The sequence below is a fragment of the Kitasatospora sp. NPDC097605 genome (assembly GCF_040302725.1).
GTDB lineage: Bacteria > Actinomycetota > Actinomycetes > Streptomycetales > Streptomycetaceae > Kitasatospora.
In genome coordinates, this window is the sequence record NZ_JBEOSF010000002.1 from 288,971 (window position 1) to 388,847 (window position 99,877).

The window sequence follows — 99,877 nt, forward strand, 5'->3', positions numbered from 1 at the left end:
GCGAAGATCGAGCAGGCCGCGGGTCGGCCGCAGCCATCAAGGCCTACTAAACACCCGCCCTGTGAACGGAGTGGGAAGTCGGCGGGCCCGACTTCCCACTCCCATCACCCCTTTGCACGCTTGCCGGCCAGTGACCGGGTTACCTCGGGACACCACCCGGCGGACCCATCGTGGCGGTGGCGTCGAAGCCACTGATCGGCTGGCTCTCCTCGTACGACACACTGATGCCGCCGGCCAGCTTGGCGATGGCGTCCTTCAGGTCCTTCGACGTCGTACCCGCCTTCGTGGTGCCGACCTTGATGCCCGATCCGTCCGGAAGCATGGCGGCGGAGTGGACGGGAGCCGGGAGCCGGTTCGACTCAGCGGCCTCTCCGATCAGCTCGATCACAGGGTCGACCGTCCCTCGTGAATACTGACACTTCCGGATGACCGTGTAGGACGTCTGGAGGCCCGGGTGCGCATTGGCAGCCGACTCGACCAGGGTCCGCGCCCGCCCCTCGTCGGTCGCGAACAGGATGACATGCCGCCCGCTCGGGTCCAACTGGAGTGCGCCAAAGGTGTCCTTGAAGTCCGCACGCCCTTGCTCCCCAAGGGCCGACTCCAGGTTCTGCAAGGCGGAGTATGTGAGCGCATCGACCGCCGACGGATGAGACTTGGGCTCTCCGCCGTCTCCTCCTGCCACTGACCCACTGGCGCACGCACTGAGCAAAAGGCTCGCGAGAAGCCCAGCCGACCAAGCGGCGGCCGGACGGTATAATTTCATAAAAACCGGTCCATCCCTACTAGCTGACTCGTTCCGCTCATGCATGATACGGGGAAATACTCAATCCGACTTCCCTGAAGTAGTCCTTGATTTCAGTCCAGCAGACGTTACTGGTATCCGAACCGCCTGACAGGCTTCCCCGAGCCTGGCGATTTCCAGCACTGAAGGCAAAAACCAGGGCACCACTGTCGCCGTGATCGGCGGCCCAGCCATCGGAGTGCCCGCAGACGCCACGAGAGGAATGCTTCAACCCGTCCCACCAATATGGGACACTTAACTGCCATGTAGTGTCATCATTGGTGACCTTTATGCTGCAAGGAACCCCGTGCCCGGTATAGTAGGACTTCATTCCGTCCTGGCACACCCAGTCACCGTTGTAACTGTAGGCGACACCATCCACTCGATACCACTGGTTCTCAATGTTGTCCGCCTCGTCGGACGTCGCCCCAACCCCTCCACTGGCCCCAGTGTAAATCGCCTCCATATCCCACTTGGTAGACACGTTGGTGACAACTCCGATACGATTCCCCGTCCATTGATGACCCAGATCGTGGTACGGATAGGCATTCCCGTAGACTTCCCAGTTGTCAGGAAAGCAGTGGGCGGCAGTTAGGATGAAGTCTCCGGTTCCCATTGCTGCAACGGCGCCCGTGGTGCACGCGTGCCCATTGACCCCCACATAGTCTCCAGCAATGAACGGCCGGACATCGTTCCAACGCCATTCAAAGCTCTCCAGCGCTTTACCCTCCTCCAGTGAGACCGGAATATCCACGCCCGAAATTCCCCGATGCCGGGAAACCCCGGTTTTCGCGGAAGACAGAGCAGCATTTGCCCCGTCCGTGACGACCCGGAGACCACTTGCGTCGGGATTCAGCGAGACAGAAAAGACGGGATACGGAAGCTTCTGCGACTCAGAATCAGCCACAATCTGATCTCGCGCCGAGACGAGGTCCCTGCGCGAGTAGCCGGCCCTCTCCAGCCTGATCAGCGAAGTATCAATGGCGGGAGCTGCCTTCTTGGCGTCCGCAACAAGGTTGCGAGCCTTTGCAGTATCTGTCACATACAGCACGACATGCCCCTTGGGCGCGTCGATCGAGAGCGACCCGTAGATTTCCGAGTGATTGGTTCGCCCTTGATCCCCCAGCGCATTCGCCACATCCCGAAGCGGGTCGAGAATCTCCATCTGCCGAGCAAGATCCATCTTCGCAAATTGTTGATCAGTCAGCTCGATGCCGACAGCCGGAGAAATTCCGGTAGCACTGCCGCAGTAAGCGTCATGGCCAGAAAGGCCACCGTGGCGCTTCGAATCATCAAGGCCCCCCTTGATTCAATTCCCACCCGTACACACCAGGGCGGAGCCGAGCCGCGACCCTTCGCGCAGCGGCTCCAATCAGCATTGTGACAGGCCATCAGGCCAGCGGCGACACCGATCAGATTGCGACCGCAAAATCCCCTTTTATTACCGCAGGTCGGGACCGTCACAGGCCTCATCCAGAGCGCGGGCCTCGAAGCACGCCCTCCGGTCGAGGTGATCTGCGACAGCATCGACCACAGGGCCGTCCCACTGCGCACCGCGCAGCACCACCCCGACGGCCCGCCGCTCCCCTGCGGCGGGCCATCTGCATCCCCGACACTCAAACGCCACCCCGGCCGACAAGAGACAACTGGACGGGTCCGGCGACGGATTGAGACGGGCTGAACAGTTGCTGATCCCGAACCGCAGGGAGTACTCCTAGCAGCGATCCGACTACAGGCGGCGACAGCTGGTGACTGGCCCACGTCCCGTAGCGAGATCGAGCCCGTCCACCCACGCCATCGCCCTTGCCCTCGCCGACCAGCTACAGAAAGGCCGTGACGCATGAGCACACCGGCTGAACTCCGCGCCGCTCTGGCCGACAGGCTCACCGAGAGCGGCGTGCTGACCGCACGCGAGTGGGAGAGCGCCGCGAGGAGCGTTCCGCGAGAGCTCTTCGTCGGAAGCTACTTCGCCCCGATCGTCGGCAGCGTCCCGACCGGCTACCGGCCCGTCCGCGAGGGCGAGCCCGGCTGGCTGGAGGGGATCTACGACGACCGGACGCTGGTCACCCAACTCGACGGCCGCATCAGCCCCGCGGACACGGCCGGGGAGACCGTGACAGGTGTCCCGTCCTCGTCGTCCACCCTCCCTTCCCTGGTGCTGCGCATGTGGCACCAACTCGATGTCGGGGCCGGGCACCGCGTCCTGGAAGTCGGCACCGGCACCGGGTACTCGACCGCCCTCGGTGCACACCGTCTCGGGGACGCCAACCTCACCAGCGTCGAGTACGACCCGGTCGTGGGTGGGAACGCCGCCCGCGCGCTCAAGGCCGCCGGCTTCGCGCCCCGGCTGGTCATCGGTGACGGGCTGCGCGGCGACCCGGGACAGGGTCAGTACGACCGGCTCATCGCCACGTGCTCGGTGCGGTACATCCCTCTGTCGTGGCTCCACCAGGTGAAACCGGGCGGTCGTATCCTGGTCACGTTCTCCGGCTGGAGCTACGCGAACGCCCTCGCGCTGCTCGACGTGACCGGCCCCGGCGAGGCGACCGGCCGATTCCTCGCCGACCTGACCAGCTTCATGATCGCCCGCCCGCACGACCGGCCGCCCCGTCCGACGCTGGACCTGCTGCCCGGAGAGCAGCGCGCAACCCTTGTCGACCCGGCGGTGCTCGACAGGTGGACGGGCGGCTGGGTGGCCCAGCTCGCGGCGCCGGAGGCCCTTCGCATGGGTGTGGGTGCGCAACAGATCCTCTGGGACCTGGCGACCGGATCACAGGCCCGGACGGCACCCGACCCCGATGGCGGTTGGACCGTGACACAGCGCGGACCCGCCGCCCTCTGGGACCGGGTCGAGCGTGCGGTTCAGTCCTGGCAAGCGGCCGGTGAGCCTCATCAGGACAGCTTCGGGATCACCGTGTCAGCCACCGGACAACGGGTCTGGCTCGGCACCGAGGACGGGCCGGGCTGGGACCTGCCCATCTGACGCGATCACGGCCCGCCGGCCCGCCGCTCCCCCGCGGCGGGCCGGCGGCGTTGGCGGCCCGTCACCCTTCCAGCCACGCCCCGTCGCGCATGACGACCCTTCCGCGCAGCTCCGGCTCGCCGCGCCAGGCCCGCACCGTCTGCGGGACCACGCGGATGTACAGGAAGTCCCCCTCCTCCGCACGCGGGTCCCATCCGAACTTGCCGATGAGCGCCTCCGCCCCGGCCGCGGGAACCTCCTGGTCGGGGAAGTACTCCGCGTCGCCCTGGAGGAGCACCACGTCGGAGGTGTCCGGCAGCGCCAGCCGCACGCGCGGCTCCTTGCGGATGTTCCGCGCGGTCACCGACGCGGCACCGGTGCACATCCACACCGCCTGCCCGTCCCACACGAACCACAGCGGCACCTGGTGCGGCCCGTGGTCGGGGTGGGCCGTCGACACCCAGACATCCCGCTCGGCGACGAGTCGCTCCAGTGTGTCGCGCTGACGCTCCGCCGTCCCGCGGCGAACGATTCCCGTGCTTCCCATGTGAACCGACCCTAGCCACCGGTCCCGCAGCGCACATGCGGCGCGGGACCTACGTCCAGCGACCGATGAACCCCGCGCCCGACCCGGCGGGCCGTCGACGTGCCCCGAGGCGGACCACGGGCGGCGCCGGTGCGATCTCGCCATCGAAGGTCAGTTTCCGGCCCGATACATCCCAACCATTCCCATGACCCCACCTGACATTCGAAACTGAGGCAAGAACTTCCTATTGCACATGTGAAATTTCACATGTGCAACGGCATCCCTCTGCCCGGCAACGTGCCGGGCATTGCCAAGTCAAGGAGCACTCCCGATGAACCGTTCCCTGAAGGGCCTGACCGTGCTCGCGGCCGGCATGGCCACCGCCGCGCTGATGGCCGCCCCGGCCCAGGCCACTACCACCACCACGACCGCGACCTTCGAGACCTGTAGCCCGTGGTCGCTGCAGAGCGGGCTGTCGACCCAGGTCTGCGCCTCCGTCAACGGCACCAACGTCCAGTTCCTCGGCCGCATCGCCCTGGCCGGCCCGCCGTCCCCCGGCTACCCGCCGCAGCCCCAGGACCTCATCACCACGATCTCCGGCCAGGTCGTCGGCGGCGCCTCGCTCGGCTCGGTCAACCAGGGCGTGAACTTCCTCGCCAGCACGGTCACCGTCAACGGCCCGAGCGCCACCGTGCCGTGCAACAACGTCGTCAGCGGCACCTTCAGCGTGGCCAAGTTCGGCTGGAACCCGGCGCCGGTCTCCGTCAGCACCCCGATCCCCTGCTGACCTGAGCACCGACCGGTGATCGCCGGGCTCCGCGGAACCCGTCCGCCGAGCCCGGCGATCACCTCACAGCGCGTGGAGTGGGAAGTCGCGCCGGCCGACTTCCCACTCCACGCGCGTCCCGCGTGATCAGCCGCTGCCGCCCGGGCGGTGGACGGCGAGGTCTCCGCACGCGGACAGCTCGCCCGCCAGGTCACCCGGCTTCGGCCGCAGGGTGGCGTCCAGGAAGGCGAGCGTGGACGCCGCCACGACGCGGGGAAGCGAAGGTGAGGTGGGCGGCGCCGGGACGGCGAGGCGGTCGCGGTGCTGAGCTTGAGGACCTCGGTGAGGCGGGGCAGGTAGCGCTCGTCGGTCTGCGGGCCGATGGCCTGGGTGAGCGCGAGCGCCGGCTGGCAGAAGGGGAGCCGTTCGGGGTCGCGGGGGTAGCCGTCCAGGTCGATGACGGCGGTGAAGCGGCGGTCCTGGCGGGCCGCCTGCAGCGCGGCGGCGCCGCCCAGCGAGTGGCCGGTGGCAGCCGCCCGGGCGGTGTCCAGGCGTCCGGTGAGCGCGGCGGCGCCCCCGCCCCGGTCCAGGCGTTCCAGCCGGGTGAGGACGAAGCTCAGGTCCGCGGCCCCGATCCGGGTGGTCTCGGCGGCCCGCCGGTCGTCCTCGGCGTCGTCGCCGGTGGAGGCGTTCTCGGTGCCGATCGTCCGGCGACCGGGCCCGTCACGGTGGACGTCACCGACACCGGCCCGTACGCGCCACCGTCCGGCGCCACGCCGTCCGGCCACGGCATCCCCGGCATGCGCGAGCGCGCGGCCACCTACGGGGGGACGCTGCGCACCGGACCGCTCCCGGACGGCGGCTGGGGCGTCCACACCCGCCTGAACCTCGGCGGCAGCGGAGTGGTGTCCGCATGACGATCCGCGTCCCGACCGCCGACGACGAGGCCTGCTCCGGATGGCCTTCTCCACCGTCCTCGACGCCCAGCCCGACATCACCGCGGTCGGCGAGGCCGCGGACGGCGCCGAGGCCGGCGCCTCGCCCGCGAACTGCGGCCCGACGTCGTCCTGATGGACGTCCGGATGCCCGGGACCGACGGGATCGAGGCGACCCGGCGGATCGTCAGGGCCTCCCCGAGCAGCCGGGTGCTGATCCTCACCACCTTCGACCTCGACGAGTACGCCTTCGCCGGACTCACCGCCGGCGCCTCCGGCTTCCTGCTGAAGAACACCAGGCCCGAGGAACTCCTCACCACGATCCGCAGCGTCGCCGCGGGCGACGCGGTGGTCTCCCCGCGGATCACCCGCCTGCTGCTGGAAAGCGTCCGCCCGCACCTCCCCACCGGCACCGACGCCCCCCGTGACAGCCGCCTCATCCGCCCGTCCTGCTACCACGCCGGAATCAGACCAACCGCCCGGTTTATCTTGATTGCGAAAGTCCGGAAACCATCATGGTGGCTCATTCGACTCCCACCGACGGTTAGCTCCGGGATCAGTGGGGCGCGTGACCGTTTTGCCGCGCCCGATAAGTTCGGTATCGCGACACTTAATCGCTACAGTTCCGAAATCTCCTGAAAAATCTGATCGTGATCGAAATATCAGATTTGATAATTTCTTTACTTTCCCCGACATCGATCGTTAACGTTCCAGCCGTCGCAATCGCGATGCGAGCTCCAACTCAATTCGAGGGGAAACTATGCGAATGAAGCTCAAGGCCTCGGGCGTGCTCCTGGCGGTCGGCATGGCGGCCGGCGGCGTGCTGATCGCAGCTCCCGGCGCGTCGGCGAGCACCGCCTGCAACGCGACCACCATCACGATCAACAAGGGCTCTGGGGCCGAGGACCCGAGCCAGGCCCAGGGCCACAGCCACAGCACTGGCAGGCACTACGTCGGCGCCATCGACTCCAACAAGATCTGGTACTGGTACGCCGACAACGACGGCGGCAGCGACGGCGACACCTGGGACACCTTCTACGGCATCAAGCAGTGCTAGTCGCGCCCGCTGCGGCGTGAGCGATTTCGGGATATGACGGCGAACCGCCTACCGTCATGCTCCGAATCGCCTAAGGTGTGAAAGGTTCGGGGCGCGGGGGCGAAACGACCACCCCTGCGTCCCGGACCTTCTTTTCATGCGGCCCGGTCGTCAAGTGGGGTGAGTTGTGAATCTTTTGAAAAAGAGCCACCATCGAGGCCTTCTGTGTGCAACGGGGTTACTCGTCGCGGCGGCGGTGAGCGGCTGCTCGGGCGGGGAGGGAAAGCAGGCTCAGGCGCCGGTGGACGACACGATGCCCTATGCGACGTCCACCGTCACCGCGGAGCCGCAGTTGGTGGCCTGGTACGACCTCACGCCCGGGCAGTGCTTCTCGGGCGAGGAGTTCAAGGACGGCAAGAACGTCGCCACCGTGCCGTGCGACAGCCCCCACATGTACGAGGTCGTCTCGCCCGCCCTCGCGTACCTCCCGCCCGGCGGGACCTACCCGGGCAAGCAGGACACCATGGTCAAGACGCTGGTGCCCTTCTGCGCCGACAAGCTCGCCAACGCCGTATTCAAGGACAAGCGCCCCGCCGGACGCCTGAGCCTGTTCCCGGTCACGCCCGTGGGAGAGGAGGCCTGGGCCTCCGGCGAGCGGCGGGTGGTGTGCGCGGTGTTCAGCGGTGACCGCCGGCTCCTCGGCGCTCCGATGATCGACGCCCAGGCGCAGAGCGCAGGCGCCGGAGCGGCTGGATGACGGTCGAACTCCACGGGCTCACCAAGTTCTACGGCCGCGGCAAGCGGCACCGGGCGGCGCTCGACGGACTCAGCCTGACGGCGCGGGCGGGTGAGGTCCTCGGACTGCTCGGGCCGAACGGCAGCGGCAAGACCACCGCCCTGCGCTGCCTGCTCGGGATGACCCGCGCCGACGGCGGCACGATCACCGTGCTCGGCCGGAAGGTGCCGGACCAGCTGCCGGAGATATCCTGCTCGGTCGGCGCGCTGATCGAATCCTCGCCGGTTCCGCGTGGTCTGACGGCCCGCCACTTCCTGCAACAGGTCACCGCCCTGGCCGGCCTCCCCCGGCAGCGCGTGGCCGAGACCCTCCGACTCGTCGGCCTGGCCGACCGCGCGGACGAGGCCGTCACCGGCTACTCCCTGGGCATGCGCCAGCGGCTGGGCATCGCACTCGCCCTCGTGCACGACCCGGCTCTGGTGGTGCTCGACGAACCCGCCAACGGCCTCGACCCCCAGGGCATCCGCTGGCTCCGCTCCCTGCTCGGGCAGCTCAGGAACGAGGGCCGCACCGTGATCCTCTCCTCCCACCTGCTCTCCGAAGCGCAGCTCGTCTGCGACAGCGTCGTCGTCGTGGAGGCCGGCCGGACCCTCCTGGCGGGGCGGGTCGACGAACTCATCACCCCCCAGGCCGACCGGGCCCTGATCACCTGCCCCGACCGGGACGCCGGCGCGCGCGTCCTGCGCGACGCCGGCGCCGATGCGACCGGCGACCTGGATGTCCTGGACGTCCGGGGCATTCCCGTGGACAAGGCCGTCGAGGCCCTCGTCCACGCCGGGCAGACGCCACTGGAAGTCCGGCGTCACCGCCCGAGCCTTGAAGAACTGTTCCTCGCCAGCGTTTCCGGCGACGAGACGAAGCCGGAAAGCGGAACATGACGATGACCCGACCGAGCCCCCCCGCGACCACCGCCGTCCGCGGCGCACCGCCGGTGGGCCGGCTGCTCGCCGTTTCCGGCCAATGGCTGCGCAGCGCCAGGGTATTCCGGATCACGGCCGTGATCGCCCCCGTACTCGCGGTCTGCTACGGCGTCCGCCTGTGGCTCACCCACAACACGGACCTGGCCGCCGCACACGCGGACGCCGAGGGCCGGCGCGCCGAGTTCATCGCCCGCATGGGCGTGAGCCCGTCCATGGTCGATGCGGACCAGTTCTACACGGACCCCCGGTACCTCCTGGCCGACGCGCTGCCCGACGACCTGACGGTCGCCACCTCGGTGACCGCCTGCATCCTGTTCATCCTGGGCGCGTCGCTCGGCGGCGCGGACTGGCAGAGCCGCTCGGCGAACGTCTGGATCCTGGCCGAGCCGCGCCGGCACCGCCTCCTGCTCGCCCGGGTGTCCGTCGTCGCGCTGGCCGGCGCCGCCCTCGCCGCGGTGGTTCTGGCGATCGTGGGGGCCGCCGCGGCGGTGACCGCCGCGACCCGCGGTACGACCGGCGGTGTCGACGGCGCGTGGATCGCGGACGTCCTCCAGGCGGCACTGCGCGGAACGCTGGTCGTGGCCGCCCTCGGCGCGCTCGGCGTCGCGTTCGGCTGGGCGGCGCGCAGCGCGGTCGTCCCGTTCGCCACGGTGTTCGTCTACGTGCTCTTCGCGGAGGCCCTGGTCCGCAACATCCTGACCGGGCTGCGGCCCTGGATGCTGACCGTGCTGATCCCCTCCGCGACCGAGTTGGAGCCGCCCCCGCCGGCGAAGTGCACCGCCGACGGCCTCTGCGAGGATGTCACGGCGATCCTCGCCCCCTGGCCGGCCGCGCTCGCCGTCACGGGGCTCACGGTCGCGTTCCTGGCCGTGGCCTGGCTGCTGGTCCGCAGGCGGGAGGTCCGCTAAACGGAACCGGCGGCATATTCTGACGGCTCGTCATATCCCCTTCCCGTAACCGGCCGACGCACTACCGCCGCCCCGGTCGGGGAAGACTCCTCCGCATGAGGATCTTCGGGCGCAAACGCCGGGACCGGTCACCGCAGGACGCGCCACCGCGCGGCACCATGCGGCCGGTGGGCCCGCAGGACCCGCCGCTGCCGCCGGGGCGGGAGGGCGGCACCTGGATCTACGAGGTGGCCGGGGAGTACTCCGCCGAGACCTGGGCGCCGCCCGAGGCGATCCGGCGCTGGTGGCAGCTGGACCGGGACGGCAACGTCATCGGCGAGGCCGTCGAGAACGAGCACTTCGGCCCGCCGCAGGACGACCTCGCCCGCGCGACCGACTTGGACGGTCCCCTGGGCTGGCTGACCGACCCGGAGGAAGCGGTGCGCGGCTGGCTGGCCGTCGCGCTCGACCGGATCGCCGACGGCCTGGAGGTCCACTGGCTGAAGGTCATCGAGACCCCCGTCGTCCTGGCCGGCGAGGACGCCTCGGACTTCGCCGCACCCGACTTCGACCGGCCCCCGCCCTCCCGGATCGGCGTCGCGGTGCCGATCGGCTTCGGCGGCCGACTCGCGGGCTACGCACCCACGGTGATCTGGGGCCTGCTGCTCTGGGTGATGGTCTCCACCGGCCCGGAGGAGGACACCGTGCAGAACGTCTGGCTCCGCCCGGAAGTCGAGGCGGACCGCGCCGAGGAGAACCTGCGCATCGTCCTCCAGGCCCCCGACATCCGCTTCTGACCGGAGTGGGACGTCGGCCCGGCCGACGTTCCACTCCCCCGGTCGCGCATCGGCGACAGACACAACGGACGAGGAGTGACCCGAGGATGCTGCTTCGCGATGTCGGGTACGGCGATGTCGACGCCTACGTCCGGATGCGCTGCGACCCGTTCATGATGGCCGAGTTGGGCGGGCCGTTGCCTCGGGAGGGGATGGCGGCGAAGGTCGGACGCGACGTCCGGCGGGCGGCGGCGGACACGGACTGGATCAAGATGATCGTGCCCGACGGGGTGGAGCCCGGGGTGGTCGCGGGAACCGTGACCCTGTGGGCGCACGAGGACGGCGGCGAGCGGATCTCCGAGATCGGGTGGATGGTGCTGCCGGAGTTCCAGGGCCGGGGGCTCGGGAAGCAGGGCGTTCGCGCGCTGCTGGAGCTGGCCCGCGAGGACGGCCGCTGGGGGCCGGTGCACGCCTGCCCGGCGACGACGAACGGCCCGTCCAACGGCATCTGCCGCGGCCTCGGCTTCCGGCTCCTGGGCGAGCGGGACGTGACCTTCGCCGGCCGGCTCCTGCGCACCAACCACTGGGTGCTGGAGACCTGACGCCGGCGGTTCACCGGGCGGTGGGCTCGGGGGGCAGGTACCGCCCGTGAAGCAGGGGTGAGAGCCGGTGGCTGCGGGCGATCAGGGCGTGGGCGCGACGGGGGCGTCGGGGGAATCCCGGGTCGAGCGGATCATGAGGGAACCCCTTGGCTGGTGACGGAATGGGCTGTCCTGAGCCGGTCTCGCGTCCCGCGGTCGACGCTTGGTCCGGCTGCCGTTCCGGGGCGTTCCCCGGCGGCGATCACCAGCTTGGTCGACCCGCTGACCTGCCGGAAGGCGCTCCGGATGTCCTCCACCCGCCTGCCTGGGGCGATAACGTCATGTCCATGACATAACTGACGAATGCGGCTACCCGGCGAGTGGGGGGCGACACGCTCCTTCGCCCGCCCGCTGTCGTCGTCCAGCGACAGCAGCATGACCTCCTCGCCCAGCGTGACGGTCATCGGCTCCACCCCTCGTGATCGGACGGCACAGGTACCCGGAGCCGACGGTCCCACACCCGGACCGTTTGCGGGGGCGGGGGTGGTGTGGTGCATTAGGAGGGACACCACGAGGAGGTGGTGACCGGTGGCCGAGTTCGACCGGGGGCCGACGGACGCGTTCGCGGAGCTGTTCGCGCGGGTGCCCGATCCGCCCGACACGCAGGCCTTCTGGTTCGACTGGGGGCCGATCTTCTACCGGGGGCGGCTGGACGGCTCGGCGCGGGTGCTGATCGTGGCCTCGGACCCGGGGCCGACCGAGCGGATCGCCGCCCGCACCCTGGTCGGTGACGCCGGGCAGCGGGTGCAGGGGTTCCTCGGCAAGCTGGGGCTGACCCGGTCCTACGTCTGCCTCAACGCGTGGGCCTACGCGGTACATCCGTCGGACGCCGAGGAGATGAAGGACCGGCTCGCCGACTCCGCCCAACTCCACTGGCGCAACCAGGTGTTCAGCAGCGCGGTCGGCCTCCAGCTGCAGGCCGTGGTGGCGATGGGGTTCATGGCGCAGGAGGCGGTGCGGCTCTGGGACGGCCGGCCGCAGCAGGCGGTGCTGTCGAAGGTGCCGCACCCGTCGAGCCACGACCCGGTGGCGCTGCTGAACGGCTGGCGCGCGGCCGTCACGACGCTGCGCGCCATCGTCACGCCGGACGACGACGGCGACAACACCGGGCCCAACTACGGCGACACCTTCGAGGAGAGCGACTACCGCCCGGTTCCCCGGCGCGACCTGCCGTTCGGTGTGCCGGCCTTCCTGGGGGACGACGCCTGGGTGCGCGCCAAGGGCACCGGCCAGCCGACCTCCGTGAGCCGCCCGTCGCCCGACGACGGGCACACCCTGATCTGGAAGGCGCGGGACTGATGGCGCTCGTGCTGCGCGGCACCGTCGTCACCTTCGACGAGGGGCACCGCGTCCTCGACCCCGGCGCGGTGTACGTCGGCGACGACGGCCGGCTGGACGCGGTGCAGCCGGCCGGGCAGCCGGCGCCCGCCGGGTTCGCCGCCGCCCCGGTCGTCGACCTCACCGCCACGGGCGCGCTGGTGCTGCCCGGCCTGGTCGACCTGCACGGCCACCTCCAGTACCACACCCTGCCGCTCTGGGAGGCGGTCGGCGTCCCGTACCCGCACCACGACCGCTGGGTGGACGAACGGCACGCGCCCGACTACGCGACCACCGTCACCTGGCCCGCCAAGGTGCTCGGCCACGCCGCGCCCGAGGCGCTGCTCGCCTACATCGAGGTGAAGGCGCTGGTCGGCGGCACCACCTCGGTCCAGGGCGCACCGCGCTCGACCCGCCCGCTGGACGGCGGGCTGCTGCGGATCGTCGACACCGAGAAGCTGCCGGCGGGCCGCGACATGGTGCTGACCGCGGCGCTCCAGCAGGACGCCGAGGTGCTGCGCACCGAGACGGCGGAGAAGCTCAACGGCACCCGGGTGCTGATCTACCACGTCGCGGAGGGGCGGCGCGTGGCGGAGCCGGACCCGGCGCAGCCGGCGTCGCACGTGCACCGGGAGTTCGCGGACCTCGCGCCCTGTCTGAAGCCGGGGCTGGTCTGCGTGCACGGCACCGCGCTCACGGCCGCCGAGTTCGCGGCCTGGCAGGGCGCCGTGACGGCGATCGACCCGGCCGAGCGCGGCACCGTGGTCTGGTCGCCGTTCTCCAACCTCTGGCTCTACCACGAGACGACGGACGTGGCCGCGGCCACCGCGCAGGGCCTGCGGATCGCGCTCGGCTCGGACTGGTCGCCGTCGGGGACCAAGCACGTGCTGGGCGAGCTCAAGGTGGCCGACGACCTCAACAGCCACGAGCTGGGCGGCCACTTCGACGACCGGGCGCTGTGCGACCTGGTCACCGCCGGCCCCGGCGACGCGCTGGCGACCGCCTGGGGCCCGCAGGTCGGACGGCTGGCGGCGGGCAGCGCCGCCGATCTGCTGGTGCTGGACCGCCAACAGCCCGGCAAGGACGTGTACCGCGCCGTCATCGACGCCACCGAGCGCCACGTCCTGCTGGTGGTCAGCCGCGGCCGGCCGCGCTACGGGACGGCGGAGCTGATGACCGCCGCCGGGGCACCCGGTACCGGCGCGATCGAGCCCGCGCCCGGGCTGCGCCGCCGGGTCGCCCTCGACGGCACGGACTGGCCCACCGTCAAACGGGCGCTGGCGAAGGTCCGCAAGGACCCGAGGGCCGCCTGGCGCGACGCCCAGGACGCGCTGGCGGCCTGGGGCGGACCGCTCGACGACCCGGACGCGCCGCTCGCCCTCTTCGGCGACATGCCCGAGGGCGAGGCGGCGGCGCTGGCCGGCACCGACGAGGTCCCGGCCGGGCTGGTCGTCCCGGAGCCGGACACGCTGACCCACGACGCCGCCTTCTTCGCCGCCGTGGACCGCGCCGGGATCCCGCAGCTCCAGCGGCTGAAGGCCCGCTACCCGTGAGCCCCCGGTACACCGCACCGGCCCGGGCCCTGCCGGACTCCACCGGGCTCGACGAGTTCCTGACCGGGGCGGCCGCCGACCCCTTGCCGCTCGCCGACCGCTACCGGCTGGTGGCCGCCGCCCGGGTCCTCGTCGAGGAGCTGTACGTCCACCTGCCGCTCAAACGGGCGCGCTACGCCACCGACCCGGTGCAGCGCCTGCGCCTGCTGGAGCGGCGGGTGCCCGCGCTCAGCGAGCTGCAGTTCCACGCCGAACTCGCCGCCGTCTTCCGGGACCTGCGCGATCTGCACACCGGCTACCAGCTCCCCTCGCCCTACCGGGGGCAGGTCGCGGTGCTCGGCTTCCTGGTCGAGGGCTACCACGACGCCGATGGCGCGCCGCACTACCTGGTCTCCCGGATCGACGACTCGCTGCGGCACGCGGACTTCGACGCCGGCGTCGAGCTGGAGCTGTGGAACGGCGTCCCGGTGGAGCGGGCCATCGAGCGTAGCACGGCCGCGCAGGCGGGCTGCAGCCCCGACGCGCGGCTGGCCCGCGGGCTGGAGTCGCTGACGCTGCGCCCGCTGCGGACCGCTCCCCCGCCGGACGAGCGCTGGGTGCTGCTCAGCTACCGCACCCCCGACGGGCGGCTGCGCGAGACCCGGGTGCCGTGGCGGGTGCGCGCCGCCGACCGGCACCGGGGGCGGGACCAGGACCCGGTGCCCACGCTCGGCACCCACCTCGGCATCGACGCCGGCAACGAGGCCGCCCGGCAGGCCAAGCGCGCGCTGTTCGCCCCGGCCCCGGCCCGCCGTTCGGCGGCGCGGGCGCCCCGGGACGTCCTCGCCTACCGCACGGCGCGCGGCCGCCGCCCGTACGGGTACCTGCGGGTGTTCTCGTTCAACGTCCCGAGCGCGCGGCGGTTCGCCGAGCAGGTGGCGGCGATCGCGGCGGCTGCGCCGCCGGACGGCCTGATCGTCGACATCCGCGGCAACCCGGGCGGCAGCATCCTGGCCGCCGAGGCCGCCCTGCGGGTGCTGAGCACCGGCCCGGTCGTCCCGGTCCGGTTCTCGCTGCCGACCACCCGTGCCGCGCTCGCCCTGGCCCGCGCCAACCCGGCGTTCCGGCCGTGGGCGCCGTCGATCCGCGACGCGGTGGAGACCGGCGAGCCGTACTCGCAGGCGTTCCCGCTCACCGACCCGGACGCGGTCGCCGAGGGGCTGGCGCCCTACCCGGGGCCCAAGGTGCTGATCGTCGACGCGCTCACCTACTCGGCCGCCGACATCTTCGCCGCCGGCTTCGCGGACAACGGGCTCGGCCCGGTGCTCGGCACCGCCGGGACCACCGGCGCGGGCGGCGCCAACGTCTGGACGCACGAGCTGCTGGGCGTCTGGCTGCCCGACCTGCTGGGCCCGTTGCCGCGCGGCGCCGGATTCCGGGTCGCCCTGCGCCGCGCCACCCGGTCCGTCGGCAACGACGGCGTCCCGCTGGAGGACTTCGGCGTGGCGGCGGACCCGCTGCACCGGCTGACCCGGCGCGACGTCCTCGGCCACAACCAGGACCTGCTGGCGGCGGCCGCGGCGCTGCTGTCCTGAGGTCCGGGCGGGGTACCCGTCGGGCGGCCGGCCGCTACGGTCCGGGAGGTGGCGCGCGGTTGACGGACGGACGATCCGTCGGCGTCCGATCCCACCGCTCACGGTGATTCGGCGGCGATTCCTCCGCGAATCGCCGTCGTCGGGCTTCGGAGGCCACGAGCAGCGGGAACGCCGGGACGGTGGCCCCGCCGAGCGTACGGACCGCCGGAATCCGATCCGGATATTCCCGAACGCCGGGAAAAGGCGCCGGAGTTGGATGGTGTGCGATCTCCACGCGCAATCGGCGCCGTCGCGCCGGTGCGGTGCGTGAGCACCACGACACCTTCCGCAGTCACTCGGGTCACAGCAATCCGTCCAGGGAGAGCCAGTCCCGTTCACATGTCAACCACACGTCCTTGAAGCGACATCCTCAACAACCATTGTGGCTCCGCAGTCCCGGCGGGTAGAGTCCCGGTCCGCCGAGCACCGAACACGTGCTCGCACGGCATTCTCTGGGGCGGGCATGACAAATAACCGCAACATCCACGGAGCCACTTCCGACTTGATTGACGCGTTCACGGAAACCGTGCGCCGATATCCCGCACGACCGGCGATCGTCCACCACGGACGGAACCTCACTTATCGCCAACTAGAGCTATCGGCAAGCAGTTTGGCCGACCGACTCGGCACCGCGCCGGGCGTCGTCGCGGTGCCGGCGGTCCACACGCCGGACACCGTCGTCGGGCTGCTCGGCATCCTGGCCGCAGGCGGGGCGTACTGCCCGGTCGACCCGGCGTTCCCGCTGCCCCGGCAGCGGGACATGCTCACGGCGGTCGGGTGCCGGACGGCCCTCGGCCTCGATCCCGAACTCGGCCTGGGAGCGAAGGCGTTACCGCGATTAGCCGAGAGCCGTGAAGACGGCGAACGGCCGCGGCCCGAGCCGGGGCAACCGGCCTATCTGCTCTTCACGTCGGGTTCGACCGGGCAGCCGAAACCCGTCGTCACTCCACGGCGGGCGATCTCCGCCGCCGTCGACTCGCTGCGCACCCTGTTCGCCCTCACCCCCGAGGACCGGGTGCTGCAGTTCGCCTCGCTGAACTGGGACACCTGCTTCGAGGAGATCCTGCCGACGCTCACCGCCGGCGCCGCGCTGGTCCTCGACCGCGAGGCGCACAGCGGGTCGTTCCCGCGCTTCCTGCGGATGGTCGCGCGCGAGCGGATCACCGTGCTCGACCTGCCCACCGCCTTCTGGCACGAACTGGTCCTCCACCTCGCCGAGGAGGGCGGCACGCTGCCCGCCTGCGTCCGGCTGGTGGTGATCGGCGGCGAGGCGGCCAACCCGGCGCGGCTCGCCGACTGGGCGGCGCTCGACACCGGGCGGATCCGGCTGCTCAACACCTACGGGTCCACCGAGACCACGCTGATCACCCATGCGGTCGACCTGCACGGGCCGCTCGCCGCCGCCCGGGACCGGCCCTGGGCGCCCGGCGACCGGGTGCCGATCGGCCGGGCGCTGCCCCATGTGCGCGAGCGGATCGACGAGCGCGGCGAGTTGCTGATCGGCGGGGCCGCGGTCGCGCTCGGCTACCTCGGCCTGCCGGAGGCCACCGGGGCGCGGTTCACCGAGGACGCCGAGGGCCTGCGCTGGTTCCGCACCGGCGACCGGGTGAGCCGGGCGCCGGACGGTGTGCTGACCCACCAGGGCCGGCTGGACGGCGAGTTCAAGGTGCGCGGGATCCGGGTCGACCCCGCCGAGGTGGAGGCGCACATCGGCGGCCACCCGGGCGTGCACGCGGTGGCGGTGACGGGGGCGGCCCTCGCCGGCCGCTCCGCGCTGGTCGCGTACGTGGTCCCGCGCGCCGGGGCGGCGGCCGGGACGCTGGGCGCCGAGGTCCGCGCCTATCTGCGCGACCGGGTGCCCGGCCACCTGGTGCCCAGCCGGATCACCGTCGTGCCCGAGCTGGTGCTCACCGCGAGCGGGAAGGTCGACCGGGCCGCCTCGCACCGCCGCCACTCGGCGCCCGCCCCGGCCCACCCGTAGCACGCCCGGCCCCCGGGCCCACCCGAACGAACGGTCACCCTCCCCCGGTGCCGCCCCGGCGCACCGCACCCCCCGACGGTCAAGGAGAGCCTCGTTGAGCAGCGTAGACACCACCCCCGCCGACACCGAGGGCGTGACGGCGATCTTCCGTCGCGTCCTGGAGACCGAGGACGTCACGGCGGACTCGGACTTCTTCCTCCTCGGCGGTGACTCCCTCATCGCCACCCGCGTGCTGAGCGCCGTCGCCCGGACGTACGGCGTCGAGCTGTCCTTCGAGGACTTCGTGCTCGCGCCCACCCCGGCCGGCCTCGTCGAGCTGATCGCGGCCGCCGGATGAGCGGCGGCAGAGCGCGCTCCGCCGTCGTCGTCGGCGCCGGACTGGCCGGGCTGACCGCCGCCGAGGGGCTGGCGGCCCGCGGGGTGGAGGTCACCGTGCTGGAGGCCCGCGAGCGGGTCGGCGGACGGACGCACGGGATCGAGGTCGCCCCGGGCGCCTGGATCGACGCGGGCGCCGCCTACCTCGGCGCCCGGCACACCGAACTCCTCGACCTCATCAAGGCCTTGGACCTCCACACCACGCCCACCACGATGCTCGGCGCCAGCCGCTTCGCCCTCGGGGGCGGCGCCGGGGCCGAGGACGGCGAACACGCCACCCGGGACGGCCGGTTCCCGCCGCTCAACGCGGTGGCGCTCGGCGAGCTCTTCGACCACCTCGCCGAACTCACCGCCACCGTACGGCCGGAGGCGCCCTGGCTGACCCCGGACGCCGACCGGCTGGACACCCTCACCGCCGCCGAGTGGGCCGAGCGCCACCTCACCCACCCGGACGCCCGGCTGTTCTTCCCGCTCTTCCTGGGCGAGATGATGGCCGCCGACCCGGCCGACATCTCGGTCCTGCACATGGCCTTCTACCTGCGCTCGGGCGGCGGGCTGCGCTATCTCAACGCCTTCGAGGGCGGCGCCCAGCAGGACCGGATCGCCGGCGGCGCGCACCTGCTCTGCGAGCGGCTGGCCGCCGGGCTGGCCCGGCGCCCGCACGGCGCCGTCCGGCTCGGCGAGGCGGTGCGGTCCGTCGCGCAGGACGCCGACGGGGTCACCGTGCGCACCGAGCGGGGCGCGTCGTACCGGGCCGATGTCGCGGTGGTGGCGCTGCCGCCGCTGCTGGCCGACGCCCTCGACCTGGGACCGGAGCCGCCCGCCCGCCGGGCGGGCGAGCGGACCGGGCGCGGCTGCGCGGTCAAGGTCAACCTGGTCTACCCGTCGCCGCTCTGGCGCGAGCACGGGCTCTCCGGGTGGTCGGTCAACGCGGAGGGACCGCTGCTCTCCACGGTGGACGACTCGCCGGCCGGCGCCGGGGCCGGGGTGCTGACCGGCTTCGTCACCGGGGCCGAGGCGCACCGCTATGCCGCGCTGGGGCCGCGTGAGCAGCGCGCGGCCGCGGTCGCGCAGGCCGCCCGGCTCTTTCCGATGCTTCCCGAACCGGTCGGCTTCCATGTCACCGACTGGGTCAACGAGCCCTACAGCAAGGGCTGTTACGCGGCACTGTTCGGCCCCGGCGACTGGCTGCGGCTCGGTCCGACGCTGACCGCGCCGCACGGCCGGGTGCACTGGGCCGGCACCGAGACCAGTACGGAGTTCTTCGGCCTGCTGGAGGGCGCGATCCGCTCCGGCCACCGGGTCGTCGCGGAGATCCTCGACGGCACGGCCTGATCCGCCGCCCGGGGCACCAGCACCACCGGCACCGCTTCCCCCTCTCCGCCCGTGCTCCCGTTCCACAAGAACCGCGGGCCACCCCCTTCTCAGGAGACGCCATGAGCGACCCGAGTTCCCCCCTGAGCACCACCGCGCCCAGCGCGCCCAGCCCTATCGCGCCGCTCGCCGCCCGCGAGCGGCTGATGGCCGAACCCGGCCTCGGGGCGGGCAACTTCCTCGACCACGCGATCACCGTCAACCCGAACCGCGCGGTCCCGTTCGCCTACAGCCACCACACCGACCACCGCGGCGCCGTCGTGCTGCGCGGCCACAGCCTGCTCGACCTGGCCGCGCTGCGCGACCGCTACGCCGCCTGGTACCACGCCAACGGCGTGCGCCCCGGCGAGCCGGTGGCCGTGGTGATCGCCGAGGGCCTGGAGCCACTGCTGCACTTCCTCGCGCTCACCGCGCTGGGCGCCGTCCCGGCCCTGGTCAACGACGCCATGCGGCACGACGTGATGGTCCGCTACCTCAACCACGTCGGGGTGGTCGGGGTGGTCGCCGACGACACCACCCGGCTCGCCGCCGCCTACCGCCAGGACCCGCAGCGCCGGCCCCGGTTCCTGGCGCTCGCCGCCGAGGTGCAGGCCTTCGACGCGGAGGCCGCCGGCGCCCTGCCCGCCGGGTACCCGTACACGCACGCGCCGGACGACGTGGTCGCGCTGATCCACTCCTCCGGCACCACCGGCACCCCGAAGTCCACCATGCTGGCCCACCGCCAGTTCTGGGACGGCAAGCAGCCGCGCATGGTGCGCTTCCCGGCCGAGCCGTACGACCGGCTGATGTCGCTGATGCCGCACACCCACGCCGGCGGCCTGAGCTACTTCCTCACCGCGACGCTGCTCGGTCTGCCGACCGTGGTGATGGCCGACTGGCGCCGCTCGGTGGTCGAGCCGGTGATGGAGGCCTTCCAGCCGACCATGGTCGCCTCCTTCCCGCGCACCTTCGTCGAACTCGCCACCGGGGAGGCGCCGGTGAAGGGCGCGGCCAAGGTGCACTCCTGGTTCAACACCGGCGACAGCGCGCACTACGGGCACATCCGCCGGCTGGTGCGGCTGGGCGAGCGCCCGGCCGGGCTGATCCGGCCCTGGCTGCTGCCGCGCGAGCGGGCCGAGCAACCGGCCCTGCCCGGCTCGCAGTTCGTCGACGGCCTGGGCTCATCCGAGATGGGCATGGCGCTGTTCGGCCAGGTCACCACGCCGGAGTCGGTCCGCGACGACCGCTGCGTCGGCAAGCCGCTGGAGGTGGTGCGCCGGGCCGCCGTGCTGGACCAGGACGGCCGCGAGGTGCCGGACGGCACGGTCGGGCTGCTGGCGGTCGACTCGCCGTCGCGCACCCCGGGCTACTGGAACAACGAGCGCCTGACCGGCAGCTTCGAGCTGGCCGGCTACTGGCTGACCGGGGACGTCGCCCGGCGGGACGCCGAGGGCCGGTTCTACCACCTGGACCGGACGGTGGACGTCATCGACACCGCGGCCGGCCCGGTCTACAGCCTGCCGATCGAGGAGGTGCTGCTGGCGGACTGCGACGGGCTGGTCCGGGACTGCTCGGTGGTCGGCGTGCCCGGCGCCGCAGGTGAGGTCCAACGGCCCATCGCCGTCGTCCAGTTGCAGCCAGACGTCGAGGACGCCACGGAGGCCGGGGTGCTGGAGGCCGCGAACAAGGCGCTCGCCGGGGCGGGGCTGGCCGCGCTCGCCGACGTCCGGATCGCCCGCACCGCCGAGGAGTTCCCGCTCGGGCCCACCGGCAAGGTGCTCAAGCGCGAACTGCGCACCCGCTTCGCCACCCTCTTCACCGGCCAGTAGCCCCGGATGGACGACCACCGCTCTGCCGCCGCGCACCCCGCGCCCGCGCAGCCCTACCAGTACGTCCGCACACCCCTGGTGGAACCGGACTGGCGCCGGCTGCCGGGCTGGCGCGACGTGACCGAGGCCCAGTGGCGGGACGCCCAGTGGCAGCGCGCCCACTGCGTGAAGAACACCCGCCAACTGCGGGCCGTCGCCGGTGAGCTGCTGACCCCGGATTTCTACGCCCAACTCGACGCCGACCAGGCCGAGTTCGCGACCATGCCGCTACTGGTTCCACCGCAGCTGCTGAACACCATGGCGGCGCACGCCCCGACCACCCCCGAGGCGTTCACCGCCGCGTTCCTGGCCGACCCGGTCCGCCGCTACATGCTGCCGGTGCACGCCGACCGGCTCCCGCACTGGCCCAGCCACCCCAAGGCCGAGCGCGACTCGCTGCACGAGGCCGAGATGTGGGTGGTCGAGGGCCTCACCCACCGCTACCCCACCAAGGTGCTGGCCGAACTGGTCGCCACCTGCCCGCAGTACTGCGGCCACTGCACCCGGATGGACCTGGTCGGCACCTCCACCCCCCAGGTCGCCAAGACCCGGCTGGTGCTGCGCCCGGAGCACCGCCAGGAGCAGATGCTCGACTACCTCAAGCGCACCCCGAGCGTGCGCGACGTGGTGGTCTCCGGCGGGGACCTCGCCAATGTGCCCTGGCCGCAGCTGGAGTCGTTCCTGCGCCGGCTGCTGGAGCTGGAGTCGGTGCGCGACATCCGGCTCGCCAGCAAGGCGGTGGTCGGGCTGCCGCAGCACTGGCTGCAGCCGCGGGTCCTGGAGGGCGTGCACCGGGTGGCGACGCTCGCCGCCCGCCGGGCCGTCAACCTCGCCGTGCACACCCACGCCAACCACGTCCGCTCGGTCACCCCGCTGGTCGCCGAGGCGGCCCGGGCACTGCTCGACGCGGGCGTGCGGGACGTGCGCAACCAGGGCGTGCTGATGCGGCGGGTCAACGACACCCCCGAGGACCTGCTGGACCTCTGCTTCGCGCTCCAGGGCGAGGCCAACATCCTGCCGTACTACTTCTACCTCTGCGACATGATCCCCAACGCGGAGCACTGGCGCACCAGCCTCCACCAGGCGCAGCACCTCCAGGAGGCGATCATGGGCTATCTGCCCGGCTACGCCACCCCGCGCCTGGTCTGCGACGTGCCGCGGCTCGGCAAGCGCTGGGTGCACCAGGTGGTGGCGTACGACCGCGAGCGCGGCGTCTCGTACTGGACCAAGAACTACCGCACCGGCCTGGAGGTCCGCGAGTCCGGCGGCGCGCCGGCCGGGCACGACGGGCTGGAACGCCTCCACCCCTACTACGACCCGGTGGACACCCTCCCCGAGGCCGGCCGCCGCTGGTGGGCGGAGCGGGCCGGGCACCCCGCACCCCAGGAAGGAGCAGCACGGTGAACGCCACCGCACCGCACGATCCCGGCCCGCTGCGCCGGATGTGCTGGATCTTCCCCGACCGGGAGTCCACCCGGATGACCGCGACCTGGCACCACTTCTTCTGGGACCTCTACGCCGAGGTGGCCGGGGAGCTGGGCCTCACCTGGTGCCGGCACGCGCCGGACGCGGTCACCGTGGACGCCACCGACCCCGCGCACCCGCGGGTGTACGTCGACGAGGAGCAGGTGACCCCGCAGGACACCCTGTTCATCACCGCGCTCTACTCGCTGCCGTACCAGTCGATGGACGTCTTCAACCAGTACGCGCTGTACGCGGTGCTGGAGCAGGCCGGCTTCTACCTGCCGTTCCCTCCGCACATCTCGCTGATCGGCAACGACAAGCTGGCCACCGTCCTGCACCTGGCCGGCTCGCCGGTGCCGCCGATCCCGTCGGTGCGGATCGGCACCGGCCGGGACATCGCCAAGCACCACTACGAGGTGGCGCTCGACGGCCTGACCTACCCGGCGATCGTCAAGCCGGCCGGGTGGTGCGGCGGCGGCGGGATCAACCTGGCGCGCGGGCCGGAGGACATCCGGGGCCTGGCCAGCCTCGCCCAGGGCGGCGACACCACGCTGGTCGCCCAGCCCTACCTCGGCGACGGCACCGTGGACTACCGCGTCTACGTGATCGACGGCGAGCCGTACGCGGTGCTGCGGCGGGTGCCCGAGCCCGGTTCCCCGGTGGCCAACGCCAGCCGCGGCGGGTCGATGGACTTCCCGCCGGTGCCACCCGAACTGGCCGAGGCCACCGCGTACTTCGCCGAGAAGCTGGCGATCCCGTTCTTCTGCGTGGACTTCCTCTTCGACGGCGAGCGGTACTGGTTCTCGGAGCTGGAGCCGGACGGGGTGATCGCCCCGGACTTCGACGACCCGGGGCGCGTCCTGCAACGGGACATCACCCGGGCCCGCTTCACCGCCTACCGGGACGCCCATGCCACGTGGCTCGCGAACCGCCCCCTCACCACCACCCCCCGATCGGAAGCCCGATGACCGACGCCTTCTCCCTGCCGCCCGACGCGGCCGATCCACACCTCCACGTCGCGACGAGGACGTTGGAGCTGCTGCGGACGGTTCCGGCGTTCGCCGGGCGCTATGACGGCCGCCCCGGGGAGGTCCGCACCCTCGACGAGCTGGCCGCCCTGCCGCCGCTGCTCAAGGACGACCTCAACACCGCCCTCGCCCATCTGGAGCCGCGCTCCGGGTCCGCCGCCACCTGGCTGTTCCAGAGCGGCGGCTCCACCGGCGCGCCCAAGGTCGGCTACGCGCCCACCGGCTTCTACATGGCCGGGGTGCACGACCACTGGCGGGCGCTGGACCGCGACGACGTGTTCGCCAACGCCTGGGGCGCGGGCCGGATGTGGGGCGCGCACTTCCTGGCCGCCGCGCTCGCCGACCGGGCGGGCTGCCGGGTGATCGCACTCGGCTCGATCACCCGGGAGGAGTACCCGGACTGGCTGGCCTTCCTCGCCGGGCGCGGCGTCACCGCGATCGGCGGCACCCCGAGCGTGCTGCGGCTCTGGTTCGCGCACGCCCGCGCCGCCGGGATCGAGCTGCCGAGCCTGCGGAAGGTGCTCTGGCTCGGCGAGGCCTGGCAGCCGCAGCTGGAGGAGGACCTCGCGGCCGTCGCGCCGAAGGCCCGCCGCTGGGGCATGTTCGGCTCCACCGAGACCTGGGTGGTCGGCACCAACACGCCCGACTGCCCCGCCGACACCTTCCACCCGCTGCCCGAGCAGCTGGTGCACGCGGACCCGGACGGGCTGCTGGACTTCACCACCCTCAACCCGGAGATGCTCAACCCGGTGCTGCGCTACCGCACCGGCGACGCGGGCGAGTTGACCGGCTGCCCGTGCGGCCGGCCGGGCCGGGCGTTCCGGGTGCTGGGGCGGCGCGACAACGTCGTCCAGGTGCGCGGCCTCGGCCTGCACGTGGACGAGCTGGTCGCCCGCGCCGAGCGCGAACCCGGCGTCTCCCGGGCGCAGGTGGTGATCACCGAGGACGGCGGCCGGGCCACCGGCGTGGAGGTCCTGCTGCTGGCCGACCCGGGCGCGGCGGTGGACGCGGCGGCGCTGCGCGCCGAGCTGCTCGCCGGGACGTTCACGCTGAGCACCGCCTTCCAGCACGACCCGGAGCACGTCACGGTCCGGGTGGCGGACGCGCTGGTCAGCAATGACCGCACCGGCAAGACGGCCTCGTTCGTGGTGACCGCGGCGGCCGCCGGGGAGGCCTCGTGAAGCTGGGGCGCCCGGAGGACCTGGGGCGCGGCTTCAACCTCTTCTGGGCCGGCCAGACGGTCAGCGTGGTCGGCGACCGGATCACCGTGTTCGTCGTCCCCACCCTGATGATCTTCGTGCTGCACGCCTCCGCCCTCCAGGTCGGCGTGGTGGCGATGGCCCAGTACCTCGGCATCCCGCTGCTCGGCCCGGTCGCGGGCGTGCTGGTCGACCGCTGGGACAAGCGGCTGACCATGCTGGTCTGCGACCTGCTGCGGCTGGCCGCCGTCCTGGTGATCCCGCTCGCCTACTGGCTGGACTTCCTCTCCACCGCGCTGCTGTTCGGCTGCGTGGCGGTGATCAGCGGCGCCACCATCTTCTTCAACGTCGGCTATCTGATCGCCGTGCCGGCCGTGGTGCCGGAGGACCGGATGGTGCGCGCCTACTCCCGGCTGGAGGGCAGCAACTCGGTCTCCGAGGTGGCCGGACCGTCGATCGCGGCGGGCCTCTACAGCGCGCTCGGGGTGGGCGCGCTGCTGGTGGACGCGGCCAGCTACCTGGTGTCCGCCGCCTGCTTCCGGGCCATGCCGCCGTGGGGCGGGCAGACCGTCGTCGAGGGCACCGTGTGGGAGCGGCTGACCGCGGGCTTCCGGATGAACTGGGGCGATCCGGTGCTGCGCCGGGTGGTGCTGGCGGCCGTCACGCTCAACTCGGGCGGGCCGATCTTCGTCACGGTGCTGCCGGTGCTCGCCTACCGGGGTCTGGGCATCTCGGTCGGCGTGCTGGGCGCCGCCATGTCGGTCGGCGCGGTGGGCGCGCTGGTCGGTGCCGTGGTCGCCCCGCGGATCAGCGCCCGGCTGGGCCTGGGGCGGACGCTGGCCTGGTCGCTGCTGCTGCACTGCCTGGTCGGCCTGGGCGTGCTGGCCGCGCCCGCACTGCCGTCCGGGCCGGTGATCGCGGTGACCATGGGCTGCTACGGGTTCTTCATGTCCTGCATCAACGTGTGCAGCGCGCCGACCCGCCAGTCCCGGATGTCCGCCGAGCACCAGGGTGTGATGCACGCGGCCTTCCGCACCGTCACCTGGGGTGTGATCCCGCTCGCCGCACTGGTCGGCGGCCTGGCGGTGTCGGCGCTCACCGGGCCGCTCGGCATCCGGGACGCGGCGCGCTGGGTGATGGCCGGCGGCACGCTGCTGGCCGCCTGCTCCTTCCTGCCTGCGCTCGGCATCCAGTCCCGGCTGGACGCCGCCGCCCGTGAGCAGAAGGAGCAAGTCGGCGACGCCGCGCCGGAGTTGTCGGAGAGCACGTCATGACGGCGAGCACGGCGCACACGGCGGGCGACGTCCTGCTGATCACCGGCTGCTCTTCCGGCATCGGCCTGGCCACCGCCGTGGCCGCCGCCCGCGCCGGGTTCACCACCGTCGCCACCCTGCGCGACCCGGCCCGCGCCGACGCCCTGCTCAAGGCCGCCGAGCAGGCCGGCGTCACCCTGGACGTCCGCCCGCTCGACGTCACCGACGCCGCCTCCGTCACCGCCTGCGTCGACGGCGTGGCCGCGACCTACGGACGGCTGGACGCGGTGGTCAACAACGCCGGCGTCTCCAACTCCGACCCCACGCTGGAGATGTCCACCGACGCGGCGCTGCGGGCGAACCTGGAGGTGAACTTCTTCGGCGTGATCGCCGTCAGCCGCGCCGCACTGCCGCTGCTGCGCGCCTCCGGCGGGCGGCTGGTGACCGTCGGCAGCGTGCACGGCGTGGTCGGCCAGCCGTTCAACGAGGCCTACTGCGCCGCCAAGTTCGCCGTCGAGGGCTTCATGGAGAGCCTGGCCCCGGTGGCCGGCGCGCACGGCGTACGGGTCTCCGTCGTCGTCCCCGGCTTCGTGCCCGACACCGCGTTCGGGGTCTTCCCGGACATCGACCGCCGCACCATCGAGGCCGCCTCCGGCCCGTACGCGCCGACCTTCGCCGACTACCTGGCCTGGGTCGGCGGCCAGGGCTGGGAGGCGGCCGGCCAGCCGGCCCGCGAGGTGGCCGAGGTGGTGGTGCGCACGCTGCGCGCCGACCGGCCGGCCTTCCGGGTCCCCACCAACGCCTGGGCCGCCGACTACCTGGCCCGCAAGCTCGCCGACCCGGACGGCTCGACCGTCCAGACCCTCGCCCGCACCTGGATCGGCCGCGCCGAACCGAACTGACGCCGACCCGACGCCGAACCGACGCACCATCAGGAGAGCCGCATGCCCGCCAAACCCCTCCCCGAGCTGGTCGACTTCGCCCGCCGCAACTCGCCCTTCTACGCCGAGCTGTACCGGGACCTGCCGCCGCGCGTCGAGCACCTCACCGAGCTGCCGGTGATCGAGCAGACCGCCTTCTGGGCCGCCAACTCCTGGCCGGACAACCGCCTGCTCACCGGACCGCTGCTGGACGCCGGCGTCTACAAGACCGGCGGCACCACCGGCGTCCCCAAGTTCTCCCCCTGGACGCGCAGCGAGCACGCCGACTCGGTCACCGCCTTCGGCGCCGGCCTGGTGCAGGCCGGCCTCAAGCCCGGCCACCGGGTCGCCAACCTGTTCTGGGCCGGCGAGCTGTACGGCGGCTTCCTCTACATCGAGAACGCCCTGCACCACGCCCCGGTCGACAACGTCCGGCTGCCGGTCGGCGCCGCACCCGAGGCGTACATCGCCGACCTGATCCACGACTTCGGCGTGGACGTGCTGGCCGGCGAGCCGATGAAGCTCAGCGCCGTCGCCGAGCACCTGGTCAAGCACGGCAAGGTCGCCGAGCGGATCGAACTGCTGCTGTTCGGCGGGGACCTGCTCTTCGCCGACCTGCGGCCGATCCTCTCCCGGGCGTTCCCCAACGCGGCCGTCGCCTCGATCGGCTACGCCTCGGTGGACGCCGGGCTGGTCGGCGCCCCGGTGCCCGGTGACGACGTCCGGGTGCACGAGGCGTTCCCGAACCGCACCGTGGTGGAGCTGGTCGACGACATCACCGGCGAGCCGGTCACCGAGCCCGGGGTGCCCGGCCGGGTGGTGGTCACCAACCTGTTCCGCACCCTGATGCCGATCCTGCGCTACCCGACCGGCGACCGCGCCGAGTGGGTCGACGTGGAGCGCGGGCGGTTCCGGCTGGTCGGCCGCTCCACCGAGGGCGCCCGGGTCGGGACGGTGGCGATGCCGACCGAGGAGATCCGCGCCGTCCTGCTCGCCCACGACCCGGAGCAGATCATCTCCGGCATGCAGCTGGTGCAGCGGCGCTGGGACGGCAAGGACGGGCTGATCCTGCGCCTCGGGTACACCGAGGAACCGCCGGCGGGCCTGGCCGGGCAGCTGGTCGAGGCGGTGTACAAGGCCCGCCCGCTCTACCCGGACGACGTGGCGGCCGGGGTGATCCACGACCTGGTGGTGGAGTGGGTGCCGCGCTCGGAGCTGGCCACCAACCCGCGCACCGGCAAGCTCCAGCAGGTCATCGACGAGCGGCCGCCCGCCTGACCCGTCACACCGGGCGACGGTCCCGGCCGACGCCCGTCCGTGCGTTCCACCGCGCCCCCGCGGTGGAACGCACGCGTTTTCCGGCGGGGGCGGCGGCCGCACGGAAGGGCTCCCGTGACGCCACGGTGAAGATCGCGGACCACACCTGCCGGACGGAATAATTTCGGTCAGATGATCGAACGGACTCCCGGACACCTCTGGGACACCGCGGACTCAGTGCGATCTCTCAATTGGCCACCGGCCTAGGCTGCGAGCGTGATGATCGTCGAGCGCTTGGTCCCTGACGACCTGTGGGATGTCTTCCGGGTGTTGGCGCCCGAGGCCCCGCGACGCCCGCAGGGCGGCGGCCGGCGCCGCTACGGGGACCGCGAGGTGCTGGCGGCGATCGTGTTCGTCGCGACCTCGGGGTGCCCCTGGGCCGGGCTGCCGCCCTGCTTCGGCCCGTCCGGGGCGACCGCCCACCGGCGTTTCACCGAGTGGAGCCGGGCCGGTGTGTGGACCGCGCTCCACCGGGCCCTGCTGGACGAACCCGGCGCGCGGGGTGAGCGGGACTGGTCGCGGCGTGCGATCGACGCGGTGGCGCTGCGCGCCCAACGCGCCAAATGAGATGTCGGCCACGTGCGCTGATGGCAAGAACGGCACCGCACGATTCACGCCACCGGTCGCGCGGGGTCCACGTCAAGGGCCTTGTGTGGAACCGGAGTTTGATGTTGGCTCCTCAACGGACCGGGGGGGCATGGACATGGCGCCCCGAGACCGACGGCATCGCCGCAGCGCCCCGAGCGACCACCCATCGCTCGGCAGAGCCGGGCGGTGCCGGACTCCACCACGACCCGGCCGACGGCGCATGCCCGAGGCCCGCGCTACCGTGAAGGGGATCACCATGACCGAACCACCGGCTCCCGCCGCCCTGGATGAGCTGTGGAACGTGGTGTACACCAGTTTCCGGTTCCCGTTCCTGCACGCCGCCCTGCGCCTGAAGCTGTTCGCCCTGCTCAAGGAGCGGCCGGGCAGCACCCTCGACGGGATCGCCGCCGAACTGGGGCTGGAGACGCGCGCCGCCCGCGTGCTGATGCTGGGCTGCTCGGCCTTCGGGCTGGTGCGCAAGGACGGCGACGGGTACCACAACACCCCCGCGACCGACATCGTGGCGGGCGACCCGGACGACTTCATGCCCGTCCTCATCCGCTACACCCACGAGATGCTGTACCGGCCGATCGGCTGGCTCCACGAGTCGCTGGTGCGGAACGAGAACCTCGGGCTGGAGCGCGAACTGCTCGCCGGCTCCTCGGCGACCACGCTCTACGAACTGCTCGGCCAGGACAAGGACCTGGAGGCGGTGTTCACCGCCATGAAGGAGCACCAGAGCCGCTCGGTGGTCGAGGACCTCGTCGGCGCCGTGGACTTCTCGCCCTACCGCCGCGTCCTGGAGGTCGGCGGCGGCACCGGGACCAACGCCATCGGCTTCGCCGAGAAGTGGCCGCACCTGCGGGCGACCGTCCTGGAGATGCCGAACACGGCGGAGCTGGCGGACGCGCACATCGCCGAGGCGGGCCTGTCCGGGCGGATCGACGCCGTCGGCGCGGACATCCTGCGGGACGAGTTCCCCGGCTCGCACGACTGCGTGGTGTTCTCCCGGTTCCTGGAGATCTGGTCCCCGGAGCAGGCCCGCGCCCTCATCGCCAAGGCCTACCGGGCCCTGGATCCGGGCGGCCACCTGGTGATCGTCGCCTGCGCGCAGAACGACGACGAGACCGGCCCCGCCCACGCCGCCTTCATGGCCGCCTTCCTGCAGACCGTCGCCTCGCCCGAGGGCGCCATCCACACGCCGCGGGACTTCGAGCAGTGGTGCGCCGAGGCGGGCTTCGAGCCGGTGGACCGCCAGTACCCCGGCCGGTTCGACGTCATCCTGCGCGCCCGCAAGCCCGCAGCCGGCTGATCCACGGACCACACGGGGGAACCGACATGACAGCGTCCGACGGACTGGCCGTCGTCACCGGCGGCACCAAGGGCATCGGACTCGCCTTCAGCCGGCGGCTCACCCGGCTGGGATACCGGGTGGTCGCCACCTACCGGGGTGACGAGGAGTCGGCGCGGCAGGCCCTGCGGGACATCGACAAGGGCCTCTCGGTGGTCCGGTCCGACGTCTCGGACCCCGACGAGGTGGCCCGGCTGGCCGAACTCGTCGCCGCCGAGCACGGAGTCCCGAACGCGCTGGTCAACAACGCCGGGCTGAACATCGACCGGCCGTTCCTGGAGATCTCCGACAGCGACTGGCGCCGGGTCCTGGACACCAACCTCTCCGGGCCCTTCTACCTGGCCCGGGCGTTCGCCCCGGCCATGCTGGCGGCCGGCGGCGGCTCGATCGTCAACATCGGCGCCACCACGGCGATCCGGCCCCGGCTGAACGGCGCCAACTACTGTTCGAGCAAGGCCGGCCTGCTCCATCTGACCAAGTGCCTGGCCATGGAGCTCGCGCCGACCATCCGGGTGAACTGCCTCATCCCCGGGATGATCGACACCGAGGAAATGCGGACCCGCTACCGCACGGCCGAGCCGGAGTACCTGAGCGCGCTGCTGGACGAGATCCCGCAGCGCAGGATCGGCGCGACCGAGGACATGGCGGACGCCCTGGAATTCCTGGTGGGCGACAGCGCCGGTTACGTCACGGGCCAGAAGCTGATCGTGGACGGCGGCCAGTTCATGTGGTGACCGCTCCGCCCGGCCCCGCCCCACCCCTGGCGGGCCGCGGACCGTCACCGCCGGCATCACCACCCATCGAGGAGAGGAAAGGTCATGCGATCACGCCTTGAGCGCTACCGGGAATTCCTGGAGCAGGAGTACCGCTCCGGTTTCACGAAGTCGGACGAGTACGACATCTCCGGGATCTCCGGCGATCTCGCGCGGCGGATGCGGGACGGCCGGTTCACCCGCGTCGTGTTCAGCGGAATGGGCTGCTCGGCCATCGTGTCGGACGTGATCCGGGTGTTCTTCACCTCGATCCGCAGCGACCTGGAGGTCCACGTCTTCAACGACTACGACTTCGAGTACCTCGTTCCGCGCTCGGTGATCGAGGACGACCGCACGCTCATCGTCCTGAGCTCCTACAGCGGCCACTCCAACGAGCCGGTCCGCGCCTTCCACGCGCTGCGCCCGATGCACGACCGGGTGCTGCTGCTCACCTCCGGCGGGCGGCTCGGCGCGCTGGGCGAGGAGCACGGAGTGTCCGTCGCCCGCTGGACGCTGAGCAGGCCGGACCGCGAGTACCCGCTGTTCCACGTCGGCCAGTACTTCTCCATTCTGGTTGACATGTTCCTGAATATCGGTCTGCTGGACACCGACCACGGCCCCGAGGCCCGCGCCCTGGCCAAGACCCTGGAGACCGACTTCACCCCGGAGCTGCGCGCGCTGGCCGCCGACGCCGCCGCCCGGAGCGAGAACGCCAACATCATCATGCTCGGCTCCCCCAAGTGGCACGAGAGCCTGCTGAAGCTCGCCAAGATGCACTTCAACGAGATCGCCATGGTGCCGGCGACCCGCAACTACTTCCACGAGTTCTGCCACAGCGAGGTCGCCACGCTCACCGACCCCGAGCGCCGGCACAGCGTCCTCGTCTTCGCCGACCCGGAGGAGGACGAGTACACCCGGGAGAAGCGCCGCAACCTGGTCTCCCTGCTGACCGCGCCGATCCCGCAGAACGCGAACGTCACCGTCACCGAGATCGAGCTGGACCAGCCGACCTTCATGCGCCAGTACTTCACCGCGCTGGAGTTCGTCCAGTACCTCACCCTCGACCTCGGCCTGGCACGGGAGACGCGCTCCCGCAACCTCATCTCCGAGGCCGCCGGGAACCCCTGGTACCACGGCAGCACCATCGCCGCCGAGAGCGCGGGGAACGAGGAAGACGCGGAGAACGCCGAGAACGCCTCCTGAGGCAGCCGCACAGCCCGGACACCGACGGCCACGGCCGAGACGAATGGAGCGATCGTGAATCCCCGGGGGCGCACCTCTCTCACCGCCTACCAGCAGGACATCTGGGCAGCGAACTCCCTCTTCCCGGATCTCCCGCAGTTCAACTGCTTCATCACCGACCGGTTCACCGGCGAGGTGGACGTGGACCTGCTCAAGGAGTGCCTGCGCCGCGCGGCCGACCGCAACGACGCGTTCCGGCTCCGGATCGACCCGGAGGACGGCACCCCGCGCCAGTGGGCCGAGCACGAGGCGTTCGACATCCCGACGATCGACCTCTCCGCGGCCGCCGCGCCCCGCGCCGCCTGCGCGAGGTGGATCAAGGACGCCTTCGACGTCCCGTTCGCGGTGGAGCGCCGCCGGCTGTTCGAGATCGCGGTCCTCAGGGAGCGCGAGGACGTCGTCCACAGCTATGTGAAGGTCCATCACATCATCGCCGACGCCTGGGGATTGAACCTCTTCATGTCCCAGGTCCGCGCCGAGTACGACCGGGTGCGGCGGACCGGGCGGTTCGACGACCGTCCCGCTCCGTCGTACCTGGACTTCGTCGAGGAGGAGCGCCGCTACCGGGAGTCCGACGAGCACGCGCGGGACCGCGCGTACTTCCAGGAGCAACTGGAGGGCGTCGCCCCGGCGTTCTTCCGCCGCGCCGCCCCGGCCGGCTCCCGGCGCAGCACCCGCCACAGCTTCCTGATCGAGCGCGGCGTCATCGACGCCATCCGCGCCCGCGGCCACTCGGTCTTCGCCTTCGTCGCCGCTGCCTTCGCCGTCTACCTCTCCCGGATCCACGGCACCGACGACGTGGTCCTGGGCGTGCCGCTGCTGAACCGGCCGACCGACGGGCAGCGGCGGACCGTCGGCCACTTCGCCAACACCCTGCCGCTGCGGGTGGCCCCGGGCGGGCGGACCATGAGCGAACTCGTCGCCGGGGTGCAGAGCGCGACCCGGGCCCTCAAGCCGCACGAGCGGTTCCCGGTGGGCGACCTGCTGCGCTCGGTGCCGCTCCAGGACAGCGGCCCCAAGCGGCTGTTCGACACCACCATCGCCTATCTGCGCTGGCCCAACCCGCTCGACGTCCAGGGCGTGGCGTACGAGACCGTCGTCCAGGCCCGCGCCCACGACGACGACGTCCTCGCGGTCGTCGTCAACGAACTCGACGACGTGAGCGACGTCCTGGTCGACATGGACTACGCCCTCGACGTCTTCGACGCGGACTTCCCGGTCGAGTCGGTGGCCACCCACCTCGACGCGATCCTCCGGGGCACCCTCGCCCGGCCGGACGCGCCGCTGGCGCAGATCCCGATGATCGGCGAGGCCGAGCGCGCCGCCCTGGTCGCCACCGGCAGCGGCCCCGTGCGCGACTTCTCCGCGCACACCACCGTCCACGCGCTCTTCGAGCGGCAGGCGGCCAGGACGCCCGACCGGCCCGCCGTCCTCACGGACGACCCCGCCGGGTCGCTGAGCTTCGCCCGACTGGACGCCTGGGCGAACCACATCGCCCACGGGCTGCGCGGCGACGGCGTCACGGTCGGCGACCGGGTGGCCGTACTGGCCGAGCGCGGCCCGCAGCTGGTCGCGGCCGTCCTCGGGGTGCTCAAGGCCGGCGCCGCGTACGTCCCCCTCGACCCGGGCCACCCCGCCGAACGGGTCCGCTTCCTGCTGGCCGACAGCGGGGCCAGGTCCGTCCTGCTGGGCGCCACCGTGCCCGCCGGCCTGGTCGGCGACGCCGTACCGGTGCGACCCCTGGACGCCACCCCGCGCACCGCGCCCGCACCGCCCGCCCCCGCCGGCGGCCCCGGCGACCTCGCCTACGTCATCTACACCTCCGGCTCCACCGGGCGGCCCAAGGGCGTGCAGGTCGAGCACCGCTCGGTGGTGAACCGGCTGGAGTGGATGCAGCACCGCTACCCGGTCGGCGCCGACGACGTCCTGCTCCAGAAGACCCCGGTGACCTTCGACGTCTCGGTGTGGGAGCTGTTCTGGTGGGCGATCACCGGCGCCGGGCTCGCCCAGCTCCCGCCCGGCGGCGAGCGGGACCCCGCGGTCATCCTCGGCACCGTCGGGACGCACCGGGTGAGCGTCGCCCACTTCGTGCCCTCGATGCTCGGCCCCTTCCTCGACCTGGTCGAGGAGAGCCCGGCGCTGCTCGACGACCTCGCCTCGCTGCGGCTGGTGTTCTGCAGCGGCGAGGCGCTGACGCCCTCCCAGGTGAACCGGTTCAACCGGCTGTTCGCCGGGGCCGGCGACGCGGCGCCCCGGCTGGTCAACCTCTACGGCCCGACCGAGGCCACCGTCGACGTCACCCACCACGACTGCCCGTCCGGCGCGGACGGGCCGGTCCGGCGGGTGCCGATCGGGCGGCCGATCGACAACACCCGGCTCTACGTGGTCGGCGCGCACGGCGACCTGCAGCCCGCCGGCGTCCCCGGTGAGCTGTGCGTCGCCGGCGCCGGGGTGGCCCGCGGCTACCTGGACCGGCCCGAGCTGGACGCGGCCGCCTTCGTGGCCGACCCGTTCGCCCCCGGCGGGCCCGGGGCGCGGATGTACCGCACCGGCGACCTGGCCCGCTGGCTCGCCGACGGCTCCCTGGAGTACCTGGGCCGGCTGGACGACCAGGTCAAGATCCGCGGCAACCGGGTGGAGCTCGGCGAGGTGCGCGACCGCCTGGCGGCGTACCCGGGCGTGCGGGACGCGATCGTGGTGGACCGGACCGCACCGGCCCGCGGCGTCCACCTGGTGGGCTACTACGTCGCGGACGAGGAGCTGCCGGTCGCGGACCTGCGGGCCCGGCTGCTGGACTCGCTGCCGGAGTTCATGGTCCCGGCGTTCTTCCTGCGGATCGAGCGGATCCCGCTCACCGCCAACGGCAAGGCCGACCGGCGCCGGCTGCCGGCCCCCGCCGTGGCGGCGGACACCACCGCCGCGGCCCCGGCCACCGAGGTCGAGGCGAGGATCGCGGCGGCCTGGTCCGCCGTGCTGGAGACCGGGCCGGTCGGCGTCGACCAGGACTACTACTCCCTGGGCGGCGACTCGATCATGATGCTCCGCATCCAGGCCGAGGCCCGGCGCACGGGCGTCCACTTCACCCTGGCCGACATGGTCCGCAACCCCACGGTGGCCGGACTCGCCGCGGCCGCGACCACCTCCGCGCCGCAGGCCCCGGAGGCCCCGCTGGAGCCGTTCGCGCTGGTCTCCGGCGTCGACCGGGCCCGGCTGGCCGGCCTGGCGGACGCCTACCCGGCCACCCGGCTGCACCTCGGCCTGCTCTACCACAGCCGGGAGCGCGAGCGGACGGCCGTCTACCACGACGTCTTCCGCTACTCCCTGCGGACCGACTGGCACGAGGAGGCGCTGCGCCGCGCCTTCGACGCCCTGGTGCGGCGCCACCCGGTGCTGCGCTCCGCCTTCGACCTGGGCGGCTTCTCCGAACCGCTGCAGCTCGTCCACCACGAGGCCGCCGGCGGGCTGGAGATCGCCGACCTGCGCGGTCGGGACGAGCGGGAGGCACGGGCCGAGGTCGACCGGCACGTCGAGGAGCGGCGGTACCACGCGTACCGGCCGGACCACCCGCCGCTGTACCTGTTCCGCGCCCATGTCCTGGACGGCTCCGTGGAGTTGGTGTTCAGCTTCCACCACGCGATCCTGGACGGCTGGAGCGTGGCCACCCTGGTGCGCGAACTGCTCCAGGACTACCTCCACCACGCCGGGCGGCCGGTCGCCGCCGTCCCCTCCGACGAGCTGCCCTCCCCCGCCCTCCACGTCCGCGAGGAGCGCCGGGCGCTGGCCTCCGAAGCCTCCCGGGCCTACTGGCAACGGCTGCTCGCCGGCGCCGAGCTGGTCCAGATCGACGGCCTGCGGCCGTACGAGCCGGCCGGCGACCGGTCGCTCGTCGTCCACCACGTCGAACTGCCGGACGGCCTCGGCGACGCCGTGCGCGCGCTGGCCCGCGCCCACGGCCTGCCGGTCAAGTCCCTGCTGCTCGCGGCGCACTGCCTGACCCTGCGGCTGCTCTCCGGCACCCGGGACATCACCACCGGCCTGGTCACCGGCGGGCGGCCGGAGGAGGCCGGCGCGGAGCGGATCACCGGGCTGTTCCTGGAGACGCTGCCGCTGCGCCTGGACGGCCGCCCGCGGACCTGGCTGGACGCGGCGCGCGAGGTCCACCGGCAGGAGCGCGACAGCCACCCCCACCGGCGCTACCCGCTCAGCGCGATCCAGGAGGACCGCGGCGGGGACGTCGTCTTCGAGACCGCCTTCAACTACGTCCACCCGCACGTCCTCACCGAGCTCCTGGCGGACACCGGCCTGGAGCTGGCGGACTTCCGGACCTGGGAGGAGACCAACTTCACCCTGCTGGTCAACGCGGTGGTCGACCCGGTGGACGAGCGCCTGTGGCTGCGGATGGACTGCGACGGGCGCACCTTCTCCCGCTCCCAGGCCGAGAGCCTCGGCCGGACGTACCTGGCCGTGCTGCGCCGGATCGCCGAACACCCGGACGCGGACGTGGACTTCGCCTTCCTCTGCGACCCCCGGGACGAGGCGGCCCTGACCGCCCGCACCGGCACCGGCACCGCCTCCGCCGCCGACGCGCCGGCGGACGTCATCCGGCGGATCGCGGAGCACGTCGCCCGCACGCCCGACGCGGTGGCCGTCTCCTGCGGACCGCGGCAGTGGACGTACGCCCGGCTCGACGAGGCCGCCGACCGGATCGCCCACGGTCTGATCGCCGCCGGCGCCCGGCCCGGATCCACCGTCGGCATCGCCATGGACCGCTCCCCGGAGACCCTGGCCACCGTGCTGGGCGTCGGGAAGGCGGGCGCCGCCTGCGTCCCGCTCGACATCGGCTACCCGCCGGCCCGGCTCGCGGCGATGGTCGCGCAGGCCGACCCGCTGCGGATCATCACCGGCCCGGCGCACGCCCACCTCTTCGAGGACGCCTCCCGGCTGCTGTCCGTCGACGAGCTGCTCGCCGCCGAACCGGCCCCCGACGCGCCGGAGTTGCCGGAGATCACCGGCGAGACCGTCGCCTACCTGCTGTTCACCTCCGGATCCAGCGGCGAGCCCAAGGGCGTCGAACTGCCGCACCGGGTGCTCGCCAACTACATGGAGTGGCAGATCCCCGCTGCCAGCGGCGCGGCGGGCGGCAGGACGCTCCAGTTCGCCCCGCTGAGCTTCGACGTGGCGTTCCAGGAGATCTACTCCACCCTCTGCGGCGGCGGCACCCTGCAACTGATCGCCGAGGAGGAGCGGCGCGACATGCCGGCGCTGCTGCGCCTGCTGGACCGCGAGGAGGTGGAGCGGGTGTTCATGCCGTTCGTCGCGCTCCAGCAACTCGCCGAGACCTCCCAGACGCTGGGCCTGCGGCCCCGCGCGCTGCGGGTGGTGATCTCCTCCGGGGAGCAGCTGCGGATCACCGAGGAGATCCGCCGGTTCTGCGCCGCGCTGCCGGGCACCGTGCTGGAGAACCAGTACGGCCCCACCGAGACCCATCTGCTGACCCACCACACGATGACCGGCGACCCGGCCGCCTTCCCGGACCTGCCGCCCATCGGCGTGCCGATCGACGGGATCGAGGTCCACCTGCTCGACGGGCTGATGCGGCCGGTCCCGCCCGGCGCCAAGGGCGAGATCCACATCGGCGGGGTGTGCCTGGCGCACGGCTACCGCGACCGGCCCGACCTCACCGAGCAGCGCTTCGTCCCGCACCCCAACGGCGAGCCGGGCGCCCGCCTCTACCGCACCGGGGACCTCGCCCGGGTGATGCCCGACGGCAACCTCGTCTGGCTCGGCCGCGCCGACTCCCAGGTGAAGGTGCGCGGCTTCCGGGTCGAACTCGCCGAGGTGGAGATCGCCATCGGCAAGCTCGCCGAGGAGCAGCCCGGCATCCGCGAGGCCGCGGTGGTGGCCCGGCGCCGGGAGGGCGCGGACGCCTTCCTCGCGGCGTTCCTGGTCGGCGACCCGCGCAGCGTGGACCTCGACGAGGTGCGCACCCGGCTGCGCGCGGCGCTGCCCGACCACATGGTGCCCTCGCACCTGGAGTGGCTGCCGCGGCTGCCCCTGACGCCCAGCGGCAAGCGGGACGACGCGCTGCTGCGCCGGATGCCGCTCGCCGCACCGGCCGCCGACGCCGCCCCTCCGGGCGACGAGCACGAGCGGGCGCTGGTGGGCATCCTGGCGGAGCTGCTGGAGCTGCCGACGGTCGGGGTGCGGGACAACTTCTTCGACATCGGCGGCACCTCGCTGACCGCGATGCGGCTGGTGATGACGATCGAGAAGCGCTACGGCGTCGGCGTCCCGCTCTCGGCCTTCGTCGCGGCGCCGACCGTCGCCGGGCTCGCGGAACGGCTGCGGGCCGGGGAACCGGCGGCGGAGTTCGACCCCGTCGTGCCGATCCGCACCGGGGGCTCCGAGCCCCCGCTGTTCCTGGTCCACCCGCTCGGCGGCCATGTGCTCTGCTACGTCCGGCTCGCCCGCCACCTGCCCGAAGACCGGCCCGTCTACGCGCTGCAGGCCGCCGGGAGCGTCGCCGGCACCGAGCCGCTCGGCTCGGTCGGCGAGCTGGCCGACAGCTACCTCAAGGCGATCCGCCGGGCCTGCCCGGACGGCCCGTACGTCATCGGCGGCTGGTCGTTCGGCGGCTTCATCGCCTTCGAGATGGCCCGCCGGCTGCGGCGCGCCGACCCGGACGCGCTCGCGGGCGCCGTGCTGATCGACCCGGTCTTCCTGGAGCGGGGCGAGCGGCCCGACGCCACCGACCACTCGCTGCTGGAGTGGTTCTTCTGGGAGCTGCTGTGGACCGGCCGGGACGGGACCGCGCCGGTGGTCGCGCTGCCGGAAGGGCTGGACGAGGAGGCGAAGTTCGGCTTCATCGCCGACCACGCCACCCGGGCCGGCGTCCTGCCGGCGGGCAGCTCCCGCACCACCGTGCGGCGCCTGTTCGGGATGTTCCGGGCGCACTGGCAGGCGATCCTCTCCTACGACCCCGAGCCCGGCGACGAGGACGTCGTCCTGCTCCGCGCCACCGCGGAACTCCCGGACATCCTCCGGCCGATGCACGGGGCCGCCCGCAGCCTGCACGAGGACCCGGCCAACGGCTGGGGAAGCCTGACCACCGGCCGGCTGGAGGTGGTGGACGTCCCCGGCGACCACCTGGTCCTGCTGGACGAACCGCACGTGACCGTCGTCGCCCAACGAATCGCAGAGGCGCTGGCCGACCGCCCCGGTCGGCGGCCGGCCGAGAGGAGCGGGACATGACGCAGCACCCCCCACGCAAGGCCCTCGTCATCGGGGCCGGGATCGGCGGGCTGGCCGCCGCGGCCACCCTGCGCCGGGTCGGCGTCGAGGTCCGGATCTTCGAACGGGCCCCCGAGCTGCGCCCGGGGACGACGGCGGTCTCCCTGATGTGCAACGCGATCCTGGCACTGCGCACCCTGGACATCGACATCGCCCCGGGCCTCGACAAGCGCGCCGAGGTCTTCGACGAGCTGAAGTTCCTCACCCGGCGCGGCCGGCCGATCCGGGCGCTGCCGTTCCGCGACCTCGCGCGGCGGCTGGGCGCGTCGAACTACGCCGTCCACCGGGCCGACCTCCAGCAGACGCTGCTGGAGGCGGTCGGCGGCGACCAGGTCATCGAACTCAACGCGGCGGCCACCGGGTTCACCGCCGACGACGACGGCGTCGAGGTCGCCTTCGAGGACGGCCGGACGGTCTCCGGCGACCTGCTGATCGGCGCGGACGGCTTCAACTCCGCGATCCGCCGGCAGATCGCGGTCGCCGACGACCCGCGGCCCGGCGACTACGTGTGCTGGCTGGCGACCGTGCCCTTCGCCCATCCGCGGCTCACCAAGGGGTACGCCGCGCACTACTGGGGGCGGGGCCAGCGCTTCGGCCTCGCCGACATCGGCCACGGCCGCGCGTACTGGTGGGCGACGAAGAACGTCCCCGCCGGGTCCGCCCCGGCCCGGCGGACCGACAAGGGCGAGATCGCCCGTCTCTTCGGCGGCTGGGCGCCCGAGGTGCGGGAGGCGATCCGGGTCACCCCCGAGGAGACGATCGTCCGCATCACCGCCCAGGACCGCCCGTTCCTGCCGCGCTGGGGCTCCGGCCGGATGACCCTGCTCGGCGACGCGGCGCACCCGATGCTGGTGAGCCTCGGCCAGGGAGCGGCGCTCGCCATCGAGGACGCCGTCGTGCTCGCCGGGCACCTCAAGGGGGCGAGCGACGTGTCCGCGGCCCTGCGCGGCTACGAGGACGAGCGCCGGCCGCGGACCGAGGCCCTGGTCGGCGCGGCCCGCGCGCTCAGCATGACCGAGCAGCTGGAGGGCCTGTTCCCCGCCACGATGCGCGACCTCTACTTCCGGTTCGCGCCCATGTCCACGTTCACCAGCCAGAACGAAGCGGTCCTCACCTGGCCCCCGCGGGGCTGACCTCGCCCCGCGACCCTCGGCCCCGTCCCTGGAGCACCCCATGGATCTGTCCCACCCGCTGTTCGCCCTCGACCCGTACGCGACCGACGTCCACGCCGAGGCCGAACGGCTGCGCGCGGCCGGCCCCGTCGTCCCGGTGGACGTGGTCGGCGTGGCCGCCTGGGCGGTCAGCCACCACGCCGTCGCCCAGCAGATACTGGAGGACTCCCGGTTCCTGACGAACAGCCGGAACTGGGGGGCGTTGCAGCGCGGCGAGGTCCCCGAGGGCTGGCCGCTGATGAAGATCATCATGGGTCAGAACATGGGCACCGCCGACGGCGCCGAGCACCGCCGGCTGCGCGGGCTGGTCTCCCGGGCGTTCACCCCGCGCCGGGTGGAGGCACTGCGGCCCCGGATCCAGCAGATCGTCGACGACCTGCTGGACGGCATCGCCGCCACCCCGGCGGGCGGCGTCGCCGACCTCAAGGCCGGCTTCGCCGTCCCGCTGCCGATGGGGGTGATCTGCGAACTGTTCGGCGTGCCCGCCGAGCAGCACGCGCCGCTGCACGCCCTGTGCAACGCCGCCTTCGACACCACCTCCCGGCCCGAGGAGGTCGCCGCCACCGAGAAGGGCCTCTACCGCCTCATGGCCGAGCTGGCCGAGAGCAAGATCGCCGAGCCGGGCGACGACCTCACCTCGATGCTGCTCGAACACCGCACCGAGGGCACCATCACCTTCGACGAGCTGGTCGACACCCTGATCCTGGTGCTGGCCGCCGGGCACCAGACCACCATCAACTTCTTCACCAACGCCCTGCTCGCCCTGATCACCCACCCCGACCAGCTGGAGCTGGTGCGGGCCGGCGCGATCTCCTGGGAGACGGTCACCGAGTCGGCCCTGGCCTGGGACTCCCCGGTCAGCCAGAGCCCGTTCCGCTACCCGGCGCAGGACATCGAGATCGGCGGCACGGTGATCCGCCGGGGCGAGCCGGTGATGATGTCCTACGCGGCGCTCGGGCGGGATCCGGCGCACTTCGGCCCGCTGGCCGCGTCCTTCGACGCCGGCCGCGACGCCCGGCACCTGTCCTTCGGCCACGGACCGCACTTCTGCGTGGGCGCCCCACTGGCCCGGCTGGAGGCGCACATCGCGCTGCCGGCCTTCTTCGCCCGCTTCGACGCCGAACTCGCCGTCCCGGCCCAGGAGGTGGAGCCGTTCCCGTCGCTGGCGCTGAACGGCATCCGCGCCCTGCCCGCCGTGATCAGACCGCGGACGGCGGCGGCCGCCGTCTGACCGGCGGACCACGGGGCGGTGTCGCGCCGGGGGTGAGGGGGGCGCGCGGCGGCCCCTTTCCCGGGAACCCGCGGCGCGGTCAGCGCGGCATCACCGGCGGGACGCCCGGCGGTCACTACAGTCGCGTCCCATGACGACGGTTACCACGCGCTCGGTCGCGTACCCGGCCGACGGTCTGACGATGGTCGGGCACCTCGCGCTGCCGGCCGGCACCGACCGCCGGCCGGCGGTGCTGGTCGGGCCCGAGGGGCCGGGGCTGAACGACTTCCAGCGCCGCCGGGCCGACCGGCTGGCCGGACTCGGCTATGTGGCACTGGCCTTCGACATCAACGGCGGACGCTGGTTCACCGACCCGCAGGAGATACTGGCCCGGGTGATGCCCCTGCTCGCCGACCCCGGCCGGATACGGGACATCGGCCGGGCCGCGCTCGAAGTGCTGTACGCCGAACCGCGGACCGACCCCGGCCGGATCGCCGCCGTCGGCTACGGCACCGGGGGCGCGATCGCGCTGGAACTCGGGCGCGACGGCGTCGACCTGCGGGCGATCGGGACCGTCAACGGCCTGACCACGGGGCGGCCCGGCGAGGCGTCCCGGATCCGCTGCCCGGTGTGGGCCGGCGTCGGATCCGAGGACCCGATCATGCCGCCCGCACAACGGGAGGCGTTCGCCGCCGAGATGCAGGCCGCGGGCGTCGACTGGCGGCTCGTGGTCTACGGCGGGGCCCTGCACGCCTTCCACCACCCGCCGGTCGACCAGGCCGTGCTCCCCGGTGTCGGCCACCACCCCCGGCACGCCGAGCGGGCCTGGCGCGACGTCCTCGACCTGCTCGCGGAGTGCCTGCCGGTCGAGGAGTACGCCGGCCGCTAGCGCGGGATGCGGACAGGGTCGGGACAGCTACGCGTCCCGGCCCTGTCGCGGAAGTCGGTGACGGCTTCGGAGAGTCGACGGGGCGTCAGTCCCGTCCGGGTATGACGCGGGGCTCGATCACATGATCGATGAGTCCGTACTCCTTGGCGTCCGCGGCGGTGAAGATCCGGTCCCGCTCGACGTCCTCGATGATCTGTTCCGGCGTCCGCCGCGTGTGCTTGGCCAGCACCGTCCCCAGCAGCTGGCTCAGCCGCTCGACCTCCGCGGCGTGGAGCTCCAGGTCGGACACCTGGCCCTGGCTGCCCTGGTGGTAGGGCTGGTGGACGAGCATCCGGGCGCTCGGCAGCGCCATCCGCTTCCCCGGCGTCCCGGCGGCGAGCAGCAGGGCGGCGGTGGAGTTGGCCTGCCCCAGGCAGACCGTCTGGATGTCGGGCTTGACGAACTGCATGGTGTCGTAGATGGCGGTGAACGCCGTGAACGAGCCACCCGGCGAGTTGATGTAGAGCGAGATGTCCCGGTCCGGGTCCATGGCTTCCAGGCAGAGCAGCTGGGCCATGATGTCGTTGGTCGCCGTGTCGTCGACCTGGCTCCCGAGGAAGATCACCCGCTCGCTGAAGAGCTTGCCGTACGGATCCATCTCCCTGGATCCCTGCGACGTGCGCTCCACGAAGCTCGGAACGATGTATCGGGCTTCCATCGGCAGGCCCCTGGCGTGAGACGGGTATTCACTTGGCTTCACTGTGTACGACACCTCCATGCGAACGGGCGTTGCGGTCCCACCACCCGGTGATCAGGCGGACTTGCTCCCGGGCAGGCCGCCACCCGGCGCCTGCGCGGCATGGGTCATGATGTCGTCGATGAGGCCGTACTCCTTGGCCTCGGTGGGCGTGAACCAGCGGTCGCGGTCCGAGTCCTGGGTGATCCGCTCGAAGGTCTGCCCGGAGTGATGGGCGATCAGCTCGGCCATCTCCCGCTTGGTCTCCAGCAGTTGCTTGGCGTGGATCCGGATGTCGGTGGCGGAGCCCGCGAGCCCGGCGGACGGCTGGTGCATGAGAATGCGGGTGTGCGGCAGCGCGAAGCGCTTCCCCGGGGTGCCGGCGGTGAGCAGGAACTGGCCCATCGACGCACAGAAACCCATGGCGACGGTGACGACGTCGTTGCGGATGTACTGCATGGTGTCGTAGATCGCCATACCGGCCATCACCGAGCCGCCGGGCGAGTTGATGTACAGGTAGATGTCCTGGTCCGTGTCGGCGGCCAGCGAGAGCATCTGGGCGGTGATCTGGTTGGCGATTTCGTCGTCGACTTCCTTGCCCAGGAAAATGATGCGGTCCCCGAGCAGGCGGTTGTAGATCTGGTCACCGAACGCCACGCCAGCGACAGGGCTGTAGGCGGAGGGTGCCGGCTGGTGGAACTTCATGTCACTCATGTATTCCCCTGTTCTCGACCGGGCCCCAGGGGCTTCCCGGGGAAACGGCGCGGGGGAAGTGACGTGCGAACTCGCTTGCCCCCAGCCTTGTTTGAGGCTAACACGTTCATCCGATCCGGACCTCGGGTCCGCCTACCGTTCGCTCAGAGCGGAGGCATGCCTCAACGACCGCTGTTATGGCGGTCGTTGGGGCGAGCGCGGAAGTCGGTGGATCAGCTGCCGTGAACAGGGCGGTTGGTGACGGACCATCGGAGCGGGGCGACGGCGACCGGCCGGCACGGGCCTCGGGAGCCACTCGCGGCGGCCCCGGTCCTCAGCCCGTCTGCGGGGCCCCGGCGAGCATCACGCTCTGGCCGCGGAATTCCGCGATCACCTTTTGCGCGGCGTTCCGGACCGTCACGTCGTAAACGCCGGTCCGCCCGGAGCGGGTCCGCTCCACCGCCTCGGCCGTCAGTTCGTCCCCGACCGCCGCCGGCGCCAGGAAGGTCACCTGCGCGGCCTGGGCCACCGTCACCGGGCCGTAACTGTTGCACGCGTAGGAGAACGCGGCATCGGCGAGCAGGAAGAGAAATCCGCCGTGGGCGATACCGTGCCCGTTGGCCATCACCGGGGCGACCGTCATCCGCATCACCGCGTGCCCGGTGGACACCGCTTCGAGCGTGATACCGAGACCCTGGCAGGCCCGGTCGCGCCCGTACAGCGCGGCCATCCGGGAATTCGGCAGGCCGTCCTTCGCCGGTGCGCCGGAATCCGTGCCCGCCGCGGTGTCCACGCTCATGACGCCCTGCTTTCTCCGGGAACAGCCCGAAACGGTCGGTGTGCCGTGCGTGCGTATCGCACCCGCATTACACCGAGGTCCGCTTCGGGCTGTCAACGGCCTTCGGGCGGGAACGGAAAGTCCGTCGGGAGAACTCAGAGCAGCCGCTTGATGTCGCCCCGGGCGCGGTAGAAGGAGCCGCTGCCGGACTCCAGCACCTCGGCCACCAGGTACCGCGCGCCCGGCACCCGGATGTCCTTCGGGAACTGCACCCGGCGCATCGGGTCGAAGCCCGGCGACACCACCCGCACCCGCAGCCGGGAGCCGTCCTGCACGCACTCCACCTCGATGCCGCCCGTCGCGCCCGCCGAACCGACGGCCACCGACTCGATCGCGGCACCGGCCACCGCCGCCGTCCAGCCGCTGCCGTCCACCTCGGCGGCCTGCGGCAGCCGGCCCTCCTCGGCCGCGCGCACCGCCTCCTCGCTCGCGTCGAGGCAGACCAGCGAGCCGTCCGTGGTCACCAGGTAGAGCCGGCCGTCGCGGTACTGCATGCTGTACGCCGAGCCGCAGCCGGTGCCGAGCTTCCACAGCCGGGTGCCGTCGGCGGCGAAGCAGTACACCGAGGAGTGGTTGTCGCCCGCGAACACGTACCGGCCGTCGGGCGAGGCCGCGCAGGAGAACACCGAGGCGTCGCAGCGGTAGCGGGCCACCTCGGAGCCGTCCGCCTTGCGCAGCCGGTGCACCGAGCCGCGCGAGGTGCCGGCGAACACCTCCTCGCGCTCCTGCCAGCCGAACAGCACCGCGCCGTCGGTGGCGGTGTGCCAGACCGGCGCGCCGCCGCGCGCCGCGTACCGGGCCACCCCGCGCGAGTGGCCGTGGTAGACGCCCTCGTCGTCGCAGCGCACCATCCAGCCGTGGCTGCCCTCGGCCGAGCGGCGCCACTGGAACTCGTCCTCGTGGTCGACGGTGGTGATCCCGCCGCGCGCGTCGGCCACGCCGAGCACGCCGTCGTGGATGTCCAGCCAGTAGATGTCGACGTCCTCGGCTATCTCGTACGCCACCCGCGGCACCTTGCCGCCCAGGTCGTACACCTTGCCGTCGTCGCAGCCGGCGTAGATCCACCAGTCGTCGGCGACGATGCACTTGACGCCGTCCGGCAGGCCGTAGCGGCCGGTCACCTCGCCGTCGTGGGTGAGCGTGTAGACGTCGCCGCGCTCGTTGCCGACCCAGGCGTGCTCCTCGCCGACGAAGATGCCGAACGCCGCCGCGCCGGAGCGGAACCGCCACAGCACCGGCGCCTGGCGGGCCGTCGAGCGGCTGCTGACGATCGCCCGGCGCGTCACCGCCCGGCGCTGGCGCACCCCGCGCACCGCCGGGGCGTAGCCCTTGCGGACCTTCTCGCCGATCTTCTTGGCCGCGGCCGAGGCGGCCTTCTCCGGCGAGGGGTAGGTGGTGGTCTTGGTCTGGCCGCTCTCGCCGATCCGCCCGTAGGTGATGGTGACGTCCGCCCCGCTGACCAGGACCTCGTAGAACTTGTGCGCGCTGCCGCTGTCCTCGGACAGCTCCAGGTAGGTCGACTGGGCGTCGGTGGCGGTGGCTGGCATGGCGGGGCCCCTTCCGGGCACGGCGTGACGTGGCCCGCCGGGCGCGGTGCCCGGCGACACCTCAGAACCTAGCCGTCCGCACCGACAACGGCCGATCCGGGCCGCGCGGACCCGGGTCTGCCCGAACGGACCTTCCGTCCCGTACGCCGCCCTGGGAGCATCGTCCGCTATCCGGTCACCCAGGCGCCGGGGGCGGGGGGAGCCGTCGGATGCAGGACCTGGCACCACCTCCCGCGCCCGCCGCGCACCGCGGCCACCGGCCCGCGCGATGGGTGCGCACCCGGCTGCGGGCCGCGCCCTGGACGGCGCTGCTGAACGCCGTCCTGGTGTTCGCGGTCGTGCTGCTCTCGGCCGGCCTGCCCCGGGGCGTGGACCGCGGCGAGGACGCCGCCCTGCGCGACTTCCTGCACGACCGCGGCATCGGCGCGACCAGCCTGGTCACCCACGCCACGCTCCGCCCCGGCGACGACTCCGCCGCCCTGGACGCCGTCGCCGCGAAGCTGACGGCCCGCACCGGCCCGGAGTTCCGCGTCTCGCCGGACGGACCGGTCTACGGCGTGAGCACCGGCCTGACGAGAGCGCTCGGCAACCCGGGGCTGTCCCGGCCCGACGGCCTCCCACCGAAGCTCGGACTGCGCCACCTCGCCGGGCTCTCCGAGCACGCCTCCCTGGTCGAGGGCCGGTGGCCGGCCGCCGCCCCCGCCGACCGGCCGCTGCAGATCGTGGTGGCCCAGCGGGCCGCCGAGAAGCTCGGCATCCGGGTCGGCGACGTCCTGCTGGAGGAACACCTCCCCCGTCTGGCGCCGCCCCCGGGGACCGAGGTGGTCGGCACCTTCCGGGCGAACGACGAGGCCGACCCGTACTGGACGGACCTCGCCTGCCTCACCGCGCCCTGTCTGCGCATCCCCGACACCTTCATGCGGCTGCGCCGGTGGGAGGTCACCGGCCTGACCGGCGGTGACGACCTGTCGCGCCTGCTCACCTGGGCCGGCGACGGCCAGCTCTACTGGCGGCTGCCCATCGACCCGGACTCGCTGCGCGCCGACCGGCTGCCGCAGGCCGGGAGCGCGCTGGCGAGCTATCTGGCCGGCCCCACCGCCGCCCGGCTCGCCGCCGAGACCGGCCGCCCCGATCTGCGCACCTTCTCCTCCCTGCCGGAGCTGTTCGCCCTGGCCACCGCCCGCCGGGACGCCGCCGCCCCGCTGGCGGCGCTCGGCCCGGCCGGGCTGGCCGGCGTCGTCGTGGTCGTCCTGTGCCTGGCCGCCGCGCTGGCCGCCGACCGGCGCGGCCCCGAACTGCTGCTGCTCCAGGCCCGCGGCGGCTCCCGCCGGGCCGTGCTGCGGCGGCTGCTCGGCGAGGGCGCGACAACCGTGCTGCCCGGGGCCGCGCTCGGCACGCTGCTCGCCCTCCTGCTGCTGCCCACCCCGCGCTGGGGCGCCGCCCTGCTCGCCGGGGTGAGCGCCACCGCCTTCGCGCTGCTCGCCTTCCCGGCCCGCGCGCTGCTGCTGCTCGGCCCGCGTGCCCGCGTCCGCCGGGCCGCCCGGCGCGGCGGCGCGCGCCGGGTGGTCGGTGAACTGGCCCTGCTCGCCGTCACCGCCGCCGCCGTCGTCGAGGTCCGCCGGCGCGGCGCCGCGCCGCCCGGCGCCGGGATCGACCCGCTGCTGGTCGCCGCCCCGCTGCTGATCGCCCTGGTCACCGGCCTGCTGCTGGCCCGGCTGCAGCCGCCCCTGGTCGGCGCCCTCGCCCGGGCGGTCGGCCGGCGGCGCGGCGCGGTCGGCTTCCTCGGGCTCGCCGGGGCCGCCCGGGGCACCGGCGGGCGCCCGCGCCCCTCCGCGCTGCCGATGCTCGCGCTGCTGCTCGCCGTCACCACGGCCGGGTTCGGCGCCGGCGTGCTCTCCGCCGTCGACGCCGGCCGGGCCCGCGAGTCCGCGTACGCCACCGGCGGCGACGTCATGGTGAGCGCCCCCAAGGGCTTCGGCCTGGCGGCGTCCTTCGTCGAGGCGGCCGGCCGGCTGCCCGGTGTGCGGGCCGCCACCGCCGTCACCGTGCTGACCGACGCGGCGGTGCTGCGCCCCGGCCAACGCCACCTCACCATCAGCCTGGTGGTCGTCGATCCGCCGGCCTACGCCGAGATCTCCCGCTCCGTCGGCCGCGGCACCTTCGACCCGGCGCTGCTCGCCGCCCCCGACGGCCCGGCCTGGCCGGCCGGGCGCGACGTCCCCGTCCCCGCCCTCTACTCCCGCGGCCTGGTCGAGCAGCTCGGCGGCCACGCCGGCGCCGAACGGATCTACCTCACCAGCACCGGCGAACTGCGCGCCCAGTACGCGGGCACCCTCGACGCCACCCCCGCCCTGCGCGGCTCCACCCACCCGTTCATCGTCCTACCGGCCGGCCCGGCCACCGCCCGGACCCCCGAACTCCGCGACCACGGCCACTGGTTCGCCGTCGGCGACCTCGACGAGGCGGCCGTCCGGCGACTGCTGCACGACCTGCCGGTGCACCCGCTGCTCGCCGACACCGCCCGGCTGACCGGCGTCCCGGTCGTCGGGCCGCTGCCGGAGGACATCCCGGACGGCTACCTGGTGGACACCGCCGCCGGCCGCACCGCCGCGCTCGCCGGCGACCCGCTCCAGCGGGCCGCCGCCCGGGTGTTCCGGGCCACCACCGCCGGCGCGGGCGCGTTCGCGGTGCTCGCCGCCCTGCTCACGCTGCTGCGCGCCGCCCCCGACCGGGCCGCCGCCCTCGCCCGGCTGCGCACCATGGGCCTGCGCCCCCGCCAGGGCCTGGCGCTGATCCTGGCCGAGAGCCTGCCGCAGACCCTGCTCGCGGCGGCCGGCGGCGGCCTCGCCTCGCTCGCCGCGGTCGCCCTGCTCGGCCCGGCCCTCGACCTGTCCGCCCTGCTCGGCACCCCCGTACCGCCGGGCCTGCCGCTGCGCCCCGCCGCCGTCCTGCCCCCGGCCCTCGCGCTCACCGCCCTGGTCGCGGCCGGCGTCCTCGCGGAGGCCCTGCTGACCGGCCGCCGCCGGATCACCACCGACCTGCGGGTCGGCGACGCGCCCTGACGGCGGCCGGGGGGGCTCAACCCATCGAGGCGAGGTAGCCGCCGACCAGTTCCGGCGTGGCCAGCCAGGCGGCGTAGTCGGCGGGCTCGGCGTAGGTGTTGGCGAGGCGGCGGGCCACCGCGTCGTGCTCGCCGGCGGCCGCGAACACCGCCTGGAGGTGGTCGGGCATCGTCAGCAGCGCCGCCGTCAACGCCACGCCGTGGCCGGCGCTGCGCTCCCAGAAGTCCTCGAAGACCCCCGTCATCCACGCCGCGGTGAACGGCCCGTCCCCGTGCGCGACGATCGCCCGCAGGTAGGCGTCGGCCGCCCGCGCGGCGCTGTTCGCGCCCTGGCCGGTGATCGGATCGTTCACCACCAGCGTGTCCGCGATCCCCAACACCTGGATGCCGTCGCCGAGTTCGGCCACCGGTCGGCGCACCACCGGGGTCAGCGCCCCGTACAGCGACCCGCCGGGGTCGGTGGGCTCGGCGTCCGCCCACAGCTCGGCCTCCCAGGGCAGGTACTCCGCCATCGACGCCCGCATCCGGCGCAGCTGTTCCGCGCCGGCCGGCCGGTCCGCGAAGCAGTCGAACGGGCTGTCCGGCACCGCCTCCCAGAGCAGGATGTCGCACGGGCCCGACAGCGTCAGCGCCGGCTGGAGGTACAACTCCCCCACCCCGGGCACCGCGTGCATCCGCGCGCGCGGCCCGGCCGACGGATCGGGCGCGCCCACGCCGTGCGCGTAGAGCGCCGTCAGCCGCCGCTGCGGCGCGTCGAACGGCGAACGGGCGGCGTCCCGTTCGAAGATCCCGGCCAGCTCGCCGCGCCCGGCCGCGACCACCGTCAGCTCGTTCGCCGCCGCCAACTCCCGCAGTCCGGCGAGGTCCAGCTCCCGGTACTCGACCCGCCCGCCGCGCTCCTCCACCAGCTCCAGCCAGCGCGCCAGCTTCAGCCGCTGGTCGACCGACTGCGCCGGCTCGTCCAGCGTCATGGTGAACTCCAGGGCGCGCAAGCCGGGTTCGGGTACCAGCACGGCGTCCACCGACCGCACCTGCGGCGCCTCCCGCTGCCAGAGGTCCAGCCCCGCCGCCCGCTCCACCCGCAGCGCCGGCCCGAACATCGCCTGCGTCGACATCACGGCCCCGCCCCGCACCTGCGCCGGCGTGCGCGCCGCCACCACGGTCACCTCGTACCCGCCCGCCCCCAACAACCCCAGTGCCACCTGCAACCCCGCCTGCCCCGCCCCCACCACCGCGATCCGCCGCACAGCGCACCTCCATGTCGGTCAACCAGGCGAGCAGCTTCCGCCGAACGCCCCCACCGTGTCCAGACGCACCCCGACGTGTCCGGCCGGGCAGCCGCAGCACCATGGGCTCCGGCAGGAGCAGGCCCGCTCGTGCGCCTCCCGGAGCAACCGCGTCACCGTCAGAACCGCTCGTGGACCTCACCCCCGATACCGCGGATCCCCTGCGCGAGTACCTCCAGGGCCCTGGCCCGGCTGGCCGCCCGGGTCATGGGGAAGGCCTGGAGCTGCACCCCGGGCGAGGGTCCGTCTTCAAACCCCCGCCTGCCGGGCGACGCTCCCCCACCCTTCGGCCGGGAGGTGCCCCCACCGCATGGACTCCGCCCCCAGCCTTCGGCCGGGAGGTACCCCCACCTCCGCCTTGCGATGCACGCACCCAGACGCCGCCCGGCCCGCCCTTCGGGCGGACGACGGGGGTTTGAAGACGGACCCCAGGAGTTCCGGCCGTCGTTCGGCTGGATCTCGACGCCCGGTTCGCGGGGGGGGAGGCGGAGTCCGCCGAGGTCGGCGAGGCGGTCCCCTTCCGGCACTCCTCGGCCGCGTCCCGCGGCCCGCTCCCGGTGCCCCGTCCCTCAGGCGGGCGGCAGCTGGTGGGACGAGCTGGGGCGGACGATCAGTTCCGCGTGCAGTTCGAGGCCCTCGGTGGGGGTGGGTTCGCCGCGGACCTGGGTGAGGAGGCGGGTGATCAGGGCGGTGGCGATGGGGCGCAGGGGGAGGCGCAGGGAGGTGAGGGGCGGGCGGAGGTGGCGGGCGAGGGGGGTGTCGTGGAAGCCGGTGACGGCGAGGTCGCGGCCGATGTGGAGGCCCTCGGTGCGGGCGGCCTCGTAGATGTCGAGGGCGGCGAGGTCGTTGTCGGCGGCGAGGGCGGTGGGGCGGTCGGGGGACCGCAGCAGGGTGCGGAGGTCGCCGTCGGCCGGCGGGGGGACGAGGGTGAGGCCGAGCCGGGCGGCCTCGCGCCGGAAGCCGTCGCGGCGGGCGGACAGCCAGGGCAGCGGCGAGCGGGAGCCGACGAAGGCGACCCGGTGGTGGCCGCGTTCGGCGAGGTGGCGGGCGGCGTCGGCGGTGGCGGCCGCGTTGTCGATGTCGACCCAGTGCGGCGGCAGGCCGGGGCCGGTGCGGCCGAAGGCGGCGAACGGGACGCCGAGGCGGGCGGCGTGGGCGGCGCGCGGGTCGTCGGGGAGGACGTCGGCGAGGACGAGTCCGTCGACCTGGCGGGCCGCCACCACGGCGTCGATCGCCGCCCGGGCGTGCTGCTCCCCCGCCGCCGGGCGGAGGAGCAGCACATGGTGGCCCTCGGCGCCGGCGGCGTCGACCAGTGCTTCGAGGAAGCCGGCCATCAGCGGGTTGGGGTCGTGCGGGTCGTCGACCGGGGCGAGGTAGCCGATGGTGCGGCGCTCGCCGGTGCGCAGCGACCGGGCGGACTGGTCGGGCCGGTAGCCGAGCCGGTCGATGGCGGCGGTGACCCGGGCGAGGGTGTCGGGGTGGACGCGGTGCGGGGCGTTGAGCGTGTTGGAGACGGTCTGCCGGGACACCCCGGCCGCGCGGGCGACGTCCGCGACGGTGGTGGCGCGGCGGGCCGGACGCGGTGCCGGGGTGGTCATCGGTTCTCCTCGGACGGGGGGCGGTGGACCTCAGACCCGGCGCAGGGTCAGCAGGCCGCCCCGGGGGACCTGGACGGTGACCCCGCCGTCGAGGCGGACCGTCGCGGTGCCGACGACGCGGCCGCGGGCGTCCTGGACGGTGGCCTCGACGATGCCCTGGCCGCCGGCCAGGCGGACGTCCGGGTCGGTGTCGGCGTTGGCGACCAGCAGGGTACGCCACTCCCCCGCCGCGGCCACCGGCAGCGCCGCGTACCGGGCGACGACCACCTCGCCGTCGCCGATCGCGGTCACCATCGGGTAGCCGAGGTCCGGGCGGGCCGGGCGCAGCGCGCCGAGCTGCAGGGTGTCGAGGTGGGTGCGGGCGACGCCCAGCCAGAAGGCGAGTGCCTCCCGCTGGCCGGCGCTCTGCGCGGCGAGGTCGACGGAGATCTGCGCCACGCCGAACAGGACGTTGATGAGGTGGCAGGCGACCTGCTCGGCCGGCTCGGCCGGGTGCCACATCAGCATGTCGGCGTGGACCGCGAGCGGCCCGGCGATCAGCCGGGTGTCGACGATGCGCTGGCGGTTCTCGTGCGGGCTGAGCGGGCAGTCGGTGGCCCGGGTCATGGTGGCGTAGGGCCACAGGCCGGGGCTGACGTAGGGCTGGCGGTACTCGATCATCGCCTCGGGGCGCGCGGCGTCGACCCGGCGGCGGATCTCGCCGAGCAGCAGGTGCAGACCCTCGTCGACGGTGGCGCAGTCGGCCTCGGGCCCGGGCGCGGGCGGGTCCTGGACGCCGAACCAGTCGACGAAGTCGACCTTCAGCCCGTCCATGCCCCACTCCTCGGCGGCGCGGGCGAGCCGGTCGGCGAGGTGGGCGCGGACCTGCGGGTAGCGGGGGTCGACGACGACGGCGCCGAGGTGGCCGGCGTCGGCGAGCGCGTAGCGGGAGAGGGTGTCCCAGGCGGCGCTGTCCTTGCCGATGAAGGGGAGGGCGTACCAGAGCATGTAGCGCACGCCGAGGTCGTGGACGCGGGCGACGTGGGCGGCGGTGTCGGGCAGCGAGCGGGGTTCCCAGTCGCCGCAGTGGGCGTAGCCGCGGGTGCGGTCGGTGGTCATCCAGCCGTCGTCGACGATGATCGTGTCGAGGCCGAGGTCCTTGCCGAGGGCGGCCTGGCGTTCGACGGCCTCGGGGGTGATGTTCTGGTGCAGCGCGTACCAGGTGGAGTAGGCGGGGCGGCGGGCGACGGCGGGGACGTTCGCCGGTTGCTCGGCGCCGGCGGCCCACCAGTCGGCGAGCTCGGCGAGGCTCCGGGCGAAGTGCCGGCCCGAGGTGTCGATGCGGACGGTGAGCCGTCCGGCGGCCTGGACCCAGGAGCGGAACTCCCCGGTCTCCTCGACCACGCCGGCGCCGGCCAGGGCCTCCTCGCGGTCGGCGGCGAACGCGCAGAGCGCGGTGTCGCCGGTGCCGACCAGGGCGGCGACGGGGGCGCCGCGGGAGAGGCCGGTGCGGCGCGGGGCGCTCCAGGCGGCGGGCAGCCAGCCGGTGCCGCGCGGTTCGGGGGTCCAGAAGGAGGTGGCGTCGGTGCAGGGGAGGCGCCATTCGATCCGGACGTCACCGGTGCCGTCCGGCCCGGGGTCCTCGGCGGTGACCTCGACGACGCCCGGGGCGACGGTGCGCACGCTCGCGGTGCCGGCGACCAGCAGCTCCAGCCGGCCGGCGGCGAGGCCGGGGACGGCGACCGGACGGGGGCGGGCGGTGGTGGCCGCGGCGGCGTGCGGCTCCCAGATCTCCGTGGCCGCCGTGTTCTCGGCGTTCTCCGTCATGGTTCGGTTCAGCCTTTCGTGGCGCCGGCCAGCAGGCCGGAGATGAACTGCCGCTGCAGGACCAGGAAGAGGACCATCATCGGCAGGGTGGACAGGGCGGTTCCGGCGAGGAGCAGGCCGTAGTCGGTGTCGCTCTTCATGCCCTGGAGGGTGGCGAGCGCGACCGGCAGGGTGTGCATCTCGGGGCTGCGCAGGGCGATCAGCGGCCAGACGAAGTTGTTCCACGAGCCGAGGAACAGGAAGATCCCTAGGGCGGCGAGCACCGGCCGCATGACCGGCACCACCACGCCGAACAGCACCCGCAGTTCGCCTGCGCCGTCGACCCGGGCGGCGTCGAGGAGTTCGTCGGGCATGCTGGAGAGCGCCTGGCGCATCAGGAAGATGGCGAACGGCACGCACAGGCCGGGCAGGATCAGGGCCTGGTAGCTGTCGAGCAGGCCGAAGGACATCATCATCTTGAACAGCGGGACCAGCATCACCTGGTCCGGCACGACCAGCGTCGAGAGCAGCACGGCGAACAGCACGGTCCGGCCGCGGAACCGGAACTTGGCGAAGGCGTAGCCGGCGAGCAGCGCCACGACCAGCGCGCCGATCGTCTGGATCCCGGACACCACGAGGGAGTTGAGCACGACCCGGCCGAGTCCGACCCGGTCCTGGAGGTGCCGGAGGTTGTCGCCGAGGTGGCCGCCGGGCAGCAGGTGGGGCGGCCAGGAGAAGATGTCGGCGTCGCTGAGGGTGGCGGAGACCACCAGCCAGTAGAACGGGGCGATGGACAGGCCGGTGACGGCGGCGAGCAGCAGGGTGGCCGGCCAGCCGCGCAGCCGGCGGCGCCTCGGGGCGGCCACCGGGACGGCGGGGGCGACGGGCGTGACGGGGGTCATTCGCGTTCTCCCATCAGGCGCATCTGGACCGCGCCGAGCACCGAGACGATCAGGGTGAGCGCGTAGGCGATGGCGGAGGCGTAGCCGAAGTCGAAGTAGCGGAAGCCGTTGTCGTACAGGTACATGGACACCGTGAGGGTCGCGTTGTCGGGGCCGCCACGGGTCAACACGTAGGGCTCGTCGAACAGTTGGAGGGTGCCGATGGTGGAGAGCACCACGGTGAACAGCAGCACCGGCCGCAGCGCGGGCACGGTGACGGAGAGGAAGCGGCGCACCGGGCCGGCGCCGTCGACCATCGCGGCCTCGTACAGCTCCCGCGGGATGCCCTGGAGTCCGGCGAGGTAGATGACCGCGTTGTAGCCGGTGTAGTGCCAGGTCAGCACGACGACGATGGCCATCCGGGACCAGAAGCCGCTGCCGAACCAGTCGACGGTGGGCAGACCGATCGCGTCGAGCGCCTTGTTGACCGCGCCGTTGTTCGTGTTGAGCAGGAAGGAGAACAGGATGCCGGTGGCGACCAGGCCGGTGACGGTGGGCATGAAGACGCCGAGCCGCCACACGACGCGCCAGCGGACCAGGGCCGTGTTGAGGCCGACCGCCAGCAGCAGGGCGAGCGCGAGCATCACCGGGACCTGCACGACGAGGATCCGGGCGGTGTTGCCGAGCGCCGTCCAGAACAGCGGATCGTCCAGCAGCCGCCGGTAGTTGGCGAGCCCCGGGCTGTGCGTGGCGTTGCCGGTACCGCCGGTCAGCGACAGCAGCATCGAGGAGACGATGGGGTAGGCCTTGAAGACCCCGAAGAGCAGCAGCGCCGGGGTGAGCAGCAGGTAGGGCACGGCGCGGCGGCGCAGCCGGGCGCGCCTCACCCGGGCGTCGGGGAGCGGGGCGGTGGCGAGCGGGGTGCGGCGCGGCGGGGTCCGGCCCTCCACCGAGGGGGCGGCGGCGGTCACTTGATCTTGCGCCCGGTCTGCTGGGCGATCAGCTTGGCGGCCTCCTGGAGCGCGTCGGCCGGGTCGGCGCCCTTGGTCAGCACCTTGGTCTGGGCGTCGCTGACCAGCTTGAGCGCGCGGGCGTAGTCGCCGGAGTAGTTGGTGGCGTCGCCGCCCTCGGCGAGCAGGTCGGTGAAGGTCTTCAGGACCGGCTGGCCGCCGTAGTAGGCGCTCGGCTCGTTGTACACCGGGTCCTGGTAGGCGGCGGTGAGCGCGGGGAAGACGCTGCCGGCCTTGAACATGGCGTTGACGGCGTCGGGCCGGGTGAGCGCGTACTCGACGAACTTCCAGGCGGCGGCGCGGCGCGGGCTGGAGGCGGAGACGGCGAGGTGGGTGGAGTTCACCAGCGCGGTGCGCTTGCCGCCGGGGGTGACCGCCGGGGGCCGGGTGAGCCGCCAGTTGCCGCTGAGGTCGGGGAACTTGCTCTCGATGAAGTGCGCCGCCCAGGAGGGCTGCGCGCCGGCGCCGAGCTTGCTGTCCTTCATCTGGGCGCGCCAGACGGTGGAGCCGGGCGTCTCGATGACCAGGCCGGCGTCGTTGAGCCGCTTGACGATGGTGAGGGCGCGCACGCACTCCGGCGAGGTGAGGCTGATGTCGCCCTGGAGGTCGAAGAAGAAGGCGCCCTGCTGCTGCATGAGGGCCTGCAGGAAGTCCACGTCGGGACCGGGGGTGCCGGTCCGGTTGAGGCCGACCAGGCCGACGCCGGGGTTGGCGGCCTTGAAGGCGTCGGCCGCGGCGATCACGTCGTCCCAGGTGGCGAAGGCGGCCGGGTCCACGCCCGCCTTGTCGAACATGTCCTTGCGGTAGAAGAAGCCCTGGGCGTTGACCTCCCAGGGCATGGCCCGGGCCCGTCCGGCCTTGTCGGTGACGACGGGCCACAGGCCGGGGGTGAACTTGTCCTTGTGGGCGTCGGCGCCGAGGGCGGAGAGGTCGGCGAGGCCGTTGGGGAACTTCTCCAGGTAGCCGGGCAGGTAGTCGCAGCCGATGTGGAGGACGTCGGCGAGGCCCTGGCCGCCGGCCGCCAGACCGACGGTGATCTTGTCCCAGATGGCCGGGTTGCCGACGTCCTGGACGTCGACCTTGATGCCCGGGTTGTCCTTCTCGAAGAGCGGGACCACGCCGCGCAGGGCCTCGGCGGCGCTGGTCCAGGACCAGACGGTGATCGTGCCGGTGGCGGCGTCCCCGCCGGAGGAGCCGCCGTCGGAGCCGCCGCAGGCGGAGAGGGCTCCGCCGGCGGACAGGGCCAGCAGGCCGGCGCCGGAGGCTCGCAGCAGGTCCCGGCGAGTGAGGTGTGACATGGCAGTCCTTTTCGAGGGGGTCGAAGGGCGGAACGTCGGAAGGTCGGGAGGGGGCGCGGGCGGCGCGCTCAGGCGGCGCGGACGCCCCGCCGGACGCGGTCGAGCGCCTCGGCGAGCGGCTCGGCGGCCGCGGGGTCGGTGCTGGCGTGCGGCGACAGCCGGATCCAGCCTCCGCGCAGGGTGGTGGCCAGGCCGGCGGCGGTCAGCGCGCGGTGGACGGCCTCGGGGTCGGCGCCGGGCAGTCGCAGCCGGGCGATGGCGCTGCCGGACCCGCCCGGCTCCCCGGGGCCGCCGGCCGTCTCGGCGCCGGCGGACCGGGCGGCGACGAGCAGCCCGCCGAGCACCTCGCCGATCCGGGCCTCGATCCGGCCGGCGCCCGCGTCACGCACCAGGGCGAGCGCCGCGCCCAGGGCGGCGACGGCGAGGCCGTCCGGGTTGGTCAGGGTGTGGGCGACGGCACCGGGCCGCGGCGGGCACGGGTGGGCGGGAGCCTCCAGCGGGTCCAGCACACCGGACCAGCCGCCGAGTCCGGGCCCGAGCAGCCCGGCCACCCGGTCGCGGACCATCAGCACCGCCGCGCCCCAGCCGGCCCGCAGCCACTTCTGGCCACCGGCGGCGAGCACATCGGCCGCGTCGGCGGCGAACTCGACCGCACCGAGGGCCTGCACGGCGTCGACCACCAGGACCCGGTCCGGGCCGATCAGCTCCTTGAGCCCGGCCAGCGGTGCCCGGAACCCGGTGGCGGCGTCCACGGCGCAGACCGCGACGGCGCGCACCCGGTCGTCGAGGTGGGCGCGGACGGTGTCCACGGTGAGCGGCCCGTCGAGCTGGCGGACCGCCAGCCCGCCGTTCCCGGCGGCGCGCAGCCACGGGTAGAGGGCGCCGGGGAAGTCCGTCCGGGCCACCAGCACGGTGCCGTCCGCGCCGCCCTGCGGACGGGTGAACGCGTGGGCGGCGGCGAACAGCCCGTGCGAGGTGGAGCCGACGAAGGCGATCTCGTGCGGCGCGCAGCCGAGCAGCCCGCCCGCCGTCCGCGCGGTCGCCTCGGTCTCGGCGTCGAGTCGTTCGAGCGCGGCCCAGCCCCGGCGGTGGAGCCGGTCGGCCTCACGGACGAGCACCCGGCGGACCGATTCCGACACCGGTCCGAACCGGGCGAAGTCCAGATAGCCGAACGGCTCGGCGAACTGCGCCAGGTAATCAGGCATGACTCTCCCCCACAGTCGGGGCGATTTGAACGTTCAAATCACATAGAAACAAACAGAACCCATCAACACCGAACGAGCGGGAGCCAGCAAACGCCCCTGGTCGAGTCCGCGTCAAGCCCTGCGCGACCCCAACCCCCCGGTCGATACCCTCTCGTTACCCACATCGAGGCCCCGGCCGGCCGCCAACCCTTGCGCAATGCAATTTGACATTACTATTTTATTGACCAGGCCAGGCCGGTACCGCCGACCGAACCCGCGAGGGCCCGCTCCGCGGCTGACTGCCCGTCAGCCGGTGCTCCGGGCGAGGCCCCCACCCCGCGCCCCGCCCGGCGAACCCGGCCGGGGCGCGGGAAATATTGGTCTACTCCAATTCTGTCCGGAATACGTCGTCACAACGGGCGCCGGTGTGCCGTTCACTGTTGCACCCGAGCAGCCGGGTTCGCTGGCCGCACGACCGGTGAATGTGGAGGCGGGATGCGAATGGCCGTACGGAGTCTGATCGTTGGGGTGGCGGCCGGGATCGGTGTCGGGGTGGTGATGGCCGTGCACACGGGGGGCCGGCTGCCGCTGGTGCCCGCCCTGTGTGTGGACGGGTTCGTGCTGGTGGCGTGGTTGTCGCTGGCCGCGCTGGCCTTCCCGCGACGACGGCCTCCGCTCCTCCCGGTGGAGGAGGGTCCCGGGCTGCCGGTCCTCGCCGAGCTCCGCTACCGGGCGGAGAGCGAGCCCCGCGCCACCGCGCACTGGAGAGGGCGCCACTGGCCCTGATCCCGGGCGTTGGGAACCGGCCGAGATCACTCCGCACCCTTCCGGCGGCGGGGCGGCTCCTGCCACCATGGCGCGAGACCCCAGGAGCAAGGGAGAGCCAAGGTGCGGACGGTGCGCGTGAGTTCGGCGGTCATGACCCACCCGGTACGCCTGGTTCAGGCCCGTGAGCTGGCCGATCGGCTCGAACTGGGCGGTCTGGCGCTCGATCCGGAGCCGGACGGGCCGCCCTCGGCGCTCCGGACGGCCCTGGTCGCCTGGGCGGCGGCGGAGCCAGGGGCGAGCCATCACCTCGTCGTCCAGGACGACGTGACCGGCCCGGACACCCTGGTGGCGCTCGTCGGCCGTGCGGCCGCCCGGTTCCCCGACGAGGCCCTGGTGTTCTACACCAACTGGCACGCGCGCAACGGCGCCGCCTCCCGGCTCGCCGCGCTGGCCGGCGCCGCCTGGGTGCGGGCCGTGCCCGACGAGTTCACGCCGTCGCTCGCCGTCTGCCTTCCGCTCGACACGGCGGAGGACTTCCGCCGGTTCGCCACCGGCAGCGCCGAGCGCCACGACGACGAGCTGTTCTCCGTCTTCTTCCGCGCCCGTGGCCGGATGGGCCTGATCGCGGTGCCCAACGTGGTGGAGCACATCGGCACCAGCAGCATCAACGGCCATGCCACCCAGGGGATCCGGCTCGCCGTCTGCCCCACCGACGCCGCCGACGCCGGGCCGCTGCTGGCGCGCGGCCGGGTCCTGGAGGAGCCGGGGTGGATCCCGTACATGCGGTACGGCGAGGGCTACATCCGGCTCGTCGGCCAGGAGCACGGCCCGGACGGCGGACGCGGCCATCACCGCTGGCGCGACGCCCTGCCGGAGACCGGCCTCACCGAGCGCGCGGTGCACGAGGCGGTGGCCGAGAGCATGCCGGCCGACCTGGCGGCGGAGGTGGCCGCGCGGTTCGGCCGCGACTTCGCCGAGGAGCTGTGGATCCACTGCCTGCTGCTCGGCCGGCAGGCGGCCGAGGCCGCCCGCCGGCTGGGCGACGACCCCGGTGACGTCCCGCCGGCGGTCCTCGCCCGGCTGCGGGACTCGGCGGTGTCCACCGCCGGTCCCGCCGGCCTGCCGCCCGAGCGCCGGCCGGAGGCCGGGCCGGACGAGGTGCGGCTGATGTCCGCCTTCGCCTGGACCGCCGTCAGGGCCGGGGAGAAGTGGCCTCCGGCGTGACCGGGTGGGTGATCCACACCGCGGGCTCCCAGTAGGAGCCGAGGTCCCGGGCGTGCTCGATCCGCAGGGTCGCGAGACCCTGCGGGAACACGTAGTCACCGTCCTCCGGGTAGGCGAGGCCGGTCCAGCGCTCCCATTCGGCCACCGTGCCGGTGATCCGCGACGAGCGCTCCGAGGCCCCGGCGATGGTGCCGCCGGCCCGCACCTGGGTACGGATCCACGGGTCGAACGGCGCCCCGTCCGCGCGCCGCCAGGCCGCGTAGCGCTCGGTCGGCACCAGCGGGTACCGGTCCTTCCAGGTGGGCCGCACGGGCACCAGCACGGTCTCCAGGCCGGCCCGCCGCGCGACCTCGCGCATCGCGCCGAGGAGCAGGCCGGAGAAGCCCTGGCGCTGGTAGTCCTCGGCGACCTCGATGCCCAGCGCGCACAGGCCGCCGAGCGGCCGGCCCGCCTCCCGGTCGGCGAACGCCCGGGCGATGGAGTCGTCCAGTCCGGGGCCGAGGTCCTCGGCCGTGCCGTCCCAGCTGCGCGGCAGCGAGCGCCCGGCGCCCGCCACCTCCTCGCGCACGTCGTCGTACAGGACGAACTGGTACTCGGGGAAGTCCGCGAACAACCGGTCCCAGTAGCCGTCGTTGACGTCGCCGTGCAGGTTGTACTCGGGCACGATGCCGGCGAACCGCTCCGGCATCCGGTCCCACAGTTCGGGCTTCTCCGCGTGGGTCACCACGACCAGTGTCATCGGTTTCCTCCTACTCTCAGGCCTGGGCGGGGACTTCGACGTCCCAGACGACGACGATCGGCAGTCCGTCCCAGGCCGCGAGGGCCGCGTCCGCGATGAACTCCTCGTAACCCCCGGGCGCCAGACGGCCGTTGAAGAGCGGCTCGTGGCAGGCGCGGACCCGCAGCCCGGCCGCCGTGAACGCCTCCAGGTACTTCCCGGGCAGGTGGACGTGGTTGCGGACGAACGCGAGCCGGTCGGAGTCGTGCACGAAGACGCACTGCCCCTGGAGCGCGATGACGAACGGATGCAGGTCCGAGACGAGGATCCGCCCGCCCGGGCGCACCACCCGGGCCAGTTCGGCCACGCCCGCCGCCAGGTCCGGCAGATGGGTCATCGCCAGCGAGCAGACGGCGAGGTCGACCGAGTCGTCCTCCAGCGGCAGGCTCTCCAGGCGCCCGACCCGGAACTCGGCCTCGGGAGCGCGCTCACCGGCCTTGGCCAGCATCTCGGGCGACTGGTCCACACCGATGGTGCGGTGCCCCCGGGCGACCAGGGCGCCGGTCTGGCGCCCGGTGCCGCAGGCGGCGTCCAGCGCGGTGCCCGCCGGAAGGGTGTCGAGGATCCCGTGCAGCACGGGCTCCTCGACCTCGATGTAGGAGTTGGGCAGCGAGTCGTACACCGCCGACCAGGAGGCGTAGCCCTCGGCCAGGCCGAGTTCGCTGACGTCGGCGTCCCCGGCCGGCAGCTCCCCGTCGCCCGAGGCGAACCGCCGGATGTCCTCGACGCGCTCCTTGAGGAACTTCTCCTCGCCGTCCATGGCGTTGCGCAGCAGCGCCAGGCCCTGGATTCCCAGGACGAGTTCCCTCACTCGAAATTCATTGCTCATGCCAAAGCCTCGTTCTTGACCGGAGGTGACGGATTTGCGGCAGCCGGTCGGACCCGACCGAATTCCGCCTACCCGGCCCGGCGGTAGAGGATTCTCCCCATCCGGTTCCCTGTCCGAAAGGCGGCCCTGAATGACCGGTTCCACAGCACCGTTGCCCGCAATTCCCGCGACCCCCTACGATGGCGGGCCGAAGCCGCCGGACACCTATTCGCCGGCCGTTCGCGCCACAGGGAGGCGGAATGATAGAGGGATATCTCGGCCGGGAAAGCGTCACCGCCGGGGATCGGCTGACCGTGCACGTCTCCACCGACGCCGCCCGGTTCCGGCTGAGGTTCTACCGGCTGGGCAAGGAGCTGGAGCCGGTCGCGGAGACCGGCTGGCACCCCGGATCGCCGCACCTGGCGCCCCCGCACCCCGACGGCGTCCCCGGCCGGGCCTCGCCGGCCCGCGGCTGGGACTGGCCACCGCTCACCCTGCCCGTGCCGGAGTCCTGGACCCCCGGCATGCACCTGGTCCAGTTCGTCGAGGAGGGGGACGACCCGCCGCCGCTCGGCGCCGCCGACATCGAGGGCCCGGCCCGCGAGTTCTTCGTGGTGCGGCCCCGGCGGGCCGGCGCCCGCTCCCGCATCCTCTACAAGAAGTCGACCTTCACCCGGCACGCCTACAACCGCGCCGACCGCCCGGGCGAGGACCGCGGTGCCAGCCTCTACGACCACCCCGTGTACCTGCCGGACGGCGGTCCGCGCGGGCACAAGGTGAGCCTGCACCGGCCCGGCGGAATCATCGACCTCGCGTACTGGGACGCCCCTTTCATCGCCTGGCTGGAACGCAACGACTACCCGGTGGAATTCTGCACGGATCTCGATCTGCACGAGGATCCGGAGCTGCTGTCCTCGTACGATCTGCTGCTCAGCGTCGGCCATGACGAATACTGGAGCGAGGCGATGCGCGAACACGCCGAGCGATTCGTCCGGGACGGCGGGAACATCGCCTTCCTGAGTGCCAACACCTGCTGGTGGCGCATTCATCCGACCGACCGGAACACCGCTTTCGTCGCGGACACCGACCACCATGTCGGGGACGAGTATCCGCACCTTCCGGCGACCGACCAGTGGTGGCCGGCGGCGCCCGACGGGGTGGGCCGTCCGGAGAACTCCCTCACCGGGGTGAGTTTCCGCAACGGCGGCATGTGGGCGAGCGCCGAGGGGTGGCCCGGCGACCGTCCGCGCGAGGGGTACACCGTGCAGCACGCCGACCACTGGGTCTTCGCCGGCACCGGGCTGCGCGACGGCGCCGACGGCGGTGCGCCCGACCGGCTCGGCGCGGGCACCACGCTCATCGGGTACGAGTGCGACGGCGCCGCCTACGCCCGGGACGAGCACGGTGTCGCCCGCGCCACCGGCGAGGACGGCACGCCCGCCTCCTTCCTGATCCTCGGCATCCACGTCCTCGATCCCGTCCACGAGGACTTCCACGACTTCAAGTGGGGCCACTGGAACGGCCCGGCCCGGGAGCCGGGCCTCACCAGCCCCCGGGCCGCGACCATGGGTCTCTACACCGCCGGCGGCACCGTGTTCTCCGCGGGGACCACCGACTGGCCGGTGGTCTGCGGGCAGGACCAGGACGCCGGCGTCGTCCGGGTCACCCGCAATCTGCTGGACCGGCTGCGGCACCGCTCGCCACGAGGCTGAGCAGTTCCGCCAGCCCGCGGATCCGGGCCGCCCCCTCCGGCAGGGGCGGCTCGGCTCCGCGCACCGCCGGGTCCGGCCGGCACAGATGGACGGCCGGCATCCCGGCCGCGAGCGGGCCGAGCACGTCCGGCGCCCACATGTCCCCGACGAACAGCACCTGTTCCGACGGGAGCCGGCACTGCTCCAGGAGTGTCCGGTAGATCAGCGGGTGCGGCTTGCGCGCACCCGCCCGGGCGGAGCCCACCACGACGTCGAACGCTCCGCCGAGGCCGACGTCCGCCAGGCAGTCGTCCAGGTTCCAGAACCAGTTGGAGCAGACGCCGACCAGCAGCCCGCGGGCGCGGAGCTCCCCGAGGACGGCGCGGGCGTCCTCGAAGAGCTCCAGCCGGACGGCCTTCATGGCCCGGTCGATCTCCTCGACCAGGCCCTCCAGCTCGTGCTCCGGCACCCCGCAGTCCAGCGCCCGGCGCCGTAGACGTCCCAACTCCCAGCGGTGGTAGTCGACTTCGGTCACGGAGTGGTCCGCGTGCTCCTCGCCCTCGGCGGGGCCCACCGCCCACTGGTCGCCCCAGCGGGCGCCCTGGGCGGACAGGCCCCGGCGGTCGAAGATCGCACGGTGGTCGGGCGGCAGCGGCTCGACCATCCGCGCCAGCGTCCCGTAGAAGTCGAAGACGACGGCACGGACCTCCGGCGACGACTCGAACGGCACGGACGGCACGGACGATCCCGATGACCCGGACGGCGCGGACGGCACGGACCCGGCCTCAGTACCGGCCGTGCCGGCGCGGGAAGTAGTCCTGCAGGTCGCCGTCGCGCTCGATGTCGACGGTCGCGCAGTGCAGCCCGCCGCCGAACGGTCCGACCGCCCGGAACGGCACCGGGACGATCTCGAAGCCGTACGAGGACAGCTGCTCCGACAGCCGGACCTCCTTCTCCTCGATGCACAGGGTGTTCTCGTCGATGTTCAGCATGTTCCCGGCGAGCCACGGGCTGCAGAACGACAGCTTCGGCGGGTGGTCCCAGCTCGCCGGCTGCACCGCCTCGATGATCTCCCAGTCGTTGAGCCGGAAGAACTCCATCAGCTCGGCGTCGGCGAGCCGCTCGCCGCAGTGCAGCACCAGGCCGGGGCGCAGCGGCACCCAGGTCGCGTCGATGTGCAGCGGGTGGGTGTTGGTGGAGGTGACCGCGTGCACCCGGTGGTCGGGGAAGTGGCGCTTGAGCCACTGGTAGCCGCTGCGGTTGGTGACGAAGGACAGCTGGACGAAGAGGTCCTTGCCGAAGCGGGCGACGTCGGCGGCATCGAACAGCGGTTCGGCCTCGGTCAGCACCAGGTCGTAGTCGCGGACCCGGGCCAGCTGCTCCTCGGTCGGGAGGTCGTTGTAGGTGTCCCAGAACTTGGTGTTGTAGGAGGCGTCGGTGAGCCGCGGCTTCGGCGCGGCCTCCCAGCGCATGTTCTCGTCGGAGTCGAACAGGTTCTGCAGCAGCGGCCGGTAGGCCAGGTACTCGTGCCAGCGGCTGCGGTAGGACATGGTCGCTTCGAGGACCTCGTTGCCGACGGTCAGCAGCAGGTCCCGGGGCGGCATGCAGCCGAACATCGAGTCCTGCGTCCATTCGGGCGTGGAGACCTGCTGGTTGAAGTCGACCGGGGTGGGGCGGTCCACCCGGATGCCGCGCCGGCTCAGCATCTCGGCGAAGTTGTCGAGCTGCTCCTCGGCCTCGGCGACCATGTCCTCGGGCATCGGCCCGTAGGTGCCCAGGGGGAAGCCGTCCTCGGGGTAGTCGCGGCGCACCGCGGGCTCGGGGGCCTGGACCACGGTGCCCTCGGCGCGTCCGACGACCACATGGCGCAGCGGGTCCCAGCCGTTCCAGGCGTTGACCCGGACCGGCCGGGCGGCGGCGTCGGGAGTCTCTTCGGGGGAAGTCGTCTGCTCGGACACGTTACAAGCCCTTCGTATCGGGATCACGTGGGTGCAGAGGCCTAACCTGCGGGTACCGCCCGGGAGGAGTCAAGGGTTGATCTCTATGCGGGACGCTGAACGTCATCTTCCGGCCGAATGTCTGGACCTCTGCTCCTCTTGGCGATCAGACGGGTAATCAGATTGGTACCCCCATAGCGAACTTGGAGACCTCATGGCCATTCGCATGTCCTATCGCCCCCTTGTGCTCACGTTTCTCCTGTCCCTCGCGGCCACCGGCTGTAGCTCCGGGTCGGGCGGCGGCTCCGAGACGGGCGGCAAACTGACGGTGTGGCTGGCCGTGGACGCCCAGGAGAGTTGGCCGCAATTGGTCCAGTCCACCAATGAGCGGTTCACCCAGGCCCACCCCGGGGTCCAGGTGGATGTCCAGTACCAGCAGTGGACCACCAAGAACCAGAAGCTGGACGCCGTCCTCGCCGGGAAGAACGTCCCGGACGTGGTCGAGATGGGCAACAGCGAGACCACCAACTACATCGTCAACAACGCCTTCGCCCCCGTGGACCCGGCGCGCTTCGACCATTCGGCCGAGTGGCTGCCGGCTCTCGCCGACGCCTGTCGTGCCAACGGCAAGACCTACTGCGTGCCGTACTACGTCGGGGCCAGGATCGGCATCTACCGCACCGACCAGTTCGCCCGCGCGGGTGTCGCCGGAGCCCCGAAGACCTACCCCGAGCTGCTCTCCGCGCTCGACAAGCTGAAGGCCACCCTGGGCCCCGAGGACCCCAACTACTCGGCGCTCTACATGCCCGGCCGCTACTGGTACGCCGCCATGGCCTTCGTGAAGGACGCGGGCGGCGAGATCGCCGTGAAGGAGGGCGACAAGTGGAAGAGCTCGCTGGCCTCCCCCAAGTCCGTGGCCGGGCTCACCGAGTGGAAGCGGCTGATCGACACCTACTACGTCGGTGACCGGGCCAAGGACAACTCCGACCAGCCGGCCGTGGTCGGCCAGGGCCGGGTGGGCGTCTTCTACGGCAACACCTGGGAGTCCGCCATGGCCACCGACGAGCGCTCCGGCGGCGACCCGAAGCTGAAGGACAAGTTCGGCACCTTCCCCTTCCCCGGCCCGTCCGGCAACCTCCTGCCGCCGTTCCTCGGCGGTTCCACCCTGGCGGTGCCGGCCAAGTCGACCCGCAAGGACCTGGCCTCCGACTGGATCAAGATGTTCACCGACACGCAGTCGCAGAAGACCCTGATCGAGGTGGACACCCTGCCCAACAACACCGTCCAGCTGGCCGAGGTCGCGGCGGGCGGCATCAACGGCCCGGCGGCCCAGGCCGCGGCCACCGGGGGCTGGATGACGCCGTTCGCGCCCGGCTGGACGTCGGTGGAGAAGTCCAACATCCTGCCGGAGATGCTGGAGCGCATCGCCAACAACAAGCAGTCCGTCGAGGAGGCCGCGCGTGAGGCCGACCAGCGGATCAACGAAGTGATCAATGAGCGCTGACCGGGGCGGGCAGCAGCGGCGTCGGCCGCTGCTGCCGTACCTGCTGATCGCCCCCACCGTCCTGGCGCTCGTCCTGGTCCTCGGCTACCCGCTGGTGGACATGGTCGTGCTCTCCTTCCAGGACATGACCCGTGAACAGCTCTTCAGCGGCGAGTCACCGCCGTGGGCGGGGCTGGACCAGTTCACCAGGATCCTCGGGGACGGCTTCTTCTGGAGGGTGGTGGGCCGCACGGTGCTCTTCACCGCGGTGACCACCGTGTTCACCGTGGCCCTCGGGCTGTTCACGGCGCAGCTGATGCACCGGGTCTCCCCGTGGGTGCGCGCCGTGATCGCCGGAGTGCTGGTCACCGTGTGGGCGATGCCCGCGATGGTCGCGGCGTCGATCTTCCGCTGGCTCTTCGACACCGACTACGGCGTCACCAACTGGGTGCTCTCCAAGCTGCCGGGGGTCGACTTGACCCACCACAACTGGTTCATCGACCCCTGGCAGGGTTTCACCGTCATCGTCGCCGTGGTGGTGTGGGGCTCGCTGCCGTTCGCCGCCATCACCCTGCGGGCCGCGCTGGCGCAGGTCCCGCCCGAACTGGAGGAGTCCGCGATCCTGGACGGCGCCCGGCCGTTCCAGGTCTTCCGGCACGTCACCCTCCCGGTGATCCGGCCGGTGCTGCTCATGGTCACCACGCTGAACGCCATCTGGAACTTCGGTGTCTTCAACCAGATCTGGCTGATGCGCGGCGGCCAGCCCGAGCGGGAGTACTACCTGCTGGGCGTCTACTCCTTCATCGAGTCCTTCGCGGTGAACCGGTACAGCACCGGTGCCGCGATCGCGCTCGTGACCGTCGTGCTGCTGCTCGCCGGATCGGTCGTCTACCTGCGTCAGATGCTCAGGACGGGAGAGCTCGAATGAGACGTCAGCGGTCACTCGGCCGCGATCTGCTCGGGCTGCTCGTCGCCGCGGTGATCGGCTTCCCCATTTACTGGATGCTGCTCACCGCGTTCCGGCCGGCCTCCGAGATCCTGAGCATGCCGCCGAAGTTCTGGCCGGGCCGTCCCTCCTGGGACAACTTCGCCCGAGCGCTGGGATCGGAGCTCTTCTGGGACAACGTGCGCTCCAGCGTCGTCATCGGCATCGGCACCGTCGTGGTGTCGCTGATCGTCGGCACGCTGGCCGCGTTCGCCCTCTCCCGCTTCCGCTTCACGGGCCGCAAGGCCTTCGTCGTGGTGATCCTCGTCGTCCAGATGGTGCCGCTGACGGCCCTCATCATCCCGCTGTACCTGCTGCTGAACGACGCCGGGCTGACCGACAGCCTCAGCGGGGTGATCCTCACCTATTTGGTGTTCACCCTGCCGTTCACGGTCTGGATGCTGCGCGGATTCATCGACGGGGTGCCCGTGGAGCTGGAGGAGGCGGCCATGGTCGACGGCTGCGGCCGCCTCGGCGCCTTCCGCCGGGTGGTGCTTCCCTTGCTCGCCCCCGGCATCGTCGCCACCTCGGTCTTCGCGCTCGTCCAGGCGTGGAACGAATACGTCCTTGTCTACATCCTGTTGTCCACTCCCGAGAAACAGACCGTCAGCATCTGGCTGGTCTCCTTCACGACCAGCCGCGGGACCGACTACGGCGGACTCATGGCGGGTGCCACACTCACCGCCCTGCCCGTGGTGGTCTTCTTCCTCGTCATCCAGCGCCGGATCGCCTCCGGCCTTGCCGCCGGAGCGATCAAGGGATGACCCTCACACCGCATTCCCGGCTCCCCCGGTCGCACCCCGTTCACGTCCACAGGAGGACTCCGTGACGCACGACCGCCTCGATCTCGTCTCCAAGCTGTACCAGCCATCCGGCTGGCCCCGCATCCTGCAAGCGGCAGAAGGGACCGCGTCGGACGCCCCGCTCGTCGTGGACCTCGATCCGACGACCTTCTGCGACCTGGCCTGCCCCGAGTGCATCAGCGGAAAGCTGCTCAACCAGGGCCGCTTCACCCCCGAGCGGCTGGCCGCGCTCGCGGAGGAACTGGTCTCCATGAACGTCCGGGCCGTGGTGCTCATCGGGGGCGGCGAACCGCTCGCCCACCGGGGCACCCGCCAGGTCCTGCGCATCCTCGGCGAGGCCGGCCTGGCCGTCGGGGTCGTCACCAACGGCACCATGATCGACAAGAACCTCGACGAACTCGCCTCCTACGCCTCCTGGGTCCGCGTCTCCATGGACGCCGGCACCGCCGAGACGTACGGCGTCTTCCGTCCCGACCGCAAGGGCCGCAGCGTCTTCGACAAGGTCGTCGCCAACATGCGGCTGCTCGCCGCGGCGAAGACCGGCGCCCTCGGCTACTCCTTCCTCGTCATGACCCGCCAGGAGAAGGACGGCCGGGTCGTCAGCAACCACACGGAGGTGCTGCGGGCGGCCGAGCTCGCCCACGACATCGGCTGCGACTACTTCGAGACCAAGGCGATGTTCGACGACGATCACCACGTCATCCAGGTCTCCCAGGACATCCTCGACTCGGTCGACGGCCAGCTCGCCGAGGCCGCCCGGCTGGAGAGCGACACCTTCCAGCTCATCAACTCGTCCACGCTCACCTCGCTGCGCCGGCACACCGGGCCGGTCCAGCCCAAGGAGTACCACCGCTGCCGGGTCGCCGAGCTGCGCACCCTGGTCACCCCGTCCGGGGTGTACATCTGCTCCTACCACCGGGGCAACCCGCTGGCCCGGATCGGCGACGCCGTCACCGACAGCCTGGCCGACATCTGGAAGACGTCGGACCGCGGCATCGTCGACCCGAGCCGGGACTGCCGCTTCCACTGCGCGCGGCACCGGTCCAACCTGGAACTGGAGCTGATAGCGGAAGGAACGGGCGCAGTCCCCCCGGGGGAGGACTACGACCCGTTCCTGTGACCGTCAGCCGGCGCTGACGCCGACCCGCACCTCCCCCGCCCGGGCACTCCGGCTCCCCGGAGCCGCCCGGGCGGGGATCACGCGCGCCCCGGGGAACGGGGCGCGCAGCGCGTCGGCCAGCCGCGCCACCACCCCGGGCAGGTCGGCCCCGGGACAGACGCCGACCAGTGAACCGCCGCCGCCGGCCCCGCTGAGCTTCAGCGGCAGGCCGGCGGCGCGCCGCGCCACCGTGCGCAGCTCCTCCAGCAGCGGTGTCGACATGCCCTGGAAGTCGCGCATCGCCACGTGCGCCCGGCTCATCGCCTCGCCCAGCGCCTCGTGGTCGCGCCCGCGCAGCGCCGCCCACGCCTCACCGGAGGCCCGGTCGGACTCGGCCCGGTAGGCCGCGAGCGCGGGATCACCGGCCGCGAGCTGCGCCCGGACCGTGCGGATGTGGTCGGCGGTGTTCTTCCGGGTTCCCGAGTCCACCACGACCACCCCCCAGTCGTCCGGGAAGTCCAGCCGCTCCCGGACGACCGGCAGACCGCGCTCCCGGCCGTCGATCAGCAGGGCGCCGGCCTCGGCGACGGCGAGGTGGTCCATACCGCCGCCGTTGAAGCGGGCGAACTCGAACTCGTACGCCCACTGGACGATCGAGGCGTCCGGCACCGGCACGCCGTCCGCGGTCGCCACCTTCGCGAACGCCCGGAACAGCGCCACGATCAGCGCCGTGGACGAGGACAGCCCGCTGGCGGAGGGCGCCTCGCTGGTGACGCGCACGGCCGGCGCAGGGCCGTGCACGCCGGGGAGCCGCTCGCCCAGGAACGTCCAGACCTGCGCGGACCAGTCGTCCTGCGCCTGCTGCCGCTCCTCCGATGGACCGTCGGGTATGACCTCGACCGTGGTCGGCAGGTCGATGGCGAGGCTGACCGAGCGGCCGTCGCCCAGCCAGTCCAGGTCCTCCCCCGACAGACACGCCCGGCACGGCACCGCGACCCGGATCGCTTGCTCTTCACTCACCTTGCCCGGAACCTCCCGTCCTTGAGGAACTCGCGGTACATCTCCAGCACGACCCGCGTGGGCGGGTGCAGCGGCGCCGGCGGGTCGTCGAGGGGCCGGAACTCCGCCCGGCGCACCTCGTCCGCCCCCGGGGCGAGCTCCCCCGACCAGCTCCGGGCCGCGAAGCACAGCGCGAAGCAGTGGTTGACGTCCCCGTTCGGGTAGGTCACGGTGTGCAGGGCCGGATCGGACAGCGAGCCGAAAGCCACCAGGTCCTCCCGGGCGACCCGCAGCCCGGTCTCCTCCGCCAGCTCCCGGACGGCGGCGTCGGCGAAGCCCCCGTCCTCCTCGCAGGCGCCCGCGGGAAGCTCCCACACGCCGTTGTCGACCCGCTGCTGGAACAGTCCCCGGCCCTGCCCGTCGATCACCAGGACCTGAGCGCCGGGTACCAACAGCCGTCTGCCGCCGACTTTCTGACGCAGCGACCAGACATAGGAACCGACATAGCCCATGCGCGCACCCCTCCTCCGACGCCCGCCCCCACGGCGGACGTGCACGGGGGCAAAGACTGTCACGCGCCGTCCTCGACGAGCCAGCGCGGCACCGCCTCGGGCGTGCGCTCCAACCACCGCACATAGCGGTCGACGCCCTCCGCGACGTCGATCCGGGACTGCCAGCGCAGCAGCTCCCGGCACCGCTCCGTGGAGGCGTACCCCCCGAGCGGGTCACCCTCGGGGCGCGGGGTGACGATCCGGCGCGCGTCCGGGAAGTACGGCATGAGCAGGTCCGCGATCTCCCGCACCGCGGTCGGACGCCCGGTGCCCACGTTCACGGTCTGGCCGGCCATCCCCTCCTCGACGAGCGCGAGCGCCGTCGCCTCGGCCACGTCCTGGACGTGGACCATGTCGCGCACCTGGACGCCGCCCCCGTTCAGGCGCATCGGGCGGCCGAGCTTGGCCTGCAGCGACAGCCAGGGAACCATCCACGAGTGGCTGCCCGGCTTCGGGATCTGCGGGTCCCCGTAGACGGAGAAGTACCGCACGATCGCGTACTCCGCCCCCGAGGACGCCCCGAGCATCAGCCGGGTCTGGTGCTCCGCCCACAACTTGCCGTTGGCGTACACCGACAGCGGGAAGAGCGCCTGGTCCTCGTGGAACATGTGCGGCCCGGGGTCGTCGGCGGGGCCGTCGCCGTAGACCGAGGCGGAGGAGACCAGCACCAGGCGGCGCACCCCCGTCCTGGCCACCTCCTCCAGGATGACCTGGGTGCCCTGCACATTGGCCCGGAACGCGATGTCCGGGTTCCTGGTGCAGGCGGCCACGTCCGCGTAGGCGGCGGCGTGGACCACGTAGTCGGCGTCCCGGAGCAGGTCGGCGACCAACTCGCGGTCACAGATGTCACCGACGACGAGGCGGGCGCCGGTCTTCTCCGTCCCGAAGATCGTGTGGACGTCCTCGGGGTAGGCGTCCATCCGGTCCAGGACCGACACTTCGGCCCCGACCCGGCACAGCAGGGAGGTGAGCCGGCTGCCGACCAGGCCCCCGCCTCCCGTCACGACGATGCGGGCGTCGCGAAGCTTCTCCAACCGGGCTTCGACGCTCTCACCGGCGTCGGCTCCGGACTCGTTCAACGGCGCGTGCGATCCAGCGGACATCAGGGGGTTCCCTCCGTTAAGACGGCGAACTCTCGAATACGCGCTCACAAACAGCCACATGCTTCCCACGGAAGGTGGCGTGCCAGCCCAGCATCCTTGGGACACCAACCGTGACGCCAGTGCGGTTTCGGCACTCTTGCCAGCTCCCGGCGCGATCCGTACTGTCCGGAATCGATAGCACCCGCAGCATCGGCGGGCTCCCTGAGTGCCATTAAGTCCCCTACGTCCCACCCGTGAAAGGGAACAAAAGTGACGAGCCATCAGCTCAGCGGAGTGGTGATGACCCACCCCAAGCGCCGGCCGGCCGCCGAGCATGTGGTCCAGACCTCTCCTCCGGGCGCGCTGCGCGTCGTCATGGACCCGGATCCGACCGGAACGCCCTCGGTACTGCGCACCGCGCTCGCCGCCTGGGAGGCCATCGAGGACGGCGCAACCCACCAACTCGTGATCCAAGACGACATGCTGTTGTCCGAATCGTTCTTCGAACGGGTCAACGACGCCGTCGCGGCGATGCCGGACGCGGCGCTGGCGCTGTTCGCCCTGTGGGACTCCCGCAACGGGGCCGCGATCCGCTTCGGCGCCATGGCCGGCGCCCGCTGGGTCGGCGCGGTCAACGAGTACTTCCCGTGCGTCGCGATCGTACTGCCGAGGGCCGTCGCCGAGGGCTTCGTTCGCTACGGCCGACAGCGCCTCGGCGCCTGGCCCGACGACATCCTGATGCACCGCTACCTGACCGACCACGGCGTCCCCCGCTATGTCTCCGTCCCCAACCTCGCCGAGCACCAGGACCACGGCTCGATCTCCGGCAACGCCTTCCGGGGCCCGCGCCGCTCGGTCTGCTTCCTGCCCGGCGACCGGCCCGGCGACGAGGGACACCGGCTGACCGGCCTGAGCGTCCTGCCGTTCTTCAAGTACGGCGTGGCACGCTGCGCGGTGCGGGTCGCCGGCCCGGGCCCCGAGCGCTGGCTGCACATGGACTGCGAGCAGTACCTGCGCGGCCTGGAGCTGCCCGGCGCGCTGCTCACCCCGCCCGGCCCGGAGTCGGACGCGCCCGACGTCCGGGGCACCTGGCTCACCGCGCTCGCCATGGGCCACGAGGCTGCCCGCCTCGGCCTGGCCCCCGACGGCTCCGGCCCGGCGGTGCGCCCCGAGGTCTACGCCGAGGCGATCGCCACCATCGGCCCGGGCGGCATCAGCAACACCAGTACCGAGGAACGGATCGCCGAACGCCGCGAGGCCCTGGAAGCCGTGGCACGACGCGCCCTGTCCGCCGGCCACGAGGCCGCCGACCGCCCGGCCCCCCGCCGCCCCCGGCGCCCCACCGGCCCCACCGTCCGCGGCGGCGCCTCACCGCTCGGCGAGCACCTCACCCGGCGCCTCGCCGACCTGGCCGGCCCGGACGCCCCCCTCGACGCCGTCCTCGACCTGACCGGCCTGCGCGAGGGCTCCCCGGCGCGGCGGTTGACCATCCACCTGCCCGACGACCCGCGCCCCTACACCCTCGCCGTCGGCGAGGTCTACGGCCCCGGCTGCTCCCGCGACACCCTCATCGGCCGCATGGTGTGGGACGCCCTGCGCAGCCTCCCCATGACCATCCCCGGCGCCCCCGAAACCGAGATCCACCCCCTCTACGTCGACGACCTCGCCGACGCCGTCCTCACCGTCCTCCACACCCGCCCCACCGCCCACTCCCTCACCGCCGCCGACGAAAAACCCACCACCCTCGCCGAGTTGGCCGACACCATCCACGCCGCCGTCCGCCCCGTGCCGGTCCTGACCGGGCCCTCGGGGGCCGAACCCGCCGCCGCCTCACCGGACTTCACGGATGGCCTGCGCCCGCCCGGCTGGGCGTCCGCGACCGCACCGGCGAAGGGGCTGCACGCCTTCTCCCAGTGGCTGGCGTACGAGGGAACCCTGCTCACCGTCGTCTGACCCCGCCGGCCGGCCCCGCGTCCCTCCGCGCGGGGCCGGTCCTCCGGGTCCGTTCCCCCTGCGCGGTTCGGGGGCGGATGGCGACGGCCCCGTAGCAGGAGGCTCATCGTCCAGAGCGCCCGTTCCGGCAGAGCATGCACGAAGAAGGCCGGCTCCCGCGCCGGGGCTAGGCTTCCCGGCGGAGCGCTCGAACCGGCCCGGGTCCGTTCCGGGGCCGCCGCTCGCCCTCCCTCCGTGCGGCAAGGGCCACGACACAGACCTCGGGAGCGAACACGGCATGATCTACGAGCTGCGCGAATACACCGCGGTCCCCGGCCGGATGCCCGACCTGATCCGCAGGTTCAACGAGCACGCGCTGAAGGGGCTGGCCAGGCACGGGATGGAGGTCGTCTTCATCTCGCTGACCGAGTTCGGTACCAACACCATGAACGAGATCGTCTACGTCCTGAGGTTCGACTCCTACGACGAGCTCGAACGCAAGTGGAACGCCCTGCTCGCCGATCCGGAATGGATCGAGGCCAAGCGGCTCAGCGAGGTGAACGGTCCCCTCGTCGCCTCGCTGGGGCGCCGGATCCTCACCGGCAATCCGTTCACCCAGGGCCGGCCGTGAACATCCTCGCCGACACCACCGCGCGCGAACCCAAGGAGAGACGCATGACCGAGTTGAAGGTGCTCAACGGAAGCGTCGGTCAGAGCGCCATATTCATCGCCTGCTCCCGGCGGATGGAAAGCCGCCGCCCCGACGCGCTGTTCCAGGACCCTTTCGCCGAGGCGATTCTGGAGATCCTGGCCGACGATCCCACCCTCGCCAGGATCGCCGCGGCGATCGGCCGGAGTATGGACAGCGACGAGAAGTTCACCACCGACTACTTCGCCGTCCGCACCCGGTTCCTGGACGACGGCATCCGGGCCGCGCTGAGCGGCGGGGTCCGGCAGGTCGTCTCCCTCGGCGCCGGGTTCGACGGCCGCACGCTGCGGCTGGCCTGCCCGGAGGGCACCGACTGGTACGAGGTCGACCTGCCCGAGGTGGTCGAGCCGAAGTCGGCGCTGGTCGCACGGTCCGGCCTCACCCCGACCTGCACGCGCCACGACGTCGTCGCGGACCTGTCCGGCGACTGGGTGCCCGCGCTCCTCGCCGCGGGCTTCGACCCGGACAGGCCCACGGTCTGGCTCCTCGAAGGGCTGGTGTTCTATCTGGCCGAGAGCGCCGTGGAGAAGCTCGTGACGGCGATGACCGCCCTGTCCGCGCCGGGAAGCGCGCTCCTGCTGGAGCATCTGGCGGTCAGGATGCTCGGCGAGGCGGGCCGGGAACTGCGCGAGCTGAACCGCACCTACGGCATCGAGTGGCTGTCCGCGCACGACCAACTCGCCCCGTGGCTGGCCGGCCACGGCTGGGACGCCGAGGTCTTCGCCCACGACGACCGGCGGATCGGGCACGGCCGCGCGGTGGCGGAGAGCCCGGCGATGTGGCTGGCCACCGGCGTGCTGGCCGCCTCCTCCGGGCCCGCCGGCGCACCCGCCGCACCCGCCGCACCCACGACGCCCACGACGCCCTGACGTCGGCTCGGCCCGGGACCACGGGAGGCGGGGGCCGGTTCGGCAGGACACCGGGCCGTCCCCCGTCACCCCATACACCACCGCGATGAACTCCTCCCACGGTTCGTCAGGAAGCCGTCCTCTGCGGTAGATCAACTCACACCACGGGCCGTCCTCCAGTACGGTGTCCTCGGTCGGAGCAGAGAAGGAGCCTGCGCGTGACGACGAAGGAAGAAGGCTTTGATCGCCTGATCGAGCCGTTCCGGCCGGAGCTGCTGGCGTACTGCTACCGCATGCTCGGCACCGTGCACGACGCCGAGGACCTGGTCCAGGACACGTACCTGAGGGCGTGGCGGGCGCGGGAGCAGTACGACGATTCCCTCAGCTCGGTGCGCACCTGGCTCTACCGGATCGCGACGAACGCCTGCCTGACCGCCCTGAAGGCGCACGGCCGGCGGCCGCTGCCGTCGGGACTGGTGGCGGAGTCGGAGCCGCTGGCCCCGCTCGTCCTGGGGGACGACGTGCCGTGGCTCCAGCCCCTGCCGGACGCGCTGCTGAAGACGGCGGATCCGGCCGGGGCCGTGATCGACCGCAGCAGCCTGCGCCTGGCGTTCGCCGCCGCCCTGCAGCACCTGTCGGCGCGGCAGCGCGGTGCGCTGATCCTGCGGGACGTGCTCGGCTTCTCCGCTTCCGAGGCGGCGGAGATCCTCGGCAGCACCGTCGTGTCGGTGAACAGTTCCCTGCAGCGGGCGCGGACCAGGCTGAAGGAGGTCGGGATCCGGGACGAGGGCCTCAGCGAGCCGCCCGAGCTGGAGCAGCGGGCCTGGATCGAGCGCTACATGAAGGCCTTCGACAACGCCGACGTCGAGAGCCTCAAGCGGCTGCTCACCGAGGACGTGCTCATGGAGATGCCGCCGATGCTCAACTGGTTCTCCGGCCGCCACAACTACGGCCTGTTCATGGAGTGGGTCTTCGACAAGGCCGGGACGGACTGGCGGTTCAGGACCGTGGCCGCCAACGGCCAGCCGGGGTTCGCCGCCTACTGCCGTGATGGGGACGGCTACCGGCTGCACACGCTCCAGGTCTTCACCGTCACCGCCGCCGGCATCAGCCGGACGTCGGTGTTCCAGACGGCCGAGGTCTTCGCGCCCTTCGGCCTGCCGGCCGCGCTCGACGCGCGGGGCCTGCCCGTCACGGCGTCCTGAGCCCGGATCCACCGGTCCGGCACCGCCCGGCACCGCCCGGATCCGGGCCCCGGCCCGGCCGCCGGACCGGTACCGAAGTTTTTTCCGCGGGCGCGATGAGTTCCGGCCCCGCCGTCGGTATGTATTCACGAGTTCGCCGGAACGTCCGGGCGAACCGATCGCAAGGGAGATTCCAATGTCGGACATTCGTGCGGATGACGTCGCCGCCATCGAGGCCGTTCTCGCCGACTCGTACAAGGCGTGGGAGGCCGGCGACGCCGACCGCATGGTCGCCAACTACACGGAGGACGCGACCGCCATCATGACCGGCTCGTACCGCGACAGCCGTGACGTGATCCGCGAGAACATGGCCCTCGCGTTCGCGGGGCCGCTCAAGGGCAGCTCGACCTCCAACAAGCAGATCAGCCTGCGCTTCCTGGGCCAGGACGCCGCGATCCTCGTCAGCGAGTCCGCCATCCTGTTCGGCGGCCAGACCGAGGCTCCGGAGGAGGGCAAGGTGACGGCGACCTGGGTGCTGGAGAAGCGCGACGGCCAGTGGCTGATCGCCGCCTACCACAACAGCCCGAAGCTGGCGCCCGCGCAGTAGGCCCCTCTCGCTGACCGGCAGTCACCACGTGTAGCGGCGCGGGGCTCCGGCATCGCCACCCGCGATGCCGGAGCCCCGCCGTCCGCCACCGGCCCGCGGGGGCCGGGTCGGTCACAGGGCCCGGAGCTCGCGCCGGTAGTGAAGGGCCGCCGGCGGGTGCTCCCACACCCCCGGGTCGCCTTCGACCACGACGGGGATCGCCTGGATCATCGGTGCGGCAATGGCGTAGAAACCCGGTGTGGTGGGGTCGTCGGCGTAGTGGAGCCGGTTGTCCCGCGTCGAGGCGCTGGCGACCACCGTCGTGCGCAGCGAGGGGCGCCCCTCGATCTCGATGTACCAGCAGGTGTCCGCGGTCACCTCGGCGGGCTTGAGGTCCTCCCCGCAGTAGAAGATGCCCTCCGAGCGGTAGAACTCCTTGCCGCCGCTGATCCCGGACATCCGGATCACCCGGCCGCCGAGCGTCCCCGCGCGGATGGACGGCCCGTTGGACCGCTCGATGTCCGCGGGAGCGACCAGCTTCAGGCTGCTCGTCTCCACGGAGTCCAGGACCACTCCCATGTGCCGGGCGACGTTGCGGATGGACACCGAGTGGTAGCGCTCCAGCCCGGTCATCAGGAACTCCTCGCCCAGGGCGGCCTGATCGAGGGGCTTGCCGAAGCCGAACTGGTCGAACAGGCCGCTGCCCACGAAGTCGGAGCGCCAGATCTCCTTCATCGTGATGTGTTCCACCTCGCTGCACAACCCGGACAGCGTCGTGACCAGCCGCTCGCCGATGAAGTCGCCGTTCACGCCGGTGGCGTACAGCGTCGCCCCACCGGCCTTGGCCAGCTGCTCGAAGCGCTCCAGCGCGCCGTCGTCCCGGTAGCGCAGGCCCTCGTAGGCGAGGGAGGTGACGACGTTGATCCCGGCCTGCAGGAGCGACAGGATGTCCTCGTCGGTCCGCTTCCAGTCAACGGGGTCCAGCGGCGCGTACAGCACCACGTCGGGGCGCGCGGCGACGAGCGCCGCCGGGTCCGCGGCGACCTCCACCCCCAGCGGGCCCATCCCGAGCACCTCGCCCACGTCCCGGCCCACCTTCTCCGCCCGGTACCCCAGGGCACCGACGAGTTCGAGCGAGTCGAGCCTGACGACCTCCCTGATCGCGGCTCCTCCGACCTGGCCGATCCCCCAGACCGCTACCCGATACGGCTCACGCATTTCGTCCTCCACCCACGAATGGTCCGATGACAGCCGGGACAGTGCGACTGTTCCACCGAACCGGCTCGCCGGAGTTCTCCGGGCTTGCCCTGTCGGCGACGGCCCGGCTCCCCCGGGCGACAGGGCAACCACGAAGATGGGGGCCGCGTCGCGCCGTCCTACCGTCGGAACCGCCCAGGCTTTCCCACCTTCACCACCCAGGAGCAGACGTGACGACCCTCGGGGCACCGCAGCATGACGAACTCGTCGGCCGGGCGACGGAACTGGTCCCGCTGATCCGCAAGCACGCCGCATGGCAGGAGGAGCACCGCGTCCTGCACGACGACGTGCTCCGGGCGGTGGTCGACGCCGGCCTGCTGCGGATGCGGGTCCCGCACCGCTACGGCGGCTACGAGTCGGACGCCCGCACCGTGTGCGCCGTGATCTCCGAACTCTCCCGCGGCGACGGCTCGCTCGGCTGGACCTCGGCCACGATGGCCATCGGCACCTGGCAGACGGGGCTGTTCCCGGACGAGGTGCAGGACGAGGTCTTCGCCGACCCGGACGTCCGGCTCGGCGGCAGCATCAGCCCGGGCGGCGTCGCCGTCCCGACCGAGGGCGGAGTGATCCTCAACGGCAGGTGGCCGTTCTGCACCGGTGTCACGCAGAGCCAGTGGTTCGTCCACTCCGCCCTGCTGGCCGCCGGGGACGGCGAGCGCGTCCCGGTCATCATCCTCGTCCCGGTGTCCGAGCTGGAGATCGTCGACGACTGGTTCACCTCGGGCCTGCGCGGCACGGGCAGCGTGACGACCGTCGTGAAGGACCTGTTCGTCCCCGAGGCGCGCGTCCTGCCGATGACCCCGGTGATCCGCGAGGGCCGGCACCGCTCACTGAAGAACGCCGACTCCCCGGTGTGGAAGTCCCTGTTCTCCCCGATCGCCTCCGCCGGCGTCAGCGCCGTCCCGCTGGGCATGGTCCAGGCCGCGCGCGAGGTCTTCTTCGAGCGGCTGCCCACCCGGAAGATCACCTACACCGACTACAAGCGCCAGATCGACGCCCCGCTCACCCACCTGCAGGTGGCGGAGGCTGCCGTGAAGATCGACGAGGCCGAGTTCCACGTGCGCCGTGCGACCGAGCGCCTGGACGGCAAGGCCTCGACCGGCGAGGGCTGGACCCTGGTGGAGCGGGGCCTGGCGCGCATGGACATGGGCGCGACGTGCATGCGCGCCAAGGAGGCGATGGACATCCTCAGGACCGCCAGCGGCGGCTCCTCCGTCTACTCCGACGTGCCGATCCAGCGCATCGACCGGGACATCCAGACCATCTGCCTGCACGGGGTCCTGCACCCGAACACCAACCTCGAACTCTACGGCCGCATCCTGTGCGGGCTGGAGCCCAACTCGCACCTGATCTAGCGCCTCGCCGTGACTCCGGACGTACGAAAGGTCTTCCCATGACGGGCGAGCGCCGCTCCCTGACGTTCTTCGAGTCCCTGTTCCACTCCCGGCGCGTCGGTCCCGTCGTGGCGAGCGTCCGCCTGGCGGGCCGGGTGGACGTCCCGGTCATGGACCGGGCCGCCCGGCTGCTGCAGCGCGACTACCCGCTGCTGCGCTGCTCCCTGCTCCGGACCGGTGACGACGTCGCCCTGGTGCTGTCCGACGAGGCGCCGGGGCTGGCCGTCGCCGCGCCGGACGGCAACTCCCTGGCCGACGAGCTGAACGTGCCCCTCCCCGGGGACCGTCCGCTCAGCCGGATCTCGCTGTCCCGGACCGCGGATTCGGCGGTGCTCAGTCTCGCCGGCGACCACGCCGGCACCGACGGCCGGCTGAACACCCTCCTGCTGCGCCGGCTGCTCGGCTACTACACCGACCTGTCGCGCGGCGTGGAACCGGCGCCGAGCGGCAGGTCCGCGTTCGAAGGGTCGCTGGAGGAAGCACTGCTCGCGGCGTACGCACCGGGCCCGGTGCGGCTTCCGGCCGAGAGCGCTCCGCCGCTGACGCTGGCCGGCGAGCCCGGCGAACCGGGCCCGCAGCGGGTGCACGGCCTCGGCTACGGGCGGGACACGACGGCGGCGCTGGTCGCCGCCGCCCGCAAGGGCGGGATCTCCCTCACCGGCCTGCTGGCCGGAGCCCTGGCCTGCGCGGTGCGCGCCCGGTTCCCCGGTGCCGGGCCGATGCCGGTCGCGGCGGCCTTCGCCGTCGACCTGCGCCCGCGCGTCACTCCCCCGATCGCTCCGGACGCCCCGTACTGCTGTGTGGCGCGGCTGGTGTCCGCCACCGACGTCGGCGCCGGTGACCGGCCCGTCGAGGTGGGCCGTCGCATCGGCAGGGGACTGAAGGCGCTCCTGGAACAGGAGGAGATCCAGCACCGGCTGGTGGCCCAGCGGCTGGCCGGCACGCCCACGCCGCTCCCGCCGATGTCCTTCATGGTGTCGAACATCGGCGTCATCGAGGACTTTCCCGTGCCCGACGGCCTGCGGATCACGGACAGCCGCTGGGCCGGCACGTCCCGCGGTCCGGTTCCCTCGCTCTACGGATCGACGGTGGACGGCAGGCTCACCCTCGACCTGGTCCACGACACGGCGTTCCACAGCGCCGAGGTGATCGGCGATGTCATCGGCCACTTCGAGGCCTCCCTGATGTCGGCGGCCTCGGACGCCGGCGCCGAAACCACCTGACGGCGTCCTCGCGAACGGAGTTCCTGTGAACAGCGGTTTGAAGACCAGGCCCGGCCTGGCGATCCAGGCCGGGACGGTGCCCCTGGCGGTCCGGACGGCGGTCGAGGCCGAACGGCGCGGGCTGCCGTCGTTCCACACGAGTGAGTTCTACGACCGCTCGGCGGTCGTGACGCTCGCCGCCGTGGCCGGGGCCACCTCCCGGATCCGAATCGGGTCGGCCGTGGCCTGGGCCCTGGCCCGCACGCCGGTGACCCTCGCCACCGAGTTCCGGTCGCTCGCGGAACTCGCTCCGGGCCGGGTGCAGTTGGGTCTGGGCACCGGCAACCCGCAGGTGATCGCGGACTGGCACGGCCTCGACGAGCCCCGCCCCGCCGCCCGGCTGCGCGAACTGGTACCGCTGGTCCGCAGGATCTGGGAGGTCGGAACGACCGCGGTCGACCACGACGGCGCGTTCTACCGCTGCCGCATCCCGGTCGACCCCCTGCTCCAGCCCTGGCCCGAGCCGGCGGACCCGGCGGCCGGCGACAGCCGTCCCCGGATCCTGGTGGCGGGCGGCCGTCTGCCGATGATCCGCACCGCGGGCACGGTCGGTGACGGCCTCCTGGGCCAGCCCATCTTCAGCCCGGCCTTCGTCGAGGAGGTGGTCCGCCCCGCGCTCGCCGACGCCGCGGACCGGGCCGGCCGGGAAGCCCCGGTGCCGATCACCGGGATGATCACCTGCGCCGTGAGCGAGAACGCCGAGCGGGCGCGGACCCTCGCCGCGGTGCAGATCGGCGTGTTCGCGATCCTGCCCTCGGCGGCGCCGCTGATCTCCTTCCACGGCTTCGGGTCCGAACTCGCCGCGATCCGCGAGGCGTTCGCACGGCGCGACATCCCGGGCGTGGCGGCCGCCGTCTCCGACCGGATGCTCGACACGCTCACCGTCCACGGCACGCCCGCGGAGGCCAGGGAGCGGTTCGCGGCCGTCTTCGACGGCGTCTACGACGAGGCCCTGATGTTCACCGCCGGCAAGGGCATGCCGGAGGGCGGCTTCGAGGAGAGTCTGCTGGGCGTCTGCGAGGCGTTCGGGGACTGACCCGGCGCTCGGCTTCGCTGTCCCCGGGGCGGCGGACGTCCCCGGCACCGCGGTGGTGCCGGGGACGTCCGCCGCCTTCGGCCTGCCGGCCGGGCCGTCCGAGAGAGCACGCTGGGAGGAGTCGGCTCCCGGCGGCCCGCCCGACACTGGTGTCCACTCCCGGATACCCGCCCCGTCAGCGGTGGCGCGCGGCTCGGACCGGATCGAAGGAGCGAACCCCATGAACGACCGTCTGAAGCGGAACCGGCTCCCGGAGTCCGCACCCACCCCCGAGCAGAGCGAGTGGCTCGGCCGGGTCGACCGGATCGCCCCGGTCGTCGAGGCGCACCGGGACGCGGCGGAGCGCGACCGGCAGATGCCGCGGGAGGTCTACGCGGCCCTGCGTGACGCCGGCTTCACCCGGATGTGGGTCTCCCGCGCCTTCGGGGGCGAGCAGGTCTCGCTGACGGCCGGCATGTACGCGCTGGAGGCGCTGGCCCGGCTCGACGCCTCGGTGTCCTGGCAGATCGGCGTCCAGGGTGCCATCGGCCGGCTGTCCGACTACCTGCCGGAGGAGACCTCCCGGGAACTGTTCCTGGACTGCGCGGGCTTCGCGGTCGGCGGGGTCAAGCCGTCCGGCCTGGCCGAACCGGTGGACGGCGGCTGGCTGCTGCGCGGCGAGTGGGCGATGGGTTCCGGCTCGGCGCACGCCGACTGGCTGGTCTGCACGGCGCTGGTCTGCGAGGACTGGCAGCCCGTGCAGACCCCGGCCGGCCCGGACATCGTGATGCTGTTCGTGCCCGCCTCCGAGGTCCGGTTCGAGGACACCTGGTACTCCGTCGGCCTGCGCGGCACCGGCAGCAACCACTTCCGGGTCGAGGAGCGGTTCGTCGCCGACGCGTACGCCGTCCGCAAGGGCCGCATGGTGCAGGCACCGCCGGAGCGGGACTCCCGGGCCTACCCCGTCGGGTACTTCGACTTCGGACCGTTCTCCACCGCGCCGGTCGCGCTCGGAGTGGCACAGGACGCGCTGGACGCGTTCTGGACCACGGCGCACGCCAAGACGCCGGCCAGCGGCACCCTGAAGCTGGCCGCCAACCACGTCGTCCAGGAGCGGTTCGGGCGCGCCGAGGCGGCGCTGTACTCGGCGCGGCTGCTGCTGTTCGAGGCGGCCCGGCAGGTCGAGGAGTCCGGTACGGCCGGCGCCGACCTCAGCGCGCTGGTGCGGCTGGCCTCCGCCACCGTCGGCGAGGCCGCGACGGCCGCGGTGGACACCGTGTTCACGCTGGCCGGGACGTCCTCGCTGTACGCCTCCAGCCGGCTGGAGCGGGCCTTCCGCGACGTCAACGCGGTGGCCAAGCACATCGCGCTCTCCTACTCGCACTTCGAGACGGTCGGCGCCTACCTGCTCAGCGAGGAACCGCTGGTGATGCGCCGGTAGGGCGCCTCCGTTCCGCGACCCCGGCCCGCCGAACGGCCGGGGTCGCGGCATTCGGGTCCGCAGGAGGGCCGCAGGAGGGCCGAGGGAGGGCTCTCCGCGCGGCCGGACCCGGAAACGCCGCGAGCCGTACCGGGCCGCCTGGGCGGTCCGGTACGGCTCGCGGCGGGGCGGGGCGTCAGGCCTTGCGTGCCAGCCCGCACCACATCGGCATCGGCCGCGGGCCGGACTCGCCGGGCTCGGGCCTCCAGTCGGGCAGTTCGGCCACGCCGGGCTCGACCGGCTCCAGGCCGGCGAAGTACAGGTCGGCGGCCTCCTGCCTGGTCCGGCGCACCACCGACTCGCCCCACTGCTGGTTGAGCAGTTCGAAGGCCTCGTCCATCGCGGCGTCCTCGCCGACCCGGGCGAACTGGGAGAACGCGACGTGGCTGCCCGCGGGGACGGCGTCCACGATGCGCTTCATCAGCTCGGCGGGGCCCTGGTCGTCGGGGAAGAAGTGCAGGATGCCGAAGAGGATCACGCCGATCGGCCGGTCGAAGTCCAGCACGGTCCGCGCCTCGTCGAGGATCCGGTCGACGTCCTTCATGTCGGCGTGCAGGTAGCGGACCTCGTCCTCGGGCAGGTCGGCCAGCAGGTGACGGGCGTGCGCCACCACCACCGGGTCCTTGTCCACGTACACGGTGCGGGCGTCGGGCGTGACGCTCCGCGCCACCTCGTGGGTGTTCTCCATGGTGGGCAGGCCGGTGCCGATGTCGAGGAACTGCCGGATGCCCGCCTCGGCGGCCAGGTGGCGCACGATCCGGACCAGCGCGCCGCGCGCCGCCCGGATGTCCACCGCGACGTCGCCGCCCGGCCAGGAGGCGAACGCGTACTCGGCCGCGGCCCGGTCGGCCGCGAAGTTCGCGGTGCCGCCGAGCATCAGGTCGAACACCCGGGAGACGTGCGGGACCTCGGGATCGACGCCCGGGATGTTCCCGGCGGCCGCGTTTTCCACTGTCATCGACGTTCCTTTCCGAAATGCCGCGCCGGAGCGGCACGGATGCTTTTTCCGGTGACGAGAGAATCGTCCCAGCAGGGGCCGCGCCGGCATTACTCCGAGAATGCCCGGCGCGTTTTCCGACGGGATTTCAGACGGCCCGCAGCGCCTCGGCGATCCGCTCGCCGATCAGTACGGTGGTCAGCGCGGTGTTGGCGCACACCATCGACGGCATGACCGAGGCGTCGGCCACGTGCAGGCCGCTCACGCCGCGGACGGCGCCGAACTGGTCCACCACCGCGTCCGGGTCGTCGGCCGGGCCCATCCGCAGGGTGCCGGCCGGGTTGAAGGCGGTGTCGACGGTGGTCTCGACGTACTCGCGCAGCAGTTCGTCGTCGCCGACGGTCCTCTCGTCCAGCGCGACCACCCGCTCGGCGTGCGCGCCGATCCCGGCCGAGTTCGCCAGCTGCCAGCAGGTGCGCACCGCCTCGGCGAACAGGCCGAGGTCGCGCCGGTCGGTGAGGTAGCCGAGGTCGATGTGCGGCGCGGTGCGCGGGTCGGCGGAGGCGAGGGTGACCCGGCCCCGGGAGTGCGGGCGGCGGACGACCGCCATGATGCCGAACACCCCGTCGGCGCCGGCGGCGGCGCGCAGCTGGGGGAAGTGGTGGGCCAGGTCGAAGTGGTTGACCATCGCGTAGTACATGTCGTTGAAGCGCTCCGTGCCGCCGACCGGGGCCGGGGCGGTGCTGCGCAGCACGATCTGGCCGGTGGAGGCGCTCTCGTCCGCCGCACCGGGCCGGGGGGTCAGGAAGACCCCGATCCGCGGCTGGTCGACCAGGCCTTCCCCGACGCCCGGCAGATCGGCCCGCAGGGGGATGCCCAGCTCGGCCAGGTGCCCGGCGGGGCCGGCGCCGGAGCGCAGCAGGATCGCGGGCGAGCCGACCGCCCCCGCCGCGAGCACGGTCCGGCGCGCCGTCAGGACGCGCTCGGTGCCGCCCTCCAGGATCCGCACGCCGCGGGCGACGCCGTCCTCGATCAGCACCCGGTCGACCAGGGCGCCGGGGACGACGGTCAGGTTCGGGCGGCCGGCGGCGGGCCACAGGTAGGCCATGGCGGTGGAGACCCGCTCGCGGGCGTCGCGGCGGTTGGACGGGATGGGGCCCACGCCGGTGGACAGCGGATGGTTGTGGTCGGCGGCGTACGGGTGGCCCGCCTCCAGACAGCCCTCCAGGAACAGGCGCTGCACGGTGGTGAGTTCCTCGGGACGCCAGCGCCGGACCGGGATCGGGCCGCCGGTGCCGTGGTGCGGGTCGGTGCCGAAGTCGAGGTCGTCCTCGATGGCGCGCAGCCGGGGCAGCGCCTCGTCCCAGCTCCACGCCGGGTTGCCGAGGGCGGCCCACTCGTCGAGGTCGGCGGGGGTGGGGCGGATCATCACCGTGTTGCCGACGGCGGAGGAGCCGCCGGTGACCTTGCCCAGCGGGAAGGCGGTGCGGCGGTCCGCGGTGAGCCGCGCGGACAGGCCCCAGCCGTGCCGGGCCAGCGGCATCGCGTTGCCGTTCAGCAGGTCGCCGGGGGTCTGCTCGCGGGTGGCGTAGTGCGGGCCGGCCTCGACGAGGGCCACCCGCCGGGTGCCGTCCTCGCTGAGCCGGGCCGCGACGACCGCTCCCGCGGTGCCCGCGCCCACCACGATGTCGTCGAAGTGATCCGAGCTGATCATGACATTGCTCCCCCGTCGGTGCCAGAATTCCCCGCACCGTATCTCCGGGAGCCCCGCGCGGGCTTCTCGCCCATTGCCCCGCGACGGTGCCCGGAATTCGGGAACGGGCGCATTTACCGCGCTGCGGGAATCGGCTCGTCCGGGCGGCCGGAAAAGGCATTCTCGGAGAAGCGGGGGCGGCGGCTCAGGGGCGACGCTCGGCACGGGAGGTGGGTACCGGTGGGGATGACGGTGCTCGGCGGCGGAATGCGGCGGTGGGGCCGGCGGTCCTGCCGCCGGGCACCGTGACCGCGTCGCGCGTCAGCAGCCGGCCGTCGGCCTCGGGAGCCGGCGCGTCGCGCGGCACGAAGGCGGCCTCGCCGCCCTGCCGTCCGCCGCCGAAGGCGCTCACCGCGGACGTCTGCTGCGAGGCCCAGGTGTGCGGCATGATCCTCGGAGCCGGCGACGACCCGGAGCGCGCCCGGCAGTCGGTGGCCCGGGCGGCGGGCCCGGCCGGCCCGAGCCCGCGCGGCGCACACCCGTACGACGAGCCGCCCGCGCGACGGAACGGCGGCGGGCCCGGCCCCGAGGGACCGGACCCGCCGCCGCCGGCGCAAGCGGTGCGTGCCAGGACGCGCCTCATCAGCCGTGCCAGGACGCGCCTCAGCCGTTCCAGGGCGCCGTCGGCCACCAGATGTAGCCGAGCCTGCCGAGCAGCCGGACGTCCCAGTAGATCACCGTGAACGCGCCCGCCACCAGGAACGCGGAGGCGGTCAGCGTCGCCGCCCGGCCCGGCTTGGTGGCCAGCCAGCGCTGCACGGGCGCGCCGAGGGCGAAGGACAGCAGCAGGAACAGCAGCGCCATCACCAGGATGTTGCCGATCGACTGCAGCGAGAACGCCACCGCCCCGTACAGCGGGTTGTGCTCCACCGCCGCATGCCGGAACAGGTTGCGGAACAGCGGGTAGGGGCGGCCGATCAGGAAGCCGCCGACCAGCGCGCCGACCAGCACCAGCGGGGCGTTCGGGAACCGGGCGGCCACCCGCTCCAGCGGGTCGGGCAGCACCCCGGCCGCGGCCAGTCCGATCACCAGCATCACCAGGCCGACCAGCCCGTACACGATCATCGCCTGGAGCATCCGCGGCGAGATCGACCCGTGCACCGGCGCGGTCGAGAACTGCGGCATGCGGGTGCCGAACAGGCCGACCAGCACCCCGTAGCCGGCCGAGACCGGCAGCATGCCGACCGTCAGCCAGCCCAGCGGACGCAGCGCGTGCACCAGTCGCTGGCGCCGGGTCAGGCTCATCTGCCCGACCAGCGGACCGACCGCGCCGAACACCGCCACGTTGCAGGCCGTGAACGAGCCGGCCAGACCGGAGACGAAGGCGAACAGCACGCCGGCGGAGATGCCGCCCAGCGGCGTGTTCCTGGCGTCGTGACCGAGCAGCTCGCTGGCGGCGCTGAAGCCGATCTTGTCGTCGACCAGCTCCGAGGACCAGGCGTAGGCGAGCAGCAGCCCGCCGAGCAGGCCCAGCAGGACGACCAGCGCGCGGCGCCGCGGGAACAGGCCGTTGACGAACAGCGAGGTGGCGCGCGGGGGCGCCTTCACCGTCCGGCCCGTGATGGTTTCGGTCACGTGGGGTCTCCTCAGCTCACTGGCCGGGCCGGCCCTGACGAGGCGTCAGACACCGGTGTGCGGGGGGCGTCACAGAGTGTCGGGCATCGACCCGGCCGGATGACTACTCCCGTGTTGCCCGGCATCGGCACGGTGGGAGAAGCACAGCGCCCCCGGGGTCCGAAGCATGTGGCCGGAGAGCGGCGGCCCTCCGGGTGCGCGGAGGGACGAAGGACGCTCGGACCATGCCGCGCTCGGCAGGCTCGGCCGGCCGGAACTCCCGGGCGGCCGTGGTCGCCGCGAGCGACTTCCCGAACCAGCCCGCCTGCTCGCTCCACGACGCGGGCGCACGGTGAACGGGCGGGACCGCTGCTGCTCAGCGGTCCCGCCCGTTCACCGTGTCCGTACCGCGCGCTCAGCGGCCGACGAGCGGCTCCACCTCGGCCACGGGCGGCGTGAACGGGCCCCAGGCGAACGCCTCCGCCCACGTCCCGGCCGACTCGCCGGACCACTCCAGACCCTCGATCTGCGCCCGGGTGCGGCGCCCGGTCAGCGAGCGGAACACGTCCACCGCCGCCCCGCTGACGGTCGCCGCGGGGGTGCCCTCACCCACCACCCAGGCCCTCCCGGGGGTCTCGATCCGCAGCGCCGGCAGCCCGCCGCCGTGCACCGCCAGACCGAAGCCCATGGTGGACAGGTCCAGCGCGCCGTCGAACGCGGGGTGGGCGGCCGGCTCGGCGGGCGCGTCCAGCATCAGCCGCAGGTCGACTTCGTGCGAGAACACGTCGAGCAGCAGGATCCGCCGGCGCAGCTCCGGGCTGCGGTCCAGGGCCGCGGGCAGCTCGCCGTCCAGCCCCTCCCAGCGCTCCAGCAGCCCGGCCACCGGGACGTCCGCCAGCGGACCCAGGTCGATCTGGTTGTCCTCCAGGGCGACGAACGACTCGCAGATGTGCACCAGGTGCCCGATCAGGTCCCGCACGCTCCAGTCCGGACACGCGGGCACGCCGACGGCGTCCGGGTCCGGCAGCGCGGCCACCAGGCCGGCTATCGCCTCCCTGGTGCGCCGGTAGACCGCGTACTGCTCGGCCGGGTCGTGCTGAGTCTGTGACGCTGTCACGGTCGTCTCCTCCGGTTCCGGGGCGCCTCTCGGGCGCCGCCGTGGTGTGATCCGTTCACTCGTCGCGCCTGCCTGACGTGTCGCCGGCAAAGCGGAACGGTACAGCCAGTGAACGGCCTCGGCCATGGCCTCCTCGACCGGCCGGGAATCGGGAGCGCCGACCGTGGCGGCCGCCGCGGCGGGCACGGCGTGGACGCAGGCGCAGGGCGCGGCCGGTGGCCGTCCGCAGAGCCGCCAGGTGGTCGGCGGTGCCGAGGTAGTGGTTGGGGGAAAAGATCCGGTGCGGGGCGTCCGGCGCCGGATTTCCGCCGCGCGGGGCAGATTTTCGACAATCGGGCCACACCGCGATCCAGAAGGTGCGAGAGTCACGCGTTGGCAAAACGATGTGTCTGTACCAAAACCCGGCCGAGTCACCCGGCCGGTTCCGACGGAAAAGGGAGAAGCATGCCGGATGAGGGAGCCGCCGGGCCGTTGAGCCTTGCGGCGCTCACCCCACGTGGACAGGGGCACGCCGTCTGCGCCGCGCCGGGGGGACCGGCCCGCGATCCCGCGAGGATCCGGGCGTCACCGGTCCGGATATGGCATGCGACATACCGACGAGCCCAGGGTAGGGAGATCCGGATGGCCATCGCTGCGGCGATAGAGCGAAGCATAGACGCCATGTGGCGGAATCACGCGGATCCGATTTCCCTCGAGCAGCTTGCCGATATTGCTTCCTACAGCAAATTCCACTACTGCCGGATGTTCAATGAACTGACCGGGACATCACCTGGCCGCTTCCTCACCGCGATCCGGATCTTCATGGCCAAGCGGCACTTACTGGAGACCCCGGACAGCGTCACCGACATCACCTACCGGGTGGGTTACAACAGCCTGGGCACCTTCACCAGCCGCTTCACCCGCAGCGTCGGCGTCGCGCCGACCTGCTACCGCGCGCTGGCCCAGGACGACGACCTGCCGCCGCTCACCCCGCCGGGCACCGGGACCGGCCACGGCCTGTCCTCCGTCACCGGACAGCTCTTCTTCCCGTCCGAGGTCGGCCCGGTCCGGGTCTACGTGGGCGCGTTCAACACCCCGATCGTGGAGGGCTACCCGCAGGCCTGCGACATCCTGGACGAGGACCGCCCGTTCCGCCTGCACATCCCCGACGGCCTGTGGTTCATCCGGGCCGCCGCCGTGGCCATGGACGACGGCTCCCCCCGGCAGCGGATCCGCCTGCCCAGGCTCGTCGGCACGGGCTGGGCGGTCCGGGCCCGCAGCGGCCGTGCCTACCGCGCCGACGTCCAGCTCCGCGAGGTGACCCCGTTCGACATGCCGATCCTGCTCGCCGTCCCGGAGCTCGACGGCTTCAGGCGCCTGACGCACGCCGCTACCGCTACCCGCTAGAAGTACCCCCGTACCCGCATGGCTCTCCCCCGTCCGCCCCCGCGACTGGCACCCCTTCGGCATGGTGGCCTCACCCGCACCGTCCCGGCCGGACACGGCCGGACCCTCACCGTCCCCGCGGGCGCCCGGCCGAGGATCTCCCGGCCGGGCGCCCGCCGGGCGCGAGTTCGCCGCACGGCTCGCGCCCGGCGCCCGTCAGTCCAGCGCCTCAGTCCAGCGCCTCAGTCCAGCCCGTCGAGCGCGGCCAGGATGTCGGCCGGCTCCGCGCGGGTGATGTAGTCGGTGTCGACGAAGGCCCAGCGGATGGTGCCCGAGCGGTCGATGACGTAGGTCGCCGGAACGGGCAGCGTCCGAGGGTGGCCCGCGTTGTAGCGGTCCAGGTCGATGCCCGAGCGGGCGTAGACCGCGGCGAGGTCCTCCGGCAGGTCGAAGGCGAGGCCGTACCGCGCGGCGGTGCCGCAGCCGAGGTCGCTCAGCACGTCGAAGGCCAGCTCGTTCTTCTCCGCGTACGACAGCGACTCGTCCGGGTTCTGGGGCGAGACGGCGACCAGTCGGGCGCCGCGGGCCGCGATGGCGTCGTGGTGCTGCTGCAGGGAACGCAGGGCGATGTTGCAGTAGGGGCACCAGGCGCCACGGTAGAAGGTCAGTACCACCGGGCCGTCCGCGAGCAGGTCGGCCAGCTCGACGCTCCGGCCGGTGGCCGAGGGCAGGGTGAAGGACGGCGCCTTCGCACCGACGGTCAGTGCCTGCTCCGCCTGACCGGAGTCGGCCAGCTCCCGGGCCGCCCGCTGCATCACGGCACTGACGTCGGCGGGGATCTGCTGCCGGCGCTTCTCGAAGAAGGCGCGCAGCTCGGTGTTGACGCTCATGGATCTCTCCCGCGGTCATCTCGGAATGCCATCTTGGAACGTTCGTTCCAAGATAATGGCAACCCGCGTCTCCCGGTCAAGGGCGCGGCCGGATATCTTGGAATCATCGGTCCAAGACGGGTGGTGGAGCATGGCGGACGTCAAGCACTTCGATCCGGACGCGACGCTGGACACCGTGATGCGGCTGTTCTGGCGGCAGGGCGTGGCCACCACCGGCGTCCAGGACGTCGTCGACGCCACCGGGCTCAGCCGCTCCAGTCTTTACGCGACCTTCGGCGGCAAGCAGGAGCTCTACCGCGCGGCGCTCGAACACTACGTCCGGGAGCGGTCCCGGCCCCTCCTCGGCCGTTTGGAGGAGGACGACCGGGGCCTGCCGGCCGTCGGCGAGTTCTTCGCCGCGCTGATCGAGAGGCGCTGCACCGGCGAGTTCGCCCGGTGGGGCTGCATGGTCTCCAACGCCCACGCCGGCGGCGAGAACGGCAGCCCTGCGGTGCGCGCCGTCCTCGACCGGCAGCACCGGTACCTGCGCGCCGCCCTGCACACCGCCCTCGTGTCGGCGCAGCGGCAGGGCCAGCTCGCCGAGGGCGCCGATCCGGACTCCGCGGCCGACGTCCTGGCCCTCCTGGCGCACGGGGTGAACCTGCGCTCCCGCGCCGGAGCGGACGCCCGGGAACTGCGGGCCACCGTCACCGCGGCGATCGCCGCTTTCGCGGCCCCGGCGGCCCCGGCGGCCCGCAGCGGCCCATAGCCGGGCTCCGACGGACGACCGCCGGGGCCGGCCACCGGAGACCCGCGCCAGCTGCTCACGGCCACTCGCGGCTACTCGCTCATGGCTACTTGCTCATGACTACTTGCTCATGACTACTTGCTCACGGCGAAACGCATCAGGTCCTTCTCGTCGCCCTGCTTGATCTTCCCCGTCTCGTTGATCACCTGGAGCTTCCAGCCCGCGCCCGCCCGTACCGCCTTGGCCACGGCGCAGCCGTTGTCGTTGGTGAGCATGCTGGGCCAGATGTCCGCGACCTGCTGGGTACTGCCGCCCGTCGCGTCGTAGACCTTGAAACTGATGTTGCGGGCGTTCTGGAAGGCACTGCGCTTCTTGTAGGCGGCGGCGACGAACACGATGGACGTGATGTTCGCGGGCACCCGGGCGAACTCGACGGTGACCGTCTCGTCGTCGCCGTCCCCGTGCCCCGTCTGGTTGTCACCACTGTGGACCAGCGAGCCGTTGCCCAGGGGGTCCAGGGAATCCAGGCCGGCGAGGCGCACGGGCTCGGAGCCCTGCATGGCGATGGCGATCAGGTCGAGGTCGGTGCCCTGCTTCTGCCGGAGCTTGCCCAGCAGCCCGCCGCTGCTCCCTGCGGTCGGATCCCAGGAAACCCCGATGGACAGGTGGGTCACCCCGTCCAGATCCGCCGGGCCGTCTTCCTTCGTCAGCGTGATCATGCGTGATCCTCTCGGTGGGGGCGCTGTTACGGGTCCGAGTCACACCACCTGGCAGCGGCGCATCGTCCGACCAGGGCAGACACCGTTTCCCCAGCACCATACCCGCCGCCCTCGCGACCGCCCGGAGCGGGACCGGACGACGACCGGGGCGCCGAAGGACGTGCGCGCCACCCGCCCTCGTCCACGCCCGCACCGCCGACACCGCCCGCCCGGACGCCTCCCGGGCGACCCTCCCCGCACTCGGCGACCTGGCCGTCGCACACCTGCTCCGCCCCGGGCCGCCGAGACCTACCGTGCCGCAGGACTCGCGAGATGGATCGCGGTGATCCTCGCCGCGGTGTCGAACCCGAGGACCGGATCGGGCCGGTCGGAGAGCAGGCTGGCGTAGAGCGGGCGGTAGTGGGCGACCTTCCGCCCGGTCCGGCCGTCGTTGCCGAACGCGGCCACCAACTCACCGCCCCGGGCGGCGAATCCGGTCATGGCGGTGTGGTCGATCCAGATCTCCACACCGGAGCGGCCGAGCACCAGGCTGCTCTCCTTGCTGCTGGAGCCGGTCAGCCAGCTGCTGCGCAACCGGGCGCTACCCTCCTCACCCCGGGAACGGAAGCCCACCGTGCACCAGGCGCTCGCGCCGCCGTCGAACTGCCGGGCGGAGGTGAGCCCGGTGAGGTCGACGAAGCGGGTGAGCATGCTGAGCTGGTTCACCCCCGAGTCCATCCAGCTGGACACGTACGAGGCAACGGCCTCGGGCGCCCGCAGGACATAGGGGTCGTAGAACGCCGAGGTGATGGCCGTGACCGGCCCCCACTCCGGGTGCGCCGCGAGCAGCTCGGCCGCCCAGTCGACCTCGGGGGAGAACGCGAAGTGGTGGGCCGTGAACACGCGCTCGCGCACACCGGCCTCGCCGTCCAGGCCGCGCAGCGCGCCGAGGTCGTGGACGAGCGGTTTCTCCACCAGAAGCCGGGCCTTCGACCGGGTGAGGGCCAGGACGGTCAGATCGGCGTGGGTCTCCGTCGGGGTCGCGAGGACGATCAGGTCCGGCCGGTGCGCGTCGAGCGCCCCGGCGAGGCCGCCGTAATGGGGCGGCGTGGCACCGCGGAACACCACCGGCCCCGTCGACCTGGGATCGACCGTGAAGTCCAGCTCCACGTCCGGCCGTTCCGCGAGCACCGCCAGGTGGGTCTCGGCGATCACACCGACCCCGACCAGCCCGACACGCACCGGTTCAACGCCCACCTGGTCGGCCATCAAGCCTCTTCCCCTCGCCCACCACGGCCCCGCACCTCAGGGCCCGCCTGCCTCGATCCTCGCGCGGCCACCTCGGCCCACCGGCCCAACGATACGGCCGGACCGTCGATCCAGCGCGAGGTCGATCGCCTCCGTGGACGAGGCGGTGGCCCCGTCGAAGCGGGCGTTCACCCGCCAGATGCGGGCGACCTCCGCCGAACCCCCGGGTATGGTGGTGGATCATGTCCAGCCGTAAAACGTCGATCATGGAAGCAGCGGCGCGGGTGATCGCGCGGCGGGGGGTGCGCGGGCTGCGCGTGGAGGAGCTCGCCGCCGAGGCGGGCGTGTCCACCGCGCTGATCTACTACCACTTCAAGGACCGCACCGGGATCCTCCGGCAGACCCTGGAGTTCATCAACGACCGGGCGGAACGCTACACGACCGAGCGCGCCGCGGACGCGCCGCCGCCGACCCCGCGCGAGGAACTGGAGCAGGCGCTGCTGCTGGAACTCCAGGACACCGTCGAGGTGCGGGAGAACACCACCGCCTGGGGCGAGCTGCGGGCGAGCGCGGTGTTCGACGACACCCTGCGCGAGGACCTGGCGCGGGCCACCCGGATCTGGGTCCAGGAGATCGCCGAACTGCTGGGCAGCGTGCGGCCGATGTCCTCGGCGGTCGCGCTGGCCGGCGCGGCGGAGCGGCTGACCGCGCTGATCGAGGGGCTGAGCACCCGCTGGCTCAGCGGCTCCCTGCCTCTGGCGCACGCCCGAGCACTGATGGCCGACGCGATCGACGCCGAGGTGTCCCGGCTCGGGTCCTGAGCGGCACCTGATCGAATCCTGACGGGGCCTGCCGGGCCTCCGCCCAGCCCACGCTCCAGGCCTCCTTGCGCCCGGTCCGTCACGCCCCGTACGCGCTGTCCACCGGCAGGGTCAGGGCACCCCTCTGAGTTTGACTGAATTTTCAGTCAATGCGAGTCTGAATCCGCAGGCAGGGTGCTGCCGCCGGCCCGTTTCCCGTGTGCACCGGTGCGTCGCAGCGCGCAGAGCGCTCCTGGCCGCACCCTGGCCCGGCACCGTCGCACGAACTGGAGAATCCCATGACCAGCTACCACGACGCCCACGTCGCCGGGACCCGTCCCTGGGTGCCCGCGGACGACGTCCCGCACGCGCGGACCTGGATGTCCTGGCCCTCCCGCCGGGGCGTGTGGGGGCTGCGTCTGGGCGGCGTCCAGGAGGACATCGCCCTGATTGCCCGCACGATCGCCGGGTTCGAGCCCGTCGTCATGTGCGCCCCCGACGACTACACGGCCGGCAAGGCGCGCGCGAAGTGCGGCCCGGCCGTCGAGGTGACCACCGCCATCCCCACCGACGACCTGTGGATGCGCGACATCGCCCCGGTGTTCCGTCGGGACGGCTACGGAGGCCTGGACGCCGTGGTCCTCAATTTCAACGGCTGGGGCAACAAGCAGGTCCACCACGACGACGCCCGGGTCGCCGAGCTCCTGGCCGCCCGCCGCGGGCTGCGCCACACCTACGCGGACTTCGTCGGCGAGGGCGGCGCGATCGAGACCGACGGCGACGGCACGGTGATGGCCACCGAGAGCAGCCTGGTCAACAAGAACCGCAACCGAGGCATGAGCCGGGACGAGATCGAGGACGCCGTCCTGGAGGCCTACGGTGCCGACAAGATGATCTGGCTGCCCGGCATCGAGGGCCAGGACATCACCGACGACCACGTCGACGTCACTTCCCGGTTCGTCCGCCCCGGCGTGGTGATGGTGCAGCTGCCGCCGGCCGACCGCGACGACGAGTGGGCGCGGGACGCCCGCGAGCAGTTCGCGATCCTCTCCTCCGCGACCGACGCCCGCGGCCGCCGCCTGCAGGTCGTCGTGGTGCACGGACCGGACACCGTCCGCTCGCGCAGCTCCACGTTCGTGGACTCCTACCTCAACTTCCACCTCGTCAACGGCGGGGTCATCACCGCCCGGTTCGGCGACGCCTACAAGGACGCCGCAGCCCGGGAGAGCCTCGCTGCGGCCTTCCCCGGCCGCGAGGTGGTGCAGCTCGACGTCGACCGGCTGATGGCCGGAGGCGGCGGCATCCACTGCTCGACCATGCACGAGCCGATGCCGTAGCGGCGCCGGCCACCCTCCGGAGGTCCGCCCCGAGGGCCCTCCGCCCGACCGCCCCGGCGCCGCCCGCCGCACCCTCCGTCCTGCCGAACGACCATGCCCGGAGTCACCCGCATGACCACCACCCTGTCCCGCCGCACCATGATCCGCTCCCTCGCCGGCGTCGGCGCCGGAGTCGGCGTCCTCACCCTCGGCCTCACCGCCTGTGACCCCACCGGCGCCGAGGAGATGGAGGGCGCCGCGACGCCGTCCCAGCCCGGCGGCACCCCCGGCACCCCCGGCACCCCCGGCACGCCCGGCACGCCCGGTGCCCGGCGCTTCGGCGCGGAGTGGGAGAAGCACCTGCGCACCGTGATGTCCTGGCCCGCCTCCGAGAACGTCTGGGGCGACCAGCTGCCCGAGGTCCGCCGGGACGTGGCCGGCCTGGCCCGGGCGATCTCGGCCCACGAGCCGGTCGTCCTGATGGCCCGTCCCGAGCAGGCGGACGCCGCCCTCAAGGCCTGCGGCTCGGCGGTCGAGGTGGTGCCGATCGCCGTCGACGACCTGTGGGCCCGGGACACCCTGCCGGTGTTCGTCGAGGAGGGCGGCAAGGTCAAGGGCGTCGACTTCAACTTCAACGGCTGGGGCGGCAAGCAGCAGAGCGGCAACGACTCCAAGGTCGCCCGGACGGTGCTGGCCACGTACGGCGTGGAACGGATCGAGACCCGGCTGGTCGCCGAGGGCGGCTCGTTCGAGACCGACGGCCAGGGCACCCTGATGGTCACCGAGAGCTCCGTCGTCAACGAGAACCGCAACCCGGGCATGAGCCGGGACCAGGTCGAGGCGGAGCTCAAGAAGGTCCTCGGTGTGACCAAGGTGATCTGGCTGGCCGGCGTCAAGGGCAAGGACATCACCGACGCCCACGTCGACTGCCTGACCCGCTTCGCCGCGCCCGGCGTCGTCCTGCTCGACCAGGCCTTCCCCGGCGGCCCCGCGGACGTCTGGTCCCGCGCGGCCGACCAGGCCCGCGACGTCCTCACCAGCGCCACCGACGCGACCGGCAAGAAGTTGCAGGTGATCGAGCTCCAGCAGCCCGACCCGGACAGGATCACCGGGCGCGGCGACGCCTTCGTCTCGTCGTACATGAACTTCTACATCGGCTCCAAGGGCGTCTACCTGCCGAAGTTCGGCGACACCCGGGCCGATGAGCGGGCGCGGCAAGTGCTCAAGCAGTACTTCCCGGACCGGGAGATCGTGCCGGTGAAGATCGACGCGATCGCGGCCGGTGGCGGCGGGATCCACTGCGCCACCCACGACGTCCCCGCACTCGGCTGACCGGGTGGCCGGCCCGGTCGACGCGCCGGATCCCGTCCCGTCGGGCTCACCGGGGCGCCCTAGGCGCCCGCCGCGGCGGGCTGCTGCTGGGTGGCGCAGTGGATGCCGCCGCCACCCGCGGCGATGTGGTTGACGGAGACCTGGGTGATCTTGCGGCCGGGGTGGAGGTCGCCGAGGATGCCGGCCGCCCGGTCGTCGGCGGTCTTGTCCCCGAAGTGCGGCACGATCACGCCGCCGTTGCAGACGTAGTAGTTGATGTACGTGGCCAGGAAGTTCTCGCCGGCGCCCTGGATCAGGTCCGGGTCCGGCTCGGGCAGGTCGACGACCTCGAAGCTGCGGCCCTTGGCGTCGGTGGCGGACTGGATCACCTGGATCGCCTGGTGGGAGGCGGTGGTCCAGATGTCCGGCGGGGTGTCGGCGGCCGGCCGGTGCAGCACGACGGTGCCCGGTTCGGCGAAGCGGGCCAGGGCGTCGACGTGGCAGTCGGTGATGTCCTGTCCGGCGACGCCCTTGAACCAGATCACCTTGTCGACGCCGAGCAGGTCCTTGAAGGCCGCCTCGATCTGGTCCCGGGTCCTGCCGGGGTTGCGGTTGTCGTTGACCCAACAGCTCTCGGTGGCCATCAGGGTGCCCTCGCCGTCCACTTCGATGCCGCCGCCCTCACCGGTGACCGGCGCCCGCAGGCGGGTGATGCCGTAGTGGCCGAGGAGGGTGCGGGCGACCTCGGCGTCGCTGGCGTGGGTCTGCTTGTCGCCCCAGCCGTTGAAGTTGAAGTCCGCCCCGGCGAGGCCCTGAGGGCCGGTGACGAAGGTCGGGCCGGTGTCCCGGGCCCAGAGGTCGTCGACCATCAGCTCCAGCACCTCGACCGAGGAGCCGCAGGCCTGCCGGGCCTGGTCCGCCTGGTCGGGCCGGGCCAGCAGGACGACCGGCTCGAAGCCGGCGATGGTCCGGGCCAGCGAAGCGATGTCCTGGCGGACGCCGGGCAGTTGGTCACCCCAGACCTCCTCCAGGGCCGGCCATGCCATGAAGGTGCGGGTGTGCGGGGCGGACTCGGCGGGCATCGCCCGCCGGGTGACGGCCGGACCGCCGGACGGCGTCGCGCCCGGGGCCGGGCCGCTCGGCCCGGGCTGTTCCTCCGACGAGCTGCCCGAGGAACAGCCACCGGCCAGGGCCAGAGCACCGAGCGCGGCGCCGGACCGCAGGAGAGCACGGCGGGACGGCCGGGAGGGAGCCATGGGACCTCGTTCCGGTAGGTGCCGGGTTCGGCTCCGCACGCTACTGAGGGGGCTCCGCCGTCCGGGGGCAATCCAAAGCGCCCGGCGCCCTTCCCACAGGCTCGGGACGCTTCCGCCGCCCCGTTCCCGGCGCGGCCGGTGTCCGGTCGCGAATGCCGGACCAGGCGTCTGAACCACCTGGCGCCAGCGTGCAGCCGGACACCACCTGTACCGCGTCTGCGCAGGTCAGCGCTCCCGTCCCCGGGCCTTGAGCGGGATGTCGGGGAGGGCCGGGGCGTGGAGGCGGGCGCCGTCGTAGCCGTGGACCTGGCCGAAGCGGGTGCCGGTTTCCCAGTCGTTGCGGGCCTGGAGGATCTCGTCGCCGGTGCGGCCG

82 protein-coding genes and 4 pseudogenes (1 of these 86 only partly in view) are annotated in these 99,877 nt (G+C 72.8%); 54 read left to right on the plus strand and 32 right to left on the minus strand.

The window, feature by feature from the left end:
- Window positions 1-36, plus strand: a pseudogene (locus tag ABTX81_RS03315) (mycothiol transferase) (its annotated part extends 255 nt beyond the left edge of the window); the annotation flags it as partial.
- A 103-nt stretch (window positions 37-139) separates the two neighbouring features.
- Here the strand turns inward: ABTX81_RS03315 and ABTX81_RS03320 are convergent.
- Together ABTX81_RS03320 and ABTX81_RS03325 are read right to left on the minus strand one after the other, a co-directional pair.
- Window positions 140-613, minus strand: coding sequence for a hypothetical protein (locus tag ABTX81_RS03320; protein WP_350541233.1), 474 nt, complete (start codon window positions 611-613; stop codon window positions 140-142).
- Between the two features lie 187 nt (window positions 614-800).
- Window positions 801-1,946, minus strand: coding sequence for a chymotrypsin family serine protease (locus ABTX81_RS03325; protein WP_350541234.1), 1,146 nt, complete (start codon window positions 1,944-1,946; stop codon window positions 801-803).
- Window positions 1,947-2,621: 675 nt separating this feature from the next.
- Here ABTX81_RS03325 and tgmC point away from each other — a divergent pair.
- Window positions 2,622-3,764: an ATP-grasp peptide maturase system methyltransferase gene (gene tgmC / locus ABTX81_RS03330; protein WP_350541235.1), complete on the plus strand. Its 1,143-nt coding sequence runs from the start codon at window positions 2,622-2,624 to the stop codon at window positions 3,762-3,764.
- A gap of 61 nt (window positions 3,765-3,825) precedes the next feature.
- On the opposite strand, the gene ABTX81_RS03335 is transcribed toward tgmC, so the two are convergent.
- A complete protein-coding gene (locus ABTX81_RS03335) occupies window positions 3,826-4,290 on the minus strand; it encodes a pyridoxamine 5'-phosphate oxidase family protein (RefSeq protein ID WP_350541236.1) in 465 nt (154 codons plus the stop codon).
- A 310-nt stretch (window positions 4,291-4,600) separates the two neighbouring features.
- Here ABTX81_RS03335 and ABTX81_RS03340 point away from each other — a divergent pair, with 310 nt between their 5' ends.
- The 9 genes and pseudogenes from ABTX81_RS03340 (at window position 4,601) to ABTX81_RS03380 (ending at window position 10,987) form a co-directional block, all read left to right on the plus strand.
- A complete protein-coding gene (locus ABTX81_RS03340; RefSeq protein ID WP_350541237.1) occupies window positions 4,601-5,056 on the plus strand; it encodes a hypothetical protein in 456 nt (151 codons plus the stop codon).
- Between the two features lie 497 nt (window positions 5,057-5,553).
- On the plus strand, window positions 5,554-5,952 hold the full coding sequence (locus ABTX81_RS03345) for a sensor histidine kinase (protein WP_350541329.1): 399 nt from the start codon (window positions 5,554-5,556) through the stop codon (window positions 5,950-5,952).
- Window positions 5,949-6,420, plus strand: a pseudogene (locus ABTX81_RS03350) (response regulator); the annotation flags it as partial. The gene ABTX81_RS03345 and the pseudogene ABTX81_RS03350, both read left to right, overlap by 4 nt.
- Before the next feature lie 316 nt (window positions 6,421-6,736).
- A complete protein-coding gene (locus tag ABTX81_RS03355; RefSeq protein ID WP_350541238.1) occupies window positions 6,737-7,027 on the plus strand; it encodes a hypothetical protein in 291 nt (96 codons plus the stop codon).
- A 292-nt stretch (window positions 7,028-7,319) separates the two neighbouring features.
- Window positions 7,320-7,763 carry a septum formation family protein gene (locus ABTX81_RS03360; protein ID WP_350541239.1) on the plus strand — a complete coding sequence of 148 codons (444 nt, stop codon included), beginning with the start codon at window positions 7,320-7,322 and terminating at the stop codon, window positions 7,761-7,763.
- Window positions 7,760-8,680 carry an ABC transporter ATP-binding protein gene (locus tag ABTX81_RS03365; protein ID WP_350541240.1) on the plus strand — a complete coding sequence of 307 codons (921 nt, stop codon included), beginning with the start codon at window positions 7,760-7,762 and terminating at the stop codon, window positions 8,678-8,680. The genes ABTX81_RS03360 and ABTX81_RS03365 overlap by 4 nt, the downstream gene beginning before the upstream one ends.
- A gap of 2 nt (window positions 8,681-8,682) precedes the next feature.
- Complete coding sequence (locus tag ABTX81_RS03370) at window positions 8,683-9,630, plus strand: hypothetical protein (protein ID WP_350541241.1); 948 nt, start codon at window positions 8,683-8,685, stop codon at window positions 9,628-9,630.
- A 95-nt stretch (window positions 9,631-9,725) separates the two neighbouring features.
- Complete coding sequence (locus tag ABTX81_RS03375; protein ID WP_350541242.1) at window positions 9,726-10,406, plus strand: hypothetical protein; 681 nt, start codon at window positions 9,726-9,728, stop codon at window positions 10,404-10,406.
- 86 nt (window positions 10,407-10,492) lie between these two features.
- Window positions 10,493-10,987: a GNAT family N-acetyltransferase gene (locus ABTX81_RS03380; RefSeq protein WP_350541243.1), complete on the plus strand. Its 495-nt coding sequence runs from the start codon at window positions 10,493-10,495 to the stop codon at window positions 10,985-10,987.
- Between the two features lie 131 nt (window positions 10,988-11,118).
- On the opposite strand, the gene ABTX81_RS03385 is transcribed toward ABTX81_RS03380, so the two are convergent.
- Window positions 11,119-11,430: a hypothetical protein gene (locus ABTX81_RS03385; RefSeq protein WP_350541244.1), complete on the minus strand. Its 312-nt coding sequence runs from the start codon at window positions 11,428-11,430 to the stop codon at window positions 11,119-11,121.
- Between the two features lie 124 nt (window positions 11,431-11,554).
- Here ABTX81_RS03385 and ABTX81_RS03390 point away from each other — a divergent pair, with 124 nt between their 5' ends.
- The 21 genes and pseudogenes from ABTX81_RS03390 to ABTX81_RS03490 all read left to right on the plus strand — a co-directional run bounded on the left by ABTX81_RS03390 (window position 11,555) and on the right by ABTX81_RS03490 (window position 42,761).
- A complete protein-coding gene (locus ABTX81_RS03390; RefSeq protein ID WP_350541245.1) occupies window positions 11,555-12,325 on the plus strand; it encodes a uracil-DNA glycosylase family protein in 771 nt (256 codons plus the stop codon).
- Window positions 12,325-13,896, plus strand: a complete 1,572-nt coding sequence (locus ABTX81_RS03395) for an amidohydrolase family protein (RefSeq protein ID WP_350541246.1) — start codon at window positions 12,325-12,327, stop codon at window positions 13,894-13,896. The genes ABTX81_RS03390 and ABTX81_RS03395 overlap by 1 nt, the downstream gene beginning before the upstream one ends.
- Complete coding sequence (locus tag ABTX81_RS03400) at window positions 13,893-15,470, plus strand: S41 family peptidase (RefSeq protein WP_350541247.1); 1,578 nt, start codon at window positions 13,893-13,895, stop codon at window positions 15,468-15,470. The genes ABTX81_RS03395 and ABTX81_RS03400 overlap by 4 nt, the downstream gene beginning before the upstream one ends.
- 502 nt (window positions 15,471-15,972) lie before the next feature.
- Window positions 15,973-17,490 (plus strand): amino acid adenylation domain-containing protein, encoded by a 1,518-nt coding sequence (locus ABTX81_RS03405; protein ID WP_350541249.1) that lies wholly within the window; start codon window positions 15,973-15,975, stop codon window positions 17,488-17,490.
- 94 nt (window positions 17,491-17,584) lie between these two features.
- Window positions 17,585-17,827 carry a phosphopantetheine-binding protein gene (locus ABTX81_RS03410; RefSeq protein ID WP_350541250.1) on the plus strand — a complete coding sequence of 81 codons (243 nt, stop codon included), beginning with the start codon at window positions 17,585-17,587 and terminating at the stop codon, window positions 17,825-17,827.
- Window positions 17,824-19,200 (plus strand): flavin monoamine oxidase family protein, encoded by a 1,377-nt coding sequence (locus ABTX81_RS03415; RefSeq protein ID WP_350541251.1) that lies wholly within the window; start codon window positions 17,824-17,826, stop codon window positions 19,198-19,200. Before ABTX81_RS03410 ends, ABTX81_RS03415 begins: the two co-directional genes overlap by 4 nt.
- 101 nt (window positions 19,201-19,301) lie before the next feature.
- Window positions 19,302-21,047, plus strand: a complete 1,746-nt coding sequence (locus ABTX81_RS03420; RefSeq protein WP_350541252.1) for a class I adenylate-forming enzyme family protein — start codon at window positions 19,302-19,304, stop codon at window positions 21,045-21,047.
- A 6-nt stretch (window positions 21,048-21,053) separates the two neighbouring features.
- A complete protein-coding gene (locus tag ABTX81_RS03425) occupies window positions 21,054-22,490 on the plus strand; it encodes a KamA family radical SAM protein (protein ID WP_350541253.1) in 1,437 nt (478 codons plus the stop codon).
- Window positions 22,487-23,518 carry an ATP-grasp domain-containing protein gene (locus ABTX81_RS03430; RefSeq protein ID WP_350541254.1) on the plus strand — a complete coding sequence of 344 codons (1,032 nt, stop codon included), beginning with the start codon at window positions 22,487-22,489 and terminating at the stop codon, window positions 23,516-23,518. The genes ABTX81_RS03425 and ABTX81_RS03430 overlap by 4 nt, the downstream gene beginning before the upstream one ends.
- Window positions 23,515-24,759, plus strand: coding sequence for a phenylacetate--CoA ligase family protein (locus tag ABTX81_RS03435; RefSeq protein ID WP_350541255.1), 1,245 nt, complete (start codon window positions 23,515-23,517; stop codon window positions 24,757-24,759). The genes ABTX81_RS03430 and ABTX81_RS03435 overlap by 4 nt, the downstream gene beginning before the upstream one ends.
- Window positions 24,756-26,051, plus strand: a complete 1,296-nt coding sequence (locus ABTX81_RS03440; RefSeq protein WP_350541256.1) for an MFS transporter — start codon at window positions 24,756-24,758, stop codon at window positions 26,049-26,051. Before ABTX81_RS03435 ends, ABTX81_RS03440 begins: the two co-directional genes overlap by 4 nt.
- A complete protein-coding gene (locus ABTX81_RS03445; RefSeq protein WP_350541257.1) occupies window positions 26,048-26,932 on the plus strand; it encodes an SDR family NAD(P)-dependent oxidoreductase in 885 nt (294 codons plus the stop codon). The genes ABTX81_RS03440 and ABTX81_RS03445 overlap by 4 nt, the downstream gene beginning before the upstream one ends.
- 42 nt (window positions 26,933-26,974) lie before the next feature.
- Window positions 26,975-28,228: a phenylacetate--CoA ligase family protein gene (locus tag ABTX81_RS03450; protein ID WP_350541258.1), complete on the plus strand. Its 1,254-nt coding sequence runs from the start codon at window positions 26,975-26,977 to the stop codon at window positions 28,226-28,228.
- 258 nt (window positions 28,229-28,486) lie between these two features.
- A pseudogene (locus ABTX81_RS03455) lies at window positions 28,487-28,831 on the plus strand (transposase); the annotation flags it as partial.
- 280 nt (window positions 28,832-29,111) lie between these two features.
- On the plus strand, window positions 29,112-30,167 hold the full coding sequence (locus tag ABTX81_RS03460) for a methyltransferase (protein ID WP_350541259.1): 1,056 nt from the start codon (window positions 29,112-29,114) through the stop codon (window positions 30,165-30,167).
- A gap of 26 nt (window positions 30,168-30,193) precedes the next feature.
- A complete protein-coding gene (locus tag ABTX81_RS03465) occupies window positions 30,194-30,940 on the plus strand; it encodes an SDR family NAD(P)-dependent oxidoreductase (protein WP_350541260.1) in 747 nt (248 codons plus the stop codon).
- Window positions 30,941-31,024: 84 nt separating this feature from the next.
- The gene (locus tag ABTX81_RS03470; protein ID WP_350541261.1) at window positions 31,025-32,161 is read left to right on the plus strand and encodes an SIS domain-containing protein; all 1,137 of its coding nucleotides are present in this window, start codon (window positions 31,025-31,027) and stop codon (window positions 32,159-32,161) included.
- Between the two features lie 54 nt (window positions 32,162-32,215).
- Window positions 32,216-39,451, plus strand: coding sequence for a non-ribosomal peptide synthetase (locus ABTX81_RS03475; protein ID WP_350541262.1), 7,236 nt, complete (start codon window positions 32,216-32,218; stop codon window positions 39,449-39,451).
- Entirely contained in the window at window positions 39,448-40,623 is a 1,176-nt protein-coding gene (locus ABTX81_RS03480) for an FAD-dependent oxidoreductase (protein WP_350541263.1), read from the plus strand. The genes ABTX81_RS03475 and ABTX81_RS03480 overlap by 4 nt, the downstream gene beginning before the upstream one ends.
- Window positions 40,624-40,663: 40 nt before the next feature.
- Entirely contained in the window at window positions 40,664-41,893 is a 1,230-nt protein-coding gene (locus tag ABTX81_RS03485; protein WP_350541264.1) for a cytochrome P450 family protein, read from the plus strand.
- Window positions 41,894-42,023: 130 nt separating this feature from the next.
- Window positions 42,024-42,761 (plus strand): dienelactone hydrolase family protein, encoded by a 738-nt coding sequence (locus ABTX81_RS03490; protein WP_350541265.1) that lies wholly within the window; start codon window positions 42,024-42,026, stop codon window positions 42,759-42,761.
- Window positions 42,762-42,846: 85 nt separating this feature from the next.
- On the opposite strand, the gene ABTX81_RS03495 is transcribed toward ABTX81_RS03490, so the two are convergent.
- The 4 genes from ABTX81_RS03495 to ABTX81_RS03510 all read right to left on the minus strand — a co-directional run bounded on the left by ABTX81_RS03495 (window position 42,847) and on the right by ABTX81_RS03510 (window position 46,554).
- A complete protein-coding gene (locus ABTX81_RS03495; RefSeq protein WP_502892699.1) occupies window positions 42,847-43,518 on the minus strand; it encodes an ATP-dependent Clp protease proteolytic subunit in 672 nt (223 codons plus the stop codon).
- Window positions 43,519-43,551: 33 nt separating this feature from the next.
- Window positions 43,552-44,181, minus strand: a complete 630-nt coding sequence (locus ABTX81_RS03500) for an ATP-dependent Clp protease proteolytic subunit (protein WP_350541325.1) — start codon at window positions 44,179-44,181, stop codon at window positions 43,552-43,554.
- A 322-nt stretch (window positions 44,182-44,503) separates the two neighbouring features.
- On the minus strand, window positions 44,504-44,968 hold the full coding sequence (gene paaI, locus ABTX81_RS03505) for a hydroxyphenylacetyl-CoA thioesterase PaaI (RefSeq protein WP_502892700.1): 465 nt from the start codon (window positions 44,966-44,968) through the stop codon (window positions 44,504-44,506).
- A gap of 134 nt (window positions 44,969-45,102) precedes the next feature.
- On the minus strand, window positions 45,103-46,554 hold the full coding sequence (locus ABTX81_RS03510) for a WGR domain-containing protein (RefSeq protein WP_350541267.1): 1,452 nt from the start codon (window positions 46,552-46,554) through the stop codon (window positions 45,103-45,105).
- 209 nt (window positions 46,555-46,763) lie between these two features.
- On the opposite strand from ABTX81_RS03510, the gene ABTX81_RS03515 reads away from it, so the two are divergent.
- Complete coding sequence (locus tag ABTX81_RS03515; protein ID WP_350541268.1) at window positions 46,764-49,616, plus strand: hypothetical protein; 2,853 nt, start codon at window positions 46,764-46,766, stop codon at window positions 49,614-49,616.
- A gap of 16 nt (window positions 49,617-49,632) precedes the next feature.
- Here ABTX81_RS03515 and ABTX81_RS03520 read toward each other — a convergent pair whose 3' ends face one another.
- From ABTX81_RS03520 to ABTX81_RS03550, 7 genes are all read right to left on the minus strand, one after another.
- Window positions 49,633-50,862: a styrene monooxygenase/indole monooxygenase family protein gene (locus ABTX81_RS03520; RefSeq protein ID WP_350541269.1), complete on the minus strand. Its 1,230-nt coding sequence runs from the start codon at window positions 50,860-50,862 to the stop codon at window positions 49,633-49,635.
- Window positions 50,863-51,470: 608 nt separating this feature from the next.
- Window positions 51,471-52,499, minus strand: a complete 1,029-nt coding sequence (locus ABTX81_RS03525; protein WP_350541270.1) for a LacI family DNA-binding transcriptional regulator — start codon at window positions 52,497-52,499, stop codon at window positions 51,471-51,473.
- A 30-nt stretch (window positions 52,500-52,529) separates the two neighbouring features.
- Window positions 52,530-54,305, minus strand: coding sequence for a glycoside hydrolase family 36 protein (locus ABTX81_RS03530; protein ID WP_350541271.1), 1,776 nt, complete (start codon window positions 54,303-54,305; stop codon window positions 52,530-52,532).
- A gap of 8 nt (window positions 54,306-54,313) precedes the next feature.
- Entirely contained in the window at window positions 54,314-55,186 is an 873-nt protein-coding gene (locus ABTX81_RS03535) for a carbohydrate ABC transporter permease (RefSeq protein ID WP_350541272.1), read from the minus strand.
- Window positions 55,183-56,136: a carbohydrate ABC transporter permease gene (locus tag ABTX81_RS03540; protein ID WP_350541273.1), complete on the minus strand. Its 954-nt coding sequence runs from the start codon at window positions 56,134-56,136 to the stop codon at window positions 55,183-55,185. The genes ABTX81_RS03535 and ABTX81_RS03540 overlap by 4 nt, the downstream gene beginning before the upstream one ends.
- On the minus strand, window positions 56,133-57,473 hold the full coding sequence (locus ABTX81_RS03545) for an ABC transporter substrate-binding protein (RefSeq protein WP_350541274.1): 1,341 nt from the start codon (window positions 57,471-57,473) through the stop codon (window positions 56,133-56,135). Before ABTX81_RS03545 ends, ABTX81_RS03540 begins: the two co-directional genes overlap by 4 nt.
- A 68-nt stretch (window positions 57,474-57,541) precedes the next feature.
- Window positions 57,542-58,678, minus strand: coding sequence for an aminotransferase class V-fold PLP-dependent enzyme (locus ABTX81_RS03550; protein WP_350541275.1), 1,137 nt, complete (start codon window positions 58,676-58,678; stop codon window positions 57,542-57,544).
- A 480-nt stretch (window positions 58,679-59,158) separates the two neighbouring features.
- Here ABTX81_RS03550 and ABTX81_RS03555 point away from each other — a divergent pair, with 480 nt between their 5' ends.
- Together ABTX81_RS03555 and ABTX81_RS03560 are read left to right on the plus strand one after the other, a co-directional pair.
- Window positions 59,159-59,443: a hypothetical protein gene (locus ABTX81_RS03555; protein WP_350541276.1), complete on the plus strand. Its 285-nt coding sequence runs from the start codon at window positions 59,159-59,161 to the stop codon at window positions 59,441-59,443.
- A gap of 117 nt (window positions 59,444-59,560) precedes the next feature.
- On the plus strand, window positions 59,561-60,649 hold the full coding sequence (locus tag ABTX81_RS03560) for a hypothetical protein (protein WP_350541277.1): 1,089 nt from the start codon (window positions 59,561-59,563) through the stop codon (window positions 60,647-60,649).
- On the opposite strand, the gene ABTX81_RS03565 is transcribed toward ABTX81_RS03560, so the two are convergent.
- Together ABTX81_RS03565 and ABTX81_RS03570 are read right to left on the minus strand one after the other, a co-directional pair.
- Entirely contained in the window at window positions 60,618-61,388 is a 771-nt protein-coding gene (locus ABTX81_RS03565) for an N-acetyltransferase (protein WP_350541278.1), read from the minus strand. The genes ABTX81_RS03560 and ABTX81_RS03565 overlap by 32 nt on opposite strands.
- 16 nt (window positions 61,389-61,404) lie before the next feature.
- Window positions 61,405-62,256 (minus strand): class I SAM-dependent methyltransferase, encoded by an 852-nt coding sequence (locus ABTX81_RS03570; protein ID WP_350541279.1) that lies wholly within the window; start codon window positions 62,254-62,256, stop codon window positions 61,405-61,407.
- A gap of 239 nt (window positions 62,257-62,495) precedes the next feature.
- Here ABTX81_RS03570 and ABTX81_RS03575 point away from each other — a divergent pair, with 239 nt between their 5' ends.
- On the plus strand, window positions 62,496-63,947 hold the full coding sequence (locus ABTX81_RS03575; protein ID WP_350541280.1) for a N,N-dimethylformamidase beta subunit family domain-containing protein: 1,452 nt from the start codon (window positions 62,496-62,498) through the stop codon (window positions 63,945-63,947).
- Here the strand turns inward: ABTX81_RS03575 and ABTX81_RS03580 are convergent.
- Window positions 63,898-64,665 carry an HAD family hydrolase gene (locus ABTX81_RS03580; protein WP_350541281.1) on the minus strand — a complete coding sequence of 256 codons (768 nt, stop codon included), beginning with the start codon at window positions 64,663-64,665 and terminating at the stop codon, window positions 63,898-63,900. The genes ABTX81_RS03575 and ABTX81_RS03580 overlap by 50 nt on opposite strands.
- A 46-nt stretch (window positions 64,666-64,711) precedes the next feature.
- Complete coding sequence (locus ABTX81_RS03585; RefSeq protein WP_350541282.1) at window positions 64,712-65,884, minus strand: serine/threonine protein kinase; 1,173 nt, start codon at window positions 65,882-65,884, stop codon at window positions 64,712-64,714.
- A 223-nt stretch (window positions 65,885-66,107) separates the two neighbouring features.
- Between ABTX81_RS03585 and ABTX81_RS03590 the strand changes: the two genes are divergently transcribed.
- From ABTX81_RS03590 to ABTX81_RS03605, 4 genes are all read left to right on the plus strand, one after another.
- On the plus strand, window positions 66,108-67,367 hold the full coding sequence (locus ABTX81_RS03590) for an extracellular solute-binding protein (protein WP_350541283.1): 1,260 nt from the start codon (window positions 66,108-66,110) through the stop codon (window positions 67,365-67,367).
- Window positions 67,357-68,274 carry a carbohydrate ABC transporter permease gene (locus ABTX81_RS03595; protein ID WP_350541284.1) on the plus strand — a complete coding sequence of 306 codons (918 nt, stop codon included), beginning with the start codon at window positions 67,357-67,359 and terminating at the stop codon, window positions 68,272-68,274. The genes ABTX81_RS03590 and ABTX81_RS03595 overlap by 11 nt, the downstream gene beginning before the upstream one ends.
- Entirely contained in the window at window positions 68,271-69,095 is an 825-nt protein-coding gene (locus tag ABTX81_RS03600; protein WP_350541285.1) for a carbohydrate ABC transporter permease, read from the plus strand. Before ABTX81_RS03595 ends, ABTX81_RS03600 begins: the two co-directional genes overlap by 4 nt.
- Window positions 69,096-69,156: 61 nt before the next feature.
- Window positions 69,157-70,254: a radical SAM protein gene (locus ABTX81_RS03605; protein ID WP_350541286.1), complete on the plus strand. Its 1,098-nt coding sequence runs from the start codon at window positions 69,157-69,159 to the stop codon at window positions 70,252-70,254.
- A 3-nt stretch (window positions 70,255-70,257) separates the two neighbouring features.
- Here ABTX81_RS03605 and ABTX81_RS03610 read toward each other — a convergent pair whose 3' ends face one another.
- The 3 genes from ABTX81_RS03610 to ABTX81_RS03620 are packed head-to-tail and all read right to left on the minus strand — an operon-like array spanning window position 70,258 to window position 72,886.
- Complete coding sequence (locus tag ABTX81_RS03610) at window positions 70,258-71,253, minus strand: mevalonate kinase family protein (protein ID WP_350541287.1); 996 nt, start codon at window positions 71,251-71,253, stop codon at window positions 70,258-70,260.
- Window positions 71,250-71,744 carry an NUDIX domain-containing protein gene (locus tag ABTX81_RS03615; RefSeq protein ID WP_350541288.1) on the minus strand — a complete coding sequence of 165 codons (495 nt, stop codon included), beginning with the start codon at window positions 71,742-71,744 and terminating at the stop codon, window positions 71,250-71,252. The genes ABTX81_RS03610 and ABTX81_RS03615 overlap by 4 nt, the downstream gene beginning before the upstream one ends.
- Before the next feature lie 59 nt (window positions 71,745-71,803).
- Complete coding sequence (locus tag ABTX81_RS03620; RefSeq protein WP_350541289.1) at window positions 71,804-72,886, minus strand: NAD-dependent epimerase/dehydratase family protein; 1,083 nt, start codon at window positions 72,884-72,886, stop codon at window positions 71,804-71,806.
- Window positions 72,887-73,135: 249 nt separating this feature from the next.
- On the opposite strand from ABTX81_RS03620, the gene ABTX81_RS03625 reads away from it, so the two are divergent.
- The 5 genes from ABTX81_RS03625 to ABTX81_RS03645 all read left to right on the plus strand — a co-directional run bounded on the left by ABTX81_RS03625 (window position 73,136) and on the right by ABTX81_RS03645 (window position 78,145).
- Window positions 73,136-74,818: an NAD-dependent epimerase/dehydratase family protein gene (locus ABTX81_RS03625; RefSeq protein WP_350541291.1), complete on the plus strand. Its 1,683-nt coding sequence runs from the start codon at window positions 73,136-73,138 to the stop codon at window positions 74,816-74,818.
- Between the two features lie 277 nt (window positions 74,819-75,095).
- Window positions 75,096-75,428, plus strand: coding sequence for an NIPSNAP family protein (locus tag ABTX81_RS03630; protein WP_350541292.1), 333 nt, complete (start codon window positions 75,096-75,098; stop codon window positions 75,426-75,428).
- A gap of 44 nt (window positions 75,429-75,472) precedes the next feature.
- Window positions 75,473-76,375: an SAM-dependent methyltransferase gene (locus ABTX81_RS03635; protein WP_350541293.1), complete on the plus strand. Its 903-nt coding sequence runs from the start codon at window positions 75,473-75,475 to the stop codon at window positions 76,373-76,375.
- Between the two features lie 191 nt (window positions 76,376-76,566).
- Window positions 76,567-77,559: a sigma-70 family RNA polymerase sigma factor gene (locus ABTX81_RS03640; protein ID WP_350541327.1), complete on the plus strand. Its 993-nt coding sequence runs from the start codon at window positions 76,567-76,569 to the stop codon at window positions 77,557-77,559.
- Between the two features lie 175 nt (window positions 77,560-77,734).
- Window positions 77,735-78,145: an SgcJ/EcaC family oxidoreductase gene (locus tag ABTX81_RS03645; protein ID WP_350541294.1), complete on the plus strand. Its 411-nt coding sequence runs from the start codon at window positions 77,735-77,737 to the stop codon at window positions 78,143-78,145.
- A 111-nt stretch (window positions 78,146-78,256) separates the two neighbouring features.
- Here the strand turns inward: ABTX81_RS03645 and ABTX81_RS03650 are convergent, their stop codons facing one another.
- The gene (locus ABTX81_RS03650) at window positions 78,257-79,342 is read right to left on the minus strand and encodes a hypothetical protein (protein ID WP_350541295.1); all 1,086 of its coding nucleotides are present in this window, start codon (window positions 79,340-79,342) and stop codon (window positions 78,257-78,259) included.
- A gap of 209 nt (window positions 79,343-79,551) precedes the next feature.
- On the opposite strand from ABTX81_RS03650, the gene ABTX81_RS03655 reads away from it, so the two are divergent.
- From ABTX81_RS03655 to ABTX81_RS03670, 4 genes are all read left to right on the plus strand, one after another.
- Window positions 79,552-80,736, plus strand: a complete 1,185-nt coding sequence (locus ABTX81_RS03655; RefSeq protein WP_350541296.1) for an acyl-CoA dehydrogenase family protein — start codon at window positions 79,552-79,554, stop codon at window positions 80,734-80,736.
- A gap of 38 nt (window positions 80,737-80,774) precedes the next feature.
- Window positions 80,775-81,998, plus strand: a complete 1,224-nt coding sequence (locus tag ABTX81_RS03660; protein ID WP_350541297.1) for a phthiocerol/phthiodiolone dimycocerosyl transferase family protein — start codon at window positions 80,775-80,777, stop codon at window positions 81,996-81,998.
- Between the two features lie 25 nt (window positions 81,999-82,023).
- A complete protein-coding gene (locus ABTX81_RS03665; protein ID WP_350541298.1) occupies window positions 82,024-83,073 on the plus strand; it encodes an LLM class flavin-dependent oxidoreductase in 1,050 nt (349 codons plus the stop codon).
- Between the two features lie 220 nt (window positions 83,074-83,293).
- Complete coding sequence (locus ABTX81_RS03670) at window positions 83,294-84,493, plus strand: acyl-CoA dehydrogenase family protein (protein WP_350541299.1); 1,200 nt, start codon at window positions 83,294-83,296, stop codon at window positions 84,491-84,493.
- A gap of 175 nt (window positions 84,494-84,668) precedes the next feature.
- Here the strand turns inward: ABTX81_RS03670 and ABTX81_RS03675 are convergent, their stop codons facing one another.
- The 4 genes from ABTX81_RS03675 to ABTX81_RS03690 all read right to left on the minus strand — a co-directional run bounded on the left by ABTX81_RS03675 (window position 84,669) and on the right by ABTX81_RS03690 (window position 89,893).
- Window positions 84,669-85,490 (minus strand): SAM-dependent methyltransferase, encoded by an 822-nt coding sequence (locus tag ABTX81_RS03675; RefSeq protein WP_350541300.1) that lies wholly within the window; start codon window positions 85,488-85,490, stop codon window positions 84,669-84,671.
- Window positions 85,491-85,617: 127 nt separating this feature from the next.
- Window positions 85,618-87,183 (minus strand): GMC family oxidoreductase, encoded by a 1,566-nt coding sequence (locus tag ABTX81_RS03680; RefSeq protein ID WP_350541301.1) that lies wholly within the window; start codon window positions 87,181-87,183, stop codon window positions 85,618-85,620.
- 642 nt (window positions 87,184-87,825) lie between these two features.
- The gene (locus ABTX81_RS03685) at window positions 87,826-88,797 is read right to left on the minus strand and encodes a hypothetical protein (RefSeq protein WP_350541302.1); all 972 of its coding nucleotides are present in this window, start codon (window positions 88,795-88,797) and stop codon (window positions 87,826-87,828) included.
- A 394-nt stretch (window positions 88,798-89,191) separates the two neighbouring features.
- Complete coding sequence (locus ABTX81_RS03690) at window positions 89,192-89,893, minus strand: maleylpyruvate isomerase family mycothiol-dependent enzyme (protein ID WP_350541303.1); 702 nt, start codon at window positions 89,891-89,893, stop codon at window positions 89,192-89,194.
- A gap of 660 nt (window positions 89,894-90,553) precedes the next feature.
- Here ABTX81_RS03690 and ABTX81_RS03695 point away from each other — a divergent pair.
- The gene (locus ABTX81_RS03695; RefSeq protein WP_350541328.1) at window positions 90,554-91,279 is read left to right on the plus strand and encodes a helix-turn-helix domain-containing protein; all 726 of its coding nucleotides are present in this window, start codon (window positions 90,554-90,556) and stop codon (window positions 91,277-91,279) included.
- 221 nt (window positions 91,280-91,500) lie between these two features.
- Here the strand turns inward: ABTX81_RS03695 and ABTX81_RS03700 are convergent, their stop codons facing one another.
- On the minus strand, window positions 91,501-92,148 hold the full coding sequence (locus tag ABTX81_RS03700) for a peroxiredoxin-like family protein (protein WP_350541304.1): 648 nt from the start codon (window positions 92,146-92,148) through the stop codon (window positions 91,501-91,503).
- 130 nt (window positions 92,149-92,278) lie between these two features.
- Here ABTX81_RS03700 and ABTX81_RS03705 point away from each other — a divergent pair, with 130 nt between their 5' ends.
- The gene (locus ABTX81_RS03705) at window positions 92,279-92,896 is read left to right on the plus strand and encodes a TetR/AcrR family transcriptional regulator (RefSeq protein ID WP_350541305.1); all 618 of its coding nucleotides are present in this window, start codon (window positions 92,279-92,281) and stop codon (window positions 92,894-92,896) included.
- Between the two features lie 113 nt (window positions 92,897-93,009).
- On the opposite strand, the gene ABTX81_RS03710 is transcribed toward ABTX81_RS03705, so the two are convergent.
- Together ABTX81_RS03710 and ABTX81_RS03715 are read right to left on the minus strand one after the other, a co-directional pair.
- Entirely contained in the window at window positions 93,010-93,594 is a 585-nt protein-coding gene (locus tag ABTX81_RS03710; protein WP_350541306.1) for a TerD family protein, read from the minus strand.
- Window positions 93,595-93,882: 288 nt separating this feature from the next.
- Window positions 93,883-94,842 carry a Gfo/Idh/MocA family oxidoreductase gene (locus ABTX81_RS03715; RefSeq protein WP_350541307.1) on the minus strand — a complete coding sequence of 320 codons (960 nt, stop codon included), beginning with the start codon at window positions 94,840-94,842 and terminating at the stop codon, window positions 93,883-93,885.
- A 221-nt stretch (window positions 94,843-95,063) separates the two neighbouring features.
- Here ABTX81_RS03715 and ABTX81_RS03720 point away from each other — a divergent pair, with 221 nt between their 5' ends.
- The 3 genes from ABTX81_RS03720 (at window position 95,064) to ABTX81_RS03730 (ending at window position 98,269) form a co-directional block, all read left to right on the plus strand.
- On the plus strand, window positions 95,064-95,642 hold the full coding sequence (locus ABTX81_RS03720; protein WP_350541309.1) for a TetR/AcrR family transcriptional regulator: 579 nt from the start codon (window positions 95,064-95,066) through the stop codon (window positions 95,640-95,642).
- Between the two features lie 278 nt (window positions 95,643-95,920).
- Window positions 95,921-96,958: an agmatine deiminase family protein gene (locus tag ABTX81_RS03725; protein WP_350541310.1), complete on the plus strand. Its 1,038-nt coding sequence runs from the start codon at window positions 95,921-95,923 to the stop codon at window positions 96,956-96,958.
- A 111-nt stretch (window positions 96,959-97,069) separates the two neighbouring features.
- Complete coding sequence (locus ABTX81_RS03730) at window positions 97,070-98,269, plus strand: agmatine deiminase family protein (RefSeq protein WP_350541312.1); 1,200 nt, start codon at window positions 97,070-97,072, stop codon at window positions 98,267-98,269.
- 59 nt (window positions 98,270-98,328) lie between these two features.
- Here the strand turns inward: ABTX81_RS03730 and ABTX81_RS03735 are convergent, their stop codons facing one another.
- Together ABTX81_RS03735 and ABTX81_RS03740 are read right to left on the minus strand one after the other, a co-directional pair.
- Window positions 98,329-99,504, minus strand: coding sequence for an agmatine deiminase family protein (locus ABTX81_RS03735; RefSeq protein ID WP_350541313.1), 1,176 nt, complete (start codon window positions 99,502-99,504; stop codon window positions 98,329-98,331).
- 225 nt (window positions 99,505-99,729) lie between these two features.
- Window positions 99,730-99,877: pseudogene (locus tag ABTX81_RS03740) on the minus strand (pirin family protein); the annotation flags it as partial.

What these genes read in the sequence shown, in the direction of transcription:
- ABTX81_RS03325 (WP_350541234.1), bottom strand. Translation starts at nt 1,946, where the DNA reads ATGGAGATTCTCGACCCGCTTCGGGATGTGGCGAATGCGCTGGGGGAT.
- tgmC (WP_350541235.1), top strand. Translation starts at nt 2,622, where the DNA reads ATGAGCACACCGGCTGAACTCCGCGCCGCTCTGGCCGACAGGCTCACC.
- ABTX81_RS03335 (WP_350541236.1), bottom strand. Translation starts at nt 4,290, where the DNA reads ATGGGAAGCACGGGAATCGTTCGCCGCGGGACGGCGGAGCGTCAGCGC.
- ABTX81_RS03340 (WP_350541237.1), top strand. Translation starts at nt 4,601, where the DNA reads ATGAACCGTTCCCTGAAGGGCCTGACCGTGCTCGCGGCCGGCATGGCC.
- ABTX81_RS03355 (WP_350541238.1), top strand. Translation starts at nt 6,737, where the DNA reads ATGAAGCTCAAGGCCTCGGGCGTGCTCCTGGCGGTCGGCATGGCGGCC.
- ABTX81_RS03360 (WP_350541239.1), top strand. Translation starts at nt 7,320, where the DNA reads ATGCCCTATGCGACGTCCACCGTCACCGCGGAGCCGCAGTTGGTGGCC.
- ABTX81_RS03365 (WP_350541240.1), top strand. Translation starts at nt 7,760, where the DNA reads ATGACGGTCGAACTCCACGGGCTCACCAAGTTCTACGGCCGCGGCAAG.
- ABTX81_RS03370 (WP_350541241.1), top strand. Translation starts at nt 8,683, where the DNA reads ATGACCCGACCGAGCCCCCCCGCGACCACCGCCGTCCGCGGCGCACCG.
- ABTX81_RS03375 (WP_350541242.1), top strand. Translation starts at nt 9,726, where the DNA reads ATGAGGATCTTCGGGCGCAAACGCCGGGACCGGTCACCGCAGGACGCG.
- ABTX81_RS03380 (WP_350541243.1), top strand. Translation starts at nt 10,493, where the DNA reads ATGCTGCTTCGCGATGTCGGGTACGGCGATGTCGACGCCTACGTCCGG.
- ABTX81_RS03385 (WP_350541244.1), bottom strand. Translation starts at nt 11,430, where the DNA reads ATGACCGTCACGCTGGGCGAGGAGGTCATGCTGCTGTCGCTGGACGAC.
- ABTX81_RS03395 (WP_350541246.1), top strand. Translation starts at nt 12,325, where the DNA reads ATGGCGCTCGTGCTGCGCGGCACCGTCGTCACCTTCGACGAGGGGCAC.
- ABTX81_RS03405 (WP_350541249.1), top strand. Translation starts at nt 15,973, where the DNA reads ATGACAAATAACCGCAACATCCACGGAGCCACTTCCGACTTGATTGAC.
- ABTX81_RS03415 (WP_350541251.1), top strand. Translation starts at nt 17,824, where the DNA reads ATGAGCGGCGGCAGAGCGCGCTCCGCCGTCGTCGTCGGCGCCGGACTG.
- ABTX81_RS03420 (WP_350541252.1), top strand. Translation starts at nt 19,302, where the DNA reads ATGAGCGACCCGAGTTCCCCCCTGAGCACCACCGCGCCCAGCGCGCCC.
- ABTX81_RS03425 (WP_350541253.1), top strand. Translation starts at nt 21,054, where the DNA reads ATGGACGACCACCGCTCTGCCGCCGCGCACCCCGCGCCCGCGCAGCCC.
- ABTX81_RS03435 (WP_350541255.1), top strand. Translation starts at nt 23,515, where the DNA reads ATGACCGACGCCTTCTCCCTGCCGCCCGACGCGGCCGATCCACACCTC.
- ABTX81_RS03445 (WP_350541257.1), top strand. Translation starts at nt 26,048, where the DNA reads ATGACGGCGAGCACGGCGCACACGGCGGGCGACGTCCTGCTGATCACC.
- ABTX81_RS03450 (WP_350541258.1), top strand. Translation starts at nt 26,975, where the DNA reads ATGCCCGCCAAACCCCTCCCCGAGCTGGTCGACTTCGCCCGCCGCAAC.
- ABTX81_RS03460 (WP_350541259.1), top strand. Translation starts at nt 29,112, where the DNA reads ATGACCGAACCACCGGCTCCCGCCGCCCTGGATGAGCTGTGGAACGTG.
- ABTX81_RS03465 (WP_350541260.1), top strand. Translation starts at nt 30,194, where the DNA reads ATGACAGCGTCCGACGGACTGGCCGTCGTCACCGGCGGCACCAAGGGC.
- ABTX81_RS03470 (WP_350541261.1), top strand. Translation starts at nt 31,025, where the DNA reads ATGCGATCACGCCTTGAGCGCTACCGGGAATTCCTGGAGCAGGAGTAC.
- ABTX81_RS03480 (WP_350541263.1), top strand. Translation starts at nt 39,448, where the DNA reads ATGACGCAGCACCCCCCACGCAAGGCCCTCGTCATCGGGGCCGGGATC.
- ABTX81_RS03485 (WP_350541264.1), top strand. Translation starts at nt 40,664, where the DNA reads ATGGATCTGTCCCACCCGCTGTTCGCCCTCGACCCGTACGCGACCGAC.
- ABTX81_RS03490 (WP_350541265.1), top strand. Translation starts at nt 42,024, where the DNA reads ATGACGACGGTTACCACGCGCTCGGTCGCGTACCCGGCCGACGGTCTG.
- ABTX81_RS03495 (WP_502892699.1), bottom strand. Translation starts at nt 43,518, where the DNA reads ATGGAGGTGTCGTACACAGTGAAGCCAAGTGAATACCCGTCTCACGCC.
- ABTX81_RS03500 (WP_350541325.1), bottom strand. Translation starts at nt 44,181, where the DNA reads ATGAAGTTCCACCAGCCGGCACCCTCCGCCTACAGCCCTGTCGCTGGC.
- paaI (WP_502892700.1), bottom strand. Translation starts at nt 44,968, where the DNA reads ATGAGCGTGGACACCGCGGCGGGCACGGATTCCGGCGCACCGGCGAAG.
- ABTX81_RS03510 (WP_350541267.1), bottom strand. Translation starts at nt 46,554, where the DNA reads ATGCCAGCCACCGCCACCGACGCCCAGTCGACCTACCTGGAGCTGTCC.
- ABTX81_RS03515 (WP_350541268.1), top strand. Translation starts at nt 46,764, where the DNA reads ATGCAGGACCTGGCACCACCTCCCGCGCCCGCCGCGCACCGCGGCCAC.
- ABTX81_RS03525 (WP_350541270.1), bottom strand. Translation starts at nt 52,499, where the DNA reads ATGACCACCCCGGCACCGCGTCCGGCCCGCCGCGCCACCACCGTCGCG.
- ABTX81_RS03530 (WP_350541271.1), bottom strand. Translation starts at nt 54,305, where the DNA reads ATGACGGAGAACGCCGAGAACACGGCGGCCACGGAGATCTGGGAGCCG.
- ABTX81_RS03535 (WP_350541272.1), bottom strand. Translation starts at nt 55,186, where the DNA reads ATGACCCCCGTCACGCCCGTCGCCCCCGCCGTCCCGGTGGCCGCCCCG.
- ABTX81_RS03545 (WP_350541274.1), bottom strand. Translation starts at nt 57,473, where the DNA reads ATGTCACACCTCACTCGCCGGGACCTGCTGCGAGCCTCCGGCGCCGGC.
- ABTX81_RS03550 (WP_350541275.1), bottom strand. Translation starts at nt 58,678, where the DNA reads ATGCCTGATTACCTGGCGCAGTTCGCCGAGCCGTTCGGCTATCTGGAC.
- ABTX81_RS03555 (WP_350541276.1), top strand. Translation starts at nt 59,159, where the DNA reads ATGGCCGTACGGAGTCTGATCGTTGGGGTGGCGGCCGGGATCGGTGTC.
- ABTX81_RS03565 (WP_350541278.1), bottom strand. Translation starts at nt 61,388, where the DNA reads ATGACACTGGTCGTGGTGACCCACGCGGAGAAGCCCGAACTGTGGGAC.
- ABTX81_RS03570 (WP_350541279.1), bottom strand. Translation starts at nt 62,256, where the DNA reads ATGAGCAATGAATTTCGAGTGAGGGAACTCGTCCTGGGAATCCAGGGC.
- ABTX81_RS03575 (WP_350541280.1), top strand. Translation starts at nt 62,496, where the DNA reads ATGATAGAGGGATATCTCGGCCGGGAAAGCGTCACCGCCGGGGATCGG.
- ABTX81_RS03595 (WP_350541284.1), top strand. Translation starts at nt 67,357, where the DNA reads ATGAGCGCTGACCGGGGCGGGCAGCAGCGGCGTCGGCCGCTGCTGCCG.
- ABTX81_RS03600 (WP_350541285.1), top strand. Translation starts at nt 68,271, where the DNA reads ATGAGACGTCAGCGGTCACTCGGCCGCGATCTGCTCGGGCTGCTCGTC.
- ABTX81_RS03615 (WP_350541288.1), bottom strand. Translation starts at nt 71,744, where the DNA reads ATGGGCTATGTCGGTTCCTATGTCTGGTCGCTGCGTCAGAAAGTCGGC.
- ABTX81_RS03620 (WP_350541289.1), bottom strand. Translation starts at nt 72,886, where the DNA reads ATGTCCGCTGGATCGCACGCGCCGTTGAACGAGTCCGGAGCCGACGCC.
- ABTX81_RS03630 (WP_350541292.1), top strand. Translation starts at nt 75,096, where the DNA reads ATGATCTACGAGCTGCGCGAATACACCGCGGTCCCCGGCCGGATGCCC.
- ABTX81_RS03635 (WP_350541293.1), top strand. Translation starts at nt 75,473, where the DNA reads ATGACCGAGTTGAAGGTGCTCAACGGAAGCGTCGGTCAGAGCGCCATA.
- ABTX81_RS03645 (WP_350541294.1), top strand. Translation starts at nt 77,735, where the DNA reads ATGTCGGACATTCGTGCGGATGACGTCGCCGCCATCGAGGCCGTTCTC.
- ABTX81_RS03650 (WP_350541295.1), bottom strand. Translation starts at nt 79,342, where the DNA reads ATGCGTGAGCCGTATCGGGTAGCGGTCTGGGGGATCGGCCAGGTCGGA.
- ABTX81_RS03660 (WP_350541297.1), top strand. Translation starts at nt 80,775, where the DNA reads ATGACGGGCGAGCGCCGCTCCCTGACGTTCTTCGAGTCCCTGTTCCAC.
- ABTX81_RS03670 (WP_350541299.1), top strand. Translation starts at nt 83,294, where the DNA reads ATGAACGACCGTCTGAAGCGGAACCGGCTCCCGGAGTCCGCACCCACC.
- ABTX81_RS03675 (WP_350541300.1), bottom strand. Translation starts at nt 85,490, where the DNA reads ATGACAGTGGAAAACGCGGCCGCCGGGAACATCCCGGGCGTCGATCCC.
- ABTX81_RS03680 (WP_350541301.1), bottom strand. Translation starts at nt 87,183, where the DNA reads ATGATCAGCTCGGATCACTTCGACGACATCGTGGTGGGCGCGGGCACC.
- ABTX81_RS03695 (WP_350541328.1), top strand. Translation starts at nt 90,554, where the DNA reads ATGTGGCGGAATCACGCGGATCCGATTTCCCTCGAGCAGCTTGCCGAT.
- ABTX81_RS03700 (WP_350541304.1), bottom strand. Translation starts at nt 92,148, where the DNA reads ATGAGCGTCAACACCGAGCTGCGCGCCTTCTTCGAGAAGCGCCGGCAG.
- ABTX81_RS03705 (WP_350541305.1), top strand. Translation starts at nt 92,279, where the DNA reads ATGGCGGACGTCAAGCACTTCGATCCGGACGCGACGCTGGACACCGTG.
- ABTX81_RS03710 (WP_350541306.1), bottom strand. Translation starts at nt 93,594, where the DNA reads ATGATCACGCTGACGAAGGAAGACGGCCCGGCGGATCTGGACGGGGTG.
- ABTX81_RS03715 (WP_350541307.1), bottom strand. Translation starts at nt 94,842, where the DNA reads ATGGCCGACCAGGTGGGCGTTGAACCGGTGCGTGTCGGGCTGGTCGGG.
- ABTX81_RS03720 (WP_350541309.1), top strand. Translation starts at nt 95,064, where the DNA reads ATGTCCAGCCGTAAAACGTCGATCATGGAAGCAGCGGCGCGGGTGATC.
- ABTX81_RS03725 (WP_350541310.1), top strand. Translation starts at nt 95,921, where the DNA reads ATGACCAGCTACCACGACGCCCACGTCGCCGGGACCCGTCCCTGGGTG.
- ABTX81_RS03730 (WP_350541312.1), top strand. Translation starts at nt 97,070, where the DNA reads ATGACCACCACCCTGTCCCGCCGCACCATGATCCGCTCCCTCGCCGGC.
- ABTX81_RS03735 (WP_350541313.1), bottom strand. Translation starts at nt 99,504, where the DNA reads ATGGCTCCCTCCCGGCCGTCCCGCCGTGCTCTCCTGCGGTCCGGCGCC.